The sequence below is a fragment of the Kitasatospora sp. NPDC087315 genome (assembly GCF_044744345.1).
Lineage (GTDB): Bacteria > Actinomycetota > Actinomycetes > Streptomycetales > Streptomycetaceae > Kitasatospora.
In genome coordinates, this window is sequence record NZ_JBIUYD010000029.1 from 1 (window position 1) to 111698 (window position 111698).

Consider the following 111698-nt stretch of genomic DNA (forward strand, 5'->3'; position numbering starts at 1 on the left):
GGGGCTCCAGGCCGTCGCCCATCGCCGGTCCTCACGGCGCGGCTTGTTTCGTCCCTTCCACTCCGGGGTCAGCGGGCCGAAAACCTTTGTCCCGTCCGGCAGTTGAACCTCGCCCGACAGTCGGGCCTGAACGTATTCGCGCAGGCGCCCGTCGGCCACGAGCTTCGGGGTCTTGGGGCGCCGGGCCGCCAGCTCGGCCTTCCACTGGGCGATCGAGGCCCGGTAGTCCAGCCGGGCACCGCGGGTGGCCGCGTTGCGCCGCAGCTCCCTCGAAATCGTCGAGGGCGACCTGCCCAGCTGACGCGCGATCTCCCGTACCCCGGCATCCTGAGCCCGCAGCAGCGCGATCTCCTCGCGCTCGGCGAAGGACAGGAACCGGCCCGAGTCCGGTCCCAGCCCGAGCGTGGGCATGCCGCCACCCTCCCGGAACCACCGCGAGCCGACCACACCCGAGACACCGCACGCGATCCCCGCCTCCTCACTGGACATCCCCTCTGCGATCCGCACCCAGAACTCCCGCTCCACACCGCGCCGGATCGGGGGCCGCCCCGGCGAACGCATCGCCGGACGCCCCGTCAGCGTCGTGATCCAACCTGCTGGCCGTCCCATGCAACACCACCTCAATCAAGGTGTTGCGACGATCAATTGAATCCGCCCAGTACACGTCGTTCCGCCTGGCGACCCACCTGGCTGCCGAGCGGATCGCGGCTTCCATCGGAACAGTCGGAGACGCCCTGGACAACGCCCTGATGGAGTCGACCACCGGCCTGTACAAGACCGAGCTCATCAAGCGCCAGGGCCCCTGGCGGACCCTGACCGATGTCGAGATCGCCACCGCCGAGTACGTCGACTGGTTCAACTCCACCCGGCTCCACAGTGAACTCGGCCACACCCCACCTGCCGAGTACGAAGCCGCCTACTACAGCCAACAGCAGCCAAACCTGCAGGTCACAGCAACAATCTAGAGTCTCTGCAGAACCCGCAGCGGTTCAGTTCGATGTCTTCTCCGGCGGCCGGGAACCGTTCCGGCCGCCGTGCGTCTTGTGTGCTTGCAGCCGTCACCCGACACCGAAGGGCACCACTTGACCAACCCCGGCACCGACCACGACGGCCACCACAGAACCGTCATCCGCGCCGTCCCCCATGCCGGCGAACTCGACGCCCGCGGCATCCCCATCACCTGCCCCAACTGCCGCGCTCGCCGGGACTGGCTCCTCCTCAGCGTCCGCCACCAGGTCTTCGTCCGCTGCCGCTGTACGGCCGAGTGGCACGAGCCCGACCTCACCCGCGCCTACTTCGACCTGCACTTCACCGCCCCCGAACACGAGTGGGACGACTACGACACCGCCATGCGGGCGCTTGCCTTCGACGGCCTCTTGGCCGGAGTGACCTGGAACCTGGAATGAGCAACGCTGTGTGCCGACACACTGGAAGCGGTGTGTCGGCACACAGCATGACCACCACAGCTCAACGAGGACCGTGAAGGCGTAGGTTCGAGACAAGACCGAGTCCGGTCCGGCCAGGCCGAAGGAAGTGATCACATGACCAGTGGCTCGGAAGAAGCCCCTCTCTTCTGGAGTGCGGAGGGACGGAAGGCGGAAGTCGTCCGCTGCCACCTCGGCCACCTGGCCCTGCGGGAGACCTTCGAGAACGTCGGCGGCTGCCCGTACTGCATGCACACTCCAGGCGAACGTCTGGCTGCGGTGCGGGCAATTGAAGCTGCAGAACGTAGGAGCCGAACAATCAGGGAGCAGGACCACCGCAGACTCACCGAGTAGTGGATCTCAGGCAGTCTGTCCTCCGAAGCGCCACCCACGCCCAAGACAGAACTACCGTCGAGACAGCTGCCAGCCGTCACGGCGATGCCGCCCCACCCGCCGCGCGCCCGACGCAGGTTCTGGGGCACGCGACGCTGGCAGCGTCGGGCGGGACGGTTCGTCGTTGAGGAGGATCGAACGCCAGACTCGTTCCTGGAGCTCCCGGATGCACGGCTCACAGGCGTACATGTCCGCCTGGGCACCTGCGACGCTGGCCGGTCCGATCCACAGGACCCGTGCCCACTGCTGCCCGCAGTAGAGCCAGCAGAACCCGTCGACCCACTGGTTGCCGTCGTCAGTGGTGGGCGGGGCGGGTACGCCGCCCCGCGCGAACTCGGCGATGCCGGGGATCAACATGTGCGGCACGGCCAGCTCGGTCACCACGAGTTCACCTCCCCGGTACGCTCTCGCCGCCGGGCGGGGCGGCCGACCGGTCGAGCGCGCTCGACGTGCCGAGTCCGCCGATCGGTGTCCACTCGTGCTCCAGGATCGAGTAGGTGATCGAGTCGCGCCAGGCGCCGTGGACGAAGACGTGATCGCGGATGCGGCCGTCCTCGGTCATGCCGGCGCGCAGCAGGGTGCGAGCGGAGGCCTCGTTGAGCGGGGAACGGGCGGCCCAGATGCGGTGCAGGCCGAGGACGTCGAAGCCGAGCGCGCACAGCAGGTGGACGGTCTCGGTGCCGTGGCCCTTGCCCCACACGGCGGGGTGGAGGGCGAAGCCGATGGTGGCGGCCTGCTGCGGCTCGGTGGCCAGGCGGGCGTAGCCGATGAGCCGGTGCTCGTCGCGCCGGGTGACGGCCAGGCAGTACTCGTCGCGCGGGGTGGCGTGCGCGGAGGCGATGGAGCGGTCCGTGATCGCCTGGACCTGCTCGCGGGTGCGGGGTTCGAAGCTGAGGTGCCGGGTGGCTTCGGGGTCGCCGTAGATAGCCAGGAGGTCGTCGGTGTCCTCGGGTTCGACCTCGCGCAGTGCCAGGTTGGGGCCGGTCAGATGAACTGGGGTCATGGCTGCGGAGCCTATCCGCAGGGTCACCGGACGAGGACCGAGGTCGGGGTGGCGGTGAAGGCCTCGATCTCCTCCCGCAGATCGGCCGCCGCGTCGCCGCTGCGGCGGCCGTCGCCGCGCAGGGCGGCGTGGACGCGTTGGGCGCTGCTCACGATGCCGAAGTTCCGCTGCTCGACGGGGAGGTCGAGCACGGGGCGGACGGCCTCGGCGGCGCCCTCGATCTCGCCGCGGGCGATGCGGGCGAGTGCGAGGTCGGTCTGGGCGCCGGCCTGGTCGCCGAAGGCCCACTCGTCCTCGGAGGCACCGCGGTAGGCGGCAACGGCCGCTTCGGACCGGCTCTCGCCGAGTACCGAGTCCTCGCCGAGCTGCACGGTGGCCTCGGCGACGTAGTACAGCTGGCGGGGCACCGGGAAGGTCATGATGCCGCCGAAGGCGTCGAGGTCGTCGGATTCGACGACTGCACGGGCATCCTCGGCCTGTCGGATGGCCGCACGGGTGGCCTCGCCGTCGCCGAGGAGGGAGTGGGCGCGGGCGGAGAGGCAGGCCAGCCAGACGCTGGTGGTGCCGCGGACGTCGCCGGCCGCGCTCTGCCCGAGGGCCGCGTACTCGGCGGCCTCGCCGGGGCGGCCGGCCCAGTAGGAGATGAGCGACTGGAGCGAGCGGACCCAGGCGCGCATGGCGTGGTGGTCGGCGTTGTCGGCGCAGACGAAGGCGGTGCGGGCCTGCATCATCGCGGCGCTCGGGTTGCCGAGGTCGTGGCTGGCCTTGGCGAGCATGCCGGAGGTGATCCCGGCGAGCAGGTACAGCTCTCGGGCCTGCAGCGGCTTGACGCGGCCGTGCTCCAGCAGTCGGAAGGTGAGGTCCTGGACCTCGACCAGGTCGCCGAGCAGAGTCGGCAGCGCCAGCTTTGGGTAGGCGACGGTCAGCCGTCGTACCTCGTCGTGGATCTGGCCCAGGGTCTCCGTGCCGATGCTGCTGCCCTCCGCCATCGCGGTGAACCGAAGTGCACGACGAGCCGCCATCGTGACCTGCCTTTCCAATTCCGTGGTGCCCGCGTCGAAGCGGGGTTCGCTGCTGGACGGGCCACCAACAGGCAGTACCGCTGCCTGCTCGGGTGGGAGAAGGACAGGGACCGGCCGTGGTGGCGGGACGACGAACGAGGCGGCGGCGTGCACAGGGTCGGCCGGTGCGGGTGCGAGGAGTTGGTCAACGCTGACACCGAACATGGCCTCCAGCACCCGGCACTGGTCCGGGTAGGGGCGGGTCTTCACCGCCCCGCCGTACCAGCGCTCGAACTGCCGCTTGGAGACCGACAGGCCCCGGAGTCGGGGGTCGCGCTCCTGCTCGGCGGCCGAGTTTGCCGTCGCCTCGAACCGGAGGCGGAAGGTCTCGTAGACCTGCCAGTGCCGCTGAAGTGTCAAAACTCGTAGGAGTGTTGGAGTTTCAGCCACTGCGGATCATCTCCGTCTCCGTTCGTCTGCTCTGACGATAGCCATCGTCGCTCGACAGGAAACCTGTTCGAGGCCGTCCCGGCCCAGATGACGGCGGCCATGACGGCAGTCATGACGCACACCGACATGGCTCCGGCCTCACCGCCCCTCAGGACGACGGGATGGTGACGGTGGCCGCGTCGTATCGGTGCCGCACCCGGCGCCGCCATCCTGAACGCCACCTCGCTGTCCGTGCATCACCGACAGCGAAGCGTGAGATCACGGGCGCCGGGGGTGGCGCCCGATCACCCATCCAGCACCACGTGCATTCCGGCTCGCCATGCCGCGAGCCGGCAAACGGAGGGAACCGATGGACAGCACCCTGACCGCTCTGGCCGGGCAGATCGCCCAGCTGGAAGCGGTGGACTCCGCCCATCTGGAGCGGATGCGCCACGAGGCCCTGACCGCCCAGGCGCCGTGGAAGGCGGAGTACGGCGCCTACCAGTCCGGCGGCTGGTGGACCACTTCGCTGATGAACGCCTCCGGCGACGCCGCCGACGTGACGATCGGCGACTGCGCCGCCCGGCCGACCGATCTGCTGGGGCGGATGCCGGCCACCGCCGCGTTCCTGGCCGACCTCGGCCTGGACTTCATGTGGGTGCGGCTGGCCCGGCTGGAGGGCAACGCCTTCCTCTGGGAGCACCGCGACTACGACGAGCTCCACCAGGTCGAGCGGCACCGGCTGCACGTCCCGCTGCACACCAACACCTCGGCGTTCCTGGTCACCGGTGGCACCAAGGTGCACATGGCCGGCGGGCGGATCTGGCGGCTGACGCCGACGTACGCCCACGGGGTGTGCAACCTGCTCGGCCCGGACCGGATCCACCTGATCGCCGACGTGTACGCCGACGACGCCTACCAGCGGCTGGCCCGCCGCCCCGCGCTCAGCCCGGCGGTCGCGGAGCCGCTGCCCGTCGCCGACCAGACCGTCCTGGCCGCGCGACTGGAGAGCGCCCGCAACATGGCCGCCCTCGGCTATACGGAGGCGGCCGAACGGATGCTGCTGCGGCTCTTCTACACCTACGCCCTGCCGGAGGGCACGGCGTACGACCTGATCGCCGAACTGCACACCTCCCTCGGCGACATGGAGGCCGCGACGCGCTGGGAGAGCGCCAAGCGTCGCCTGCTGGCCCTCTCCGCCTGATCCCAGCCCGCACCTGCGCCCGGAAGGAAGAAGCGCATGCCCACCCTGCAACTGGCGGAGATCACCCAGGCCAACCGGCCCGCACAGCTGCCGCTGCTGTCGAAGCTCGCCGACATCCTGGCCACCTCCCTGTCGGTGACCCACCTGATGGTCCGCAGGTCGTTGGCCCACGGCACCGCCGACCGCCTGTCCGACGTCGACTTCGTCGTCGGCGTCCACGACGCCCAACTCCCGGCCTTCGTCGAGGCGCTGGACACCCTGATGCCCGTCGAGGCCGGCGCCCTGCTGCCCGGCTGGCGCGACACGATCGTCGCCGACCTCGGTGGCGTCGGGATGGTCTTCCTTGTCCCGGACGAGGGGAAGCTCCACCAGATCGACCTCTACGTCGCACCGGCCTCCCGGATCCCGCGGCTGCAGGCGATGGTCAGCACCGCCGTCCTGCTCGACCGTCGGCCCGGACCGGTTGCCGCGTCGGACATCGCGGCGGCCGAGAGCTTCGTCGCCGCCTTCGCCGCCCGGCCGCGCTCCTGCGCCGAGCTGCTGATCGAGCACCTGGTGCTGGCCGTGCTCCTGCACAAGCGGATCCGGCGCGGCCAGCGGTTCGTGGCGTACTCCGAGTGGCACCGACTGCACACGGCGACGAAGGACCTGATCAAGACGGCCCTGGCCCCGGCCTCGCGGTACTGGGGCTGGTACCAGCTGCGCGAGGAGATCGCCGTCACCCCGATCGGCCGGGCCTGCCTGGGCGACCTGGATGCGGCGATCGGCGGCCCGGCCGTCCCGGAGGCGGCCGACGTCACCGAGGCGATCGAGCGGGTGCTCGCCCTGACGGAGCGGGCCTGCCCGCAGGCGCTCGACGGTCTGCGGGACGCTGTCGCCGCCTACCGCACCTACCAGGAGCTGGTGTGAACGCACTCCACCTCGCGGGCCCGGCCGCCAGCCGGGCCCGCGAGGGCCTGAGCGCCGTCTTCTTCGGCGGCGTCGTCCCCACCTCGCACGAGGAGGAGACGCTGGCCGAGGAGATCGGCCGGAGCTTGGCCCAGGCCGGGTACCAGCTCCTGCACGGCGGCTACAACGGGCTGATGGAGGCCGCCGCCCGTGGAGCCGGAGGCCAGGGAGCCACGGTCACTGCCGTCACGCTGATCGGCAAGCACGACGAGTGGGGCGCGTTCAACCCGCACACCACCCTGTCCGTGCACCTGCCCGACCCCGGTGCCCGGCTCAACCACTACCTGGAGAACACCGACCTGATCGTCGCCATGGGCGGCGGAGTCGGCACCCTCCACGAGCTGACCGCCGCCCTCTACTACGCGACCGTCATCCGGCCCGTCCCGGTCTGTGTCGCCGGACCGGCAGCACTTCGGCTGCTCGCCTTCCTGCGCGAGGAGCGCTGGCTGTACGAGGCCCCGACCCGGCCGCTCGGCTTCCTCGCCACCGCGGAGTCCGCCGACGCCTTCCGCGCCCACCTCGCCACGCTCGACACCGCCCCGATCGGAGGAGCATGACCACCCGCACCCCGCCGGCCGGCCTCGCCGCCCGGCTCGCCGAAACCGCCTGCGTCGACGCCCCGTTCAAGCTCGCCAACGGCACACAGCTCGACGCCTACTTCGACGAGTACCGGATGGCCTCCGACCCCGCGCTCCTTCGCGACACCGCCACCGCCCTGGCCGGCCTGGTCCCCGATGACGCCCAGGTGCTCGCCGGCATCGAACTCGGCGGCGTCCCCCTCGTCGTGGCGCTGTCCGCCGCCACCGGCCTGCCCGCCGTCTTCGTGCGCCGCAAGCCCAAGAGCTACGGCTCGTGCCACCAGGTCGAGGGGATCGCCATCGACGGCCGCCGCACCGTACTCGTCGACGACGTGGTCCGCTCCGGCGGCCAACTGCTCCACATGGCACGCATCCTGCGGGTGGTGGGCGGACCGGTCACCCACGCCCTGTGCGTCCTGGAACGCCCGCTCGGCGGCCGGGCTCTGCTCGCCGACCATCACGTCACCCTGCACTCCCTGTTCACCGAGGACGACCTGCCGGCGCCCCGGACGGGTGGTGCCGCGTGAAGCGGGCCGTGCTCTTCGACCTCGACGGCGTCCTCGTCGACAGCCAGGCCGCCCAACTCGCCACCCTGGCAGGCTACGCGACCTCCGCTCTTGGCAGGCGCGTTACCGTCGCGGACCTCCCGCCCTCCGCCGCGACCACCCCACGCGAGTACGTCCTCTCCGACCTCGGGCTGGACGGTCCGATCAACGAGGACGGCTGGGCGGCGGCGAGCGCCACCGCCACCCTCACCGCCGAGGTGTTCCCGTACGTCGCCGAGACCCTCGCCGCGCTCCGCGAGGCCGGAGTCGGCACCGGGGTCGTCACCCTGCGAAGCCGCGAACGGGTCAACTGGCTTCTGCCACAGGACATCCTCGACCAGATCGACACGATCGTCTGCTACGAGGACGCCCAGCCCAAGCCCGCCCCCGACGGCGTACTGCTCGCCCTCGACCGGCTCGACGTCACCCCGAGAGCGGGCATCTTCGTCGGCGACACCGAGACCGACATCCACGCCGCCCACGCCGCGGGCGTCACCGCCGTCGGCGCCGGCTGGGGTTTCGCCGGCCCTGAAGCGCTCACCCGGGCCGGAGCCCACCTCGTGATGCCCCGCGCCGACCACGCCGCCTTCGTCCTGCCCCTCCTGGTCGGCATCGGCCGACAGGAGGACAACTCCAAGCGATCTTGACCCCGGACCCGCTACTGTTGGTGGCGCAGTCGCAGCGGACCGTTGCGTCCCGTGTCGGCTGCGCCACCTCAGAGCGACGGATGCCGGAGTCATGGTCTACACCGTGGGGGCGCGAGCTATCTGCGCCGAGCTGGAGAACTGAGAACCACTCAGTCCTCGTTCTCGGCCCGGCTCGGCGTGTGATCACCCCACCTCTCTCCGCGACTCTTCCGTGAGGGCCATACCGCCATGCGCTCGACGCAGATCCGTTCCACCTTCCTGGACTTCTTCACCTCGCGCGGCCACCGCCACGTCCCGTCCAGCCCGCTCATCCCGTCCGACCCGACCCTGCTGCTGGCCAACGCCGGCATGAACCAGTTCAAGCCCTACTTCCTGGGCGAGGTCACCCCGGACTACCCGCGCGCCACCACCATCCAGAAGTGCGCCCGCACCTCCGACATCGACAACGTCGGCCGCACCAACCGGCACGCCACGTTCTTCGAGATGATGGGCAACTTCTCCTTCGGCGACTACTTCAAGGCCGACGCCATCGCCTACGCCTGGGAACTCCTCACCCAGGGCTACAACTTGGAGAAGGACCGTCTCTGGATCACCGTCCACCAGGACGACGACGAGGCCGAACAGCTCTGGCGCAGGATCGGTGTCCCCGCCGACCGCGTCCAGCGCCTCGGTATGGAGGACAACTACTGGTCCATGGGCGTCCCCGGGCCCTGCGGCCCCTGCTCGGAAGTCAACTACGACCGCGGCCCCGCCTTCGGCCGCGAAGGCGGGCCGGCCGTCGACGGCGAACGCTACGTCGAGATCTGGAACCTCGTCTTCATGCAGTCCCTGCGCGGCGAGGACGACGACAACGGCACCTTCCCGATCCTCGGCGACCTCGCCCGGCAGAGCATCGACACCGGCCTCGGCCTCGACCGCCTCGCCGCGATCCTCCAGGACGTCGAGAACGTCTGCAGCACCGACCTGCTCCTGCCCACCCTCACCACCATCCAGGAACTCGCCGGCCGCGACTACCCCGGCAACGGCCCCGGCGGCGAGGAGAAGGTCTCCTTCCAGGTCGTCACCGAGCACGCCCGCTCCATCGCCTACCTCATCGCCGACGGCGTCCTGCCCGCCAAGGACGGCCGCGGCTATGTCCTGCGCCGCCTGATGCGCCGCGCGATCCGCCACGCCCGCCTGCTCGGCATCGACCAGCCCGTCCTCGCCCCGGCCACCGCCAGCGTCATCGCCAACCTCGGCGACGTCTGGCCCGAACTGGTGAGCCAGGCCTCCCTCATCGAGCAGGTCGTCACCGCCGAGGAGGAGTCCTTCACCCGCACCCTCAGCCAGGGCACCCGGCTGCTGAACGCCGCCATCACCCGCAGCCGCGAGGGCCGCTCCACCACGCTCACCGGCGAGACCGCCTTCGAGCTGCACGACACCTACGGCTTCCCCGTTGAGCTGACCATCGAGGCCGCCCGCGACGCCGGGTTGAGCGTCGACGAGGACCGCTTCACCGCCCTGCTCGCCGAGCAGCAGAAGCGCGCCAAGACCGGCGGCAAGGCGAAGACCGCCGAGGCCCTGCGCCGCCAGGACGCCTACCGCGAGCTGTCCTCCCGCCACGGCCGTACCGACTTCGTCGGCTACGACCGCCTCGACACCGAGGCCACCGTCCTCGGCCTCATCTCCGACGGCACCGTCGTGCCCGGCGCCGACCAAGGCGAGACCGTCGAACTGGTCCTGGACCGCAGCCCGTTCTACGCCGAATCCGGCGGCCAGGTCGGCGACACCGGCACCATCCGCACCACCGGCGGCGCGTTCCTGGAGGTCCTGGACACCAAGCTCGGCCTGGAAGGCTTCCACGTCCACACCGTCCGCGTCCGCGAAGGCGAGATCCGCACCGGCGAACAGGCCGAAGCCCTCGTCGACGGCCCGCGCCGCGACGCCGTCGCCCGCTCCCACTCCGCCACCCACGTCCTGCACGCCATGCTCCGTCGCACCCTCGGTGACCACGCCCGCCAGCACGGCTCCCTCGTCGACGCCGGCCGCCTGCGCTTCGACTTCGCCCACTTCTCCGCCCTCGACCGCACCCAGCTCGCCGCCATCGAGGCCCTCGTCAACGACCACCTCCTCGACGACCCTGAAGTCCGCATCTGGCACGCCACCCGCTCCGAAGCCGAGGCCGCCGGAGCCACCGCCCTGTTCGGCGAGAAGTACGGCGACCACGTCCGCATCGTCGACATCGGCGACTTCTCCCGAGAACTCTGCGGCGGCACCCACGTCCCCCACGGCTCGAACGCCGGCCCCGTCCGCATCCTCGGCGAAGCCTCCATCGGCTCCAACCTCCGCCGCATCGAAGCCCTCACCGGCCGTGACGCCCTCACCTACCACGACACCGAACGCCGCCTCCTCGAAGAACTCTCCAGCCTCCTCGGCACCCGCCCCCAGGACGCCCCCGAAACCCTCCGCAAGCGCCTCGACGCCCTCACCACCGCCCAACAGGAACTCGCCCGTATCCGCGACACCGAGCTGCACACCCGCGCCCGGCAGCTCGCGGCCTCCGCCCGCACCATCCCCGGCGGCCGGATCGTCACCAAGAACGTCACCGGCCTCAGTCCCGACGAACTCCGCACCCTGGCCACCAACACCGCCGACCTCCTGGGCGACAACCACGCTGCGGTCATCCTCGGCGCCGAACATGACGGCAAGGCCCTCCTCGCCGCCGCCATCACCCGCAGCCTCCACACCACCGGCATCCAGGCCAGCCAGCTCCTCACCGCCGCCGCCCGTACGGTCGGTGGCGGAGCCGGCGGCAAGGGCCCCGTCGCCAGCGCCGGCGGACGCCGCCCCGAGGCCCTCGACGAGGCGATCACCGTCGCTGGCAAGGACACTGCCCGAGTCCTCGGTCAGTAGCTCAGGCGCTCGTGCGGGCGGTCGGTGTCCTTCCGGCTCGGGAGAGCACCGGCCGCCCGTCACCGCTTGCGCCCTACCCCCACAAGGTCTTTCAGCAGAACCACACTCTCGTAGTTGGTCACGTCCCACCGCCACCTCCCGATTGGCTGGTACCCCCGCCGGCGGTACCAGCCGACCAGCTCAACCGCGTCGGCCGATGTGTCGATGACTACCGCCCTGGCCCCGAGATCAGCGACGCGCTCTTCCGCCAGCGCCAGCAGACGCTGCCCAAGCCCCGTTCCGCGGTACGTAGGATCCACTGCCAGTTGCCAAAACGAGCCAGCCCCCGCTGGTACCGGATATCCGGCAGGCATCGTGTACGGGGCCGCCACCGTCACCGACCCCACAAGCTCCGTGCCTCTGCAGGCAACCCAGCACTCGCCCGCCCCCAGCCGATGGGCCGTGTCCTGCACGGACTGGTAGGACGCGAAGAAGGCCCTGCCGGCAGCCGCATGATCAGCGTAGGCGCGATGGAGCAGGGCGGTCAGCTCGTCCACGGAGTCACCGGCAGCAAAGCGTCTCACCGTGACGTCCCTGGCCACTGGCTCTGTCACACGTTCCATCGCTCACCGCCTGTCGTGGCCGACCAGCCCCCGGTTGCGCCGCCCCTGCACTCCTCCATATTGGAATAAAGTGGGACAAAGGGGGTCACTGACCCGGGAGGTCAGATGGCTACGAGCCTGGTGACCGAGTACAGCCCGAAAGAGTGGAAGAACCTAGTTCACCTCGGGCAAGAGCTGGTCGACAGCGAGAGCACGGTCCAGTTCCGGCTGGGTGACATCGGCCTTGAGCTGGTGCCGCTACCGCCGAAGGGCAGGCACTTGCCCATGAAGGCGTACAAAATGCTGGCCGACTACGCCGACGAGGTCGGGCTCACGCGGCAGACGTTCGAGGGCTACCGGCTCGTCGCAGGCGCCTGGCCGAAGGACAAGCGGCAGGAGGACGTCTGCTGGACGGTCCATTCCATCCTGTCCTACCGACACGACCGGTTCGAGTTGATCCTCGACCCTCCAGTACACCGCAAGACCGGCCGCCCAGAGTGGACCTGCGCTGCGGCCCAGCGGGTAATGGGCTGGAAGACCGACGTTCCTGAGACTGAGGACGAGCGCCTCCAGATGGTCGAGGACCTCCTCAACGACGAGCAGGTAGCGGCCAAGGCTGTTGAGCGCGTCATGAGCCGGAAAGAAGTGGCGCGCCGCGTCGTCGAGCGGCCGGCTGTTCGCGAGTCGTTCAACCGGGCACAGACCGAGCGAATCGTCGAGGCACACGAGCAGACGAAGAAGCGCCCTGAGATCCGGCGCATCAACGAACAAGCAGAGGTGTACTCCGTCCTGCACCTCTGCTCCGACTTCACTCACGGCATCGGCCGGGCGTTGCCAACCCTCCACGTGGCCCAGCTCTCCGAGGACGCCAAGGACTCGATCCGCGAGGGACTTCAGCGCGTGACTGCCGCAGTCTCGTGGACAGAGCATGCCCTGGACACGGGGAGCACCGATATCGACTCCGCGCTGGAACGACTGCTGGCGGAGTAGCGAATGAAACAAGATCAACACTGACATCCACAGGAAGGAGCAGGCCGTCTGCCCTCCGCGCGCTCGGGGAAGCACAGACAGGGAAGCATCAAGACGATCGGCTGGAGGAGCCGGAAGGCTGCGCGGAGGATGCTCGTCCAGTGCCCAAGGGATGAATAGCGATGACCGCGTACCAGCATGCCGAGGTATCGGCGCAGATGGTCAAGGACGCCTTGGACGGGGCAGGAACCCGGGGCTTGACGTTTGACGAGCTGCTCGACGAAACAGGTCTCACGCGCTGCCAAGTCAGGTACGGGATGGCTTACCTGCGAGAGAGCCTTGCAGAGCTGAAGGACTCATCGGCCGTGTTCACGTACGACCCCAGAGACAACGTGTACCGCACCGAGTACATCCCGGAAGTCGCTGACTACTACGAGATCCTGAGGCTCCAGGGCGACGCGACTCGGACCCTCCGGATGTTGGCCGGCACGGTGATTCCCCACTCGAAGCTGGCCCGGACCAAGCAGGTGCGCCTTCTGCGCCGCCACTTGGAGGTCGTCGTCGAAGACACCAAGGACATCCTCGCGCCAGTGTGACCAGTCCGGCCTGTCACTCGAAGGGCTGGACTGCATGAAGTCGTGCGCGCCTTCAGTCGGCTGCACCTCGATCCATCGCGCCACAGCGAGGGGCTAACGCCAGACACGGGAATAAGGCTGGACTAGTAGCACCGATAAGTACCTAGACACCTGGACATGAGGCATGCAAGTATTCAGCCATCCGCCAGACGGCGGAAGCATTGGGAGGGAATGGCATGTCTCAGGAATTCGTCTCGGTACCGGTTCCGAGCCAGCACGTCACGCAGGTGTATGCGCTCCTTGCGGAACTCGCCGGCATCACGACGGCTCCATCGGCAGAGACCGCCGCCACTCCGTTGGAGGACGGCGAATGGCCCTTCGTCGAGTGGAGCGTGCAAGACCTGCGCAAGCTGACGCAGGACGCGCTGGACTCCGTGCAGGTAGTCACCGGCGTACTCGACATCTTGGCCAAGCAGCCCGGCCAGCGGGTGAGCTACACGTCTCTCGTGGAGCTGCTGAACGTGGACCGAAAGCGCCTACGGGGCGTCCTGTCCGCCTTCACCCGCGTCGTGCACAAGCACTACGGTCGACGAAACTGGCCGATGACCTGGGTAGAGGCTCCCAGCGATGGCGCCGACTACAAGTCCGAGTTCTACTACACGGTGAGCGAGACCACCGCCGCGCGGTGGCGGGAGGTTCGCGCTCAGGGCTGATCGCGACTGAAATGCTCCCTCGCCCCACGAGAGCGGCATGAGGCGACCAGTTCTGGTTGCAGTTTTGGTTGCATTCACCCCCGTCCAGCACCGTTCAGAGCCCAGCTGGCGGACCACTCCGCCGCAGGTCAGGACGCTTACGGCCGCCCCCGAACGGTCGGACGAACATTTGGAAAGCGTGTTGGGGGCAACCCCTCACGAGTTCGAATCTCGTATCCTCCGCCTCCGCCCGCCAGGGCAAACGAAGGGCCCGACCGCACTGCGGTCGGGCCCTTCGTCGTCTCGTGGTCTCAATTTTGGTCTCAGTCGCCAGCTGGATCCATCTGACCGGCCCCGGCGCCACGACGGCGTAGCCACGGCGAGTCCAGCAGACCCCTGGTACGCCCTCGCCGTCGCTACCGCTGGCCAACTCCACCAGCTTCACGATCAGGGCCATGGTGGCTGTTCGATGTGACCGGGAAATTGTCAGGTGCGGCAAGGTGGACACACCTAGCATCTGTGCATGACCTCAGATGACGCCGCGCAGCCGTGCCCGATGCCCAACGCTCATCGGCGGCTAATGGATTGCCATGCCCAATGGCACCGGCTGCATGAGGTTTACTTCGACCCGCACGAGTTCAGGTTGACCATGAACTCGTTGGTCCAGAACCTGCGGAATGTGACCTGGCTGCTGCAAAAGCAGAAGGCTCAACTCGTCGGCTTCGACGAGTGGTACCCGCGGTTCTAGCAGAGTTCCGGCAGCAATGAGATCATGCGGTGGATCGTGAAGTCGCGTAACCGCATCACAAAGGAGGCTGATCTGGAGCTTCTCAGTGAGCTTCAGGTCGTATGGCATCAGGACTGGCTTCAGCGCGTCATCGGCACGTCGTCGAAGTATCCGCCCAGGATGTCGATCCGAGAGATCACAGACGACGTCATGCGACGCTATCGGCCGCCCTTCGGGACCATGACTGTCAGGAGGCGCTGGGTGGACAAGGCGCTGCCCGCGTGGGAGCTCCTGGATGCGACGGGCGAGGCGTACACGCGGCTCGAAGAGTTGCTCGCCGAAGGCCACTCGGTGGCTGGCGTGCCTGTGTGCGACCTGGAGGCACATGACCGAGAGTGTGTGACGTCGAGCCTTCAGGTATCAGGCACGCGCCCGCACTGCATGCTGGACGCCAAGGACGGTCTGGAGGCTCACTTCGACTTGGTGGAAGGTGTCGAGATCGAGTCCACCTCCTTGGTCATCGAGCGTGACGAAGAGCTGATCGCAAAGTCCGTTGAGCGTTATGGCAGTCGGGCCAAGATTCCAACCAACGGACCCATCGACGCCGTACCGGAGTTCATGGCGAACGCTCAACGGCTCATGGAGATGGACGGAGAGCACGGAACCTTCGTATTTCTTTACCGAGGGGACGCGCTGATCAAAATGGGTGGGCTCATCTTCTACAACCAGAACTCGAAGATCCTCGCCTTCGAGAAGCTGGCCAGTCAGGTGAAGGCGATGAACGCCGATGGTGTGCTTGTAATCGCGGAGTCGTGGTTTGCGCTTCCCACCAAGAGGGAGGAAGAGCTGGGGACCGTATTCTTCCCAGCTCGGGATCGGCTGGATCGCATGGAAGCGCTGACGGTGTACGCGGCCACTCGCAACGGTAAGACAGCCGGGCAAATCTCGCTGGTCACGCGTGACGCCTCCGGGCGAGCGATCTGCGCAGAGCCAGCTGACATGGACGATGCAGTGGTGAACACACTGGCCCCCATCCTCAGAATCTGGGCCGAGATGGACGCGTCGACAGGCTGACACTGCTGGCGAGAGAGCTGCACCAGGATGGGCGTTGCCGCCTTGCTTCAACTGCACATGCAGTTGAAGCAAGGCGGCAACGGTCATTCATGCCTCGTGGTCTGCCAGCGGTGACTGGTTGCCCTGCTCCGCCTCCCCACCCCACAGCGCCTCGCCGATCTTCCTGCCGACATCGTTCAGCATCGGCTCGGTGACGTGCTGGTAGCGCTGGGCCATCGAGGTCGAGGACCAGCCCATGATCGCCATCACGATCCGTTCCGGCACGCCGAGCAGGAGGAGGACAGTCGAGGCGGTGTGCCGGGCGTCGTGGAGGCGGCCGTCACGGATGCCGGCCTCGCGCAGGAGCCGCTTCCAGTGGTGGTAGTCGGTGCTGGGGTTGAGCGGCTCGCCGGTCTCCGAGGTGAAGACGTAGCCCTTGTCCGTCCAGAGGTCGCGGGCGAGGGCCCACTCGCGGTCCTGCTCCTCCTTGTGCTGCCGGAGGATCACGACGAGTTGCTCGGGCAGCGGCACCGCGCGTCGCCCGGCTCGGGACTTGGTGTCCTTGGTCTCGCGCCGGATCGGCTCCTTCTGCGGGCAGAAACCGGGCTTGCGCCCGCAGCGGTCGCCGCAGCCGTGCCGGTACTTGGGCCGCAGCCGGCCGCGCTTGACCCAGGCGACGCCTCGGGTGAAGTCGACGTCCTTCCACTGGAGCCCGAGCACCTCGCCCTGACGCAGGCCAAGGGCGAGCGCGAAGATCCAGCGGGCGGAGTTGCGGCGCTTGCGCGCCATGTCCATGAGCGCCTGGACCTCCTCGATCTCGAACGGCTCGACCTCCTCCTCTTCAAGCTTCGGGGCCTTGGCGATCGTGGCCACGTTGTGGGTGAGGTGGTCGCGCCGCAGGGCCTCGCCGAGGGCGACACGGATGGTGCGGTGGGCCTGGTGGGCAGTACCGGCGGCGCTGCCAGCGGCCTGCATCTTCTTGTAGAAGCGCTCCAGGTGCTCGGGTTCCAGCTTCTCCAGGCGGTGCGCGCCGAGGCCGGGTATGAGGTGCACGCGGACGGCGACCTCGTATCCGGCGTACGTGTTCTCGCTGACGGTGCCGGGGACGATCTCCTTGATCCAGTGGGTCAGCCACTTGCCGACCGTCCACTTCTGGCCGGCCTTGGGCACGGTGCCGTTGTCGCGCAGCTTCTCCAGCTTGCGGACCTTGGCCGTGACCTCGGGGCGGGTCTTGGCGCTGACGTGACGGCGGTCGGGGGTGCCGTCGTCCTTGACGCCGACCGTGACGCGGCCGTGCCAGCGGCCGTCCTTTCCCTCGTAGATCGAGGAGTCGCCGTTGGGCTTGCGGGTCTTCGCCATACGCTCCCCCTCAGGCCGCGAGCGCGACGGTCGAAGCGGCGGCCTGCGTACGGGCGGTGACGTACTCCTTGAGCGCCTCGGCGGGCACTCGGCGGAGTCGGCCGATCGTCACGGACGGGACTTCGCCGGAGGCGACCAGGGCGTACATCGTCGTCCGGCCGACGCCGAGGCGGCGGGCGGCTTCCTCGACGGTGAGAGCGACGAGCGTGGGGTCGGCTGCACCGTGCTGATCTGCGATCAGGCGCAGGAGGACCTGCTCCGTGATGCCGAGGGCATGGGCCACTCGGGCAAGCTTCAACGGCGTTTCGGACATGGGTGTCCTATCCCAGCGGCGCTTTCGGCTATGCGCCGCCGTTGTCGATGTTCCAGGGATGGGCGATTTCGGTTGTGCGGGTCCGCGTTGTGACCTCCGGCGTTCGTAGCGCCGAGGGGCTGCGGAAGGCATGGGCCGGTCGAAGCTCCATGGGCTGGCAAGGCCCGTGGTCCGACTGGCGGGAGGGGACGTTAGCGGTTGATTCCGGCCGCACCAAACCACCGGACGTCCAGCATGATGCCGGTCGTCATCGGATCAGCGGCAGGAGCGGCGTGCAGACCCAGCACCATGCAGCAGGTGCCCTTGGGCGGCCAGGGCCGCGCTCGGGAGCGACAAGTTACGTCGCGGCTCCTGGATCGGCGAGACCTTGGGTCTCGGACGAGCCAGGAGGAATGCTCGGCGAGCGGTAGTCGCCGCCAGCCTCATCGGCGACGACCCGGGTGATCATCGCGTTGATGAGTTCGGCGAGGTTCGGGTGGGCGGCGCCGTAGGCATCGAGCGCGTCGCGGGCGCGGTCCATCTCCTTGCGGGCGGCGACGGACTTCTGCCAGCTCTCGGCGAACTCTGCCAGCAGCCGCTTCACGTGGGCGTTGGCAGCGATCTCGGGCGGTCCGACCAGGTTGTCCAGAGAGATGTCGAAGACCTTGGCGAAGCCGATGGCCTCGTCCAGGTTCACCCGGCGACGCGGTTCACCGCTCTCGATGCGCCACACCGCCGACTGGTTGAGCGGATAGCCAGCCTCGGTCAGGCGATCGGCGAGCGTGGCGGTACTCCACCCGCGCGCCTCGCGCTCCATCTTGATGCGCCGGGCGACGTTCTCCTCCCCCTCCAGTCGCTGTCTTGAATCCGCACCAGCCACGGCCAACCCTCCATGCATAGTTGTTAAGCCCATTTGCAATGCGCCGAGCACGACGTTAACGTGATGCAAAGCGAAACGCAACCAAGCCGAACTGCATCGAGCCGGCCAGCCACCCGGCTTCGAGACACAAAGGCCCCCGGCGCTACGAACGCCGAGGGCCGAAGCAGAACCTCGAAACCGCCCATCCCTGGAACAGTCGACAACGGAGGAACCGGGTAGCCGCCCAGCGCCTCCGAGTGAGGACACCGCTGTGGACAAGCCTACGGCCCCGCCGTCAAAGCCGTCATCCCACCACGACCGGCGGCCGAGCGACCCGTCGAACGCTCACGCCGACCGCCCTTCCGGGGAGCCGCCGCACAACGTCGATGCCGAGCAGGCGGTCCTCGGAGCCTGCATGGTGAACCACCACGCGGTGGAGAAGGTCCGCAGCATGCTGGACGCACGCGACTTCTACCGCCCCGCTCACGAGACCATCTGGCGCGCGATCCTCGCGCTGCGCGCCGAGGACGCGCCCACCGACCCCATCGCCCTCACCGACCACCTGCAGTGCGCGGGAGATCTCTCTCGCGTCGGAGGGTCGTCCTACCTCCACACGCTGGTTGCCGTCGCGCCGCCCTCGACAGACAACGCCGACTACTACGCGCAGATCGTGCGTCGAGACGCCCAACTGCGGACCCTGCACGCCACCGGCATCCGCACCGTCCACCACGCACTGACTCCGGGCGCCGACCCGGACGAGATCCGTACGGCTGTCGAGACCGAGATCCGTGCCGAGCGCGAACGCGCGCTGGCCTCCGGCAGCAGCCGCCTGTCCCGCTACATCGTCAACGGCTGGGACTTCGTCACCAAGACCGGCGCGGACAAGGAACCGTTGTGGGGCACCCGGGAGCAGACCGCCTGGGCCTCCGGCGAGAGCCTGATGATCGTCGGCGCGCCGGGCGTCGGCAAGACCACCATCGCCCACCAGGTCGTCCTCGCCCGCCTCGGCCTCCAGGCCGCCGTCCTCGACCTCCCCGTCGCAGAGGGAGAACGCGTCCTCTACCTCGCCATGGACCGCCCCCAGCAGATCGCCCGCGCCATGGCCCGCCGCATCATGCCTGTCGACGAGGTCCACCTTCGCGACCGCCTCGCAGTGTGGCAGGGACCGCTCCCCGCCACCCTCGACAAGGAACCCGACCTCCTCGCCGAACTCGCCGCCGCCCACCGCGCCGACACCATCGTCATCGACAGCCTCAAGGACGCGGTCAGCACCCTCGTGGACGACTCCCTGGCCGTCACCTTCAACAACGCCCGCATGCGGGCCCTGCGCGCCGGCGTCGAGATCATGGAGCTTCACCACCAGCGCAAGGCCACCGCCGACGCGCCACGCGGCCAGCGTCCCACCCTGGACCAGGTGTACGGCTCGACCTGGCTGACCGCCGGAGCGGGCAGTGTCCTGTTCATTTCCGGCGAGGCCGGCGACCCGGCGGTCACCCTTCACCACCTCAAGACCGTGACCGGCGAGATCGGCCCGCTTCCGGTTGTCCACGACCACCAGCGCGGAACCACCTACGTCGAACCGACCCTGGATCCGGTCACCCTCCTGAGGGCCGCCACGGACGGCCTGACCGCTCGTGACCTGGCGACCGCCCTGACCGGCGAGGCCAACCCTGACCGCGCCGACATCGAGAAGGCTCGCCGCCACCTGGACCGCCTGGTCAAGAGTGGGTTGGCGGTCAAGGCCGAAGGCACTGCTGGTGGTGTCGGGGGCGGCCAGCAGGCCCGTTACCGCCCCTCTGCCCGGCACATCACGGCCGTCTCCTGACCGCCACCACGACTGGAGTGACCGAGGCAAGCGTGAGTGACCGCGTCCCCGGTCAGTCCGTCGTTCTGACCGACCGCAGTGACCGGGGTCCGGTCACTGCGGTCACGCCAGTCGACAGAACTGACCGAGGTGACCGCACGGGCCAGCGGACAGCGCCGACCGTTGTACCCGGCCGCCGGCGCACGAGCGGACCATCGCCGCCACTGGGCGCTCCCCCGGCGTGGACCGTACACAAGACCGTCCACGCACGCCTCCCGCGCAGAGCCCCGCGAAAGCCATTCACACCGTCCACGCTCAGCGAAGAAACCGCAGGTAGAGCGATCACGGAGGCGCACACGCCGTCCACACGACCCAGCGTTCACGCGCGAGCCCCCCTCTAGAAGGGGGCTCGCGTGTACGCCCCGTCGTGAACCCCGTGCCATCGAGGAGATTGCCGAGCTTCCACCGCACGCCGTAACGTCCACTGGCCCGGCCTGCAAATGGTCACCCGCATTCCGAACTGAGGTCAGTCCACCGGAAGCCGGAGCAAGTTGTGAGGCAAGGAGTCCTTACCCCGCCTGCACCTCGCAGCGGATGGCGCTGCCCTCGCCCAGGGGTGAGAGGGCAGCGCGGATGACCCTCAGGGACCAGCAACGCAGCCCGACCCAAGCCGGTCTGCGACGTGCTGGCTCGATACCGAAAGCCCTACACCATGGCCCCGACCATCGGTACGGTAGCGATCCGTAGTGGCTTCGACACGGTATCGGGGGCCAGCGTGAGGGGCAGCGGTATCACGTTCGGCAAGTTCATCGCGCTCCGTCGCGCCGAGATGGAGTGGACCCAGCTCCGCCTCGCCGCTGAGCTCGACCGCAGCGAGGTCTGGATGTCGCTGGTCGAACGGGACTTGCAGCAGGTGAAAGACCTGACACTGCTCCGGCGCCTCGCGGAGGTACTGAGCTGCGAGCTCAACGAGCTGATGGCCTTACCGCAACCGGCCGCAGACCGGCCGAGGTCCCGCCCCCGCAAGTCCACCTCGGCTACGCTGACGAGCAGTTCCGCTGCCGAGGAGGACGATGTGCGACGCCGCCCGTTCCTGACCCTGGCGGCTGCCGCCCTGTTCACCCCGGTCGTCGGCCAGCAGGCCGCGCACGCCGAGGCAGCCTCACCGCTGGCCGGCCTGGAGGACCTGCTGCTCTACGGGACAGGGCGGGTTCCGGTGCCCCGCAGCGAGCCAACCCATGAGACCGTCGCTGCATCTCTCCTGACGTCTCGTCGCGAGTTCAAGGCAGCCAAGTACGACGCGCTCGCTGAGGCTCTGCCGAGCCGGATCGCTGCCGCCCAAATGGTCGGCAGCACCGAGGACCGGGCTCGTAACGTCGCCCGGCTCTACAATCTCGCAGTTCGACTGTGCATCAAGATCGGTGACAACAACCTGGTGGCCATCACCGCCGACCGCGCGCTCACCGCCGCCCGGTCCGGTGGCGACCCGCTGGTGGTCGCCGAGGCACAGCGGATGGTCTCCAGCGCATGGCGCCGCCAGGGCAGCCTGGCCCGAGCAACCGACATCGTGGTGGTCGCCGCCGAAGACCTCCTGGCCGACACCACGGTGTCCGAGTCCGCCCGCCTGGCCGCCCGCGGCGACCTGTACGCCACTGCGGCCTACACCGCCGCGAAGACCGGCGACCGCGCCTACGCGCACTCGCTGATCCGTGAGGCTGCCGACAGCGCCGCAGCCGCCGGCCGGGCCTCCGGCCTGGTCGACGGCATCCAGGGCGTCGCCCTGCACGAGTTGTCGGTGCATTACGAGCTCGGCGACGCTGGCCGGGCGATTGAGCTGGCCTCCACGATCGACCCCACCGCGCTGCCGACCGCCGAGCGGCAAGCCCGCTTCTTCACCGATGTGGCCCGTGCGTTCGACCAGTGGAACAAGCCCGAACAGTGCTACCGGGCTCTGCTGGCCGCCGAGGAGGCGGCCCCACAGGAAATCCGCCGGGGTGCCGTCCGTGACCTCGTCACCCCTCTGCTCCGGCACGACCGCAAGCTGCCCGGCGTCCGGGACTTCGCCGCCCGAGCGGGCGTTCAGATCGTCTGACCCGTAGCCGGACTACGGGCCGTAGTCCGGCTACGGATCCAGCCCTCCGCCCGGCAGTTCACTGGGGAACGTCCACTCCTCCCCCTGCTGCCGAAGGCCCTCCCATGCCAACGCCCAGCACCTCCCCGCCGCCCGACAACCGGCGGCACGCCACCCCGGCGGATCGTGACCGGCTCGACGCATTCCTCACCGCATCCTGGGCCGCCTTGCACCTGCCTATGCTCGCCTTGCTTGGCCTGGCTGTTCATAACCAGCCGGCCGAGGCCAGCCCTCAGATTGCGGCGACCGCGCCCGACCTGCCTGCCTCCTGAGGCACCCGGAGGCCGTCGTGACGGCTCCACCTTCTTCTTCCGCTCGCTCGCCCGAGAGGAGATCCATCCATGCACCGGCTGACCGACGCGCCCGCGCTGCACACTGAGTTGGAGCGCATCGACTACCGCACCACGCCCGCGTACTACTTCGACACCGAGCACGTCACCGACCCGGTCGTGCTGCACCTGCTGAACTGCTGCCCGACCGTGTTCGGCCTCAAGAAGGCCATCACCGACCTGCTGGCCGGCAACCTGGATGTCTCGCTGCCGGAGGCGACCGGGATCATCGAGCCCGGCGCCAGCGTTCGCGGCCACGTGATCGTGGCACCCGGGGCCGTCATCGCCGAAGGCGCGTTCGTCACCGGTCCGGTGCTGGTCTGCCCCGGCGCGGTGATCGAGGCCGGCGCCCGGGTCCGCGACAACACCGTCGTCGGCCCCGGCTGCCGCATCGGCTTCGGCGCCGAGGTCACCCGCTCGCTGCTGACCGGTGGCGTCTTCATGAAGCACACCAGCTTCGTCGGAGACTCCGTGCTCGGCCTCGGCGTCAACATCGGCGCGTTCGTCTCCACCACCGGCCTGCGGGTCACCTCCGGACCGGTCACCGAACCGGCCACCGAAGAGGTCTACGCCCACCTCGACGGCCGGCGCATCGCCACCGGCCAGACGAAGTTCGGCGCGGTAGTCGGCGACGGCGTGATCGTTCCCGCTGGCACCGTGCTCCAGCCCGCCACCCTGATCGGCGCGCACACCCTGCTCTACCCGAAGACCCAGGTCGGGGGCTTCTTCCCGGCCGGAAGCCAGGGAAGGTGACCATGCCCACCACCGACACCACCCCGACGACCGACCAACGGGCCGTACGGATCACTGGGGGCCGCTGCCTGACCGGCACCGCCACCATCCAGGGCAGCAAGAACATCGCCCTGCACCTGTACGCCGCCGCGATCCTCGCCGACGACCCGCTCACCCTGGCCGGTGCGCCCGGGATCCTGGACACCCTGGTCGTCGCCGACATCCTGCACCGCACCGGCACCCACGCCGCCGTGACCGGCGACGAGTTCGCCACCCGCCCGGCCGACTCCTACTTCCCCGTCATCCCGGACGACCTCGGACGGCGCATCCGCACCACCGCGGTAATGGGCGGCGCCCTGCTGGCCCGCTGCGGCAAGGTCACCTTCCCCACCCCCGGCGGGGACGCCTTCTGCGCCCGCTACATCGACCGGCACCTGGCCGCGATGGAGGCAGCCGGAGCCGAGGTCGAGGTGAACCGGGGCCGGGTGCGGGCCCGCTTCACCGGCAAGCGGCTGCCGTTCACCACCGACGCCGAGACCCGCTCGTGGGGGCCGAGCCTGGGCGCGACAGTCACCGCGATGCTGCTGGCCGCCCGTACCCCGGGCACCTCCGCGATCCTCAACCCCAGTGTGGAGCCCGAGGTCACCCACACCGCCGCCCTGCTCTCGCAGGCCGGCGTCGGCATCGAGTGGCGCGGCAGGAAGGCCCTGAACGTCACCGGCACCGACCGCATCCGGGGCGGGGTGTTCACCGTGCCGCCGGACCGGCTTGAGGCCGCCACCCTCGCGCTGGCCGCCGCCATCACCAGCGGCACCGTCCACCTGGACGGCTTCCCGCCGGCCGCGTTCCCGGACGGGCTGGTGTCTGTGTTCGCCGACGCCGGAATCCAGCTCGACCCGCTGGACGGCGGAACGGCGGTCAGCACCCCGGCCGGGCCGCGGCCGGTACAGATGGCCACCGGCCCGCACCCGGGCTTCCCGACCGATGTGCAGCCCCAGCTGACCGCTTTTCTCACCCAAGCCGAGGGCACCTCCCGCATCGACGAGCGGATCTACACCCAGCGCGACACCCACCTGCCGGCCCTGGCCGCGTTCGGCGCCGCGGTCAACGCGACCGGCTCGGTGATCACCGTCCGGGGCCGGTCCGCCCTCACCGGCGCCGACGTGGCTGGGGAGGACATCCGGGCGGTGACCGCTCTCGTGATCGCCGCCCTGGCCGCCGAGGGCACCTCTACGATCCGAGGGATGTATCACCTGCGGCGCGGATACGGCAGCCTGCTGCCGAAGTTGGCCGCGCTCGGTGCCGACCTGACGATCGACCAGGAGTAGCCGTGACCAACACCGTGCCGTGGAAGCCGAACGCGCTCGCCGACCTGCGCGAGTGCCTGGACCTGATGACCGCTGACGGCACCGTGCCCGGCGGAGTCATCGCCCACGGCACCTTCGACACCGAGGCCGGCTACCTGGCCTCCGGCGTCGTCGCCCCCGAGTGCGGCGACGCCCGGCCGGGGCCGGACACGGTGTACGACGTGGCCTCGCTGACCAAGGTCCTCGCCACCTGGCCGCTGGTCGGCACCTCCCTCATGGACGGCTTCACCCTGGACACCACGATCCGCGAACTGCTGACCGGCATCCCGACCGAGGCGCCCGGAGGCCAGGTGACGGTCCGCCAGATCCTGGCCCACACCTCCGGCCTGCGGGCCGACACCCGCCTCGACCAGTACCGCAACCGCACCGAACTGGTGGCCGAACTGATCTGCGGCGAAGACCTGATCGCCGAGCCCGGCGCCGGCCACCGCTACATCAACCGCGGCTTTATCCTCCTCGGCCTGGCCCTGGCCCACTACCGCTGCCAGCGCCTGGACGAGCTGGCGGCCGAGCTCTGGCAGCACCTCGGCATGACCAGCACGACCTACGGACCGGTGCCCCGCTCCGCTCAGGTCGCCCCGACCGAGCAGCGGTTGACCGGCGGGCCTCGACTGTGGGGGATGCCGCACGACGACAACGCCGCCCTGCTCGGCGGAGTCGCCGGCCATGCCGGGGTGTTCACCACCCCGGCCGACCTCGCCACCTTCGCCACACACCTGCTGGCCGCCCACGCGACCGACGCGACCCTGGGCCGCTGGCTCGCCCACAGCATGCAGCCGCAGGCCACGGTCGAGCCGGGCCTCGACCGTGGCCTGGCCTGGATCCTCGCCGACGACGGCAGGGTCGCCTACCACCACGGCTTCACCGGAACCAGCCTCTACCTCGCCCCGGCTACCGGCCGCTACCTGGCCATCTGCACCAACGCCGTCTACCACCACCAGGACAACCGCACCCGCCTCGCCCCTCTGCGGACCCTCGCCCTCAAGGCGATCACCGACGAACCCTAGGAGGCCCCCGTGCCCCGTCCCACGCTCGCGGCCCTGACCACCCTGCGGCTCGGCGGCCCGGTCAGCGACGTCCTGCAGGTCGCCGACCCCGACGACTGGTTCGAACTGGTCCATACGATCGGCGACCGGCAGGAAGAGGCACCCCTCACCCTCGGCCACGGCAGCAACGTCATCGCCTCCGACACCGGCCACGAGGGCACCGTCGCCGTGATGAACACCCGGGGCATCACCGTGAAGCGGGTGGACGACGACACGATGGCCGCGACCGTCCAGGCCGGCCACCCGCTCGCCGACCTCGTCCAGTGGGCCGCAACCGAACACCTCGCCGGGATCGAGTGCCTGGCCGGCATACCCGGCACGGTCGGCGCCGCCCCCGTCCAGAACGCCGGAGCCTACGGCCAGCAGGTCTCCGACGTCCTCGACCACCTCACCGCCTGGGACTGGGACATGGGCCGACTGCGGACCCTGCCCGCCCAGGCATGCCGCCTCCGCCACCGCGACAGCCGCTTCAAGAACGACCCCGGCCGCTGGACCATCCTCACCGCCACGTTCCACCTCACCCGCTCACCGGCCGCCCCCATCGCCTACCAGCCGCTCGCCGACGAACTCGGCGCCTCCCTCGGCGCCCGCCCTCCCGTCGCCGAGGTGACGGCAGCCGTCCTCGCCAACCGCCACCGCCGCGGACTCCTCCTCGACCCCCACGGCCCCGCCGCCCGCCAGGCCGGATCGGTCTTCCTCAACCCGCCCGTCACCACCACCCAGGCCGCCCGCTGGTCGGCTGCCGGCTGTCCGGTCCACACCGACAGCGACGGGCAGCTGCGGGCCAGCGCCGGCTGGCTGCTGGAGCACACCGGCTACCGCCCCGCCTACGAGATCGCAGACGGCATTCGCTGCTCGAAACGCCGCACCCTCACCCTCACCGCCCACAACGGAGCGACCGCAACGGGCTTCGTCCAGGCCCTTACCCAACTCTCGGCGCAGGTCGAGATCGCAACCGGGATCAAGCTCCGGCCCGAGCCGACGTTGGTCGGCACTTGGTCGTGACGGCCAGAAGTGGAGAACAGCGCATGCCGGAGAGCTGGGGGACGTAGCCTTGCGGAGCGCGATCCTGGTGCAGGTACCAGACGCTGCGGCCCCAAGGTCAACGATCACCGCACATGGGGTCTTGACCCCAAGCTAGGCGTGTCAGGAGGACGGACACATGCAGCCCAGAAGCGCCGCGGCCGCGGGCAGAGACTTCCCCTACACCAGTCCGACGACTTGCTACATCGAAGTGTCCGATGACGGCACCGTCTCCCACGGCACCGACTCCGGCACATACGAGCGGGCGCTGAGCGGTAAGTCTCGACTCTTCGCGGTGTGGCCGGGCCAGTGGAGCAGCCACCTGTTCGTCGTCGACGATCTGGATGAGTACGCTCGTGCTCACGGCATCGTCCACGACCAAGACCGCACGGGCCTGGTCGCCCACGAGCACCTGGTCCGCTGGAAGGTCTCGCCCTACGAGGCGAAGCCCAACGCCAGCTACATCGGCATCGAACTTGAGCTGGACTGCGACTGCACCATCGAAGATTTGAAGGCCTTCGCCGGGCAGATGCGAGACCAACGGGGATGGGACGTCGCCACGTCGGGCGGCTGGGGCCGGAGCACTCGACAAGGGCACACCACATATTCGCTGCGCGTCCGCCGAAAGAGTCTGACCTAGCCGTAGGACAGCCGTCGTAGGCCAGCGTCTGGTCTCAGTATTCAAGGCGTGATGCGAATCTGGGGCGGTTGTCGATACAGGCGAGGGCCGCACTCGGCGCGGGCGCGGCGTCCGTAATCGCCTTCGCGTTGGCTGCGGTGTGGGTGAGCGATGCGGCAGATGATCGTTCTGAAGGTGCCGCAGGTCCTGGCCCCGGACTACATGGAGCAGGTCACCGAGGCCCTCGCCGCCGTGCTGGTCCGCACGCTGGTCGCGGCATAGCCGCGAACACCTCCTGCACGTCCTCGCGGTCCGCCTCGGCGTGAGCTACGACTGGGGTGGTCATCGGGGCTACCACTGGCTCCGCTCCGGCGGCAACAGGCAGGCAGTCCGTTCGTCGTTCAGGCCCCGGTGGATCTGGCCGAGCAGGACACCGAGGTCTCCCGCCTGGTCCAACGAGAGATCGGTCCCGGGCCGGTGGTCGCCCTCTAACCACGGAATCAGGCAGTGACCGCGGCCCGCGACCTCTGCCACGGTCTCGCCAGCGGGTCGCCCGACCGGGACTCCGGCATCCGCCAGCTCGGACAGGACCGCCACGTTCCGGCGGGCCAGCGGCAGCGGCACATCCGTGATCTGCTTCAGCGCGAACGCACCCTCGGCCGTCTCCAGCCGCCAGTTCCCGTCCATCAAGCCGTTGGGCAGAAAGCGGCACGCCTGGATCTCACCGAGCCCGAAGGACTCTCCGAAGAACCACCAGGTCCTCGTCGATCTCGCTGTAGCGCGAGCTGTGCGAGCCGTCGTCGATCGCTTCTGTCACCTGATACAGGCTAGCCGAGCAGGGCAGGCATCGGTGCGACAGCAGGCAACTGTTATGTCTCATGGATTTCGAGTCGAACGTTGTGATGCCGTGTGCTTTCCGGCGGTAGGAGTCCTCCTCGGGCGATATTCAGACAACAAGGATGACTCGGATACTGCTCAAACCAGCAGATCGGTGCTTGAACTGGCCGACGCTTCCCCGAGCGCCTGGGCGTAGTCAGGAGGCTACTAAAGGTTCGGACGGCCCGTGACCTGATGGATCCACCATGGCGATCATGGCTAGATCCATCTGCTGACAACTTGTGACGTTTGCCCTGCGACTGGCTTCCACGAATCCTGAAAGGCTTTCTACAGGCGACAGTTGGAGGGGTAAGCCTTGAAGCAGCCAGTGCTGCGCGCGGATGATCCGCAGGTTGTCAGGCACACGCGTGACCTGGTCGAGTTCCTACGGGAGTTCGTGCGCAGTTCCTACAAGCCGGTGCGCGACTGTTCGAAATACAAGCAGGTGCTCTGGCTTGCCGAATGCCCCGACGAGCTCGTTCCCGCGAAACTGGCAGCCAGCGGGGTGCTGTTCAAGGTCAAGCACTATCCGGTACGGCCCGCGCCGACGGTTCCCGACGTGCTGCAAGGCTGGATCGAGCCACAGGACGTGGCCTCCACGACAACCGGGGACCCGCTTCTGGCTGAGGTCGGACCCGGCCGCGGCTATGCGGAGGACGAGGACGGCAACACCTACGAGATCGACGAGATCGCCAGGGAAGACGCCCTGGACGTGCTGAACGCCTACAGCCGCTGGCTTCCCGAGTGGAGGCGCTGGGCGCAGCGCGAGCAGACGGAAGAGCCGTACCGGCAGCTCCACCGCCGCCTCTACCGCATGGCGACCCAGATCCAGCGGGAGGGAGAGGTCTTCGAGGCAGTCCTGAGTACCGGACTGTTGACCTTGGACCGTGGGAGCAAGAGAGAGCGGGTGCACAGGCATGTTCTGACGGTCCCCTTGGTGCTGGCTGTGGACCCGGCGACGGTTCACATCACCGTCTCACTGTCGGACGGTGACAGCCCGAGACTGGAGGACGGGGACTTTCTGGACGAGACCCACGGCTACACCGCGCAGTTGCTGAACGCGCTGCGGTCCCGGGTCGAGGAAGACACCTTCCACCCTCTATCCACGGACGCCCTGGAGGTGCTGCGTTCTTGGTGCGAGCGGGCTTTCGGCATGGAGCACGCGGCCCGCTTCGACGATTCCTGGAACCGCCCGAACGAGACTTCCCCGGCCGAACCCAGCGTCTCGTTCACGCCGGCGATCGTTCTGCGCGAGCGTGGCCAGGGGGCGCTGGTCACGTTCTACGACGGCATCGCCCGCCGCTTGGCTCAACCGGGCGCCGTGAGCCCGCTCGGGCTCACACAGTTGCTGTTCCAGATCGAGCCTGAGGACCGAACGAGCTGGGCGGCTGGAGGGGCGGGAGGTTTCGAGCCCGCGCTCGGACCAGATCCGCTGTTCCCGCTCCCGGTCAACCGAGCACAGCGCGAAGTGCTGAGCCGGTTACAGAAGGACACTGGTGTCGTGGTCCAAGGACCGCCCGGAACCGGCAAGACCCACACCATCGCCAACCTGATCTCGGCGCTTCTGGCCGACGGCAAGCGGGTCCTGGTGACCAGCGAGAAGGCACAGGCACTGAAGGTCCTGCGCGACAAGATCCCGCAGAAGCTGCGCCAACTCTGCGTCCTGCAAGGCGACTTCAGGTACGAAGGCGGTGACGAACTCGGGCAGTCCGTCCGGTCCCTGTCCCATCTCAGTGCCTCAGTGACAACCGATCAGCTCGCCGAACGCATCGAGGGGCACCAACAGGACCGGTCGGACCTGGAGAAACTGCAGGCCGAACTGCGCGAGGACCTGCGTGATCTGCGGGAGGCCGAGTGGGTTGAGCACCCCGAGTCCGCAGTGGCGCCGGGGTACTCCGGACGGCTCGCAGAGATCGTCGAACTGGTCTCCGGGCGGGCGGCGTCCTACGAGTGGCTTCCCGAGCTGCCAGCAGCCGCGTCTGCTCGTCCGCCGATCACGGCCGAAGAAGCCCAGCGACTCCTCGGGCTTGTGGAGCGTCACGGGTTCGAGGTGCTCACTTCGCGTGCCTTCCTGTGTCCTGCCCCCGAATCCATGCCTGCTCCGGCTCGGTTCGAGGAACTCGTGCGAAGTCTGCAGGCCGCTCTGGAGGTGTCAGGCAGCGCGCCCTCGGAAGCGGCGCTGACGATGGCGGACCGAGGAGAGGAACTGATCGACACCGTCATCAGGCTCCTCGACACCGCTGAGCGAGCGCTCCAGCAGGAGGGTCTGCCGGCCGATCCGGCGACGTGGTCGCAGGACCACTGGCAGACCACCGCACTGGTCGACGGCATGACTGACAAGCGTCAGCAGCTGTGGGAAGGGGTGCGCCGCCACTCCGCCCGCGCCACGGAGGTACGGGACCGACTGCTCGGCATGCCTCTGATGGAGGTCGTGCTGCCGCAGGTGTCGCAGACCGAAGAGCCGCACCAGCGGGCGGCTGCCCGCGAGTTCGCGCAATATCTGAAGACGAACGGCCAGCCACGCAGATGGGCGCTGAAGAAGCCCTTCCACAAGCAGGCTCGTCCTCTGCTGGAGAACTGCCGGGTCAACGGCCGTGTCCCGCAAACAGCCGAAGAAGTAGAGGCCGTGGTCGTGCACCTCGAACTGCGGGAGTGCGCTCGGCAACTCCAAGAGCGGTGGAAGGCGTTCCCCGCTCCAAAGGTCGAGGGCGACTCCGAGGCAGTGCTGTCCGAGTTGTTGGACCGCTACACGCTGTTGCAGGCGGTGGACTCGTTCACCGGGGCGGCGCGGGCCGTGCACGACGCTCTGGTGCAGGCTGGGGTGAAGGGGCTCATGGTGCGGTCCCCAGAGCAGTGGAATGAGGTACGCCAGACGGCCGGGCGCGCGCGGCTGGTGCTGTCGGCCAGGCTGGCGGAGCGTGAACTGGCTTCCCTGATCGAGTCGCTTCCCAACCCGAGCGGCGCCGATGTACCCGAGTTGGCCGAGGTCCACCGCGCGGCGTCGAACCGTGACGCAACCGCGTATGCCGGCGCGATCGACGCCGTGGGTGCTGCCTACCTGCGGGAAGCCGACCGCAGGCAGGCGTACGAGTTGCTCACACAGTTGCAGGAGGAACTGCCCGAACTCGGGCGCGCGTTCGCCGCGTCGCCCACGGACCGGCAGTGGCAAGGCCGGTTCGCCGCGCTTGACCGGGCGTGGTCCTGGCAGTTGGCGAAGCGCTTCATGGACCGCATGCTGTCTCCGGGGCGAGAGCCGCAGCTCGAGCGCGAGCTCGCAGAGGTCGAGGCGCAGCTCAAGAGTGTCAAGGAACAGCTCGCTGCGGACCGGGCGCTGCTGCACTGCCTCAGTCGGATGACCACCAGGCAGAAGCAGGCGCTGAGCGCCTACGCCACTGCGATGTCGCATGCCGGACGGGGTGCCACGGCGCAGGGGAAGCGGCATCTGGCCGCGGCCCGGTCCGCGATGCGTGACGCGCGGGGAGCGGTGCCCGCGTGGGTCATGCCACTGCGTCAGGTGGTCGAGATGCTGGATCCGAAACCCGACGCGTTCGACGTCGTCATCGTAGATGAGGCCAGCCAGGTCGGCTTGTCTGGCCTGCTGTTGCTGTGGTTGGCGCCCCGGGTGATCGTCGTTGGCGATGACAAGCAGTGCGCACCATTCTACACCGGCAACAAGCACGACAAGATCAACCAGAAGGTCGATGAACGGCTGGCCAGCTTCACCGACTGGCAGCGGGACGGCTTCAACCCGAAATCGAACCTCTACGAGTTGCTGTCCGCTCGCTTCCCCGAAGTCATCCGGTTGACCGAGCACTTCCGTTGCATGCCGGAGATCATCAAATGGTCCTCGCGGCAGTTCTACCCGGACAACGAGTTGGTCCCCCTGCGCCAGTACGGTGCCGACCGGCTGAGGCCCCTGGAAGTTGTCCATGTGCGCGAGGGCTACTGCGAGGGGACGCGTGAGCGCCTCGTCAACCGGCCTGAGGCGGAACGCCTGGTCGGCAAGCTGCAGGAGCTGATCAGCGCCCCTGCCTACGCGGGGCGGAGTATCGGCGTCATCGTCCTGCGGTCCGGTGCGCAGACGCGGTTGCTGGAGGACCTGATCGACGCGGAGATCGGTCCTGAGGCAAGTGAGCGGCACAACATCCGAGTCGGGACCGCCGAACAGTTCCAGGGGGACGAGCGGGACGTGATCCTGCTCTCCATGGTGGTGGACGGTGACCACGTCCAGGCGCTAACCGGCTTGAACGACGGCAGGCGCTTCAACGTCGCGGCGAGCCGGGGTCGTGATCAGATGTGGCTCTTCACCTCCGTGACCCCAGATCAGCTGAGTAGCAAGGATCTGCGGCACTCCCTGCTCACCTACATGCAGAACCCGCCGGCCCTGCACCCCGCACCGCCGACCTTGGCGACGGTCACTCCCGATGAGAGGCGCGCCCCGTTCGACTCCCTGTTTGAGCAGAGGGTCTTCTTGGAGATCAGGCGGCGCGGGTACCACGTCCTTCCGCAGTGGGAGGTCGCCGGTAAGTTCATCGACCTGGTCGTGGTCGGGGAGAACGCGCGGCTGGCCGTGGAGTGTGACGGCAGCCCTCACCACGCCAGCAGCAAGAAGCGCCAAGAGGACTACGAGCGTGAGCGAGACCTGCGGCGTGCGGGTTGGACGTTCTGGCGAGTGCGCAGCAGCGAGTTCGCGCTGGCGCCCGACCAGGCTCTCGCCCCCCTGTGGCGCAAGCTCACAGCGCTCGATATCCGGCCGGGCGCGGCCGAATTCGAACAGTTTGCCTCTGACGGGGCGAACACCTGGAACCCAGTCACCTTGTCCGACGAGGCGCAGGACGCAAACGTTGATGACGAAACGACCGATGCCGAAGATCTGTCCGCTGATGACGCCCAAGGAGACCTGACATGAGCCAGTCGTTCGACGAGAGCGTCCTCATCGAGATCGCCTATTTGATTTGTGGCGACGATTCACCACTGCTGTACCGCAAGGGCTACGAGATCGCTGAGTTCCTGCGGCGCGCGAAGTGGGAGGACGTCCCCGATCCCGATGGCACGTCGCGACACCAGTGGACGCTCGACCTGCTTCGCGAACGTCAGGAGGAAGGCGAGGGCGATGCCCTGAAGGCAGTGCTGCGACTCGCCGACCAGCGTGAGTACGTTGGCCAGCCGCGCGAGTACAAGGCCACTGTCGCCCGGCTCGACGAGGTTCTGGCCCTGGAAGGATGTCGAATCGGCTACGCGGAGGGACAGCCGATCCTCGTACCGGTCGAGGCCGGCGCCAGCGAGTCGGTGCGGATGCCCAGGGTCGAACTGCAGGTCTCCGTCTCGCAAGTAATCAGCGACCCGGCGTTGGCAGCAGCAGTCCAGACCAGGCTCGACGAGGCGCACACGTGTTACGAGCACGGTGCGTACACGGCAGCCGTGATCATGCTGGGCAGTCTCCTGGAAGGGGTTCTCGTGCACGTCGCCCAGGTGCGCGCAGTTACTCGGACGTTGAGAAAGCGACCGGAGGACATGGGCCTGAAGGAACTCGTCGATCTCGCACACGACAACGGCTGGATCGAGCACGACGCGAAGCTCGCTTCGGAACTCGTGCGGCATTACCGCAACCTGGTGCATCCAACGGCGGAACGACGAAACGGACATGGGCCCAACCGCGACACGGTCGACATGTGCTGGCCGGTTGTCAACGCAGCTCTCAACGACCTGGTTGCCACCGCGTCGGCTGCACCCGCCCGGCCGGCCCCTTCGGCTCCGGCCACCTCCGAGACGAACCGCCCAACCCCGGCAACCGTCGCCCGACCTCGACGTCCTTCCGGGCCGGCCAACGGACGGGCGAGCCGTTCGCGTAGTGGGGCAGGGCCCGCACAACCGACGACGAATCCTGGATAGCCCGCAGGCCCGAATCGGACGCGTCGGCAATCTCGACATGCCACTTTGGTAGGTGGCCGCCGCAAGCGCGGTCGAGGGCTATGGCCTGGTTGCAGTTCTGGTTGCATTCACCCCCGTCCAGCGCCGTTCAGAGCAAAGTCACCAAGCCACTCCGCCGCAGGTCAGGACATCTGCGGCCGCACCCGGACAGCCGAACGAACATTTGGAAAGCGTGTTGGGGGCAACCCCTCACGAGTTCGAATCTCGTATCCTCCGCCGGCAGAAGGCCCGGACCGCATCACGCGGCCCGGGCCTTCGTCGTTTTCCGCCTCCGGGCGCCGTGTCAGCTGGAGTGGGCGGGCGCTTCCCTCACTTGGTCTTGAACTCGACCGGGCCGGTGCTCATGCGGAAGTTGCCGTTGGAGTACAGCATCGGGCGGGCTTCCTGGTGGTTGCCGCTGTACTTCTCGACGTGGCGGATCTCGATGCCGCCGGGAGCGGTGAAGTCGATGAGGGCGATAGCGACCCAGTAGGACAGGTTGCGGTTGTTGAACAGCGGGACGGTGACAGTGGACCCGCGGCCGTCCGTGACGACAGCCCTGGCTCCGTAGGACTTGAAGGAGCCGGTGCCGTTCTCGACCGCGCTGTAGGCGCAGATCAGGACGTAGCCCTGGAGGTCGGGTCGGCGGATGGTGACGGTTTCGCGCCCGGGTGTGCGGGCGTCACCGTCGAGGGCGATGTACGGGGGTGCGGAGGGGGAGCCGAGTTGCCGGTAGTACACGACCTCCTCGGACCTGTTCGGCCTGGGGCCCTTGGGGGTGACGAGGCTGCGGGGCACGTGGAGGGCGTAGAGGTCGAGGTCGGCACCGGCCCGGCGGCGGTTCGCGCTGCCGCCGTTCCATTCCAGGCTGGCGGTGACGACGGGGGACGGATCGTCCTTGCGCATGTTGATCGTGGCCTGGCCGCCCTTGACGAGGGTGACCTTGCCGAGCGGCACGGGCGGGGGCGAAGCAGGGGCGGGGGCGGGGTCGTCAACGACGATGCCGAAGTCCGCCGCCAAGCCCGCCAGCCCGCTGGCCCAGCCCTGTCCGACCGCCCGGACCTTCCACTCGCCCTGGCGCCGGTACAGCTCGACGAGGACCGCCACGGTCTCCCCGCCGTCCATCGGCGGCGGAGCGAACTTGAGCCGCGTGGACCCGCACTCGACGTCGGCGCGCGGGGTGCCCCCGGCGTCGAACCGGGCAGCGGGGTGGCCGACGTCGATGCTCGTCACAACGGCGATGCGCTCCACCGAGGCGGGGACGTGTCGGAGGTCCGCCGTGACGGTGCGCCCGGTCACCGTCACGCCGTCCTGCGACCGGTGGTTGTAGAACACCAGGTCGTGGTCGCCGCGGACCTTGCCGTCGGACCCGAGCAGCACGGCGGAGACGTCGAACGGCACACCCGAAGCCGCGACGGTGACCAGGCAATGGGCGCCGGGCAGGGGGGCGTTCGCGCCTTTGGGCAGCGTGATGGCCATCTGAGCCTCCTGTGGTGATCCGTCCATGGTGGCGGCAGTGGCTCGATCATGCAGGAGAACGACCAACCAGGGATCGGCTCCTTGGTACTCACCGGTCTCCCGCACCGATGGGCGCCGGAGGTCCCCTGGTCCCATTTCTGGTCTCATTCACCCCCGTCCAGCAGGGTTCAGCCGCCGCCCAGCGGTTGGCCCAGCTGCAGTTCAGGACAGGTGTGAACCCCGGCGGACGGCGTTCGGGAGAATTGGAAAGCGTGTTGGGGGCAACCCCTCACGAGTTCGAATCTCGTATCCTCCGCCGGCAGAAGGCCCGGACCGCGCAGCGGTCCGGGCCTTCGTCGTCAGCGGGTCGCCGCTGCCGCGAGTAGTGCGTCGGCGGCTCGCAAGCGGCGGTCACTCTCCCGAGTCGGCGATCCGGTAGCCGACCGTGGGCGTGGTGGCGATCACAGGTGGTTCGCCGAGCTTGCGTCGGAGTCTGCCGATGGTCACCGCGACGGTGTTGGTGAACGGGTCGGCGTGCTCGTCCCACACCTGCTCCAGCAGGACCTCCGCACTGAGGAATGCGGGGCTGGCCTGCAGCAGGGCGGCGAGGACCTCGAACTCCTTGACCGAGAGGTCGAGCCGTCGCCCGTCCCGCGTGGCGGCGCGGCGGACGGGGTCGAGTTCGATGCCGGCCGCGCGGAGCACTCGGGCGCGGGCGTAGGGCCGCCGGCGGGCCAGGGCCCGTAGCCGGAGAACGAGTTCGGGGAAGTGGAAGGGTTTGACCAGGTAGTCGTCGGCCCCCAGGCTCAGGCCGCCGACGCGGTCACCGGGCGAGTCGGCGGCGGTAAGCATCAGCACCATCGGCCTCTCGTCCCGGTCGGTGACCATCTGGCAGAGCGCGTCGCCGTGGATGCCTGGCAGGTCGCGGTCCAGCACGATCGCCTCATACGCGGCGGTGTCCAGTTTGGCGGCGGCCTCCAGACCGTCATAGGCGACGTCCACCGCCATGCCCTGGTCGCGCAGGCCCTCGGCCACGAGGTCAGCGAGCACCCGCGCGTCCTCGACCACCAACACCCTCATGCCGTGGCCTCCTGGTTGCCGCCGGCCTGCGGCAGGGTGACGGTGGCCCGCAGACCGCCCCCGGAGCGGGCATGCAGCTCCAGCGTGCCACCGTGCGCCTCGGCGACCGCCGCGACGATGGCGAGCCCGAGACCCGATCCGTCGCTGCCGCGGGTTCGCTCCGCGCCGATCCGGCGGAACGGGCGGACGAGCTGTGCCGCCTCGTCCTGCGTCAGCGCCAGTCCGCCGTTGTCCACGACCAGGTGGACGAGCGCGTCGCTATCGGCGTGGACGGCGACGCGTAGCCAGCCGTCGGGCTCGTTGTGCTGCGCCGCGTTGTCGACCAGGTTCTGCACCAGTCGGCGCAGCAGGGTCCGGCTGCCGTACACGCGAACGGCGGAGCCGCTCTCGCGGGTTGCCGTCAGACCGCGGCGAGCGATGGCGTCGGCCCGCTCGTCGAGGGCTTCGGCGGCGAGCTCGTCCAATCGGACGGTCTCGGAACCCGGCAGCACGCCGTGCTGGGCGCGGGCCAGGGTCAGCAGGCCGTCCAGCAGCCGGTCGACCTGGTCGAGCTCAGCGCGAACCCGGCCCGCCAGCATCCGCGTCTGCTCGGGGAGGGGGCCCGGCTTGGCGAGCGTCACGTCCACTGCCGCCCGCATGGTGGCCAGCGGGGTACGCAGTTCGTGGGAGGCGTCGGCGACGAATCGCCGCTGGGCCGTGAACGCGCCCTCCAGGCGCGCCAGCAGCCCGTCGATGGTGTCGCCGAGGTTCCTCAGTTCGTCGCGCGGGCCCTGGACGGCGAGCCGCTCGTGCAGGCTGTCGGCGGAGATCCGGCGGGTGGCGGCGGTCATCGCGCGCAGCGGGTGCAGCACCCGCCCGGCGGCATACCAGCCGAGCACGACCGAGACCAGGCCCATCACTGTCAGGCCGACAGCCAAGCCGAGGAGCAGTTGGTGCATCTGCTGGGTGTGGGCCTCGGTGAGTTGGTGCTCAAGGCTGGCGATCCGCTCCTGGGCGCCAGGCGGGACGGGCCCGGTCCCGTTGTCCGGGGCAGGCGCGACGTCCACCGAGCCGCCCGCGATCAGCCCGACCACCGCCAGCGTCGTGGCACCCGAGGCCACGAAGAGGGTGGAGTACAGGGTGGTGAACTGCCAACGGACGCTGCTGCGGCGCAGCACCGACGGCGTGAGCAAACCCTGGTCCACCGTCATCGGTCCTCTCTCTCCCCGCCACCCGGCTGCCTGATCAGGCTAGGCGAGGTGCCCTAACAGCGGCATGACAGCGCCCGTTCCGCCCGTGTCACGCAGGCGCACGCAACGTGGTGCCCGGAGTCGAAGACCGAGGGAGAGGACAGGCGGCCGCGATGAGGGACGACGTCGGGATCGAGATGGCGGGCCTGCGGAAACGCTTCGGGGCGACGCAGGCACTGGACGGGATGACGTTCGCGGTCCGGCCCGGTCGGGTGACCGGGTTCGTGGGTCCGAACGGCGCGGGCAAGTCCACCACAATGCGGGTGGTGCTGGGTCTGGACGCACCCGACGCGGGCCGCGCACTGGTCGGCGGCCGGCCGTACCGGAGCCTGCGCAGTCCGTTGACGCGGCTGGGCTCGTTGCTGGACGCCGGAGCGCTGCAGCCCAGCCGGACCGCCCGTAACCACCTGCTGTGGCTGGCGCATTCACAGGGCCTGCCGGCGCGCCGGGTGGATCAGGTGCTGGGGCAGGTGGGGCTGGCCGACGCGGCACGGCGCCGGGCGGGCGGCTTCTCGTTGGGCATGCGTCAGCGGCTCGGCATCGCGGCGGCGCTGCTCGGCGACCCGCCCGCGCTGATGTTGGACGAACCGTTCAACGGCCTGGACCCGGAGGGTATCCGGTGGATCCGCGGCCTGCTCACCTCGCTGGCGGTCGAGGGCCGCGCGGTACTGGTCTCCAGCCACCTGATGGGCGAGCTGGAGGACGTCGCGGACCACTTGGTGGTGGTCGGGCGCGGCCGGGTCGTGGCCGACACCGGTGTGCGCGAGCTGCTGGCTGGGGTCGCGGCCGGCCGGGTGATGCTGCGCACCTCCGAACCGCTCGCTGCCGCCGAGGTGTTGTCGCACACCGGCGCCACCGTGCAGGTGACCGGACCCGGGACCCTCGGCATCACCGGGCTGCCAGGCGAGGCGATCGTTGCACGCCTCACCGCGGCGGCGGTGCCGTTCGCCGAAGTGGCCACCCACCGCGCGACGCTGGAGGAGGCCTATCTCACGCTCACCGGGGACGCCGTCCAGTACCGGAGTGCCGACTCGGCGGCGGGGGTGGAGCGATGAGGGCGCTGCACGCCGAGTGGACCAAGTTCCGCACCGTGCGCGGCTGGGTGCTGGGCTCCGTCGGCGCGATGCTGGCGTCCGTGCTGTTCCTGCTGGTCGGCACGGCCTCGTCGAACCAGCACCCACAGGGCGTGACAGCGCTCCCGGTCGGCCCCGGCGGCGAGGCGGTCAACGACAGCTTCTACTTCGTGCACCGGGCGCTGACCGGCGACGGCAGCATCACAGTCCTGGTGACAGCGCTGACTGGCGTACTGGCTGATCCGGCGGGTGGGCCGGGCGGAAGCACGTCCGGCGTCACCCCGTGGTCCAAGGCCGGGATCCTGGTCAAGGAGAGTCTCGACCAGGGTTCACCCTACGCGGCGATGATGGTCACCGGCGCGCATGGGGTGCGGATGCAGAACGACTTCACGCACGACCGCGCGGGCCTGGCCGGAAGCCCCTCGACCGCCGAGCCGCGCTGGCTGCGGCTCGTCCGGACGGGCAGGACAGTCATCGGCCTCGACTCATCCGACGGCGTGCGTTGGGCCGAGGTCGGCACCGCGCGGCTCCCCGAGCCGGCGACAACGGTGCAGGTGGGGCTGTTCGTCGCCGCCCCGGCGGCGGTACAGGCGAGTGGTGGCGGCAGCAGCAGTCCGGCCACGGCCACGGGAGACTTCCGTCGCGTAACGCTCAGCGGCGCCTGGGGGCAGGCGGCCGGAGGCTGGCAGGGCGGGCAGGTGGGCGGCGACGCCGGGACCTCGGGCAGCTACGCGCCCGGCACCGTCGGCGGCTGGACGGCGACGACCGGCGAGGGCTTCACCGTCACCGGCGCGGGCGACATCGCCCCCGTGGTCGGCGGGCCGGCGCTCGGACCGGCATTCACCGTGGAGACCTTCCTCGTCGGCACGTTCGTGGGCTTGATCGTACTGACAGTGGTGGCCGTGCAGTTCGTCACCACCGAGTACCGCCGCGGGCTGCTCGGACAGACCCTCGCGGCGACACCGCACCGCAGCAGGACACTCGCCGCAAAGGCCACGGTGGTCGCGACGGTCGCCTTCGCCGTCGGTGCGGCAGCCGCCACCATGAGCATCCCGCTCGGTGAACTGCGGGCGCACGCCACCCACTTCGCCGTGCTCACCGTACCCACAGCGGTCCAGGCGCGCGCGGTACTCGGCACGGGGCTGCTGCTGGCCGCGACGGCGGTCCTGTCGCTGGCCCTCGGTGTGGTGCTGCGGCGCAGCGCCACAGCGATCACCGCGGTGGTGGCCGCGACGGTGTTCCCGTACCTACTCGCCTCTGGTGGCATGCTTCCGAGCGGCCCGGCCGAGTGGGTGCTCCGGCTCACCCCGGCGGCGGGCTTCGCCGTCCAGCAGACCCTGCCGCGCCACGACCAGGTGCTCAGCGTCTACGCTCCCTCGTCGGGTTACTTCCCGCTCTCCCCCTGGGGAGGCCTCGCCGTGCTCGGTGCCTGGAGCGTGCTCGCTCTCGCGGCGGCAGCCGTGCTGCTGCGCCGGAGGGACGCATGAGTGGCGTCGACACCATCGGGTTCCGCCGGGCCTGCCGCGCCGAGTGGACGAAGCTCCGCACCGAGGCCGGACACGGCTGGCTGCTGCTCGGCCTGGTTCTCGTCACGGTCGGCGTCGGCGCGGCTGTGTCCGCGGGCGTCCCGTGCCCGGCGTCGGGCTGCGGTCAGGACCAGGTGCGACTCAGCCTGGCCGGGGTGTCGGTGAGCCAGGTGCTCGCCGCTGTCACGGCCGTCCTGCTCGTGGGCGGCGAGTACGGCACCGGCCTGATCCGCACCACGCTTGTGGCACTGCCCAGGCGCGGCACGGTGCTGGCAGCGAAAGCCACCGTGCTCAGCGGAACGGTCCTCGCAGTCGGAAGCGTCGCCGTGCTCGCCTCCATCCTCGCGGGACACCTGCTCCTGCCGGGCGCCGGATACACGCCCGCCCACGGCTACACCCAGCTCTCCCTCGCCGACGGGCCGACCCTGCGCGCGGCAGCCGGCTCGGTGCTCTACCTGGTCCTAGTGGGCCTGCTCACCCTCGGCGTCGCCGTCGCGGTTCGGGACACGGCGGTCGCGGCGGGCGTCGTGTTGGCGCTGCTCTACCTCTTCCCGCTGCTCAGCCATGTCGTCACCGAGCCGCACCTGCAGCGGCTGCTGGCACGGCTCGGCCCGATGCCGGCGGGCCTCGCGATCCAGGCGACGACGAACCTGAGCCATCTCCCCATCGGCCCCTGGGCGGGCCTCGGCGTTCTGGCCCTCTGGGCGGCGACCGCGCTGTTCCTCGGGGGCACGATCCTGCGGCTGCGGGACGCGTGAATCCACACGCGCGGCGCCGGCCCGGACGCTTCTCGTGCCCGGGCCGACCTCGTCACGGTGGTGAAGTTGCCGCCCGTGGTCTCAGCTCTGGTCTCATTCACCGCAGTCCAGCGAGGTTCAGAGCCTGGGCAGCGCCCCGCTTCACCCCAGGTCAGAACGGGTACGGACCCCGGCGGACAGGGTTCGGGAGAATTGGAAAGCGTGTTGGGGGCAACCCCTCACGAGTTCGAATCTCGTATCCTCCGCCTTGATCGAAGGCCCGGGCTGTTCACCAGTCCGGGCCTTCGTCGTTCCCGGCTGGCTGTTGTCTGCCGGCTTCGCGCACGCAGTTGACTCTTCCACGACACCGGCGCCCACGGCGACGACCTGCCTCAGGGCCCCCGCCGGCAGGCGGGCACTCCGTGCTTCCATGGATGTGTGGTCTTGTATGTCGGCACCTCGGGCTGGCAGTACGACGACTGGCGTGGCGTCCTGTACGCGCCGGGGATGCCGCGGCGGTTCTGGCTGGAGGAGTACGCCCAGCGGTTCGCCACGGTGGAGAACAACAACGCCTTCTACCGCCTGCCCGCGGCGGAGACCTTCGCCACCTGGCGGGAGCGAACCCCGGAGGGGTTCGTGATGGCGGTCAAGGCAAGCCGCTTTCTCACGCACATCAAGCGCCTGCACGACCCGCAGGAGCCGGTGCAGCGGCTGCTGTCGGCCGCCGAAGGGCTGGGCTCGCGGCTCGGACCGGTCCTCCTCCAGCTCCCGCCTACCCTGCGGGCGGACGTCGGCCTCCTCGACAGTTGCCTGGGCTGCTTCCCGGCCGGGGTGAGGGTGGCCGTCGAACCCCGGCACGATTCATGGTGGGTGCCGGAGATCCGGGCGGTGCTCGAACGGCGCGGCGCCGCCCTCTGCTGGGCGGACCGGCAGGCACGCCCGGTCACACCGCTGTGGCGGACCGCCTACTGGGGCTACCTGCGCTTCCACGCCGGCCTGGCGCAGCCGCCGCCCCGGTACGGTCGGCAGTCGCTGGCCACCTGGGTGGCCAGGGTCGCCGAGGCCTGGTCGGATGAGGCCGACGTGTACGCGTACTTCAACAACGACCTCGGCGGTGCGGCTCCCCTGGACGCCGTCGCCTTCGCCCGAGCGGCCGCCAGGGCCGGCCGGACGGTGAGCCGCACGCCACAGCACCTGGCGGTGAGGCAGGCATGATCCGCAGTCGACTGATCGTCTCCGGTGAAGTCCAGGGCGTGTATTTCCGTGACACCTGCCGGAGGGTGGCACGGGAGCACGGCGTGGCCGGCTGGGTACGCAACCTCCCCGACGGAACGGTCGAGGCCGTGTTCGAGGGCGAGGCCACGGCCGTCGAACGGCTGGTCACGTGGGCACGGCATGGCCCGTACGCGGCCGTGGTGGACCGAGTCCGCGTCCACGAGGAGGAACCCGAGGGGCTCGTGGGCTTCGAGATCCGCCCGACGCCCTGGGGCGGATAGGCAGAGCTCGTGCCCCTGGATGGTGCGACTGCGGTTGCCGTCCTGAGGACGAGCGTGTCGGAAAGTCGATCCGCGACAGAGCCGTTCTTCTTACAGACCCGTCCGGGAGGCGAGTGCGGCGGTGATGATCCTGAGGGCGGGGCGGTACTTCACGGTGGCGGCCAGACGGCTGAGCTCGGCGTAGGCATCCTCGTCGCCGAGCTGGGTCAGGGCGTGCACGGCGGCGCCGGCCGTCTTGGGTGATCGCGGGCCGATGCCGGGGAGCCGTATCAGGGCCGCTTCCACCAGTTGGCCCAAGGCCGCCGCGGACTGCGGATGGGCCTGCGTGAGAGCCAGTAGCGCCGCAAGGCCCTGTAGCGCGCGAGTGTTGAAGGGGTCGAGTTCGAACTCGGCGGTACCGGCGCCGTGGTGGGATTTCACAGGCGCGGTACGGGGCTCACCCACCGGGGCAAGCCAGGAGGTGATCGCCCTGCGGGCGCGGTCAGGTCCCACGTCCGCCAACAGTCCGCGTCCAAGGCGCTGCCACGTGCCGGTGGGGCGGGAGCCCTTGGCGGTCAGCGCGTGGGCGACCAGCGCATGCCACGCGGGTTCGGCCCCGGTCAGATCGGCGATCACGCGCTCGGCCCACGGCTCGCCGGGGTTGAGCACGGGCTCCACGATCCTCGCGGCGAGGGTACGGAGTTCACCGGGTGTCTCGGACGTCAGCGCGGTTCTGCGGACGGTGGCGACCACCGGATCGGGCAGTGCCCGCCCCGCCGCCTGCTCCACCTCGACCAGGCAGGTCAGCCGCCAGCCCTCCCACAGCGTCATCTTCGCCGCCGCCTGGGCCATCAGCGGCTCTTGCCAGGCGGCCAGTTGCTCGACAGGCAGCCCGTGCGCCACCAGGGTGACCAGCGAGGCGAGGTCCCGGCAGCGACCCGGGTGGTGAACGGCCGTCTCCTCCAGCCCATCGGTCATCCGTCGCAGTAGCAGGACCCGGGTGGAGGCGGGCATCTCCCGCAGCAGGCTGATCAGTTGGCCACCGTCGAACGTCCAGTCACCGTCGATGTCAGCACACAGCTGGTAGAGGTTCCTGTCCAGGCCGGTCACATCGCCGGCGTTCGCAAGCTGTCGGATCCTGGCCAGACGAGCAACCTGCTCGTTCTCCTGCAACACCGGCTACCTCTCCGCAGAACCCAGCTCGCCTTGACGACACACGACACTGGGCGAGGCCACCGACAGCGCGGCTGGCACCACCTCTGACCGGCGCAGATGACCTCGGCTACCGTCCTGCCCGCAGGACGAGGAGGCCGCCGGATCCGGCGCGAGGCGCGACACCCCGGGTCGTGCCGCACGGGGCTTGCGGTGGTTGCGGTTCGGGTTGTATTCACCCCGTTCGACGAGGTCCGGCCCATGGTCACCGTCGGACAGCCGGGACGCTCCTCGGGGCTCCACGTCCGGCTGGAGGAGCAGGCGAGTGTCCGGGATCACAGGGTGGCTCGTTGGGTGGGCGAAATGCCTTGGCCGCCGGAATGGTTGGCACCTGTACGCATTCCTGAACGCGTGCGTATCGTCCGGCACCCATGAGGAGCACCTCCGTGACCGTCACTGCGTCCTCCGCCTCCCGCGCGGCCGAGATCCTGTCCCGGCCGGTCGCGCTGAACGGGCTGACCGTCCCGAACCGCATCGTGATGGCTCCGATGACGCGCATGTTCTCCCCGGGCGGCGTCCCCGGTGAGGACGTGCGGTCGTACTACGCCCGTCGGGCGGCCGCCGGTGTGGGCCTGATCGTCACCGAGGGGACCTACGTCGGCCACGAGTCGGCCGGGCAGAGTGACCGGGTGCCGCGGTTCCACGGTGCGGAGCAGCTGGCGGGGTGGGCGAAGGTCGCCGAGGCCGTTCACGCGGCGGGTGGGGCGATCGTGCCGCAGTTGTGGCACATCGGCATGGTGCGCAAGCAGGGCGATCCGCCCTACGCCGACGCCCCCGCCGTCGGCCCCTCCGGCATCCGTGTCGACGGCACCGAGGGCACCGGCAGGGCGATGACCCGGCGCGACCTGGACGAGGTGACAGGCGCCTTCGCCGAGGCCGCCGCGGCCGCGGAGCGTATCGGCTTCGACGGTGTCGAACTGCACGGCGCCCACGGCTACCTCCTCGACCAGTTCCTGTGGGCGGGGACGAACCGCCGTACCGACGCCTACGGCGGCGGCCCCGTGGCCCGTACGAAGTTCGCGGCCGAGATCGTGGCCGCGGTCCGCGAGAGCGTCTCCCCCGAGTTCCCGGTGCTCTTCCGCTACTCGCAGTGGAAGCAGGAGGCCTACGACGCGAGGCTCGCCGAGACCCCGGAGGAGCTGGAGGCGATCCTGGCCCCGCTCGCGGCGGCCGGCGTCGACGCTTTCCACGCCTCCACCCGCCGCTACTGGCTGCCGGAGTTCGAGGGCTCGGATCTGAACCTGGCGGGCTGGACCAGGAAGCTCACCGGCAGGCCCACCATCACCGTCGGCTCGGTCGGCCTCGACGGGGACTTCGTCCGTGCCTTCATGGGCGAGGGCGCGCCGGTCCGGGGCATCGACAACCTCCTCGACCGCCTGGAGCGCGACGAGTTCGACCTGGTCGCCGTCGGCCGCGCTCTGCTCCAGGACCCGGAGTGGGCGGCGAAGGTCCTGGGGGGCCGGTTCGAGGAGCTGGAGCCGTACGACGCCGAGGCGCTGAAGACGCTGAGCTAGGGAGCCGGCGCGGGCCGCCACCCACATCGCTACGGGCGCGTCCCTCACGAGTTCGAACCCCGTGCCCTCCACACCCCGTCCGCCAGGGCGACTCCGAGGTCCCGACCACACAGTGGTCGGGACCTCCGGCGTTCTCGACAGCCGCCCGGGTAGCCCTGTGCCTGACCGGCCGCGGCAGCCCGGTTCTGGTTGTACCGCCCCCGCGGACGGTTCCGGCCATGGCCCGAACCGTCCAAGTCCGGCGTCTACCAAATGATTTGTGGCTTTGGGCAGGATCGGTCCCATGTACCTCGTTCATACCGCCCTCCAGCCCGGGGCAGCCGGCGGCCCGCTCCCCCCGGATGCCCGCGAGCTTCTCCTGGCCGCCGCGCGGGTCGAGGACCGGATCGAGCACGTCGTCCTCCACCCGCACGCGGTGCCGCACCCGGTCCTGGGGGTCTATCTGCTCGCCGACTCCATGGAGGAGGCCGAGGCGCGGGTCGCCGGTTTCTGCGACCGGGCCCTGGCCGCCGTCCGGCCGTTCACGGGGTGGTGCGCGGCCCCGCCCACCGTGCCGCTCGTCGTTCCCTTCTACGAGCGGCTGCTGGCGGAGTACGGTCGGCCCGGCCGAAACGGGCCAGGACGGCTGCCGCCCGCGTGAGGCGTTCGCACCGCGCTCGGGCTGCGGGCGACGGCCCGAGGAGGGCGGCCTGCGGGCCGGAACGGGTCGGCCCCGCGTAGCGGCCTTCCGCGCCACGCGGGGCCGACGGACCAGGTCAGCGCCCGGCCGGGACGGGCTCGGCGAGGCCGACCGGGGTGTCCCTCGGGGTACCGGCCGGCTTGGACCGCTCGCGCATCAGGACCAGGGTGAGCCCGGCGGCGGCCAGGACGGCGAAGGCACCCGCGGTGAAGGTGGTGGACGTCGCGGTGGTGAAGGCGTCCCGGGCCGCGGTGGCCAGGCCGTCGTCGCCGGTGGACGAGGCCAGGGCGAGCGCGTCGGTGATCGCGTGGCGGCCGGCGGCCGGGGCGTCGGTGGGCATCGCGCCGGTGTAGGTGCTGGACAGGACCGTGCCGAGGATGGCCACGCCGAGCGCCGCGCCGGCCTGCTGGACGGTGTCGTTGAGCGCCGAGCCGACCCCGGCGTGCTCGGCCGGGATGGCCCCCATCATCGCGGTGGCGGCTGCGGGCATCGCCAGGCCGCAGCCGGCCCCCAGCAGCAGCATGGCCACGGCGAGCCTGGTGAACCCCTCGTCGGCGGAGAGGGTCGCCAGCACACCGAACCCGCCGGCGATGACCAGCAGGCCGAAGGCGGTCATCACCCGCGGGCCGATCCGCTTGCCGAGCGAGGCGCCCAGTGCGTTGAAGACCAGGGTGGCCACGGCCAGCGGGATGAAGGAGAGACCGGTGTCGGTCGGCGAGTAGCCGAGAACGAACTGGAGGTACTGGGTCAGCACCAGCATCAGCCCGCCGTTGGCGAAGGTCAGCAGGACGAGCGAGAAGCTGGCGCCGCTGAAGACCCGGTTGCGGAACAGGCCGAGCGGGACCATCGGCGACGAGGTGCGCACCTCCCGGACCGCGAAGCCGGCCAGGGCCAGCACGGTGACGGCGAGCGCGGCGAGGGTGCCGGGGTGGGAGATGCCGTCCTTCGGGAGCACGATGATCGTCCAGACCAGTGCGGTCATGCCGACCATGGAGAGCACCATTCCGGGGAAGTCGGGCTTGCGCCACGGTCCCTTGGACTCCGGCATCAGGACGACGGCGGCGAGGATGGCGAGCGCGGCGATCGGGACGTTCAGCAGGAAGACCGCGCCCCACCAGAAGTGGGCGATCAGGGCACCGCCCAGGACCGGTCCGCCGACCAGGCCGATCATGGCCACCGCGCTCCAGGCGGCGATCGCCCTGGGGCGTTCCTCGTCGTCGAAGACGGTGATGAGGATGGACAGGGTGCTGGGCATCACCAGGGCGCCGCCGATGCCCATCAGCACGCGGCCGGCGATGAGTTGGCCCGGGTCGGCGGCGAAGGCCGCCAGCAGTGAGGCGGCTCCGAAGAGCGTCAGCCCGACGATCATCACCCGCCGTCGGCCGAACCGGTCGGAGAGACTGCCGGAGGTCAGCAGCAGGCCGGCGAAGACCAGGATGTACGAGTCGATGATCCACTGGATGTCCTGGGCGCCGGCCTTCAGGTCCTCCGCGATCGGCGGGATCGACACCGTGAGCACCATGTTGTCGATCACCAGCACCAGGCTGCTGAGGCAGAGCACGATCAGGATGAGCCAGCGTCGCGGATGACGGTCCATCGTGAACCCTTTCGAGCGTCCGTGCGCCGCCGGGCACACGCGATGACGGATAGCGGAAGGAGCGCGGGAGAGCGGGAGGCGCGGGAAAGAGGGCGCGGGCACACCGCCCTCCGTCCCCACGGGTACAGTGTGCGCCGCTCCGCACACTGTACGGATGCCGCACACCGTTCGTAAAGTCCGAACGGTGTGCGCTTCTCGCGCTATCCTTGGCCGGGAGGCGGCCCGGCGCGCGTCGCGCCAGGCCTGAGCCCCGCTGAATCGAGAGGAGGCCGCCGTGGCGGCCAGGAAAGAGCAGATTCCGTCGGTGTGGACCCGCCCGCAGCGGGCCCGACGGCGGGACCAGCCCGCGCTCAGCCGGGAGCAGATCGTCGCCGAGGCCATCGCGATCCTGGACGCCGACGGGATCGAGGCCCTGAGCATGCGACGGCTCGGCACCCGCCTCAACGCCGGCGCCACCTCGATGTACACCCATGTGGCCAACAAGGAGGAGCTGATCGAGCTGGTCGTGGACGAGGTCCTCGGCGAGCTGCGACTGCCGGACACCACCGCCCTTCGGGGCAGCGGCAGTTCGGGTGCCGCCGGATCCGGCAGCGCCAGCTCCGGAAGCGCCGACCCGGATGCCTGGCGGGCGGCCATCACCGAGTGCGCGGACGGTGTGCGCGCGACCGTCCTGCGCCACCCGTGGCTCGTCTCCGTTCTCGGGGACGTGGGCCTGGCCTACCTCGGACCGAACATGATGCGCTTCTCCGAAGCCATGCTCACCGTGCTGGAGGAGGCCGGTTTCGAACTGCTGGAGGCCAACGACGCGATGGGCGTCGTCATGGCGTTCGTCGTCGGCATGGCGACCAGCGAGGCCTCCTGGCTGACCACGATCGCCCGGCACGGCACGGACGAACAGGCCTGGGTGGAGCAGCTGCTGCCCGCTGCCAAGGAGGCCGCCCGGGGGCACCCGCGCCTGCACCGGCTGTACCTCATGCAGCAGAGTCTGGATGCCTCCGCCACCCGCGAGAACGGCTTCGCCAACGGCATCCGGCTGGTGCTGGACGGGATCGAACTCGCCCACCGGGCCCGGACCGAGAACCGCTGAGCGCCGCGCGGCGAGTCGGTCGTCGCGTCGGGACCGGTGCCGACGGCCGGTTCACCATCGGCCCCGCGAGGCCAACCCCGGTGAGGCTAACCCCGGTAAAGGCCCTGAACCGCCGAATAGCCGGGTGTCGAGGCGGCCACCGGACCGGTGGCTCCCGCCCGGATCGCCGTGGCGGTTTCCACGGCGGCGGTCAGTGCGACGCGGTAGAGCAGTGAGCCGAGGCTGACCCGGGCGACGCCCAGGGCCGCGAGTCGGGCGAGGGGCGGGCCGGCGGGGGTGTAGAGGATGTTGAGCGGGACGGAGAGCCGGCCGAGCAGGACCTCGATGGCGGCGGGATCGGCCAGTCCCGGGACGAACACGCCGTCGGCTCCGGCCTGTTGGTAGCTTTCGAGGCGGCGGACGGTCTCCGGGGCGGGGCGGTCGAAGCCGGTCCAGTAGGTGTCGGTGCGGGCGTTGACGAAGAGGTCGGGAGCGGCGGCCTTGACAGCTGCGATCTTCGCGGCGTGCAACGGGGCCGGAGCGAGCGTACCGTCCGGGCGGCCGTCCTCCAGGTTGATGCCGACGGCTCCGAGGGCCGACAACTCGGCTGCCAGAGCGGCGACCTCGTCCGGATCGTCGCTGAAGCCGGACTCGGCGTCGACGGAGAGCAGGAACCGGCCCCGGCCGAGGTGGCGGGCGAGCCGGAGGGTCTCCCGGCGGGTGGCCGCGGCGCCGTCGGGCAGGCCGGCCGCTGCCGCCACACCGAGGCTGGTGGTGCCGATCGCGGTGAACCCCTGCTCGGCGAGGGCGACGGCGGAGGCGTGGTCCCAGGCGTTCGGGAGCAGCAGCGGTCGGCCGGGGTGATGGTGCAGGGCGGCGAAGGGGTTCATGAGGCCTCACTCCCAACGGTGTTGGCGTTCACGGTGGCGGTAGTGGCGGTAGTGGCGGTAGTGGTGGTAGTGGTGGTAGTGGTGGCGAGGGCGGCGGGGCCGGCAGTGGTGGCGGCACGCGGGGCGAGGGCTCCGATGACGTCCGCGTAGTAAGCGGACTCGGCGACGTGGAAAGCGAGTTGGCGGAAGGTCCAGCCGGTGCCCGGGGAATGGTCGAGCTGGTCCGGGGTGAGGGTGGCCAGACGGTTGGACCAGATCCGGGCGAGCCGGGTGAGACGGCTGCGGGCCTCGTCGAGGTCGGCCGGGGTGAAGGGGGCGAGATCCGACGGGGTGGTGGCGGCGGAGGCGTGCCAGTGGTCCGGCTGGGTGGGTTCGCCCGCGAGGCGGGCTTCCAACTCGGCCAGATGGTCGATGAGATGATCCGCGACCCGACGGATCGCCTTGTGCGGGGTGCAGGTCCGGCCGTCGACGGCGACCGGCTGGCCGTCCCAGTCCGTCCAGGTGGCGGCGAGGGCCAGGACATGGTCCACCATGGCCGGGACGACCTCGGCGGGCACGTGGCCGCTGGTCGTCGGCGTGTCGTCCGCGAACGGGCCCGCCGGGTCGGAGGCGCCGTGCAGGATGCCCGCCGCGAGGGCGAGGGCGTGCGCGCGACCCGGGCAGACGCGGGGCGGGGCGCCGAAGGACAGTGGGGGCAGGTCGGCGTTCCCGGTGGTGCGCCGGGCGGTGCTCTGGGCGGTGCTCTGGGCGGCCGCGATGTCGAGGACGACCCGGGTACCGGCGGGGAGTTCGACCCCGGCGACCGTGGTGTCGCGGGTGGCGACCCGGCGCATCTCCCGTACGGGCGGGTCGTGGCGCAGGGTCTCCGTGAGCAACGCGGCCGGGAGAACGCCCCGGGCGGCGGTGCGGCGGGCGTGCTCGACCAGGAGAGCGGTGGCATCACAGGCCTGAACGAGGAGGCCGATCCGGTTGGCCGCCCGTTCGGAGGCGAGGGGGCCGGACGCGAGGGGGTTGGGCGCGAGGTCGTCAGGCGCGCAGGCGGCGGACTCCGTGGCGCCGGCCGGATCCATCCGCGGCAGCAGCCAGGCCACCGCCGCATCGGCCTCGGCGTCGTCGGGCAGTTCGACGAAGTACGCCCGCGCCACCACGGCGACCGCCCTGGCGACGGCCTCCGGCTCCGCCAGCCCGAGGGACTGTGCGAGGACCCGGACCGCTCGCAGCCGGGCGTCCTGCTCGAATCCGGCCGCAGCCGCCAGGCGCAGTGCGGCGGGGTCGAGGCCGGCCAGGTCCGCCTCCACCAGGGCGCGGCGGGCGGCGTGCACCTCGCCCGTGCTGAACCGGGCCACGGTGGCGCGCAGCCAGGCCACGCCGCCGGGAGGCCCGGGGACGGCGCGCGGCGGCACCAGGTCGGGGCTGGCGAGGGCGGACGTGACGTCCTCGTACCCCTCGAACACGGCGTCGGTGGCGTCGGTGGCGACGGGAGTGACGGCGGGGGTGACGGAGGCTGGACTGGCCGAGGTGGTCATGGGCGTCACGCTAGGGGCGGCACGGTTCGGTGAGCGCCGAACCGTGCCGGGGGCACCATGGAGGCATGTCACTCGCCCAGCTCGCCGGACTGCTCGCCGATCCGACCCGCGCCGAGTTCTGCACGGCGCTGCTCGACGGCCGGGCCTGGACCGCCGGTGAACTCGCCCGGCACGCCGGCGTCGCCCCCTCCACGGCGAGCGAGCACCTGTCCCGGCTGATCGCCGGAGGGCTGCTGGCGGAGGAGCGGCAGGGCCGGCACCGGTATGTCCGGCTGGCCGGCCCGGCGGCGGCAACCCTGATCGAGGACCTGTCGACGTACGCCGACACCACCGCGCCCACTCAGCCGCCACCGCGCAATCTGCGTGACTCCACCCGGATGAGCGCCGAGGCCCGTGCCCGGACCTGCTACGACCACCTGGCCGGGCGCCTCGGCGTGGCCGTCACCGACGCACTGCTGGAACGGGGGCTGGTCGCGGACCGGGACGGGCTCACCATCACCCGGCGCGGCCGGGCGTGGCTGGCCGATGTCGACATCGAGCTGCCGGGCCGGACGGGCCGCAAGGGGGGCCGTCCGGTCGTCCGCAGCTGCCTGGACTGGACGGAACGCCGCAGTCACCTGGGCGGCGCGCTGGGCGCCGCGCTGTGCCGTACCGCGCTGGACCGGGCCTGGGTGGAGCGGATCGGCTCGGGCCGGGCACTGCGGGTGACGGCGGACGGCCACCGGGCCCTGCGCGAACTGCTCGGGGTGGAGATGGAATCGGGGCGGGGCGACGGCTGACCGCCGGCGGCCCACGGCCGACCGGAGAACAACCGACAGAGAACAACCAACAGAAAACAGATAACAGATGTTGAAAGCTGTTATCTGTTTCCTGTTACCCGCCAGCTGCCCGGCCGCAGCTCACTCGCCGTGGTGCGCCGGGCGCCCCACGCCCATCAGGCGTCCGCCATCACGGGCAGGTCGCCGGACGTCTTCCCCAGGTCGATGACGCCGAACGCGGCGCCCTGCGGGTCGCCGATCGCCGCGAACCGACCGAACGGGCTGTCCATCGGGCCGAAGTGGAGCGTGCCACCGCGCTCGGTCGCCCTGGCCACCGTGGCGTCGCAGTCGTCCACCGCGAAGTAGACGCTCACGTACGACGGCACGTCCGGCGGAAGATCGTCCGGGCCCATCTTCATCCGGCCGAGAACGGGCGCCCCATGGACATGGAAGATCTTGTAGTCCACCTGGTCGGTGTCCATCCGCTTCACGCTGAACGGGAAGACGGCGGGAAAGAAGGAGTCCGCCTTGCCCGGGTCACGGGTGAGCACCTCGGCCCAGGTGTACGAACCCGGCGCGCCCTGCTTCTCGAAGCCCTCGTGGCGGCCGGCCTGCCAGACCCCGAAGGCGACGCCGCCCGGGTCCTTGCCGATCACCATCGTGCCGAAGTCGCCGACCTGGAGCGGCCCCATCAGCACCTCACCGCCATTGGCGCGGATCCGGTCCGCGGTGGCGGCGGCGTCCGGCGAGGCGAAGTACAGGCACCAGGCCGACTGGGTCTCCTGGCCCGGCATCGGCGGCACCACGGCGGCGACCGCCTTGCCGTCCGAATACGCCTGCGTGTAGTTGCCGAACTCCGACGAGCTCTCGCTGAACGTCCATCCCAGCACGTCACCGTAGAACGCCTTGGCGCCCTCCAGGTCGGTGAACATCGCGTCGGCCCAACAGGGTGTGCCCTCAAGTCGCGCGGCCATCTCTCTGCCCTCTCCTGCGGTGGTGGCACCTGTCCGGAGGCACATCGCGGCGACTCGCCCCTGGCGATTTGCCCCGATTCGCCACAGTAGCCAGTCCGCCGCCCCACCGCGCGCTCAGCGTTACCCCAGCTCAGCGGCGCCACAGCAGTTGCCACGCCCCACCACAGCCACGCCCTACCGCAGCCGGGCCACCGAAGCACGACGACGGCCCGCCGGTTCGCACCCGGCGGGCCGTCGCTGGACCGATCTGCCGCTACCCGATCGGCGATGACACCGGCGTCGGCAGCGGAGTCGACACCCCTGCGGCCAGCGACGGCACCAGCGGCCGCGCACCCGCCGTCCCGAACCCGCTCGGGCCGGTCGGCACGAGCCCCGGACGCGGCACCGTCTCCACATCACCCGCACCCGAACCCGCCCGGGCCGGAGCCGCCGACGCAAGCCTTGCCGCGGACGTCCCCAGCCCCGTCGGCCCGAGCGGAACCGAGCCGCCCCACGCCGCGCCCGCCGGCGACGCACCCTCCGGCAGCTCACCCGCGAAGTGCCGCCGCAGGTCCGCCTCGCCGTACCGGCGGCAGTCCCGGTGCCAGATCATGATCCCGGCGAGCCAGTTCTCCAGTTCGGTCACGTACCCGTCCAGCATCGCGCGCGCCTCCGGCCCCAGGTCGAAGTCGTCGTACAGCACGGGGAACTCGTTCGCCCCGACGTGCTGGAACTGGGCCAGCCGCGAGTGCATCAGGTCGTCGACGATGCGGACGGCCGCCGGGTAGTCGCAGTTGAAGAAGTTCTGCACCACCAGCACCGCGTTGTGCACCTCGCCCTCGTACTCGACCTCCTTCTGGTACGAGTACAGGTCGTTCATCATGCAGGCGTAGTCGGCGGCCGCGTTCTCCAGCGAGCGCATCGGCCCGCTCTCGTAGATCTCCGGCGGGACGGCCTGCCCGTGGGCCAGCCGGCAGAGGCTCATGGTGAGGTCCGAACCGAAGGTCTTCCGGCGCATCTCGATGTAGTCGACCGGGTCGGGGATCCGGTGCTGTGCCTGGTTGTTGAGCTCCCAGAGCCAGCTGAGCGTCATGTCCTCGACCGCCTTGCGGAACTTCCGCCTGGCCTCGACGGTCATCGGCCCGGCGGTGCGGGCCCAGAGGTCGGCCAGGCCGCGCTCCAGGGCGTTGGTCGGCTCCGGCGGCACGCTGCCGTCCACCGGCATGAAGGCCGAGAGACGGTCGTTGGCGGCCTTGGCGCCGGCCAGGTCGCGCGTCCGCCCGAACACCACCGGGAAGTAGTCGTCGGCGTATGTTCCCCAGGTCAACCAGCCCGAGGTTAGGTCGAGTTGCTCGGCGGTCGCGTCCGGGTGGATGCCGGCCGAGCAGAGCGGGAAGTCATAGTCGGCGACCTTCTCGGCCGTCCAGATGTCCGATCCGGCCACGCCCGGCTGCGGCTCCAGCATGCCCACCCGGCCGGACCATTCCACCGTGTTGCGCCGCGAGGCATCCAGGTGGGGGCTCAACGAGACGGTGAACGGGAGCTTGAAATCGGGCAGTTGGGACGGTCCAACCTTCTGGAACGGCACATGGCTGTGCGAACGCGCCCGCCGCACAGCCGGATCGACGCCCCCGGCCGACCCGGCACCGGACCCGCCGCCCAGCCCACCAGGCACACCGGACGCGCCGCCGGCCCGACCGCCCGCCGCCCCCGACCGCAGGATGTCCAGCGCCGACGTGCCGACCCCACCGATCGCGAACGGGTCCCACCAGTTCGACGAACCCGCCGCCGCCCCACCGCCGTTCATGTACCGGCTGGACCGCATGTGCCACTCGTGGCCGCCCGACTGCCAGTCCTGGAGGCCCTTGACGTACGCCAGGACCTTGGCGCAGCCCTCCGGGTCGAGCCCGGTCTCGGCGAACAGCGAGGGGAGTTCGGTGAACACGGTGTTCTCGAACTGCTGCAGCCGCGAGGTGAGCAGGTCGTTGACGGCGTCCGCGGCCTCCTGCGTCGAGCAGCCCAGGAAGGTCTCCAGCACGAGGACGCCGTTGCTCAGCTCGCCCTCCTCCTCGACCTCCCGCTGGTAGGAGAAGAGGTCGTTGCGCAGGTGGACACCGTCCGAGAAGGCGTCCATCAGCACTCGCAGCGGCCGCGAGCCGGAGACCGTCTTCGGCACCTCCGCGTTCGCCGCGTACTCGATCAGCCCCGCTGACCAGGGCGCGCCGCCGACCTTGCGACGCATCTCGATGTACTCGACGGGGTTGGCGATCCGGCCCGCGTTGATGTTGGCGAGCTCCCAGAGCGACTCGTTGAGCAGGTTCCGGGTGCTCTCCGCGAACCGGACCCGCCAGTCCTCACCCATCGCGGGCACGGTCCGCCGCCACAGGTCGGCCAGGCCGGCCTCGACCGGGTTGGTGGGCTCGGGCACGGGGGTGGCCGGGTCGGCCGGCATGAACAGCGGCAGGCGGTCCAGGTATGCCTTGCCGCCCTCGCGGTCGTTGGTGCGCTTGAAGATCTCCAGGAAGTGGTCGTCGAAGAAGAACACCCACACGTACCAGTCGGTGACCAGCGACAGTGCCTCGGCCGAGGCGTCCGGGTGGGTGTAGGCGCAGAGCAGGCCGTAGTCGTGGGCGTCGAGGTCCGCCCGTGTCCAGATACCCGACCCTTCCAGCATCCCCATCTCCCGTGCCCACTCGCTGGAATGGGTGCGCGCCTCCTCCAGATGGGAGTTCAGGCGCGCCGGGTGCGGCACGTAGAAGGAGGGCAGTTCGAACGGCTGAGTCACCGGGCGAGCCTTTCTGGACGTGTCGAGGAGGCCGACCGGCGCGACGAAGCCGGTACGTCCAGCCACGCTTCCGCCCATAAGTCCGCCACCCGGTCGGCTCAGCATTACCCCTGAGCAACGATCTTCACCGGACAACGGGAACAGTCATATGAGATCAACCCTTTTGATCGAACTCCTGCTCCAATTACTGGCCTTCTCTGGTTCACCTGTACGGATATCCGGCCCGGCACCGCGCAGGCGCCACCGGCCGGGGCACCACGGGAGGGGCGGGCGCCACCGCCCGCCCCTCCCGTGGTGCCTCCCCCGGCTCAGCCCTCCCCGCCGCGCTCCGCCCGGCCGGCCGGATCCGCCCGACCCGCCCCCGGCGAGGTGCCGTCGGCCGAGTCCCTCGTGAACACCTCCCAGGCCGCGGGCCGCTGTTCCTCCTCCCCGCCCACGTCCTCGGCAGCCGGCCGCACCGGCCCGGGCACAAACCACGACCCCGTCCAGGAGCCCGCCCCGGAGCCCGAACCCGTCCCCGGCTCCGGCCCCGGCTGCTCCGGCTCCGCCGCACCCCCCGCCGGCCCGTCCCCCGGATCCCCCAGGCTCGCCCGGATCAGCGCGGCCTCCTCCGGCCGCCCGATCGCCTCGGTGAACAGCGCCACCCGGTGGGCGTAGACGGTCCGTTCGCCGTCCTCCTCCTTGAGCTTCACATCGTCCATCAGGTCGTTCAGCGGCCCCACCACCGACGGCCCCCGCCGCCCCCCGCCGTCCACGTCCGGATGGTGCAGCGCCGCCCCGGCTCCCGGCGCCGCCCCGTCGAGGAACGGCACCGGCTGCCGGACCGACCGGGCCACCAGGTGCTCGTACAACTCGTCCACCGCCTGGTTGTTGGCGACCGCCGACAACTGCGCCAACGGGCCGATCAGGTCCACCGCCCGCGTCACCTCCTCGTCGTTCCGGGCCAGCCACCACACCACCGCGCTGCCGGGCGACTTGAGCACGTCGTCACCGAGGTAGGCCCGCTTGTTCCGCTCGTACCGCCGCTCGTGCTCCCAGACCTCCTCGGCCTTGCGCACCTCGGAGAGCTTGCCGAGCCGGTCCCGGTCCGCCTCCGGCAGGCCGAGCCCGACCCGCCCGGCCATCGCCACCACCAGCCCGGAGGCGTCCGGGCTCTGCGTGCCGAGCACCCCGTCCAGCCGGTGCCGGACGAGGTCCAGCCGCGCCGGGTGCTCGTACTCGGTGACGGCACGGGCGCGGGCCAGGACGGTCTCGACGGCGAGGCTGCCCGGGTTGGCGTGGACCAGTCCGCTCCCGTTGTGCAGCGGCCGCCACCAGACCGTCGCCGAGAAGACGAAGTCGTAGTCCGGCACCCCGCTGGGCAACGCGACCCCCTCCACCCGGGCTTCCTGGTACGGAAGTTCGGCCGGAGCTTCCGGCGGAACCACCGCCGAGGGATACGGCGGAGGCGAGGGGACCACCCCCTCCCCCTCCGGACCGCGCACGGTCAACTGCGTGACCAGCAGGGCGATCACGGCCGCCGCCACGACCCACACCCACACGGGCCAGCCCAGCCCCCGCCCGACACCGACGGGCACCAACCCGGCCGCGGCGGCCAGGGCGGCGGTGCGGGCCTTGTTCCTGGAGTGCGTGGAGTTCACGGTGTCCTCTCCTCGGTGCGGCGCGCCCCGGACGCGCCGATCGGCTCAATGCCCTGCGCGAGATCGATCTTCTGCCAGAACCGGGCCGCCACTTCGGCCCGGCTCGGCTGCCCCTCCATCCGGTCCGGGGCGTTCGCCCAGTCGTACGCGACCAGGTAGAGCCGACTGAGCCGGTCGGCCCACCCGTCGGCCGCGTCGACCAGCACACCCATCAGCCGCTCCCGTTCCTGCGGCGCCACCGACCGCATCGCCGACAGCCACCGCTCGACCGTCGGCCCCCACCGCTGCGCGGGGGCCACCGCCAGCACGCCCCGCCAGCCCCGCACCATCGCGGCCGCGGGCACCCACGACAGCGACGGATCGGCCAGTTCCAGGAAGAGCCCCGCATCCGGTGAGTCCGGCCGCCCCGCCTCCAGCCCGTCCCACAACCGGGCCAGCAGCTTCGCGTACAGCCGCGGATCCCGCCGGACCAGCTCGAACAGGGCCTCCCGGGCGTCGGGGGGTCCGCTCTCGGCAGTCCCGCGTGCGAGATGGTGCAACCGGACGAGTGCCTGGTCAGGGTGGGTCGGCGCCATCACGTCCAGGCAGATCCGCGCGAGGACCCGGACCAGGTTCGGATGCAGACCCGAGGTGACCGACCAGTCGTAGATCCTCGCCCGGAAGGCCGAGCCGAACCGCTCATGTGCCAGCCCCCGGGCGAGCACCTCCATCGCTTCGGGCATCAGCCTGGTCTCCGCCGCCCACTGGTCAGCCAGTGTGTAGAGAGGTCCCAACGTGGCGACCCGCAGCGACTGTTCGGTGAACCGGGCGACCAGATTCCGCCGGTCGTCCGGGCCCAGCAGCCCCTGTCCCCGGACCGCATCCCCCACCCAGTTCCGGAAGGATTCCCGCAGATCGGGGTAGTACGTCCAGAAGTGGGAGCGGACCGCCGCGTCGTAGGCCAGCGAGTCGAACCGGACCCGTCCGTCGCGGTCGACCTCGACTCGCAGGGCGTTCAGCCGTTCGGTCAGATCGGTACGGTCGAGCCGGGGCCGCTCGTCGGGTGGATGCCTCAACGTGACCAGCAGGTCGTCGGCTTGCCGGAACACCACGTCGGCGGGCGCCCCGTTCAGCATCGCCGCGGTCAGCAGCAACGCCCGCTGGCGGCCCTCGCCGAGTGCGGCCACCTGCTCGGCCACCTCCTTGCTGCGGTCGCTGAGCGCTTCGGCCGCCTGCTTGGCCCAGGACTCGAAGTCGCCACCCGCCCCTCCCCCCGAGCGGGCCTGCGCCACCAGGTCGGCCAGCCGCTGCAGTTCCCGCATCGCGGAGCGCTCCAGCAACTCCGCGAGCACCGAGGCCCGCAGATCCGCCGGCGGGATGCCGATGCCCGCGTGCACCAGGTGACGGGCCAGCACCACATCCCCGCGCGGGCGCTCGATCGTCGCCATCAGCTGCCGGAAGTCCGGTCGGAGCAACTGCTCATGCCCGTAGGGCAGTACGACCACCAGTCGGGCTCCGCGCCGCTCCACCGTGTCCCAGTACGCGGACAGCAGCGGCTGGGCGTCCAGATACTCCTGCTCGGAGGCCCCGGAGAGATCGAACAGTAGCCGGTCTCCGGACGCCAACTCCGTCATGTCGTCCCGCTTGTCGGTCAGGGAGACCTCGCGGAACCGGTCGTCATCCCCACCCAGCCGGTGCAGCAGCATGACGGCGGCGGTCCTCCGCCCGCTACCGGGAGGCCCGGACAGCAGGACGGTCGTACCGGCCTTCTCCAGCCGCTCGGCCGCGACTCCGTAGCCTGGTGGAGGGACGAATCTCTGACTCAGCCAGCGTCGTTGCTCCCGGGCCATGCGCCGTGGATCGCTGCCGGTGCGGACCAGCCGATCCGCACCGGCGATCAGGTAGTGGAAGTGGTTATGCTGATCGCCGGGCCCGGTGTGCGTCGGCCCCTGGGCTTCGCCGATCCAGGTCCCGTCACCACCATCGGTCACCGCTGGCCGTCCTCGCCGTGGCGGCGTCCGCCGAACTGATGCCTGATGTCGCCGCCCTGCTCGACGTAGCTTCCGCCGTCCCCGTTGAACTGCACGCCCCCGTGCTGCACCTTGTTGTGCTGGTCCCCCGTTCCCGTGTGCAGCGGACCGCTCGCGTTGTTGACGAAGGTCCCCAGGTCACGGCCGGCGTTGCCGACGCCCCCGTCGTAGTCCCTCGCCTGCACCACGCTGCCGTCCACCCGGCCGGTCCGGACGCGGCTTTCCGGCTCCACCATCGTCTGGGCGATCTGCCGCTCCGCCTCGGCGAGTTGGGGAAGCGCCTCGGCCAGGTCGTCGCCGATCCTGGCGAGGTCGGCCTCCGCGTTGCGGGTGTCCAGCCGGCGGTACTGGCAGTCGGCCAACTCGCCCAGCTCGGCCGGGAGGTCGCGCCGGTTGAGGCGCGTCGCCCGGCCGATCAGGACCGGCACGACCAGCGCACCGCTCTCGAACGCCTCCACGATCTCCCGCCTGGTCCAGTCCTCCGGGTCGTCCAGCGCCCGTCGCCCGTCCGCCGTACGGGCGTCCGCCCAGTGCGCGCCGATGACGGCGATCAGCACGCTGCTGCGGCGGACGGCGGTCAGCAGTTCCTGCGGGAAGCGGCGGCCGACCTTGATGGACTTGCTGGCGCGGAACACCCGCTCGCTGCCGAAGCGGCGCGACAGCTCGCGCTCGATGAGGGTGGCGCCGGTGTCCTCGTCGGTGGTGCGGTAGTTCACGAAGATGTCGGGCATGAGGGATCACCTCTCCAGTGAGTGACGGCAGGGTCGGGCCCGGGGTGTGTCGAGGCTTCGACCGGCCTGTGGGTGAAACACCTGCGGATGGAGCGCTACCGGCAGGACGGCTGCGGACGGCGCGACTCGGGCAAGGCGCCTACGGGTGGAGCGCCTACGGGTGCAATGCCTTCGCGAGCGCGGGCTGGAGGTCGAGCACGGCCCGGTTGGCCCGGAACCGTGCCAGCTCACGGGCCAGCCGCTCCACGTCGGTCCTGATGGTGGCCGACCGGAGCGCGGGAACGAGCGGCAGCAGCTCCGCCGCCAGCGTGCAGGCGTGCTCGGCCTCCCCGGTGGCCGCGTGCGCGAGGGCGCGCCGGAGGCCGTACCGGGAGCGGCTGCGAACGGCGTGCGGGGGGATCCGCGTGTACTCGTGGTCGAGCACCTCGGCGGCCTGCGCGGGGCGGCCGAGGTCGTAGAGACACCAGCCGGTGACCATGGCTGCCGGGTCGACGAGGTTGGTCGTGCCGAGGACGGGCGCGACGGGTCCGTCCTCCGCCGCCGCCCTGGCCAGCAGTTCGCGCGCCCGGTCGAGGCTGCGCAGGCTGGCCGTGTGGTCGCCGGCCAGGGCGTGGCCCTGGGCCTCCCGTTGGGCGGCGAGGCCCCTGATTCTGGGCGGCAGGTGTCCGCCCTGGGCCTGGGCGACGAGTTGGACGGTCTGGTCGGCGTCGCCCGCGTAGAAGGTGACCAGCGCCCGGCGGACCAGCGCGTACGAGGCGAGGTCCCGGTCGCCACCGGCTTCGGCGAGTTCGACCGCGCGGGCGGTCCACCAGAGCGCGGACGGGTTGTCACCGCTCTCCTGGGCCATCCAGCCCGCGTACTCGGCGTACCGGGCGGCCAGTCCCAGCAGCCTCGGCCGGCTCGACGCGTCGGCCTGGACGGCGAGTTCGCGCAGGGTGTGCGTCTGCACGGTGAGGAGCGGCAGCAGCATGCCGGGGTCGGTGGTCTGGCCGAGCCTGCGCATCTGGTCGAACTGCGCGCGGAAGATTCCCACCGGGGAGCTGTCCCCCGACGGCTCCGCCCCCGCACCGGCCCCGACTCCGGCACCAGTACCACCGAGCACCGCAGCCGCCGCAGGCCCCGCCGCCCCGGCCGCAGTGGCAACCCCCGCTCCCAGCAGCGACGTTGCCCCCGCCGTCAGCAGTTGGCGCCGTCCGAGCCCCCCGGGCCAGCGGACGCCGTCGCGGCCGACCCGAAGCAGCCAGGCTTCGTCGTCGGTCGCGGCGCCGTCCACCCCCGTCCCGCGCTCGGGGGATTCGGACGGCACCAGTCTTTCCAGCTCGCCGCCGGCGGCGAGCTGGGCGTCACAACGGCGGGCCAGGTCGAACGGCGGCGTCTTGTGACCGCGTTCGATCTTGCTGAGATGGCCCTTGCTGTAACTGAGCAACTCCGCGAGCCGGGTGAGCGTCAGTCCGGCGGCGAGCCGCCGTCTGCGCAGTTCCGGACCGAACTCATTGGATGCGTGCATGCCAACCCCCTCTCTGGAACCGTCCGCCCGTGGTTCTGCGTCCTGGGCCGGAAGCGGTCTCCCCTCGCTTCCGCATGAATCTTGGCATGCGACTGAGGGGGGTGGACCGGGAATGGCGGCGTTTCCCGTTTCCTCTTTTCCAGGTGCCGATTTAGGGGCGTCTCGGCCTGAGGACAAAGGGAGTTAGCGACAAGTCCATTGAGAGGAGAGCCCAAAGCACCCGGCGGAGGGATCACCCGGCGCGCGCGCCGCCACCTGCGCCGAGGCTTGCGCCCGCGCACGCGCCTGCCACCAATTCACGCCCGGGGAGCCGCCCGGGAGCCGCCCGCCGAACCGGAGTTCAGGCACCTGCGGACGGCCACCTCGCGAACGCGGATGAACGAGCACCGACCCGGGTGAACGAGATCGGACCCGGGCGGCCCGGGCGCACCCGGCGGAGCGAAACAGAAGGGCCGAAACAGAAAAGCCGGAGCGGAAAGGCGGACCGGTCCGGCGCGACGGGACACCTACCGCGCGTCGTCCTCCCCGCCGCGACGGCGGCTCCAGGCCGCCATCCAGTCCTGGCCCCAGGGAATGCCCACCATCAGCGCGGCCGCGTTCACCATCCACCAGACCAGGCGGCGCAGGCCCGGCTGGCCGGGGCCGACCAGGAGGGCCGCGACGGTGGAGATCCCGACGGAGGCTCCGACGACCAGCAGCACCGCCGCCACCTCCGCCCGGGCCGACGGCTCCGCGCCCGAACCCTCGGTCCGATCAGAGAGAAGGCGCGTTCGAGAGTGGCCTGGCGACGACGGAAGAGGTCCACGACTGTCACGGCGCTCGTCGGCCGTCATCCTGCCCAGCATGCTCATGGAGGAGACTCCTCGGGTTTCTCGGATCTTTCCGGGAAGGTCAGGACTTGGCGGCGGCCGGCTGCCGGCCGGCGGGCCGGAGTGGACCGAAGCGCCGCACGACGACGACGCCGGGCGACCGGCGGGCAGCCCCACCACTCACCATCCACGTCACCATCCACGCCCACGGCGCGGCGCCCCCGTGACACCCGAACCACCCGGACCACTCACACCGCCCGGACCACCCCACACCCCGACCCAAGACCAAGACCAAGACTGATTGTTCGTCATATCTACGCCACCCCCGTTCGTTGACGATCCACCCCGGATCCTCGACAGCCGGCCTTGTCTGCGGACATGCCATGTCACCCCGAAGGCGGCGCCCGTCACGCGGAAGCGGCAAAGTTTCGCCAATCCCTTGCGAATTGAGTGTCGTCCTGTGACCGTGTAATAACCAAGGGTTTCCGCAAGACCTTTCAGACACTCTTATGGCAGGGAGGTGGGCGCAGGTGGTACGCCGGAAGGCCGACACCGGCGATCGGCCGAGGACCTGGGGAGATGAACTCGCCTACTGGCGAAGCGCATCCGGTCTCCGCCAGGACGAACTGGCGAAGCTGATGAACATTCACCAGACACGCGTGTCCCAGTTCGAACTGGGCAAGTCGCCACCGACGCTCGAAGATGCCACAAGGTTCGACAACGCTTTGCACGCGGGCGGCCAACTGATCAGAAGCTATGAACTGGTCGCCCCCTACTTGCACGATTATCACCCGGACTGGTTCCAGGAGTTCGCGAAGTCCGAGGCCCAGGCGAGCGTGATTCGCGAGTTGCATACCGGCCGCGTCTCCGGACTGCTGCAAACCGAGAGCTACATGAGGGCCCTCTTCGCCGCCCACAACGAAAACCTGGGCACCGCGGAGATCGATGCGCTGGTGCAGGGGCGATTGGACCGACAGGAACGCCTTCTCCTGCCCCGCGACGCCCCGATACTCGTTTCGATCCAGGAACAGGCGACTCTGGAACGCGTGATCGGCGGCCCGGACGTCATGCTCGCACAACTGAATCATCTCCTGGCCAGAATGCGACGCCGCAATGTGGTCGTCCAGGTCCTTCCGTTCGACGCGGCCGCAAGCGCGCGAATGTCCGGGATGGTGCTGCTGGAGATGCCGTCCGGCCGCAGCCGCGTCTATTCCGAGAGCCTGACCCGGGGCCACTTCATCGACGAGCCCGAACAGGTTCGGAATTGGGCCGCCGACTACGATCGGATCAGGGCAGCGGCGCTGTCGGAAGCCGAGTCGGTCCGACTGATCCACCGCGTCATGAGAGGACTTCGCATCCATGTCCCAGGTGCCCGACCTGACGAACGCGACCTGGCGCAAGAGCAGCCACTCGGACGGAAACGGCGGCAACTGCGTCGAAGTGGCCCACGACTTCCCCCTCCTCGTCCCCGTGCGTGACAGCAAGGACCCCCACGGCCCCGCCCTCGCCTTCCCCTCCGATTCCTGGCGGGCCTTTCTCACCGGCCTCCACTCCGGCGACTTCGGCACGGTCTGAGCACGGTCCGAGCACGGTCCGAGTACCGCCCGCCGAACCGCCCGACGAACCGCCCCCGAACCGCCCGACGGACCACTCCGGGCGGGTCTAGCACAGAGGATGGATCGTTCTGCAACGAACCAACCAGTTATTTCAAGGTGTTGCCAGGTAAGCCGAACCCCGCCCACGGGCGTGTTGACCCCCTCCTCTCCTCCGCTGTCCACCAGACTGGACGGCGACCACCCGCGTCTCCACACTCCGAGAAGGGCCTGCCCATGAACGTCACCGTGCGGCTCGCGCAGCAGCCTGAGGCCGACGAACTGCTCGGGCGCAGCCCACTCGCCGCGCTCGTGGGGATGCTGCTCGACCAGCAGGTCCCGATGGAATGGGCGTTCACCGGCCCGCTGACGATCGCTCAGCGACTCGGCCACGAAGACCTCGACGCGCACGAGATCGCCGTCTACAACCCCGAGGCCTTCGTCGCCCTCCTCTCCGACAAGCCCGCCGTGCACCGTTATCCGGCCGCGATGGCCAAGCGGGTGCAACAGCTCTGCCAGTTCCTGGTGGCGCAGTACGACGGCGACGCGGCCGGCGTCTGGCGGGGCGCGGCGACCGGCAAGGAACTGCTGAGCCGCCTCAACGCCCTTCCCGGGTTCGGGAAGCAGAAGTCGCAGATCTTCCTCGCGCTGCTCGGCAAGCAGTACGGCGTGACGCCGGACGGCTGGCGCGAGGCGGCGGGCGCGTACGGCGAGGAGGGTTCGTACCGCTCGGTGGCCGACATCACCGGCCCGGAGACCCTGGAGAAGGTGCGCGCCCACAAGCAGGAGGTGAAGCGCGTCGCCAAGGAGGCCAAGGCCAAAGCCACCGCCTGAGACCTCACCCCGCGCCTAATCGCGGACCCGGGCCCGTGCCCCGGATCCCAGGCCCGCCGCCCCTGAGCCCCTCATGACACCCGCCGGTACACGTACCGCCCCCGGATCGCCCGGTTGAAGTACCGCCCGTGGCTCTCCGCCGCCATCAACTCCCGGTGCACCCGGGCCGGCACGTCCGCGTACGTGTACACGTGCCCGCCGGTGAACTCCAGCTCCAGCGCCCGCGCGGACCGGTCGTAGCCGACCGAGAGCAGGAGCGACGAGTCCACCGGCGTACGGTTCATGGCCTTCCCAGTGTGTGCACGGGGGCCCCGGCCGCGCATCGCGACCGGGGCCCCCGAGCACCCGCCTCAGATCAGAACCGGCGTCTGCTCCACGTCCGCCGTCGGCTCGCCGGAGGCCGCCCCGGAGGCCGGCTCGGACCCCGCCGCCGCACCCGCCGCGGCGCCCGCCCCGGAGGCCGCCGCGCCACCCGTCCGCTTCGGCAGCGCGAACATCAGCAGGAACACCACCGTCAGCACCCCCACGACCCACCACAGCGCATGGACGAACGCCCCGCTGAACGCCGTCCCCACCGCGTCCGGAGCCGGCGCCTCGTCTATCGCGCCGAAGAACGCCACCGAGACCAGCCCGAGACCCAGCGCCAGCCCCAGCTGGTTGACGGTGTTGATCAGCCCGGACGCCGACCCGGCGTGCTCACGCGGCACCTCCGCCAGCACCGCGTCCGTGATCGGCGCGACGATCAGCCCCATCCCGAGGCCCATCACCACCAGCGGCAGCACCATCTGCCAGGCGGTGATGGCCGTCCCGTACCGCTCGGCCTCCCAGATGTACGTGACCACGCCGGCCGCCATCACCAGCGCGCCGCTCTGGAGCACCTTCCGCCCGAACCGCGGCACCAGCTTCTGCACGGACAGCCCGGCCGCCGTCGAGACCGCGATCGAGAACGGGATACCCGTGGTCCCGGCCTTCAACGGGCTCCAGCCGAGGCCGATCTGCATGTACAGGGTCCAGACCAGGAAGAAGATCCCGGTGACCACGCCGAAGGTCAGCTGCACCCCGATGCCGGCCGCGAAGCTCTTCACCCGGAACAGCGACAACTCGACCAGCGGCGAGCCGTCCCGCCGCGTCTTGACCCGCTCGTAGGCGACGAACAGCGCGAACACCGGCAGGCTCCCGGCCATCGAGAGGTGGCCCCAGAGCGGCCAGCCGGCCTCCCGGCCGTGCGTCAGCGGGTAGAGCAGCATCAGCAGGCCCACGCTGGCCAGTACGGTGCCGAGCAGGTCCAGCCGCAGCGCCTGCTCCGCCCGCGACTCCCCGATGAAGCGGCGGCCCAGCAGCAGCCCGGCCACCCCGACCGGCAGGTTGATCAGGAAGATCGGCCGCCAGCCGAGGCCGAACAGATCCCACTCCGTCAGCAGCGCGCCGATCAGCGGGCCGGAGACGGCGCCCAGGCCGACGATCGCGCCGAACAGGCCGAACACCTTGCCGCGCTCCTCCGCCGGGAAGGTCGCATGGATGATCGACAGCACCTGCGGCACCATCAGCGCGGCCGTCCCGCCCTGCAGGACCCGCGTCGCGACCAGCATCTCGGCGCCGGTCGCCAGACCGCAGAGCGCCGAGGCGATCGTGAAGCCGCCGATTCCGATCAGGAACAGCCGCTTGCGACCGTAGATGTCACCCAGCCGGCCGCCGGTGATCAGGCCGATCGCGAAGGCCAGGGCATACCCGCCGGTCACCCACTGGATGGCGCTGAAGGAGGCGCCGGTGTCCTCCTGGATGCTCGGTATCGCGACGTTCACGATGGTGACGTCCACCAGGTCCATGAAGGAGGCGGTCATCACGATCGCCAGGGCGATCCACCTCCGCCGGTCGACCGCCGCCGGGTCCTTCGTCCTCATTCGCTGCTCCTCGTTCTCGCTCTTCGGCACGTCGGTGACGATAGGGGGGATATAGGCCAGATCCTGACCTACTTGTCCGGCATCCTGGACGGTATGACCGACACCCCGGCGCGGCTGCTGAGCCTGCTCTCCCTCCTCCAGACCCCGCGCGAGTGGCCCGGCAGCGAGCTGGCCGAGCGCCTCCAGGTCAGCCCGCGGACGATCCGCCGGGACATCGACCGGCTGCGCGAGCTGGGCTACCCGGTGCAGGCCACGATGGGCGCCGTCGGCGGCTACCGGCTGGTCGCGGGGACGGCGATGCCGCCGCTGCTGCTGGACGACGAGGAGGCGGTGGCCATCGCGGTCGGGCTGCGGGCGGCGGCCGGGCACGCCGTGGCCGGGATCGAGGAGGCGTCGGTCCGTGCCCTGGGCAAGCTGCTCCAGGTCCTGCCGGGCCGGCTGCGGCAGCGGGTCGGCGCGCTGAACACGGCCACCGTGCCGCTGCTCAGCGGGGACGGGCCGACCGTCGAGCCGGAGGACCTCACCGTGCTCGCCAACGCCGTGACCAACCGGGAGCGGCTGCGCTTCGGCTACCGGGCCGGCGACGGTGCCGAGACCAGGCGCCAGGTGGAGCCCAACCGCCTGGTCTCGGCCGGCCGGCGCTGGTACCTGGTGGGGTACGACCTGGACCGGGACGACTGGCGGCTCTTCCGGGTGGACCGGATCAGCGAACCGTTCGCGACCGGCGCCCGGATCACCCCGCGCGAACTGCCCGCCGAGGACGCGGCGGCCTATGTGGCGAGCAAGCTCCGCCGGCTCGCTCCGACGCACACCCTGGTGGCGACCCTGCACCTGCCCGCCGCCGAGGCAGGGCGCTGGTTGAACCGCCACGGCGACTGCGAGATCGAACCGATCGACGAGCACAGCTGTCGGCTCCGCTCCAGGGCGGACTCACTGGAGTGGCTGGCGATGCGGCTGCTGATGCTCGGCTGCGAGTTCGAGGTCCACGAGCCTCCGGAGATGTCCGCCCTTCTGCGCGAGCTGGCCGCCCGCGCCGCCCGCGCCGGACGGGCGGGCGACCAGGCGGGCGACCAAGCAGACGACCGGGCCGACAGCCTCAGACGCCGAACTCGGCCGTGATCACCGCGCGGGCCAGCGTGTGGAAGGTGATGTTGAAGCCGACCTGGGCCGGCGGGATGTCGGCGGCGACATCCAGCGCGTCCACGTCCAGGGCGTGCACGGCGAACGCGTACCGGTGCGCCGGCCCGGGCGGCGGGGCGGCGCCGTCGTACTTGTTGGCCGGGAAGTCGTTGCGGGCGTGGAAGGAGGCCTCGCCGGGCAGGTCGGCGTCCGAGGCACCGGCGCCGCGCGCCAGGCCGGCGGTGTCGGCGGGCAGGTTGAGCGCCAGCCAGTGCCACCAGCCGGAGCCGGTCGGGGCGTCCGGGTCGAAGCAGGTGACGGCGATGCTCCGGGTGCCCTCCGGCAGGCCCGACCAGGCCAGCTGCGGCGAGAGGTCGCCGCCGGAGTAGCGGAACTCCTCGGCCAGCTCGCCGCCTTCGGTGATGTCCTCACTGGTCAGTTCGAAGGACGGCACCTGCGGCAGGAACTCGTACGGCAGCGGCGGACGAACGCTCATGGATGATCACCTCTCGACAGGCTGGCTGTTGCTGAAGACCGGGCCGGGGGACCGGCCGAGGGCCGGGCCGAAGATCGGGCCGGATGACGCGCCTCACTTTAGGGGGTGCGGGCCGGATCGGGCTCGGCCTAGAGTCGGCACCATGGCCTCGGACGACCGCACCGGTTCCCCACTCCCCCTCGACCCCGCGCGCATGATCGCCGATGCGCGCCGGGCACTCTTCACGATGGTCGGCGTGATGGCCGTCGTCTGGGCGTTGCAGCTGGTGAACTGGCTGGACGACTACGGCCTGAGCAGGGACTACGGCGTCATGCCGCAGCAGATCGACCGGCTGCCGAACGTGGTCACGGCGCCCTTCCTGCACTGGAACTGGGCCCATCTGGAGGCCAATTCGGGGCCGCTGTTCGTCTTCGGCTTCCTGGCGGCCTACCGGGGGGTCAAGAAGTTCCTCGGGCTGACCCTGCTGGTCGCGCTGACCAGTGAGCTGACGGCCTGGATCTTCGACAAGCCGAACTCCATCGGCGTCGGCGCGAGCGGCGTGGTCTTCGGGTACTTCGGCTACGTGGTGCTGCGCGGGCTCTTCGACCGCAACCTGATCGACACGCTGATCGGCCTGGTGCTGGGCGCCTCCTACGCCTACATGGTCACCGGCGCGCTGCCGGGCGTCGCTCCGGGGATCAGCTGGGCGGCCCACCTCGGCGGTCTGGTCGGCGGCTTCGCGGGCGCCTGGATCTTCCGGGACCGTGGCCCGAAGCCCGCCGACGGCAAGGCGGCCGCTCTCCCGACGCGGTCCGGCGCCGCCGGCAGCGGTGCTCCCACCAGCGGCGCCCCCGGTTCCAACGCCGCCCTGCTCAAGGAACTGGACGACCTCGGCCTCTGAACGCCGACCGCTCTCCTCGGGCCGCCCCCCTCGGGCTGCCACCCTCACGCCGCTGACCTCGGGCGACGCCGCCCGCGCCCGTCTCCGCCAGGTATAGACCAATCCACACCCGGCGGCTAGCGTGAGAGGGCACCCGTCCCCCTGCTCCGGAGCCGCACCGTGGAGTCGTCCGTCCTCGCCTTCGCCACCGACCTGCTCGACGAGGGCGCCGACACCTTCTTCGGCAACCTCACCGCCCGGGCCGGGGTGGGCGGCGTCACCCTCGCCTCCGTCTACCACGAGGCCAGGGACGTCTTCCCGCACAACCCGCACCGGGTGATCCGCTACCTGGAGCCGGGCGCCGCCTACTTCCGCCCCGACCCGGCGCGGTGGACCGGCCGACGGCTGCGGCCCGTCCCCTCCACCGCGATCGGCGACCGCGACCCCTTCGCCGAGGCCGCCGCCGAGGCGCGGCGCCGCGGGCTGAAGCTGCACGCCTGGACGGTGTTCTGCCACAACGACCGGCTCGGCTTCGAACACCCGGACTGCGCGCCCGCCAACGCCTTCGGCGACCGCCACCTCACCGAGCTCTGCCCGGCCAATCCGGAGGTCCGCGAGTACGCGGTGACGCTGGTCGCCGAACTGGCCCGCTACGGCGTGGACGCGATCCGGGCCGAGTCGCTGCACTTCCACGGGCTGCGCCACGGCTACCACCACGAGCGCTACTTCGAGGAGCTGGGCCCGGTCGCCGAGGCGCTGCTCGGCATCTGCTTCTGTGACCACTGCCGGACCGCCGCCACCCGCGCCGGCGTGCCCGCCGACGAGGTGGCCGAGGCCGTCCGGGGCGAGTTGCGCCGCCGGCTGGCCGACGACGCCGCGGCCGCCGAGCCGGGTGCGCTGGACGAGCTGGCGGGCGGCGGCCTGGCCGCCTACGTCGACGCCTCCGCCGCGACCGTGACCTCGCTCGCCGCCGAGGTGGCCGAGGCCGCGGAGCGGTACGGCATGCGGCTGAGCTTCATGGACGGCGGCGGCCCCGGCAAGGGCTGGCTGTCGGGCATCGACCTGCCCACGCTCGCCAAGGCCGCCCACCAGATCGAGACGCTCGGCTACGCGAAGACCCCGGAGGCCGTCCGCGAGAAGATCGCCGCCTTCGCTCTGCACGGCGTCCGCCCGCAGGACATGGCGGTCATCCTCCGGCCGATGGCCTCGGACTGCGACGGCCCCGCCAACCTCGCCGCCAAGATCGCCGCCCTCCGTGAACTGGGGGTGCCGGAGGTCGAGTTCTACAACTACGGCCTGATGCGGCTCTCCTCGATGGACCGGATCGGCGCCGCTCTGGCCGGATAACGCCCCTGGTCAGCGCAATCCGCCCTGGCCATGTCAAGGTTGAGAATCTAGGCTCCCCCTCGTTGTGATCTTCCAACGAGGGGGAGCCCCCATGCCACCGTCGAACGGCCGGATCAGCCGCCGCACACTCATGACCGGAGCCGCGGGCACCGCCGGAGCAGCCCTGGCCGCCTCGGTCTCCACCGGCGAGGCTGCCGCCGCCTCGACCACCCCCGAAGCCACTGCCGCCGCAACCGCCGTCCCCGCGCCCAACCCGTACCCGCTCAAGCCACCGCACCAGATCGAGGCCGAGACGCTGATCGACCACCTGCGGCTGCGCCCCTGGAGCCACAACGCCAACCAGTACAAGACCGCGGGCGAGTTCGACGACGTCCACACCAGCGTGACCTGGGGCACGGCCGGCCATCCGGAGGAGTTCTCCAACCTCTCCCAGTGCTCGTCCTTCCTCACCCTGGTGCTCCAGCGCGCCTACGGCGGCACCGTACCGGTCGGCTCCCCCGACCGCCCGCTCCCCTGGCCGGCCGCCAACTACGGCTGGGCGACCCGGGAGTACTTCCAGCGCTACTTCCGGACGGACCGGCCCTTCCCGACCGCCGAGCTGTTCCAGCAGGGCTTCGCGAACGCGGCCGACATCCCGCACCTCACCGCCGTCACCAAGCCGGTCAACCTGCGCCCGGGCGACCTGGTCGCCCTCGACTACGACCCGGCCTCGACCACCACCCCGTACACCGGACACATCGTCATGATCCGGGAACGCAGGGGCACCTGGCCCGACCCGGTGGACGCACAGGTGGGCGCCGGCGTGGTCCCGTACATCTTCGAGATCATCGACTGCACCAGCGACCCGCACGGCAACCCGAAGCCGAGCGGCGCCACGGAGCTCTACCGCGCCTTCCCGGACACCCGGATCGAGGAGAGCGCCGACCCGAGCGGCCAGCCGGTCTGGACGGAGCACAACGGCGCCGGCTACGGCCACATGATCTTCTACGCGGACGCCGCCACCAAGCTGTTCGCCGGCTACCGCTGGAGCGTCAACTCGTCGACGCCCCGCAGGATCGCCGACCGACCGATCTCGGCGGCCCGCGTCTACCTGGGCTGACCCGCACGGCCACCCACGCCCCGGCCGGGTCGAAGCCGCCGCGCACCCGTGCCGGACGGCCGGTCACCGCCGGCGTTTGGACGTCCCGAACAGGCTCCGCGAGATCTCCCGCCCGAGCTGCGTCCCGGCCGTGCGGGCAAAGGACTTGAGCGCCGGGCTGCTCAGCAGCGAGCCGAGCAGCCCGCCGCCCTCCGGCTCCGCCCCCTTGCGGGACGCCGGCCGCCCGGTCCGCCCGGCCCCCGGCTCCGGGGCCGGCACCGGCGCGGGTTCCGGCCGGGCCGCCCGGGCGGCCAGCTTCTCGTACGCCGACTCCCGGTCGATCGCGTCCTTGTAACGGCCCGTCAGTTCGGATCGGTCCACCAGCGCCTGCAGCGCGGCCGGTTCGACCGGTCCCATCAGCGACCGCGGCGCCCGCAGCCGGGTGGCCGCCACCGGTGTCGGCGCGCCCTTCTCGGAGAGCACGGTGACCACGGCCTCACCGGTACCGAGCGAGGTCAGCACCTCGCTCAGCTCGTACGCCGACCGGGGGAAGGTGGAGACGGTCGCCCTGAGCGCCTTGGCGTCGTCCGGTGTGAAGGCGCGCAGCGCGTGCTGCACCCGGTTGCCCAGCTGGGCGAGCACATCGGCCGGAACGTCCTTCGGCGTCTGGGTGACGAAGAAGATCCCCACCCCCTTCGAGCGGATCAGCCGCACGGTCTGGGTGATCGCCTCCAGGAAGGCCTTGGACGCGCCCTTGAAGAGCAGGTGCGCCTCGTCGAAGAAGAACACCAGTTTGGGCTTGTCCAGGTCCCCGACCTCAGGCAGTTCCTGGTAGAGGTCGGCGAGCAGCCACATCAGGAAGGTGGAGAAGAGCCGGGGCCGGTCCTGCACCGCGGGCAGCTCCAGCACCGAGACCACACCCCGCCCGTCCGGCGCGGTCCGCAGCAGTTCGGCGGTGTCGAACTCGGGCTCCCCGAAGAAGGCCCCGGCGCCCTCGTTCTCCAGCATGGTGAGCGAACGCAGGATCACCCCCGCCGTCGCCGCCGAGAGGCCGCCGATGCCCTTCAGCTCCTCCTTGCCCTCGGGCGAGGTCAGGAAGGTGATGACGGCGGTGAGGTCCTTGAGGTCGTCCAGCTCCAGCCCGCCGCGGTCGGCGTAGTGGAAGACCAGACCGAGCGAGGACTCCTGGGTCTCGTTCAGGTCCAGCACCTTGGCGAGCAGCAGCGGCCCGAAGCTGGTGACGGTGGCCCGGATCGGGATGCCCGCGCCCCGGCCGCCGAGCGAGAAGAACTCCGTCGGGCAGCCCCGCGCCGACCAGTTCTGGCCGACCTCGGCCGCGCGGGCGGCGGTGCGCGCGCTCGGCGTGCCGGGTGCGGCGACCCCGGAGACATCGCCCTTGACATCGGCGAGGAAGACCGGGACGCCCTGCTCGCTGAGCTGTTCCGCGATCAGCTGGAGGGTCTTGGTCTTTCCGGTGCCGGTGGCGCCCGCGACCAGCCCGTGCCGGTTGAGCACGCCGAGCGGGATCCGCACCTGGGCGTCCGGGTAGGCGGTGCCGTCCAGCAGCACCGCGCCGAGGTCGAGGGCCGGTCCGGGGAAGGCGTACCCGGCGGCGATCTCCCGGACGGCGGGCGGCACCACCGCCGGCGGGGCCGCGGCGGGCGGATTGGGGGCGGAGGACGGCGGCTCGGCGGTGGACATCGGGGCACACTCCCGGGCAGAACAGGGACGACGTTCGCGACATTTCCCATGAAACAGCCGCAATCGCCCGCTCGCAGCTCACACGGGAGCGCGTGGCGGCGCCACGGCTGCTGCGCCGGCCGCCGCCCTAACGGTAGGCTTTCCGTGTGATCTTCAAGCGCATCGGCAATGGGCGGCCGTACCCGGATCACGGCCGGACCAGCACCCGCCAGTGGGCGGACGTCGCCCCGCGTCCGGTGCGGCTGGACCAGCTGGTGACCACCAAGGGACAACTGGACCTGGAAACACTCCTGGCGGAGGACTCCACCTTCTACGGAGACCTCTTCGCCCACGTCGTGAAGTGGCACGGCGACCTCTACCTGGAGGACGGGCTGCACCGCGCCGTACGGGCCGCGCTGCAACAGCGGCAGGTACTGCACGCCCGCGTCCTCGAAATGGAGTGACGGGTCCCGCCCGCACAACCCCCGTACCGCCCTCCGGCCACCTCCGGAGGGCGGTCTACTCATACGCCGGTACCTCCTTTCGGGTACCGACGTACTCCAGATGATGATCGTTTAGTACCTTCGCAGGCGTACGGCACTAATCTGCTGACTACGGCCGCGACCCGCGGCGAACTCCCACCTTCCGGGCGGGATTCGCCCCCACGCGTCGGCCGGACCCGTCACTCGAACCCCGCCCCGGCACGAGGGGGAGACAAACCGTGAGCATGTTGACTCCCCAAGGCCTGAAGGGGAAGCAGTACCGCATCACCGGCAACGCCTATCCGCGGCTGGGCCGGCCGCCGAAGAAGAGCCGCAAGGTACTGGCCCTGATCGGTGCTCTGCTCGCGCTGGCCCTGATCGGCCTCGGCGGTGTCCAGCTCTGGGACATCTTCAGCGGCAAGGGCAGGAACGCCTCCGCCCAGGCCTGCGAAACCCCCTCCGGCAAGGCGCTGGCCGCACCGGCCCAGGACGCCTCCCCGGACGCGCCCGGCGCCTCCGCCGCACCGGCCGACCCGCACGCCATCCCGCAGCCCGCCACCGTCACGGTGAACGTCTACAACGCCACCGCCAAGGCCGGGCTGGCCGCCCGGACCGCCGAGGAGCTGAAGAAGCGCGGCTTCGCCATCGGCAAGGTCGGCAACGCGCCCGCCGAACTGGACAAGAAGGTGCCCGGCACCGCCCAGGTGATCGCCGGCCCGGCCGGGGTGGGCGCGTCCACCCTGCTCGGCTCACAGATCGCCGGCGCCACCACCACGGCCGACGCCCGGACCGACGCCACCGTGGACTTCGTGATCGGCGACAGCTACAACGCCCTGCTGGACGAGACCCAGGCCGCCGCCGCCCTGGCCCTCGCCACCAAGCCCACCCCGGCCCCCAGCACCACGGGCAGCTGCTGAGCCCCGGCCCGCACCCCGCGCTCGAACGGACGAGAGCCCCCCGGCCGGCCGGGGGGCTCTCGTGTGTCCGAGGACGAGGTGGAAGAGGTGCTCAGCCCGCGGTGCCGTACAGGCGGTCGCCCGCGTCGCCGAGGCCGGGAACGATGTAGCCGTTCTCGTTGAGCCGCTCGTCGACGGCGGCGGTGACGACGGTGACCGGCATCCCGGCCAGTTCCTTCTCCATCACCGCGACGCCCTCGGGGGCGGCCAGCAGCACGACGGCGGTGACATCGGTGGCGCCCCGCTCGATCAGCATCCGGATCGCCGCGACCAGCGTGCCGCCGGTGGCCAGCATCGGGTCGAGCACGTACACCTGGCGGCCGGAGAGGTCGTCCGGCATCCGGGTGGCGTAGGTGGAGGCCTCCAGGGTCTCCTCGTTGCGCACCATGCCGAGGAAACCCACCTCGGCGGTCGGCAGCAGCCGGGTCATCCCGTCCAGCATGCCCAGGCCGGCCCGGAGGATCGGCACCACCAGCGGGCGGGGGTAGCTCAGCCGGGTGCCGGTGGTGACCGCCACGGGCGTGGTGATCTCCACCTCGTCGGTGCGGACGTCCCGGGTGGCCTCGTACGCGAGGAGGGTCACCAGCTCGTCGGTGAGGCGACGGAAGGTCGGTGAGTCGGTGCGCTCGTCGCGCAGGGTGGAGAGCTTGTGGGCGACCAGGGGGTGGTCGACGAGGTGGATCCGCATGTCTCGACGATAGCCCGGGACCGGACACCCGTACGACACGCCGCGACCCGCCCGGATGACCCGGCGGCCGACCCGGTGCCCCGCCGGGCTCACTCAGTCATGACACGCCGTGACGCACCGAGAAGGTGAGGACGGAAAGGCCTCCTGTGGTATCAATCGGGCCGATTTGGGAATGTGACCTCTTATGACGAGCAACCCGAGGACCGGGGACGGCTCGGCGGACGAGCCCACGGGCCCGTCGGGCGGCCTCTCGGCCCCGCCCCCGGACCATCCGGAGACCGAGGCGGAACGCCGCAAGCGGCGGGCCGTGTTCCTGCGCGAACTCGCCGAGGCACGCGAGCTGCGCGAGCGGGTCCAGCCCCGGCGGACCAAGGAACGCCGCATGCGCGAAGCCATGCGGATGCGAACCTTCCGAATCTGACGGGCCCGACGGCCGTCCACCGGCTCCCGGCCGGCGCTTCCGACACGACCTGCAAAGACGCGCTGCAGAACACCCCCCGCAAAGGCGGGCTTTCTGTCACGATTCCGATGGGACGGTCCGAACAGCGGACCGCCTCTGGCGCGGGGGCGGCCAGATTCCGCGTTGCCCAAACGCGCCGACAGCCGAGACCGAGATCTGGGAGTGTCCCTGGTGGCGTACTTCGCTGCAGTGCTTGCTCGCACCGAGGACGGGTGGGATGTGAGCGAGACGGAGCTCGACGACGTCGAAACCCTGGCCGATCTGGCGGATCTCGCCCGCGCGGCCTCGCAGGGCGACGACAGCGTCCTGGTCTTCATCGAACAGGAGGATGCCTGGTTCGCCATCGTCCGGGTGGACGGTGAGGAGGATCCTCGAATCTTCGTGTCGGACGGCGCCGCGGCCGCCCGCAGTTCCTACGGCTCCGTCCTCACCGACGAGCTGGTCGACCAGGCCGGCGAGAGCGAGTTCGGCGACCTCGACAACCTGGTCGCCGAGCTGGAGGACGAGACGGAGGCGCAGGAGGAGGACGAGGAGGAGGCCGCCCTGCGGGGCGGCGTCCCGGTCGGCCCGCTCGGCGACGCCCACCTGCTCACCGAGTTCGGGCTCTCCTCCGACGAACTGCTGGCCCTCAGCGGCGAGGGCGCGGTGCCGGGCGACGCCCTGGAGGAGATCGCCGAGGCCCTCGGCTGCGGCGAGGTCCTGGAGGCGGTCCGGTAGCGGCCGGTGCCCACCGCCGGATGCCGGACACTGGATGCCATGCAGTCCGCCTCCGCCCCGCAGACAGACCCGCAGCCAGACCTCCAGCAGATAGCCGCGCGGATAGCCCCGCTGCCCGCCCCCGTCCGCCCCGACCCGGTCCGTGACCGCTGGGCGGCGCCGATGCGCCTCGCCATCGCCGAGGCCGCGCTGGCGCCGGCCACCGGGGACGTCCCGGTCGGGGCGCTCGTCCTGGGCCCGGACGGCGAGGTGATCGGACGCGGCCACAACGAGCGCGAGGCGGTCGGCGACCCGACCGCGCACGCCGAGGTGGTCGCGATCCGGCAGGCTGCCGAGAACCTGCGGACGGCCGCCCGCGCCACGCCCGGCGGACGGCGCGAGGGCGAGTGGCGGCTGACCGGCTGCACACTGGTCGTCACCCTGGAGCCCTGCACCATGTGCGCGGGCGCCATCGTGCTGTCCCGGATCGACCGGGTGGTCTACGGCGCCCTCGACGAGAAGGCCGGTGCGGCCGGCTCGCTCTTCGACGTGATGCGCGACCGCCGGCTCAACCACCGCCCCGAGGTGATCCGGGGCGTCCTCGCCGAGGAGTGCGGCGCGCAGCTGCGCGGGTTCTTCGACACCCACCGCTGACGCCCACCACTGACACCCGCCGTTGAACGGGCGCCCCGATACGGATTTCGTGACGGCGCCACCCGTCCGGTAGAGTTCCCCTCGGTAGCGTGTCCGAGCGGCCAAAGGAGCACGCCTCGAAAGCGTGTGTGGGGGCAACTCCACCGTGGGTTCGAATCCCACCGCTACCGCCAGCATCACGAAGGGCCCCGACCGGAGACGGTCGGGGCCCTTCGTCGTTCCACCGTTCGTTCCGCGCCACGCCGGTGCGCCGCGCCGACCGCCGGACATGGAAAAGCTCCGTACCCGGGGCCGATGACCACCAACGCCCGGCGAGTACGGAGCCTGGAGGGGGAGCGGTTCGGGGGGATGACCGCTCCCCCGGGCGGAGTCCCACAACCGGGGCCGCGTCGGGGGGGAGTCGCGGCGCCCGGTCCCACAGCGGGGAACTCCGGATCCACGTGCCGGGGGATTCCTGCCAGATCCTCGGCACATCACCCATCCTGCTTCACCACCCGCCTCCGGGCACCCGGAGAAAGGCCCCACTCACGGGGACCTTCGTCCCGCCGGGTGAACGCGTCGCACACTTGATGGGCCGTCCGGTGGATAAGCTGCCACTGCAGAGGGACGTTCGGGGACCGAATGGCGGCGACCCACGGCAGGGAGGAAGGTCATCAGATGGCGCAGGCGAAGAAAATCGGCATGGTTCTCCTGCTCATCTTCGTGCTCTACACGATCATCACCTCGCCGACCCGGGCCGCCGAGCTCGTGCAGCTGGGGTTCGAGGGGATCTCGAACGCGGCCAAGGCGGTCGGCACCTTCATGACCGGGCTGGTGAAGTAGCCGGGGTCGCTCGTTCGGCCCCGGGGGCACCGGCTACGGTGGGCGGGACCCTCAAACCCCGTCCGCTAGGAGCGGCATCGTGATCCGGCACCTGGTCCTGTTCAAGCTCAACGAAGGCGTCGGCAAGGACGACGAGCGCGCGGTCGCCGGCGCCAAGGCGTTCGAGGCGCTCGGCTCGGTCATCCCCGAGCTGCGCGAGTGGGAGTGCGGCTGGAACACCACCGACCGTGACATCGCCTACGACTACGCGATCAACAGCCTGGTCGAGGACCGCGAGACGCTGCAGTCCTACATCGCCCATCCGGCGCACCAGGCCGCGGCCGGCCAGTGGCGCGAGTTCGCCACCTGGGTGATCGCCGACATCGAGGTCTGATCCCGGAGCACCCCCCGGACGGCCTGCGGCGCCCTGCCCGAGACCCGGGCGGGGCGCCTCGCCCTGTCCGCGAACGCCCCTCCGGGCACCCTCCGCCGGGCCCGGCGCGGCGCCGGCCCGGCACCAACACACCTCAGCGCGGTGCTTGCCCGCCTGCGCCCGCCTTGTGATGCTATGACCGGTTTTGCCGGACATGGCGAGGTGGTGAAACGAGACGCGACACCCGCTCCGCAGGTCCCATCATTGTCGACTTCGGGAGGGGTGACGTGTCCGTGCGGACACCAGGGAGTGCGCCGGGCACCGGCACCGGACCATCCGCCGCGCAGCCACCTGCGCAACCACCTGCGCAACCCCCCGCGCAGGCCGCCGTACGCCCGGTGGCACAGCCCGGGGACGAGGTGCTGGCCGCCGTCATCGGCCCGGCCGGCGAACTGCGGCCGGACGGCCTGCGCGGCCCCGGCGGCCGCCCCGTCGTGGACGTCCGGACCCTGACCCGGGTGCTGTTCGAGCGGCTCGCCGAGCTGCCCCCGGACACCCCCGAACGGGAGCGGGTCAGGGCCGCGCTGATCGAGGTCAACATCCCGCTGGTCCGCTACGCGGCCACCCGCTTCCGCAGCCGCAGCGAGCCGATGGAGGACGTGGTCCAGGTCGGCACGATCGGCCTGATCAACGCGATCGACCGGTTCGACCCGACCCGGGGGGTGCAGTTCCCGACCTACGCGCTGCCGACCATCCTCGGGGAGATCAAGCGGTACTTCCGGGACAACGTCCGCACCATGCACGTACCACGCCGGCTCCAGGAGCTCTGGGTGCAGGTCAGCGGGGCGATGGAGGAGCTGACGGTGGTCCACGGGCGGGCGCCCAAGGTGCCCGAGATCGCCGCCAGCCTGCGCATCCCGGAGGAGGACGTCCGGGCCTGCCTCGCCGCCGGACGGGCGTACAACGCGGCCTCACTGGAGGCGGCGCAGGAGCACGAGGGCGGGCTCGCCCTGCTCGACCGGCTCGGCTACGAGGACTCGGCGCTGGCCGAGGTCGAGCACCGGGACATGGTCCGCCACCTGCTGGTCCAGCTGCCGGAGCGGGAGCGGCGGATCGTCATGCTGCGATTCTTCGCCAACCTGACGCAGTCGCAGATCAGTACCGAGCTGGGGATGTCCCAGATGCATGTCTCACGGCTGCTCTCACGCATCCTGACCCGGCTTCGGACCGGCAACTCCTGGGAGGAGTAGGCCCCGCAAACCCGCCGGAACCCGGCGAACCGACCGGCCGGATCAAGATTGCTGCGCGTTACCGAGGCGTGACATCTTGCGACGTTCGGGTTTGCCGTGGACCGTGTTCCGGTATGGAGGGGGAGGGCGTCGCCGGGAACCACCGCGCGACGGCACCCGTTCAACTGTCAGTCACGAGGGGGTGGGTGCATGTCCGGCGAACTGGGCACTGCGGAGATCCACGCTGGTCAGGCCAATGGCACGGCGGTCGCCGTCGACCGGATCCCGCTCCAGCGGGGCCCGGCCGCACCGCCCGGGACCGGCCCGGAGCCCGAGGCCGTTCCGGGAGCCGCGCCCGCTCCGGAGGCACCACCCGGCGCCGGGCTGGACACCCGGACGCTCTCCCGCTCGCTCTTCCTGCGGCTGGCCGCCCTGGAAGCCGGCAGCGAGGAGCACACGTACGTCCGCGACACCCTGATCGAGCTCAACCTGCCGCTGGTCCGGTACGCCTCGGCGCGTTTCCGCAGCCGCAACGAGCCGATGGAGGACATCGTCCAGGTCGGCACGATCGGCCTGATCAAGGCGATCGACCGGTTCGACCCGGAGCGCGGGGTGGAGTTCCCCACCTTCGCGATGCCCACCGTGGTCGGCGAGATCAAGCGCTTCTTCCGGGACACCAGCTGGTCGGTCCGGGTGCCGCGGCGGCTCCAGGAGCTGCGGCTGGCGCTCACCAAGGCCGGCGACGAGCTGGCCCAGCGGCTGGACCGCTCCCCCACCGTCGCCGAGCTGGCTGGCTGCCTCGGCGTCAGCGAGGAGGACGTGGTCGAGGGCCTGGCGGTGGGCAACGCGTACACCGCCAGCTCGCTGGACTCCAGCCCGGGCGAGGAGGACGGCGACGGCCCGCTGGCCGAGCGGCTCGGCTACGAGGACCTCGCCCTGGAGGGCGTGGAGTACCGGGAGTCGCTGAAGCCGCTGCTGGCCAAGCTGCCGCCGCGCGAGCGCCGGATCATCATGCTGCGGTTCTTCGGCAACCTCACCCAGTCTCAGATCGGCGAGGAGATCGGCATCTCCCAGATGCACGTCTCCAGGCTGCTGACCAAGACCCTCACCCAGCTGCGCGAGGGCCTGATCAGCGAGGGCTGAACCGACGGCCGGGCCGGGGCGGGCGGGCTCCCGGCCGGCCTACGGCTCCAGCAGGTTGGCGCGCAGGCCCGCCAGCACCTCGTCGTCCAGCCCCAGGCCGTCCTGCCAGAACTTGTCGAAGGTGACCCAGCCCGAGGCGACCTCCTCGAAGGCCGCCTCCAGGTAACAGCGCTCCGCCCGGAAGACCGGGAGCAGCAGCTCCGGCTCCCGCATCAGACCGCGGGTGCCGAAGCCGTCCACGACGGCCTCCACGATCGCGGCGGAGCGCTCGTTGGTCAGCAGGTAGTCGGCGAAGACCGTCTCGCGGTCCACCCCGAGAGCGGTGAGCAGGACGGCCGCCGTCCAGCCGGTGCGGTCCTTGCCGGCCGAGCAGTGGAACAGCAGCGGTGGCCCGTCCGGCGCGGCCAGCAGGCGCAGCACGGTGGCGAAGCGCTCGCGGGCCACCGGGTCGGTGACGAACCAGCGGTAGAGGCCGGTCATCATGGCGGTGGCCCGGCCGTCGCCGAGCAGCGCGCGCTGTCTCTCCGGGCTGCGGTCGGCCAGGGCGTCGCGCAGCGCGACGTAGATGTCGAAGTGGGCGGCGAAGACCGGCAGATGGTGCAGGGTCACACCGTCCGGGGTGGTGCGCTCGACGGTGATCGGGGTGGCGGACAGCTCGGCGGCCGCGATCTCGGCGACCGGCAGGCCGGGGATGCGGTCCGGTCCGGCCTCGCGGACCTCGTCGAGGCTGCGCAGATCGACGACCTGGCGCAGGCCGAGCACCCCGAGCAGGCGGAGGTCCTCGTCGGTGAGCCGGTTGAGGCCGTCGCTGCGCAGGGCGACGCCGTGCCGCAACCGCCGGCCGTCGGCCGTCCGGTAGCCGCCGAGGTCACGGGCGTTGACGGCCCCGCGCAGGCCGAGGGTCCGGGCGGCCTCGGCCGCCCGCGCCGACGGCTGCGTCGTTTTCCCGGCGTGCTGGATTGCGGGGGTCTCGGTCTGCTGCTCGGTCACGCGACGGCCTCCATTGGATATTCGGGCTCCGGCATGGCACAAGCCGCCGGATATTGCATGAACCTGCCCACTGGAAGCGGCAGATGTGCAAGAGTGTCATGCGCGACGCCGCCAGTGTAGGGTGCCGCCGAACCGCCTCCGCCATACGATGCGTGACCAGCGGTAACACTCCGGCTCCGGTCTTTAATTTTCAATTCGTTATTTGCGCAACCAGTGCGGTTCCGGCCACAATCGGCGCCTCCATGGCATCGCCATGAACGTTGGTAACAGATTCGCTGCACTCCCGCCTTTTCGGTCCCAATCGGGGCGGAGTCTCCACCAGGATGGGCGCGGGCAGTCTGCTGCCCCGCGAACAGCGACAGGGCAGGCGAGTGCCGAGCAGCGGAGCGCTCTGCCCAGGGGAGGAACACACATGGGTCGAGCGACCCGAAGAGTTGCCGTCTGCGCGGCGGCCGTGCTGCTGGCCGGTGGCCTGCAGACGTCCCTCGCACACGGTGTCACCACGGCCCCCAGGATCGACCTCACGGTCCTGGTGATCGACGACGGCGGGCCCGCGACGGCGGCCATCGCCGCCGAGCTGAAGAGCCAGGGCACGCCCTACAAGCTCATCAACCTCAACGACGCCAACCGCCCGGTGATCGACGCCGCGTTCCTCAGCGACACCGTCAACGGGCAGCCGCGCGGGAAGTTCCAGGGCGTCGTGATGCCCAACGACAACCCGTTCGCGGCCGGGTCGGCCGAGATGGCGGCCCTCGCCACCTACGAGGCCGCCTTCGGCGTCCGCCAGGTCGACGCCTACACCTACGCCCGCCCGGACGTCGGTCTCAACTGGGCCCAGAACCCCGGCTACATGGGCAGCCTCGACGGCTTCCAGGCGGCGGTCACCACCGCCGGCACCGCCGGCCCGTTCGGCTACCTCAAGGGCGCCGTCCCGTTCGAGGACAACGACCCGGCGGTCAGCGAGAGCTACGGCTACCTGGCCACCCCGCTCGGCTCGCTGCCGGCCGGCGCGTCCTTCACGCCGCTGGTCGACGTGCCGATCCCGGGCTCCACCGCCCGCGGCTCGCTGGTCGGCGAGTACAGCCACGACGGCCGCAAGGAACTGGTCGTCACCTTCGTCTACAACCAGTACCAGCAGCAGTACCGGCTGCTGGCACGCGGCATAGTCGACTGGATAACCCAGGGCGTCCACCTCGGCTACGACCGCAACTACTTCGCGGCCCACGTGGACGACGTCTTCCTGGCCGACGACCGCTGGGACACCGTGCTCAAGTGCACCCCCGGTGACGTCACCTGCCCGCCCGGCACCCCCGAGACGGCCAACCCGATCCGGATGACGACCGCCGACGCGCAGCACGCCAAGCAGTGGCAGACCGACAACGACTTCACCATGGACATGGTGTTCAACGGCGGCGGCAGCGAGGACTGGAAGGCCGACCACAACACCACCACCGACCCGGTGGTGAACCAGATGATCGCCGACCAGACCAGCTACCGGTGGATCAACCACACCTACACGCACCCGTACCTGGGCTGCCTGCAGGACGTCTCGGTGGTGCCGTGGAAGTGCACCAAGAACGCCTCCGGCAGCACCGTCTGGGTCGACCAGGCCACCATCTCGTCCCAGGTCAAGAACAACATCGACTGGGCCGCGGCGCACAGCCTGGGCATCGATAAGACAGAGCTGGTCACCGGTGAGCACTCCGGCCTGCTGACCGCTCCCCAGGAGACCAGCGACAACCCGTACCTGGCGCCCGCGCTGGCCGCCAACGGCGTCAAGTGGACGGCCAGCGACGCCTCCCGCGAGTCCGCCCAGCGGGCCGTCGGCTCGTCCGTGCTGACCGTGCCGCGTTACCCGATGAACGTCTTCTACAACGCCGGCACGGCGAAGGAGCAGACGGACGAGTACAACTGGATCTACACCAGCACGGCGAACGGCGGCAGCGGCGTCTGCGAGAACAACGCCAACTCCACCTGCCTGCCCACGCCGCTGGACGTCAACACCGGCTACCAGTCGTACATCGTGCCGCTGGAGGCCCGGATCGACCTCGGCCACGTGCTGAGCAACGACCCGCGGCCGCACTTCGTCCACCAGTCGAACCTGTCCGAGGACCGGATCGTCTACCCGGTGCTGGAGAAGGTGCTCTCCACCTACCGTTCGCTGCACGCCGACAACGCGCCGATCGTGAACCTGCCGCAGCGCGAGATCGGCGCGGAGTTCCAGCGCCGCGCGGCCTGGAACACGGCCCTCGCCTCCGGCCAGGTCACCGCCTACCGGGTCGGCGAGACCGTCACGGTGGTCGCCCCGACCGGCGTCCAGGTCCAGGCCACCATGCCGGCCGGCACCACCCAGACGATGACCATCGGGTCGGCCGCGTTCGGCACCGCGTACGCCGGTACGCTGTCCGGCTGGGTGAAGCCCGGTCAGCTGCAGAGCAGTGTCACGCTCAAGCTGACCGCGGCCGGAACCCCGGCGGCCCCGGCCGTCGCCGCGCCGTCCGCCGCCGCCAAGGCGGTGCCGGCTCCGGCGCCGGCCGACAAGAAGGTGGTGCCCCAGGGCACCGTCGACGCCGTCCCGGCCGGCCCGGGCGACACCGCCCGGACCGACGCCCCGACGCTGGTCCCCGGCAGCGGGGCTCCGGTGGCGGGCAAGGGCGTCGTCACGAGCAGCAGCACCAACGGCAACGCCAAGGGCGGCGCCAAGGGCGGTCAGGCCTCCGGGGGGAAGGCCGAACCCGCCAGGAAGACCGCCGGCCAGCCCGGCACCCGCTAACAGGTGATACCGGTGGTGGGGGCGGGCCGTCCCCCGGCCCCACCACCGGCACCCGGACCGGCCACCCAGGCCGGACGCTTGACGCAAGGACAGGAGGGGGGACAAGCATGCGCGTCACCCTGCTCACCGAGGGAACGTATCCACACCAGCACGGCGGTGTGAGCGTCTGGTGCGACCAGCTCGTCCAGGGCATGCCGGACGTCGACTTCGACGTCATCGCCGTCACCGGCACCGGCCACGAACCGCTGGCCTGGGAGCTGCCCGCCAACGTACGGTCCGTCACGACCGCGCCGCTGTGGGGCCCGCCCTCCGAGGCGAGGGCGCCACGCGGCAAGGAGATGCGCCGTTTCCTCAACGCGTACGAGCGCTTCCTGCACTCCATCCTGGACCCGGTCTACACCACCCACTTCGGCACCGAGCTGTACGGCTTCGCCGACCTCGCCCGGCGCGGGCTGCTCAGCCCGGCGCTGCGCAGCGAGCGCGCCCTGCGCACCCTCCAGCACGTCTGGACCCGCGACTACCTCTCCACCGCCGTCTCCCGGCCCACCCTGCACGACGCGCTGAACGCCACCGACCTGCTGGAGCACGCGCTGCGCCCGCTCTCGGTCGAGCCGCCGCAGGACGGCGTCGCGCACGCCGCCAGCGGTGGCCTGGCCACGCTGCCGGGGCTGATCGCCTCACAGCAGTACGGCGTACCGTTTCTGCTCACCGAGCACGGCATCTACCTGCGCGAGCGCTACCTCGGCTACCGCACCGGCCCCTACCGCTGGCCGGTCAAGGCGCTGCTGCTCGGCTTCTACCGGATGCTCGCCGAGGAGAGCTACCGGCGGGCCGCGCTGGTCACCCCCGGCAACCGGTACAACCGGCGCTGGGAGGAGCGCGGCGGCACGCCGTCCGCCCACATCCGCACCGTGTACAACGGCGTGGACCCCGCCGCCTTCCCGCCGGCCGGGCCGGAGCCGGAGACGCCCACGCTCAGCTGGGCCGGCCGGGTCGACCCGATCAAGGACCTGGAGACCCTGATCCGGGCCTTCGCGATCGTCCGGCACGAGATACCCGAGGCGCGACTGCGCCTGTTCGGCGGCACGCCCAAGGGTGGCGAGGCGTACCGCGACACCTGCATAGCCCTGGCCGCCGAGCTCGGCATCGCCGACTCGGTGGCCTTCGAAGGCCGCGTCGCCGACATCACCGACGCGTACGCGGCGGGGAACGTGGTGATGCTCTCCAGCATCAGCGAGGGCTTCCCGTTCACCCTGATCGAGGCCATGTCCTGCGGCCGTTCCACCGTCTCGACCGACGTGGGCGGCGTGCGCGAGGCCGTCGGCGACACCGGTCTGGTCGTCCCGCCGCGCGAACCCGAACCGATGGCCGCCGCCGCCCTCGAACTGCTCCGCGACCCGGAACGCCGGGCCCGGCTGGGCGAGCAGGCCCGGCTGCGGGTGATCGAGCAGTTCACCCTCCGGCAGAACATCGACGGCTTCCGCGGCATCTACACCGAACTCCTCGGCACCGCCCGCTGGCTGCCGAACGGCGTGGTCGCGGTCGACGACGCCATCCCGGTCGACGACGGCGCACCCGCCGCGGACTGGGCGCAACCGCTGGCGGTTGCGCGGCGCAGCGAGGTGGGCGCATGAGCGGTCCTCTTCGCCTGGTTCCGGACGAGGCCGGCCCCGAGTGGGCCGAGCAGACCGTCCAGTTGCGCACCCTGCCGCGCAAGCGCCGCCGGCCGGTGCTGCCTGAGCAGCGTCCCGAGCCCGAGGAGCAGCTGGAGCTCTCCCCGGACCCGCTGGACGAGCTCGCCGAGCGGCTCGCCGACGTCTGCGCCGATGCCGTCCACCCGTACGAGATCGCGGCCTTCCTGGAGTCCGACGGCCTCTCCGACGAGCAGGCCGGGCTGCTGTACGGCCGCCCCGACGCCTTCACCGTCGCCGAGGAGCTGTTCGAGAAGGTCCAGCGCCGCTACCCCGGTCCGAGTTCGGAGTTCGCCAACCCCTGGCGGGCCGACCCCTGGCGCTGTGTGGTGCGCGGCCTGGTGTTCGCCCTGCCGGGCCTCGGCTACCTGCTCGGCGCCAACCTGTTCGCGGCCACCCGGATGCGGTTCGGCCTGCCGTCGGGGATGCTCGCGCTCTCCGTCGCCACCCTGGTCAGCTGGTCCTGGAACCAGGCACTGGCGCACCGCTCGTACGCCTGGCTCGGCCGTGGCCGGCGCCGGGCGGCCGGGATCTGCCTGGCCGTCGGCGCGCCGCTGGGCGCGCTGATCGCGGCCACCGCCGGGTACGTGGTCGGCGGGCCGCTCGGCTCGCTCTGCTTCGCCGCCGGGCAGTCCGGCTATCTGGCCGCCGCCACCGTGCTGCTGGTGCTGGGCCGGGAGAAGTTCCTGCTGCTGGCGCTGGCGCCGTCCGCGCTGGGCGCCGGGGTGGTGCTCGCCGTGGACGTGCCGCAAGTGGTCCGGACCGTCGTCCTGCTGGCCTCGCTGGGGCTGGCGGCGGGGCTGGCCACCCGCGAGATCGTCCGCTGCCTGCGCAGCGAGCAGGACGCCACCGTGCTGAAGCTGCCGCTGCGGCACGAGCTGCCGCACCTGCTGTTCGGCCTGGCGGTCGGCACCCTCACGCTGATCGCCGGCCTGGGTGCCACCATTCACCAGGCCGTCCGCACCGGCGCGGCCGAGGGGGCGTCCGCCAGCCCGACCGGGCCGGCCATGATCGCGCTGACGCTCAGCCTCGGGCTCGCCGAGTGGCTGCTCTTCCGCTACCGGGCGATGGCCGTGGCCACGCTGCGCACCAGCCACACCGCCGGGGAGTTCACCCGCCGCACCGGCGGCGTGCTGCTCGGCTGCCTGTTCATCTACCTCACCACCGTGGCCGCGCTGGACGCAGCCGCCACCGTGCTCTGGCCCGGCGCCCCGGCGCTCGGTGTACCGGCGCTCGGTGCGCTGCTGCTGCTCGGCGGCTCACTCTGGCTGGCGCTGCTGCTGAACGCCTTCGGGCTCAGCTGGAGCACCGCCCTGATCTGTCTGGCCGCCGCGGGCGCCGAGTGCGCCGGGCTGCTGACCGGTGTGGATCCGACGCTCCTGCAGCTGTTCGGCTGCGGGGCGGCGGCCGTCGTCCTCACCGCCATCGCCGGGCCTGTGCTCGGCCGCACCACCAAGCACCGCTGAGACAGCACCGCCGAACGACAGCGCCGCTGGCCCCAGCACCGCTGAACACACACGACAGCCGAACCGAACAGCACCGAACACGGCCGAGCCGCCACGAACCCGCTCGGCCGTCCCCGAACCCAGAAAGCGAACTCCCAGCATGAGCAGCGTCGCCGTCACCGGAGCCGAGGGTTTCATCGGCTCCCACCTCGTCGAGACCCTCGTCGCCGACGGTCATCAGGTCCGCGCCATGGTGCAGTACAACTCCTTCTCGTCCTTCGGCTGGCTGGAGACCCTGTCCGAGGAGGTGCTGGACTCGGTCGAGATCGTCCTCGGCGACGTCCGGGACCCGGGCTCGGTCAACGGCCTGGTCAAGGGCACCGAAGCGGTCTACCACCTGGCCGCGCTGATCGCGATCCCGTACTCCTACCGGGCCCCGCACTCGTACATCGAGACCAACGTCACCGGCACCCTCAACGTGCTGGAGGCGGTGCGCCACCTGGAGATCCCCCGCCTGGTGCACACCTCCACCAGCGAGACCTACGGCACCGCGCAGACCGTGCCGATCACCGAGGACCACCCGATCAACACCCAGTCCCCGTACGCCGCCTCCAAGGCCGGCGGGGACCGGCTGGCCGACAGCTACCACGCCAGCTTCGAGACCCCGGTCGTCACGCTGCGCCCGTTCAACACCTTCGGCCCGCGCCAGTCGATGCGCGCCGTCATCCCGACCGTGATCGCCCAGCTGGCCGCCGGCGAGCGCGAGATCACCCTCGGCGACCTGCGCCCGACCCGCGACTTCACCTTTGTGAAGGACACCGCGAACGCCTTCCGCACGGTCGGCACCGCCCCCGCCGAGACCGTCGTCGGCAAGACCTTCAACGCCGGCACCGGCGGCGAGATCTCGGTCGGCGACCTGGTCGCCCTGGTCGGCAAGCTGATGGACGTCGACCTCACGGTGAAGGAGGACGAGCAGCGCATCCGCCCCGCCAACTCCGAGGTGATGCGCCTGGTCGCCGACGCCACCCGGCTGCGCGCCGCCACCGGCTGGGCTCCGCGGTTCTCCCTGGAGGAGGGCCTGGAGCAGACGATCGAGTTCTTCCGGGACCCGGCCAACCTGGCCCGCTACAAGACCGGTCTCTACAACGTCTGACCCCGCCGCGCTCCTCCCTCCCTGCCAGCACCGATTTCCAAGGCTCCTGTCGCACCATCATCCGTGGGGGAAACACCATGCACGCAGTGATCCTGGCCGGCGGTAAGGGCGTACGCCTTCGCCCCTACACCACCGCGCTCCCCAAGCCACTCGTCCCGATCGGCGACCAGCACGCGATCCTGGAGATCGTGATGCGCCAGCTCGCCGCCGCGGGCTTCAAGACCGTCACCCTCGCCATCGGCCACCTCGGCCACATCATCCGCGCCTACGTCGGCAACGGCTCGCAGTGGGGCCTGCGGGTCGGCTACGCCGTCGAGGACAGCCCGCTCGGCACCATGGGCCCGCTGCTCACCATGCAGGACCGGCTGCCCGAGCACTTCCTGGTGATGAACGGCGACATCCTCACCGACCTGGACTTCGCCGGGGTGCTCAGGCACCACGAGGCGTCCGGGGCTCCGCTCACCATCGCCACCTACGCCCGCCAGGTGAAGATCGACTTCGGTGTGCTGACCTCCGAGGCCGGCCGCATCACCGGGTTCCAGGAGAAGCCGAGCATCGACTACCGGGTCTCGATGGGCGTGTACGGCGTGTCCCGCTCGGCCCTGGCCTCGTACACCCCCGGCCTGCCACTGGGCTTCGACGAGCTGGTGCTGGACCTGCTGGCCACGCAGACCCCGCCGTCCGCCTACGAGTTCAGCGGCTACTGGCTGGACATCGGCCGCCCGGACGACTACGACCGGGCCAACGCGGAGTTCGCGGTCAACCGCTCGCTGCTGCTGCCCGGCGAGCCGGTCGAGGGCCTGTACGCCGTCCCCGGAAGCGGCTCGGAGCTGTCGATCCCGGCCGCCCGCACCGCGCCGGACGCCGTCGAACAGCCCGCGACCGCCGCCGCGGGCCCCGAGAACGACGGACGGGCCGCGTGAGAATCCTGCTGCTCGGCGCGGACGGCTTCCTCGGCCGCCACGCCGCCGCCGTCCTGCGGTCGCTGCCCGGTGCCACCGTGCTGACCGCCGGGCGGCGGCCCGACCACGACCTCCGGCTGGACCTCGCCACCGCCCGGACCGGCCCGCTCGGCGAGGAACTGGCCGCGCTGGCGCCCGACGCGGTGGTCAACTTCGCCGGCGCGGTGGCCGGCAGCGCCGTCACCCTCGCCGAGGTCAACGCGCGCGGCCCGGCCGTGCTCGCCGAGGCCCTGCGGCAGGGCGCCCCGGCGGCGCGCCTGGTGCACATCGGCTCGGCCGGCGAGTACGGCGTCTGCGCACCCGGGAGCTCGCTCGCCGAGGACGCCGACGCCCGCCCGGTCGGCGTGTACGGCGCCACCAAGCTGGCCGGCTCCCTCGCGGTGGCCGGTTCACCGCTGGACGCCGTGGTGCTGCGGGTGTTCAACCCGGTCGGCCCGGGAGCACCGGCGGGCTCGCTGCCCGGCCGGCTCGCCGCGGAACTGCGCCGGGCCGCCCCGGACGGGGCCGACGGGGTGGTGAAGGTCGGGGATCTCTCGGCCCACCGCGACTTCGTCGACGCCCGGGACATCGCCCGCGCGGTCGGTCTGGCGGTCACCGCCGAGGGTCCGCTGCCCCGGGTGCTCAACCTCGCCTCCGGGCGGGCGAAGCCGGTCCGGGCGATCGCGGACGGCCTGGTCGCGGCGGCCGGCTTCACCGGCCGGATCGACGAGAGCGGCGCCGGCTCCGAGCGCTCGGCCGCCGTCTCGTGGCAGCAGGCCGATGTCTCGGCCGCCGCCCGGGCCCTCGGCTGGCAGCCGGAGACCGGCCTCGCCGACACCCTGCGCGACCTCTGGCTCGGCACCGCCGAGCCCGTCCCCGCCCCGGCCGTCGCATGACGGGCGGCAGCCACCTCGACGGCCGCCTGCTGGTGCCGCTGTACGTCCACCCCGCAGTGGACCCGGCGGCCTGGCAGGCGGTCGCCGCCGCCGACCCGGGCCGGATCGCCGCCGTCGTGCTCAACCTCGCCGACGGCCCGGGCGAGACCCCCGACAACGTCTTCGCCGAGGCCGCCGAGGAACTGCGCGCGGCCGGCCTGCCGCTGCTCGGCTACGCCGACACCGACTACGGCCGGAGGCCGCACGCGGCCGTGGTCGCCGACGTGCTGACCTACCGCCAGCGGCACGGGATCACCGGCGTCTACCTCGACCAGGTCGCCACCCACCCGGGCGCGCTGGCCCACTACCGGCGGCTGGCCACCGCGGCCCGGGCCGCCGGGTGCGGCACCGTGGTGTTCGGCCACGGCGACCACCCCGACCCCGGCTACGCCGAGGTCGGACTCGCCGACCTGCTGGTCACCTTCGAGGGCGACTGGGAGACGTACCGCTCGATGGCCCTGCCGGTGTGGACCGGCCGGCACGCGGCCGCCCGCTTCTGCCATCTCGTGTACGACGTGCCCGCCGAGCAGGCCCGGGACGCCGCCGCGCTGATCGCCGCCCGCCGGGCCGGCGTCGGCTGCGCCGTCCCGGGCGCCGGGGAGAACCCCTGGCGCACCCTGCCGTACGGCCTGACCGCCGCCGAACTGGCATGACCTGAACCGGAGTTCGAGTACCCGTGACCCGCCGCACCCGGCCCCTGCCGGCCGCCATCGCCCTCGCCACCGCCCTGCTGGCGACCTCGTGCAGCTCAGGCTCGAACGCCGGGGACGACCCCTCGGCCGATGCCACCGGCGCCCAGCCGCCCGCGGCCACCGCCACCCCCGACCCCGGGGCGTCGAGCGGCCCGGGCACCCCCGGCACCCCGGACGCGCCGTCCACCCCGGGCACCCCGCCCAGCGCCGTCCCGGGCACCCCGACCACCGCCCCGGGCACCCCGGCCACCGGCACGCCGGGCACCCCCGGCGGCACCGCGCCGGGCACCACCACCCCGGGCGCCACCCCGCCCCAGCCCGCCGGCGCCCGCTGGCAGCCCGCGCCCGGCCTCGCCTGGCAGTGGCAACTCGGCGACGGCGTCGACCAGTCGGTGGACGTACCGGTCTACGACATCGACGGCTTCGAGAACGACGCCTCGGTGGTCGCCGCGCTGCACGCCAAGGGCCGCAAGGTGATCTGCTACATCAACGCCGGCTCCTGGGAGGACTTCCGCCCCGACTCCGCCGCCTTCGCCAAGGCCCTCCAGGGCTCCGGCAACGGCTGGAAGGGCGAGAAGTGGTTCGACATCCGGAAGATCGACCAGCTGAAGCCGCTGATGGCCGCCCGCTTCGACATGTGCAGGGCCAAGGGCTTCGACGCCATCGAGCCCGACACCATCGAGGCGTACAACCAGAAGAGTGGCTTCCCGCTGACCGCCGAGGACCAGCTCCGGTACAACCGCATGCTGGCCTCGCTCGCCCACGAGCGCGGGATGGCGATCGGCCTGAAGAACGACCTGGAGCAGATCCCGGCGCTGGTCGGCGAGTTCGACTTCGCGGTGAACGAGGAATGCGCCGAGTTCAACGAGTGCGACCGGCTCTCGCCCTTCATCCAGGCGGGCAAGGCGGTCTTCCATGTCGAGTACAAGCTCGGCACGGAGAAGTTCTGCGCCCGGACCAAGGGTCTGGGCTTCAGCTCGATGCAGAAGAAGCTCGAACTGGACGCCTGGCGACGGCCCTGCTGAGAGCCACGGACATGGCGGGCGCCGCCAGGCGGTCCACCGAGGGGGTTACTTGACCGCCAGCCAGATGACGGCACCCAGAACGGCCACCGCGACGACCGCGATCAGCGCGATCACACCGGTGCGGTTGCCACCGCCGCTGCTGCTGCCGTAGGTGGAGACGGAGCCCGGTGCCTGAGGTGCCGGGGTCTCGTCGACGAACGCCCGGAACATCTGGGTGCTGCCGGCGGGGTCGTAGTCGTTGTCAGCCATGGCACGGACTCTAACGAATCCGCGCGCCCGGCCGACACCCCGGACCCTCCTCCGGCCCTCACCACCCGCGAGTGCAACAACGGTGCGACAAGCGGGTGAAGCCTGTCCGGATCATGGAATGCGGGCCACCGTGATCGGGTTGACTCCGACCATGACCGAAAACCACAGTGACGCCGGGCGCAGTGTGCAGCTCGGCACCTCCGACCTCGCCGTCCACCCGCTCTCCCTCGGCGGCAACGTCTTCGGCTGGACGGCCGACGAGGAGCAGTCCTTCGCCGTGCTCGACGCCTACGCCGCCGCCGGCGGCAACTTCGTCGACACCGCCGACGTCTACTCCTCCTGGGTGCCCGGCAACACCGGCGGCGAGTCCGAGACCATCATCGGCAACTGGCTGCGCAGCCGGGGCAACCGCGACGACATCGTGATCGCCACCAAGGTCGGCCTCCACCCCGAGGCGCTCGGCCTGGGCGCGGCCAACATCAAGTCCTCCGTCGAGGGTTCGCTGCGCCGTCTCGGTATCGAGCGCATCGACCTCTACTACACCCACCAGGACGACGACACCCCGGTCGAGGAGTTCGTCACCGCGCTGGACGAGCTGGTGAAGGAGGGCAAGGTCCGCGAGATCGGCGCCTCCAACATCGGCGCCGAACGGCTCGCCGAGGCGCTGGCCTTCTCCGAGCGCGAGGGCCTGGCCAAGTACGTCGCGGTCCAGCCGCACTACAACCTGGTTTCCCGCGCCACCTTCGAGGGCCCGCTCGCCGACGTGGTCGCGGAGCACGGCCTGGCCACCGTGCCGTACTACGCGCTCGCCTCCGGCTTCCTGACCGGCAAGTACCGCCTCGGCGGTGCCGGGGTGGCGAGCGCCCGCTCCGAGGGCGCCGCCCGCTACCTGGACGACCCGCGCGGCCCCAAGGTGCTGGAGGCGCTGGACACCGTCGCGGGCGAGCACGGCGTCGAGCCCGCCACGGTCGCCCTGGCCTGGCTGACCGCCCGCCCGACGGTCGCCGCCCCGATCGCCAGCGCCCGTACGGTCGAGCAGCTCCCGCCGCTGCTGGCCGCCGCCTCGCTGCGGCTCACCCCCGAGCAGACGGCTCTGCTGGACAGGGCCTCCGCCTGAGCGCACCGCAGGTCCCCGCACGCCCCGCAGGCTGCGAACACGCCCCCCCGTACGGGTCCTGTTCGCAGCCTGCGGGCGTTTTCGCGCACGCGGACCAGCCGTTCACGGCCGGAACGCGCCATGATGAACCATGGTCCACGAACGACCGGGTACCGAGCAGGACTTCACCGACCACACGGCCACCTGGCGCCGGTCGGCCGGCCAACCCGTCCGGGGCGGCCTGTTCGACGGCGCGGACGGCACGACGTACCCGCGGCCGGGCCCCGGCACCACGGCCGGCCCGGAAGTGACCGTCACCCCGGCCGAGCTGAGAGCCCGGGCCGGCACCGTCGACGAGATCCACGCGTGCTTCTCCGCCGTCGACGACCGCGCCCAGGAGTGGACCACCACCGCGTACGGCACGCTCGGCGGCTGGCGGACCGGACCGGAGCTGCGGGCCCGCGCGATCCGCTGGGACAACCAGGTGGCGACGCTGGGAAACACGCTCCACGACATCGCCCGGCGGCTGCGCACCACCGCCGACGCCTACACGGCGACGGAGGACGCGACCGGGCGGAACCTCTCCGGCGAACGGTGACGGGGCCGACCATGCTGAGCTACGAAGCCGTGACCACGGCCCGACTCGACACGCTGAACGGAGCCGCCGAGGAGTGGCGGGCGCTGCGCGGCCGCTACCTCGGACTGAAGGACCGGCTGACCGGCGAGGTCGTGACCGCGCTGGCCGGCGGCTGGGAGGGCGAGGCCGCGACCGAGGCCAGGGCGCTGATCCGGCGGGCCGCCGAACAGATCGAGGCCGCCGCCCAGGAGTCCGCGGACCTCGCCGGCCTGCTGGCCGACGCCGCCGGGCAGTTCGGCGAGGCCCAGCGCCGGCTCAGGCGGCTCGCCGACGAGGACGCCCCCGCCGGCCATCTGAAGGTGGCGCCCGACGGGACGGTCACCGACGTCCACCCGCTCCTGCACGACGAGTCCGCCCGGCACCAGCCGGACTTCCGGACGGCCTTCCTGCCCGGGCGGAGGCAGGCGGTCGACGACCTGGTCCACCGCATCGAGGCGGCACTGCGGCAGGCCACCGAGGCCGACGAGGCCGCGGCCTGGGCCCTGCGCTCCGACCCGAACGGCGCGGCCGACGACTCCTTCAACACCAGCGGCTGCCGCAGCCTGGACGAGGCCCGGGCGGCCCGCGCGGACCTCGGCGAGGCCCTCGCCCTGGCCGGAAAGGGCGGCGCCCTCTCCACCGCGGAGCTGACCAGGCTGAACGCCCTGCTCGACCGGCGCGGGAGCGACCCCGCCTTCGCCGAGGAGTTCGCCGTCACGCTCGGCCCGCAGGGCACCCTGGACTTCTGGCGCGACGTCAACGACCCGGCGAAGGCCGGCGCGTACGGCGGCGGGCGCGGCGAGGCCGTCCGGCGCCTCCAGACCTCGCTGGGCACCACCCTCGGCACCGCGACCCAGAGCCGCGGCCGGGCCATGCGGGACTGGGAACACGAGATCATCAGGCTCGGACCACGGGTCCGGAACCGCCCGGGCGGCGGCCCCACACCCTACGGCTACCAGCTGATGAGCAGCCTGCTGCGCTCCGGGGCGTACGACTCCGACTTCCTCAACGCCTACGGCGAGAGCCTGCTCGCCTTCGAGCGCGGCTCCGGGATCGGCCCGCAGGCCATCTGGGCCCCGGACTCCACCCAGCCGACGTGGGACCACCTCGGCGAGGGCCGCGGCGGCGACGCGGTGGCCGGCTTCCTCACGGCCCTGGGCCGCAACCCGCAGGCCTCGACCCGCTTCCTCGACCCGGGCGACCCCCGTCGCGGTGACCACCTGGCCTACCTGCTGAACGGCCGCCACTGGCCGGAGGAGCTGGTCGCCGGCGCCCGCGCCACCGGCCACCACTCGCTCGGCCTGGCCGTCGAGGCGGCCGCCACCGGCGACCGCCCGGGCCGGGAGGACGCCGTCAGGCACCACACCGAGGCCCAGGCCCGGGTGATGCGCGACACCGTCGGTCTGCTGGACGCCGGCATCGGCCACGAGAGGCTCCCGGACGGCCTGCGGCGCCCGCTCGCCGACGCGCTGGCCGACTACGCCGCCGACACCCACGACATCCTCTCCGGCACCAACCGCGCCGCCAAGGACCACGCGGGCGGGAACACCGGCGGCGTCTGGACCGACCAGGAGACCGGCGGAACCAGGATGGCCACCGACAAGGGCTCGCTGATCCGGCTCCTGCGCGGCGTCGCCGACGACCCGGACGCCCACCAGACCGTCCGCCGGGCCGAGCTGACGCACGTGGCCCAGCAGCTCTCCCAGCTCCCGCCGACCACGGCCGAGAAGGAGTGGAAGGGCCTGATGGCCAACTCCTCCGTCGCCCTCGGGGTCATCGACGCCGTCCAGGCCGACGCCATCCTCGACCAGCGCGACGACGACACCAAGGTCGAGGCCTGGAAGGCCAAGACCATGTACGCCGGGGTCGGCACCCCGCTCTCGCTCGTCCCCGTCCCCGGGATGGGCGAGGCCGCCCAGCGCCTCCTCGGCGCCGGGCTCACCCAGTGGCAGAGCAGCGCCACCGACGAGATCAACGCGGCCGCGGCCGGCCGGATCGAGCGGAACACCCTCACCGGCGGCGACGGCGGAAGCGGCCACGAGGGGATCAGCGCGATGGTCGAGACGTGGCAGACGGAACGACGGCGGCAAAGCCCCGACGCCCTCGACGTGGACTGGGACGAGCAGCAGATGCGGACGGTCTACGACACCGGCCGCTCGGACGCCGCCACCGCCCTCGGCCGCGGCGGCGAGAACAGCTAGGAGCATTCGCCGGGTCAGGCCCCGGCGGGGGCCCGGGCCGTGTCCCCGGAGGGCCCGGGCCGCGACGTCCTACGGACGCCCGAAGTGGGTCGGGTAGTAGCCCTGGCTCAGGCTGGAGATCCGCACCGTCGTCCCCGGCCTGGGCGCCTCGACGAACTTGCCGCCGCCCAGGTAGATCCCCACGTGGTGGATGCCGGAGGCCCGGCCGCTGTCCGACCAGAACACCAGATCGCCGCGGCGCAGCTGCCCGGCGCTGATCGGCGTGGTGGCCGCGTACTGGTCGTCGGCCACCCGCGGCAGGCTGATCCCGCTGCGCCGGTACGCCTGCTGGACCAGCCCCGAGCAGTCGTAACCGGACGGGCCGTTGCCACCCCAGACGTACGGCTTGCCGAGCTGGGCGAGCGCGTAGTCGATCGCGGTCTCCACGCTGCCGGAGGCGGGCGCGCTGTCGGCGGCGGGCCGGGTGGCGGGCTGGGCGGGAGCGGGGGCCGAACCGCCGCCGGACTGGCCGGTGCGGCTCAGGTAGACGTCGTGGTGGCTGGTCCAGCGCCACTCCCCGCTGCCGTTCTTGAACCAGTACTTGGAACCGTCCCAGCCCTGGGTGATACCCGAGGAGGAGGCCGAGCCGTTGGAGGCGGCGGCCCCGCCGGAGCCGCCCGAGCCGGCGGACTTGCCGGTGCGGCCGGCGTAGACCTCGTAGTGGCTGGTCCAGCGCCACTCGCCGTCGGCGTTCTTGAACCAGTACTTCGACCCGTCCCAGCCCTGCTTGCCGGCCGCGGCCTGCGCGGACCCGGCGCCGGCCGTCAGACCGACCACGCCGGCGCCGGCCAGCACGGTGGTGGCAAGGCAGGTATTTCGCACGGCGCGGTGTATTCGGCCGCCACCGCCCGCCGCGGGGCGGGCGGTGCGCGGCCGGGCCGCGCAGTTCGGGCAGGCGCAGCCCTCGATCGCGGGGATGCCGCCGAGGCTCTCCTCGAAGCCGATCAGTGCGGTGTCGGCGTCGAAGCCGGCTTCCGTGACGGTGGCTATCCTCATGCCGGTCGTCCTTCCTTCCGCCCGGCCCGGGTGGCCGGGGACGGTACCGAGGCGGCCACTCCGGCCGGGGCGACGAAGGCGACCAGCAGCTGTTCCATCAGCGCGCTGCGGGCGGCCTCGTCCAGTTCGTGCGTGGTGGCGCGCTCCAGCCGGCGGACGGCGAGCGCCGCCGCCTCCACGGCGTCGTCCACCAGCACGGTGCGCAGGCCCGCGTCCAGGTCGGCCAGCCGGCGCCGGCGCATCGACTCGGCCACCTCGGGCGCGTAGTCCAGTGCCAGCGGCTGCACCGAGTAGACCTCCATGCCCGCCGGGGCGACCTCGGCGGCCAGCCCCCGGGTCAGCTCGTCGGCGAACCACTGGCCGTCGCGCAGCGCGGGCCCGGGCGCCGCGTTGCTGTCGCACGGCAGTGTGGACGCGGTACGGGTCAGCACCGCCTGCACCTGCTCGCGCAGGTAGCTCTCGTGGTCCTCGATCGCCAGCAGCACGCGGGCGGTGTCCTTGACCCGCCAGACGATCAGCAGCCGGACGACGATCGGTGTGCCGGTGCGGTCGACCACCTTGACCTGTTCGCTGCGCCAGTGCCGCAGCCGGACGTCCACCCGGCGGCGGCGCAGCAGCGGGTTGACCCAGACCAGGCCGGTCCGGCGGACGGTGCCCCGGTAGCGGCCCCAGCGGGTGAGCACCCGGGTCTCGCCGCCCGCGTTGGCCAGCAGCCCGGCGAGGGAGAGCACGATCAGCAGCCCGGCGGCGGTGACGGCCGCGATGGACTGGACGGTCACCTCGGCGTGGCCGTTCTCCCTCGCGGCGGTGCCGCGCAGGTCGGGCAGCGCGTCCCAGTAGGGAATGACGCCGTCGCGCAGCAGCACCAGCAGGACGGCGGCCACGCCGACCAGCAGGGTCAGCAGGGCGATCCAGCCCGGCAGGGCGGCGGCGCTGTGCTCCCGCAGTGCCTGGTCGGCACGCGGGGGGCGGCGGGAGGCGGTGGCGGGGACCGCGCCGGCCGGGGTGGCCTCCAGGCTGTCCAGGTTCGCCGGGCCGGCCGTCTCCAGCGGGTCGCGCAGGTCGATCGGGGTACCCGTCGACGGGCCGGGGACGACCGCCAGCGGTGTGGTGGCCGGGCCGCTGTCGGCCGGGCCGGCGGTCCTGGCCGGCTTGACCAGCGGGCTTGCGCCGCTGGAGGAACGTTCCGGCAGCGCCGGGGGGAGCGCCTTGGGCAGATTGTCGGGTCGCTGCGAAGAATCGCGGGTGACGTCCATGCACGGATCCTCGGGGTCGGTGTGTCGCGCAACGGGCGGCCCGGATCTGACGGGCAGTGCCAGAGTCAGGCTAAGTTCATACGTCATCAAATGCGACATTTGAGGTAGTGCGTGTCGACATTTCCTGACGAATCGTCCGAGGCTGACCTGACGCGCAGGCACATGGTCGGATGGTCGGATTTGTTCAACCTCGTTGCGCGCCGGGCCTCCGCGCGACGAACCGTCGCGTGATCAGGCCGGCCGCGGTGAGCAGTAAGAGGACACCGGCGAGCCCGCCGCGCCAGCCGCCCGATCCCGTCCGGCCGGACGCGTGCGACGCCTCGACGGGCGGCTCGTCCACGGGCTCCTCCACCACGGGCGCCACTGGCGACACGGGCGGCGATACGGCGGGCGGTGCAGCCGGCTGCCGGGAGGCCTCGGTGGGCGCGTTCCCGGCGCCGGACTCCAGGGTGACGGCGGCGGCCGGGGCGGCGCCCGCGGCCGGACCCGCGCTCGGGCTCGGGTCCGGTGCCGCGCTCCGGCCCACCGCCGCACTCGGCGAGACGGACACCGCGAGCGCGGGCGCCGCCGGGGCGGGGACGGACGCCGGGGGCAGCGCCGGACGGGGGTCCGGCACGGCCGCCGGTGGCACGGCGATCGGCAGCAGCCCCGGCAGGCCGGGCCCGCGGACAGGACCGGACGGAACCGGCCGGCCGGACGGGGCGGCCTGTTCCGGCGGTACGGCCGCGGCCGACGACGCCACGGGCGCCGGTACCGGACTCGCCGGCCCCGTGGGCCTGGCGACCGGTACGGACGGGGCCGGTCGGCCGGGAACCGGCGGCCGGGACGGGGAGAGGGACGGCGAGGGCCACGCCGTCCAGGACGGCACCGCTGTCGGTACCGACGTGGGTGCCCACGTGGGCGACGACGTGGGCACCGACGGCGACGGCGACGTCGGCTGGGACGGCGTCGGCACCGCCGCACCCGTACTCGCAGTCGCAGTCGCAGTCGCAGTCGCAGTCGCGACCAGGATCGGGACCGCGTCGGCCGCCGTTCCGTTCCCCGCCAGGTCGGTCGCCGTGACGACCAGCCGCTGCTCGCCGTCCGCCAGATCGCGGTCGGCCGTGCAGGTCCAGCTGCCGTCGACGGCGGCGGTCGCCCCGCAGGCCACGACCGGCTCGCCGGAGCCCGGGGCCGAGCCGCCCGCCCGGACGGTGACGACGACCCTGGCCCCCGCCTCCGCCCGCCCGGCGAGCTTCGGCCGGGCTACCCGTACGGTCTCGCCGGCGGCCGGCGCGGTGAGCACCGGGCGGTCCGGCGCAACAGTGTCGACGACCAGCTCGGCGACGCGCCCCGCCGTCCGGTTCCCGGCCTGGTCCGCGGCGGACGGGGTGAGCCGGTGCCGCCCGTCCGGCAGGTTCTCCACCGGGAGGCAGGACCAGCCACCGTCGGCCCGCACCGCCGTCGTGCACAGCTCGGTGTCCGCGTCGCCGGGCGCCCCGGCGGGCCGGTCGGCGACCGAGACGACGCTGCCCGGCTCCCCGGTGCCGGTCAGCTGGAGGCCCGGGTCGTTGGTGTACTCGGGGAGGGTGAGGACGGGCGCGCCGGGCGGCGCCGTCTTCACAGTGATCCGGACCGGCTCGCCGCGCAGCACCACGCCGCCGCGGGTGGTCTCGACCGGGGTGAGGCTGTGTGCGCCCGCGCTCAGCGCGCTGCCGGGCCTGCAGGACCAGTCGCCGCCCGGCCCCACCCGGGTGCCGCAGAGCACGGTGTCCCCGTCGCGGACCTCCACCGCCGCCCCGGCGACGGCACCCTCGCCGCGCATCCGCGGGCGCGCGTCGGAGACCACCGCGCCGTCGACCGGGTCGGCGATCTCAAGGCGGGCGGCGCCGACCGTCAGTCTGACCCGCTGGTCGGAGACCTGGCCGGAGTCGGCGTAGCCGTCGGCGCCCACCAGCTGGGTGGCGTCCCGGCCGAGCCGCAGCCGGGCCCAGGTCTCCCCCGAGGAGGCGTTGCCGGGGACGGTCCACTCCAGGACGGCGGTGCGCGCCCCGGCCGGGAGGTCGGTCTGCACCCGCTCGGTGGGGTCGAACCTCCCGTTGTGGTCGAAGTCGATCCAGCCGGCCAGGGTGGCGGGCGCGTCGCCGACCGCCACCGGGACGGTGAGCCGGTAGTAGCGGCCGATCGCGGCCTCGGCGGGAAAACCGACGGCCGGATCGGCGCCCGGGTACTCGCCGCGCCCGGGCCGGCGCCGGGACGACGCCGGGTCGGACCAGACGCCGCGCAGGCCCGCGCCGTGGTCGAGCTGGACGAGCGGTTCCCCGGCCGCCCCCGGGGCGGTCGCGGCGGCCCGCCGGGCGGGCCGGCCCGGCGTGGTGGTGGCGTCCGTCCCCAGGAAGAGGTCGGAGACCAGGTGGGAGGCGTTGCCGTAGCCCTGCGGCGCGGTGCCGACGCCTTCGTCCAGGGTGACGGTGTACGCCTGGGCCAGTGCCGCGGGGGCGGTGGTGCTGCCGGCCCGGGCGGTGGAGCGCTGCTCGACCCGGAAGACGGCGGTGCGGAAGGTGCCGGCCAGTTCCAGGCTGCCCTCGGCGGCGGATCCGGCCACGGCGTCGGTGCCGCCGTCGGCCCCGGCGGGCGCGAGGGTGTTGCCCCGCACCGTCCAGCCGGGCCAGCCGGTGCGGTCGACCAGGGTGGGCGAGCCCGGCGAGCCGTCGGTGAGGGTCAGCCGGGTGGCGGTGCTGGTGGTCCCGCCTTTCCCGGTGGCGATTCCGGCGAGTCCGCTGAGGTGCAGCCGGGGATTGCGGACCGGGCGCGAGAATGCGAGCCGGAGCGTTCCGACGGTGCGCCAGGAACCGTCCGTCCGCGGACGGTCCTCGGCGATTCGGAACGTCTGCGCGGGATCTCCGGGCCGCAGTCCGTCGGCATAGAGCGCGCCGGTTTTTCCCGCTCCGGAACGGTCGGCCAATTCGCCCGGCCCGGCGGTGACGGCCACTCCCGGGGCGGCGGAGAAGTCGAACTGTACGGAGAGCCCGGAGGGAAGGACCGCGCGCTGTTCTCCCGACCAGGCGTCCGGGGACTGCTGGGCGGCGGAGGGCGCCGGGTTCCCGGCGACGAGCAGTCCGGCGGCCAGTGCGGAGGAGGCCCCGGCCGACGCCAGTCGTAGGCGCCGCGCCCGGCGGGTGCGCCGGTCCGGGGCCGGGGCGGGCGGGGCTGCGATGCGGGGAAGCTGTCGGCCCATCCGGCTCTCCCTTCGGTGTCGGCTGCCAGGGTGGCCGGGCAGTCTGGGCACAAGATCTGACAAAACGGAATCATGATCCTGGGCCGGTAATACTGCGACACCTGCACTCTTGGCCGTGTCCTACCCGTTTGGCGGTCATCCGACCGGCAGGACAGGATGTACCCGAAAGGAATGCATTTCATCCATTAAGCGGGGTATCGGGCCGGAGCCCCAGAAGCCCAACCGGGCGCCGCCGTCCGGCAGCCGGCCCCGGTCCCCGGGCCGGGCGCACAGGATCCGGGCACCCGCGGGCCGGGCGCACACGACGAAGAAGCCCCCGGCCGGTGGCCGGGGGCTTCTCGATGGTGCGCTCAGCAGGATTCGAACCTGCAACCTCTTGATCCGTAGTCAAGTGCTCTATCCGTTGAGCTATGAGCGCAAGAACCGGGCGAACCCGATCTTGCGGGGATTGGTGCGCTCAGCAGGATTCGAACCTGCAACCTCTTGATCCGTAGTCAAGTGCTCTATCCGTTGAGCTATGAGCGCTCGCCCTGGTGAACGTGCCATCGGGGCGTTGCGGGGACAACATTACATGACCTGCGACGCGGGGCGAAATCGATTGATCCGGACGCCCCGCGGAGCCATGCGAAGAGCCCCGCCGACATGATCGTCGACGGGGCTCCCATGAGGCGGAGGCTGAGGGATTTGAACCCTCGATGGGCTTTAAGACCCAAACCGCATTAGCAGTGCGGCGCCATAGACCGGACTAGGCGAAGCCTCCCCACATGGACCGCGCCCGCATGGCGGACTCGTTCCGTGTGCCTGTGATGATGCCACAACCCGAGGGTCCGGCACCAACCGCCGCCAACGTTACTAGGCGGGTCGTCCCCGCCGCAAAGAAGAATGAGATACTGCCGTCTCCGGAGGAGCTGCCCTGAGCCGAGGAGACCTGTCGACGTGAGCAGCAGGCCGATCCGAGGCGCTGCTCGCCTCGCCGCCATACTCGACGCCCTGCCAGACGCGTTGCTGCTGGTGAACAGCAACGGCACCGTTGTCGACGCCAACAACGCGGCGGTCCACGCACTCCAGACCCCCGGCACCTCGCTGGTCGGCATGGGCGTGCTGGACCTCCTGCCCGAGTTCGACCCCAGCCGGATCCCCGGCTCGATGCGGCCGGCGCCCCGCGAGGACGACGCCCTCGACCGGCCGGTCCGGATGACCGCCCGCCGCACCGACGGCACGACCTTCCCGGTCGAGGTCTCCGGCAACGACTTCGCCGACGACGGCGCCGGGGACAGCCGCGGCTACGCGCTCACCCCGCTCGTCCCGTACGACCCGTACCGCGAGCGCTCCTCCGCGAGCGACCTGCTCCTGCTGCTGGTCCGCGACCTCTCCAGCCGCCTCGGCGTCGAGGCGGAGCTGCGCCGCCAGCACAAGCAGACCGAGATGATCCTGCGGGCCGCCGCCGAGGGCGTGCTCGGCGTGGACCTCGAAGGCCGCTGCGTCCTGGTCAACCCGGCCGCCGCGCACATCCTGGAGTACCGGGCGAGCGAGCTGGGCGGGCGCGAGCTGCACCCGCTGATCCAGCACTCCCGGGCCGACGGCACGCCGCTGACGCTGGAGGAGTCCGCACTGCTGGACACCCTGACCTCCGGGCGCAAGCACCGGGTGCGCGGCACCGTGCTGTGGCGCAAGGACGGCCGGCCGGTCACCGTCGACCTCACCACCGCCCCCGTCCGGGACGGCGACCAGCTGGTCGGCGCGGTGATGACCTTCACCGACCGCAGCCGTGAGCTGGCCCTGGTCGCCCGCAACGAGCACCTCACCGCCGTCCTGGAGGGCGAGCTGGGCGGCGCCCTGACCGCGCTGCACCGGCGGATCGACGCGCTGGCCACCGACCCGGCCGGCCAGCTCTGGCCCGAGGCCAACTGGACACTGCGCCGGCTCGCCGACGAGTGCCGCCGGTTCGGCAAGCTGATCGACGGCGTGCTCGCCCACCAGCGTTCCGAGGCCGGCGGCGACGGCGGGTCCGGCGCACCCGGCTCCGCCGAGGACGGCCGGGCCGGCGACGACAAGGGCGGGAAGAAGACCGCCGAGCGGGTGCCGGTCGCCCTGGACAAGGTCGTCCGGCGGGCCGTCGAGCAGGCGGGCGAGCTGGTCGGCGCGGGCCGGGTCCGGTTCTCCGTGCACGCGGCCGCCGTCGAGGTGATCGCCGACGAACAGCGGCTCGCCCAGGCACTGGCCCACCTGGTCGCCGACGTCAGCGGGGTCGGACTCTCGCTGGACGCCACCCCCGAGACCTCCTCCCCCGGCCTGGCCGCCCCCGGCGCGCCCGCGCTGCCCCCCGGCGGCGGAGACGCGCCCATGGTGGTGCTCGCGGCCGCCCAGCGCGGCGAGGTCGCCCGGGTGGAGATCCGCGGCCCCGGACGCGGCGGCAGCCCCGTCCACCTGCCGATAGCCCGGGCCGTGGTCGAGCGCCACGGCGGTGTGCTCCAGCCGCACGAGCTGCCCGGCAAGGCCGGCACCACCTATGTGGTCGAGCTGCCGCTGGACCCGGCCGCGGCCAAGGCCGCCGCCGAGCGCGCGGGCGCCGAGGGGCGCTCGGACCGCCCCAAGGAGAGCGACAGCGCCGTGCTGCCCGACCTGCCGGGCATCCCGCAGCTGCCCACCGCGCAGGGGGCCGAGGACGACGCCGAGGCGGCGCCCGGCGAGAAGGCGCCCCGCCCGGACCAGGGCCAGGGGAAGGGGAAGGACCGGGAGCAGAGCCCCGACGAGAAGTCCGCCGAGAAGTCCGCCGAGGAGCCCGCGGCCGAACGGCGCGGACGCCGTGGCCGGGCCGCGGCCGAGGAGGCCGCGCCCCCGGCCGTACCGGCCGACCCCGACCAGTGGCCGAACGCCCCGGCGCGGGTCGAGCGGGCCGTTCCCGAGCAGTGGAACGGCACCGGCAACGACCCCGCATACGGCCGGCAGGGCCTGGGCGGCCCGGACACCGCGCAGCGCGACCCATGGGGCAAGGACGACGGCCGGGCCGGTACGGCGTACGCGGTGCCGGTCGGCGGCGAGCACCCGGGCGGCCGGGGCGGCCAGGCCGCGCCGACGGGCCCGCGCGGCCCGTTCGCGCTCGGGCCGGGCACCGGGTCCGCTCCGGAGCCCGCCACGAGCACGCCGGCGGGTGGGACCGAGACCCCCGCCGAGGCCTTCGGCGACCGCGGCGCGGCCGCCGGCCGGGAGGCCGGCCCGAGCACGGGCCGGCCGTCCGGTCAGGCCCCGGCCGAGCCGGAGTCCAAGCCCTCCGGGCGGCGCCGGGCGCTGCCCGCCAACGAGGAGTCCGCCGACGGATTCGCCCTGCCGGGCGTCCCCGACACCGGCTTCCCGGTCTACCCCGGTCTGGAGCACGCCCTCCCGGCCGGGCCCGCGCCCACGCCCGCACCGAGCGAACCGACCGGCGCCGCGCCGACCGGCCGTCGGCGCCGGCTGGCCGTCCCGCCCGGCCCGGGCCCGGACGCCCGGGTCACCTCCGGCACCTCCGGCACGTCCGCCGAGCTGGAGCCCGCCCGGCCCGCGCTGCCCGCCCCCGGCGGGAACGGCTCCGGTGGCGACGGCCCCGGCGCGCCGGACCGGACCGACGGCCCGCGGCCGGTCGGCACCGGCCTCGCCGAGCTCGCGCCGCCGCGCCCGCTCGGCGCTCCGGGCGAGGCCGGCACGCCCGGCGGCCCGGGTGAGGCGTTCCCGCCGGCCGCGCTGCCCCCGGCCGCCCTGCCGTCGTCCGCCGTCACACCGTCCGCCGGGCCGGTCCCGACCGGCGGCGCGCCGCAGCCGCCCGCCGCGCCGGAGGCCCGGACGGCACCGCGTCCGATGGCCGAGCTGCCGGCCGCCGGCCAGGACTCGGTCGAGCACCCGTCGATGGCGACCCCCGCCGGGGACGGCGGCCCGCGCCGGTTGCTGGTCTGGCCCGAGCCCGACCCGGCCACCAAGCAGGCTCTCCAGGAACGCGGCTACCGCCCGGTGATCGTCCGCTCCCGCGAGGAGGTGGACGCCCAGGTCTCCGGCTTCCCCGCCGCGCTCTTCGTCGACCCGCTGACCGGCCCGATCACCCGGACCGCGCTGCAGTCGCTGCGCACCGCCGCGCTGAACAGCCGGGTCCCGGTGCTGGTCACCGCCGGCCTCGGCCAGGCCACCCGGGATGCCGCGTACGGCGCCGACCCGGCCGTCCTGCTGCGCGCACTCGCCCCCCGCGACGGGGAGAACCACGCCCCGCGGGTCCTGCTGGTCGAGGGCGATCCGGACATCGCCGCCGCCATGATCAGCAGCCTGGAGCGGCGCGGCATGCACGTCGAGCACGCGGTGGACGAGAACGACGCCGTCGCCCGGGCGAGCAGCGTCCAGCCGAACCTGGTGGTGATGGACCTGTTCCAGATCCGCCGCCGCCGAATCGGTCTGCTGGACTGGCTGCGCACCAACGACCGGCTGCACCGCACCCCGCTGGTGGTCTACACCTCGGTCGACCTCGACCCGCGTGAGCTGCCCCGGCTGCGCACCGGCGAGACGGTGCTGTTCCTCGCCGAGCGCTCGACCAGCGCGGACGTGCAGTCGCGGATCGTCGACCTGCTCGGACGGATCGGTGCCATGGGCGAGACGGGCGTCGCGGCCGCCGGCTGACCCGGACGACGCGAGAGGGCCGGCCACCCGCCGTGGGTGGCCGGCCCTCGTCGCGCCCCGGTCTACTCCTTGCCGAGGAGCGTGACGTCCAGTTCGTCGGCCGCGTAGCTGGCGCGGATCACCTTCTTGTCGAACTTGCCGACCGAGGTCTTCGGCACCGCGTCGACGATCACCCAGCGCTCCGGCAGCTGCCAGGAGGCGATCCGCCCGGCCAGGAAGGCGCGCAGTTCCTTCAGCCCGACCGTGGCGCCCGGGCGCAGCACGACGGTGGCCAGCGGGCGCTCGCCCCACTTCTCGTCCGGGACGGCGACCACCGCGGCCTCGGCGACCTGCGGGTGGGCCATCAGCTGGTTCTCCAGGTCCTGCGAGGAGATCCACTCGCCACCGGACTTGATCACGTCCTTGGCGCGGTCGGTGAGGGTGAGGTAGCCGTCGGCGGTGATGGTGCCGACGTCACCGGTGCGCAGCCAGCCGTCCTCGGAGAACTTGTCGTCCGGACGCTGCGGGTCGTGGCCCGCGCCGCCGTAGTACGCCCCGGCGATCCACGGTCCGCGCACCTCCAGCTCGCCGGCCGAGACGCCGTCGTGCGGCATCCGCTCGCCGCCCGGGCCGATCAGCCGGGCCTCGACGGAGGCCGGGAAGATGCCCTGGGTGACGCGGTACGGCCACTCCTCCTCCGGGGTGAGGCCCCCCGGAGGCTGGGCGAAGGAGCCGAGCGGCGAGGTCTCGGTCATGCCCCAGGCGTGCAGGACCCGGATGCCGTGGCGCTCCTCGAAGCCCCGCATCAGCGACGGCGGGCAGGCGCTGCCGCCGATGACCACCATGCGCAGGCTGGAGGTGTCGTGGTCGCCCGCGTCGAGCTCGTCCAGCAGACCGCTCCAGATGGTGGGCACGGCCGCGCTGACGGTGGGCCGCACCCGGGCGATCATCTCCGCCATCGGCTTCGGCTGGAGGAAACGGTCCGGCATGAGCAGGCCGGCGCCGGACATGAACGCGGCGTGCGGGATGCCCCAGGCGTTGACGTGGAACATCGGGACGACCGGCAGCGCGATGTCGCGCGGGGTGAAGGCGAAGTTGTCCCCGGTGTTGACCTGGAGACAGTGCAGGTAGACCGACCGGTGGCTGTAGAGCACGCCCTTCGGGTCCCCGGTGGTGCCGGAGGTGTAGCAGAGCACGGCGGCCTGGCGCTCGTCGATGTCGCTCTGCCAGGGGTACTCGGCGGGCCGGTCGGCGATCAGCTCCTCGTAGTCGTGCACGGTGCCCGCGAAGCCGTCCAGGACGGACCGGTCGCCGGGGCCGCTGACCACGATGTGCCGGAGCGTCGGGTCGAGGTCCGGGAGGACGGCGGCGAGCAGCGGGAGCACGCTGCCGTTGACGATGATCACGCGGTCGGCGGCGTGGTTGACGATGAACGACAACTGGTGTGCCGGCAGCCGCAGGTTGAGCGTGTGCAGCACCGCGCCCATCGCCGGCACCGCGAGGTAGGCCTCCAGGTGCTCGGCGTTGTTCCACATCAGCGTCGCGACCCGGTCGTCCCCGGTCACCCCGAGCTCGTCCCGCAGCGCGTGCGCGAGCCGGGCGGCCCGCGCCCCGACCTCGGCGTACGTCCGGACCACCGGCCCCGTGCCGTCCCAGGTGGTGACGGTCGACCGCCCGTGGATGGTGGCCCCGTGCTCGAGGATCCTGGCGACGGTGAGCGGTACGTCCTGCATCGTGCTGAACACGGGTCCTCCTTGACCGGGCGGCACTGCGGCTGCGACTGCGCGGCTACCGGGGGCTACTGGGCGGTAAGGCGCGCGGACGAGCCCGATTGTGCCTCTCGGCAGGGCGGATGTCAGTAGCCCGGGCCCGTTGCACGGATCACGGATTCGTCCCTGTTCCCGGCCCCGGGGATCAGCCCCGGGAGCGGGCGAGGGCCGCGAGGTCGTCGAAGGTGCGGAGGAGGACGGCGCGGCGTTCCTCCTTGTGGCCGGGTGACGGGTCCAGGTCGTCTATGGAGCGCTCCCAGACGGACAGGAAGGCCTCCTTCCAGGCCTCGACGACGTCGGCCGGGGGAAGTTCGGCACCGACGTAGTGCTGGGAGGCGATCAGGTGGAGCAGTTCGAGGTTGCAGGGGACGGCCACGCCCCAGTACTCGTCGGGCTCCAGCTCGACCTGGTCACCGGCCATGGCCTGCTCGATCTCGCCGATGAGGCGCGCGGTGACCCCGGAGAGGTGGTCGGCCGCCGTGTCGTTGTCGAAGTTGCCGCTGTCCCAGGTACCCATGTGGTCCTCCTCGGTTTCCGCTTCCCTGGACAGAGGTTGTAGCACTCACGGCTGACAATGGCGGTCGGCGCCGGTCCCGGACGGGCCCGCGCGCGATACTGCATGGCATGAGCGACAGCCACGACGACCGCCAGGTGAAGCGGGAGCCGGCCAGGTTCCGGGTGCCGTGTCCCAACTGTTCGAACGGGGTGCAGACCCGGGCCCGGATGGGGATCCGGGGAGACCGGACGGGGACCGGCCACATCCCGGAGACCTGCCGGGACTGTGCCGGACGGGGCTGGTCGCCGCTCGGGAGCGGCGAGTGGCGGCGGCGCCCGGCCGCAGGCTGAGCCCGGGTGGGCGCCGCCGGGCGGCTCGGCGGGGGGGCCGGGGAACCGCCCCGTCAGCCCGCGAGGGGGGTGTCGACGTGGTTGCGGTCGACGGTGAGCGTCGCGCCGCCGTAGGTCTCCTCGATGTTGCCGTGGTACTGGTGCACGCGCTGGTGGTCGGTCCAGAGTTCGGCGCCGAGGGGACCGCCCCCGACGGTGTCGGCGCGGTCGTCCCAGCGGGCGTACCAGAGCGAGTCGGGCAGCGGGGAGCTGCCGGCCCGCGCGGCGGCGGCGAGGTCGGCGATGCCTGAGTCGAGGCTGGAGTAGAAGCCGGAGCGGTAGCCGGCCGCGTGCAGGGTCTGGGTCCAGCCGAGGGTGAAGTCGACGACGGCCTGACCGCAGCCCGGGTCCCGCGCCGGGTACGCCTCGATGTCGAGGAAGACCGGGCTGCCCTCGCCCAGCCCGACGGTGCTCAGGCCGCGGACCGCCTCGGCCGCCTCGTCCCGGCCCTGCTGCACGGCCCGGTTCGGGTCGATCCGCCGGGGCTTGCGGCTGAGTCCGCTGCACGGCGCCTGCAGCCCCACGTGGACGGGGATGAACCGCCAGCCCATCGCCCGTACCTGGCGGACCCAGTCGGCGGTGAGCCTCGGCTGGTCGCAGCCGCGCTGGCCGCCGCTGGTGTAGATGCCGACCGCGCCGTACGGGGAGGTGCCGCGCCAGGCCCGGAGGGTGTCGAGCGGGGGTGCGGTGCAGGCGTCGAAGGCGGCGCCGGTGTAGAGGTCGCGGGCCCGGAGGGCGGGCGGGCCGGCCCAATCGGGCAGCACGGTGGCCCGGATCCGGGGGGCGGCGGCGGCCAGGGCGGTCGTGTCGGCGTTCACGCCCGCTCCGTCGGTGGCGAGCAGCAGGGCGAGGGACACGACGACAAGGGCCGCGGAACGGAGATAGCGCACCCCGCCTTGATACTGACGGACCGTCGAACGGTTGCCACTGCCGCGCCGCCCGTGCCGCCGAAGCTCACCCTTTCGGGCGCACCCGTCCGCATCCGTCCGGATTCAGGTAACGAGCTTGCCCCTTCATCACTCCTTACGGCAAACTCGCCAGCATGCCCACGCCCAACCCCAGCGAAACCGTCGCCCCGACGTCGGCCGCCGCCGTCGCCGAGGCCCTTGCCATGCCGCCCGCCCCCAAGGGCGAGCCCGCCGGCGAGCGCGGTAGCTGGCGACGAGGCGGGGCGCCCGGCGCCGAACCGCCCCCAGGCACCCGACCCGGCCGGACCGACCGGCGGTTCTCGAAGCTGATGCGGCGCCCGGAGCGAATCCCGGCGCCGCTCTTCTGTCTGGCCGCGATGTTCCTGGTGCAGCTCGGCATCGCGCTGTCCAAGCCGCTGTTCGGCCCGCTCGGGGTCAGCGGTACGACCTTCCTGCGGCTGAGCTTCGCTGCGGTCATCCTGCTGATCGCCACCCGGCCCCGGCTGCGCGGGCGCCGTCCGCGCGACCTCGCGGCGGCCGGCCTGCTCGGGATGGCGTCCGCCGGGATGACGCTGCTCTTCGCCGGGGCGATCGACCGGCTGCCGATGGGCACCGCCGCGACCATCGAGTTCCTCGGCCCGCTCGCGGTCGCGCTGGTCTTCGCCCGCCGCGCCAGCCACCTGCTCTGGGCGCTGCTGGCAGCCGGCGGGGTGGTGCTGCTGACGCTGCTCGGCGAGGGCGACGGCGGCTCGTCGCTCGACCCGGTCGGCCTGCTGTACGCCTTCGGCGCGGCCGCCTGCTACGCCGCGTACATCCTGTTCACGGACAAGGTCGGCGCCGCGTTCCAGGGTTTCCAGGGCCTGGCGGTGTCGATGACGGTCGGCGCGCTGACGCTGGCACCGTTCGGACTCGGCCAGGCCTGGGACGGGCTGACCGCCCCCGGCGCCTCACCGCTGATGCTGCTGCTCGCGGTGGCCGGGGTGTCGCTGCTGCTGCCGGTGATCCCGTACGCGCTGGAGATGACGGCGCTGCGGCGGATGCCGCAACGGGTGTTCAGCGTGCTGGTGAGCCTGGAGCCGGCGGTCAGCGCCCTGGTCGGCCTCGTGGTGCTGGGCCAGTTGCTCGGCGCACCGCAGCTGGCCGGGATCGGGTGCGTGGTGGCCGCGAGTGTGGGCGCCACGCTGACTGGGCGGCGGTAGCGAACCAGTACCGGCCGGTGGTGAGCCCGGTCGGCCGGCGGGTTCGCGACTCGCCGCCGACCGGGTGTGTCCGGCCCCGGGGATCGGCGGAGAAGCCCTGGGGCCTGTCGTCGGACTCCCGTCGTCCGCCCGGAGGGCGGGCGTGACGGCGTTGGGGTGCGTGCATCGCAAGGCGGAGGAGGAAGCCACTGCGGTGGGGGCACCTCCCGGCCGGAGGCTGGGGGAGCGTCGACGCGCAGACGGGAGTCTGACGACAGGCCCTAGGGCCTGTGTGATGTCGTGATCAATATTGCGGTTCCGTGCCCACCCGAAGGCGGAATCCGGTAGGACGCTGTGTGTGACGCGTAGGCAACTC

The 111698-nt window shown here is 71.6% G+C and carries 96 protein-coding genes, 4 tRNA genes and 1 pseudogene; 62 read left to right on the forward strand and 39 right to left on the reverse strand.

What is annotated here, in order from left to right:
* A partial coding sequence (locus tag ACIO5D_RS32295) for a transposase (protein WP_400799650.1) occupies nucleotides 1-411 on the reverse strand: 411 nt, incomplete at its 3' end.
* A gap of 221 nt (nucleotides 412-632) precedes the next feature.
* On the opposite strand from ACIO5D_RS32295, the gene ACIO5D_RS32300 reads away from it, so the two are divergent.
* Together ACIO5D_RS32300 and ACIO5D_RS32305 are read left to right on the forward strand one after the other, a co-directional pair.
* Entirely contained in the window at nucleotides 633-965 is a 333-nt protein-coding gene (locus ACIO5D_RS32300; protein ID WP_400799506.1) for an integrase core domain-containing protein, read from the forward strand.
* A gap of 117 nt (nucleotides 966-1082) precedes the next feature.
* Nucleotides 1083-1406 carry a hypothetical protein gene (locus tag ACIO5D_RS32305; RefSeq protein WP_400799508.1) on the forward strand — a complete coding sequence of 108 codons (324 nt, stop codon included), beginning with the start codon at nucleotides 1083-1085 and terminating at the stop codon, nucleotides 1404-1406.
* Between the two features lie 423 nt (nucleotides 1407-1829).
* Here the strand turns inward: ACIO5D_RS32305 and ACIO5D_RS32310 are convergent, their stop codons facing one another.
* The 3 genes from ACIO5D_RS32310 to ACIO5D_RS32320 are packed head-to-tail and all read right to left on the reverse strand — an operon-like array spanning nucleotide 1830 to nucleotide 4241.
* The gene (locus ACIO5D_RS32310) at nucleotides 1830-2198 is read right to left on the reverse strand and encodes a hypothetical protein (RefSeq protein WP_400799511.1); all 369 of its coding nucleotides are present in this window, start codon (nucleotides 2196-2198) and stop codon (nucleotides 1830-1832) included.
* A gap of 7 nt (nucleotides 2199-2205) precedes the next feature.
* Nucleotides 2206-2820 (reverse strand): GNAT family N-acetyltransferase, encoded by a 615-nt coding sequence (locus ACIO5D_RS32315; RefSeq protein WP_400799514.1) that lies wholly within the window; start codon nucleotides 2818-2820, stop codon nucleotides 2206-2208.
* A 23-nt stretch (nucleotides 2821-2843) separates the two neighbouring features.
* A complete protein-coding gene (locus ACIO5D_RS32320) occupies nucleotides 2844-4241 on the reverse strand; it encodes a hypothetical protein (protein WP_400799517.1) in 1398 nt (465 codons plus the stop codon).
* A gap of 379 nt (nucleotides 4242-4620) precedes the next feature.
* Here ACIO5D_RS32320 and ACIO5D_RS32325 point away from each other — a divergent pair, with 379 nt between their 5' ends.
* From ACIO5D_RS32325 to alaS, 6 genes are all read left to right on the forward strand, one after another.
* Nucleotides 4621-5454, forward strand: a complete 834-nt coding sequence (locus ACIO5D_RS32325) for an aspartyl/asparaginyl beta-hydroxylase domain-containing protein (protein WP_400799520.1) — start codon at nucleotides 4621-4623, stop codon at nucleotides 5452-5454.
* Nucleotides 5455-5490: 36 nt separating this feature from the next.
* The gene (locus ACIO5D_RS32330; RefSeq protein ID WP_400799523.1) at nucleotides 5491-6363 is read left to right on the forward strand and encodes a hypothetical protein; all 873 of its coding nucleotides are present in this window, start codon (nucleotides 5491-5493) and stop codon (nucleotides 6361-6363) included.
* Nucleotides 6360-6959, forward strand: coding sequence for an LOG family protein (locus ACIO5D_RS32335; RefSeq protein WP_400799525.1), 600 nt, complete (start codon nucleotides 6360-6362; stop codon nucleotides 6957-6959). The genes ACIO5D_RS32330 and ACIO5D_RS32335 overlap by 4 nt, the downstream gene beginning before the upstream one ends.
* Complete coding sequence (locus ACIO5D_RS32340; RefSeq protein WP_400799528.1) at nucleotides 6956-7507, forward strand: orotate phosphoribosyltransferase; 552 nt, start codon at nucleotides 6956-6958, stop codon at nucleotides 7505-7507. Before ACIO5D_RS32335 ends, ACIO5D_RS32340 begins: the two co-directional genes overlap by 4 nt.
* Nucleotides 7504-8172, forward strand: a complete 669-nt coding sequence (locus ACIO5D_RS32345) for an HAD family hydrolase (RefSeq protein WP_400799531.1) — start codon at nucleotides 7504-7506, stop codon at nucleotides 8170-8172. The genes ACIO5D_RS32340 and ACIO5D_RS32345 overlap by 4 nt, the downstream gene beginning before the upstream one ends.
* A 228-nt stretch (nucleotides 8173-8400) precedes the next feature.
* A complete protein-coding gene (gene alaS, locus ACIO5D_RS32350) occupies nucleotides 8401-11064 on the forward strand; it encodes an alanine--tRNA ligase (RefSeq protein WP_400799534.1) in 2664 nt (887 codons plus the stop codon).
* A 59-nt stretch (nucleotides 11065-11123) separates the two neighbouring features.
* Here alaS and ACIO5D_RS32355 read toward each other — a convergent pair whose 3' ends face one another.
* Nucleotides 11124-11666 carry a GNAT family N-acetyltransferase gene (locus ACIO5D_RS32355; protein ID WP_400799537.1) on the reverse strand — a complete coding sequence of 181 codons (543 nt, stop codon included), beginning with the start codon at nucleotides 11664-11666 and terminating at the stop codon, nucleotides 11124-11126.
* Nucleotides 11667-11771: 105 nt separating this feature from the next.
* Between ACIO5D_RS32355 and ACIO5D_RS32360 the strand changes: the two genes are divergently transcribed.
* From ACIO5D_RS32360 to ACIO5D_RS32380, 5 genes are all read left to right on the forward strand, one after another.
* Entirely contained in the window at nucleotides 11772-12635 is an 864-nt protein-coding gene (locus ACIO5D_RS32360) for a DUF6192 family protein (protein WP_400799540.1), read from the forward strand.
* 161 nt (nucleotides 12636-12796) lie between these two features.
* Entirely contained in the window at nucleotides 12797-13210 is a 414-nt protein-coding gene (locus tag ACIO5D_RS32365) for a hypothetical protein (protein WP_400799543.1), read from the forward strand.
* Nucleotides 13211-13425: 215 nt separating this feature from the next.
* Nucleotides 13426-13902 carry a hypothetical protein gene (locus tag ACIO5D_RS32370; protein ID WP_400799546.1) on the forward strand — a complete coding sequence of 159 codons (477 nt, stop codon included), beginning with the start codon at nucleotides 13426-13428 and terminating at the stop codon, nucleotides 13900-13902.
* 502 nt (nucleotides 13903-14404) lie between these two features.
* A complete protein-coding gene (locus ACIO5D_RS32375; RefSeq protein WP_400799549.1) occupies nucleotides 14405-14629 on the forward strand; it encodes a hypothetical protein in 225 nt (74 codons plus the stop codon).
* A 24-nt stretch (nucleotides 14630-14653) separates the two neighbouring features.
* The gene (locus ACIO5D_RS32380; RefSeq protein ID WP_400799552.1) at nucleotides 14654-15682 is read left to right on the forward strand and encodes a hypothetical protein; all 1029 of its coding nucleotides are present in this window, start codon (nucleotides 14654-14656) and stop codon (nucleotides 15680-15682) included.
* Nucleotides 15683-15769: 87 nt separating this feature from the next.
* Here ACIO5D_RS32380 and ACIO5D_RS32385 read toward each other — a convergent pair whose 3' ends face one another.
* From ACIO5D_RS32385 to ACIO5D_RS32395, 3 genes are all read right to left on the reverse strand, one after another.
* A complete protein-coding gene (locus ACIO5D_RS32385; protein ID WP_400799554.1) occupies nucleotides 15770-17020 on the reverse strand; it encodes a tyrosine-type recombinase/integrase in 1251 nt (416 codons plus the stop codon).
* Between the two features lie 10 nt (nucleotides 17021-17030).
* Nucleotides 17031-17303 (reverse strand): helix-turn-helix domain-containing protein, encoded by a 273-nt coding sequence (locus ACIO5D_RS32390; RefSeq protein ID WP_400763273.1) that lies wholly within the window; start codon nucleotides 17301-17303, stop codon nucleotides 17031-17033.
* Nucleotides 17304-17670: 367 nt separating this feature from the next.
* Nucleotides 17671-18192, reverse strand: coding sequence for a helix-turn-helix transcriptional regulator (locus tag ACIO5D_RS32395; protein ID WP_400763270.1), 522 nt, complete (start codon nucleotides 18190-18192; stop codon nucleotides 17671-17673).
* A gap of 250 nt (nucleotides 18193-18442) precedes the next feature.
* Between ACIO5D_RS32395 and ACIO5D_RS32400 the strand changes: the two genes are divergently transcribed.
* From ACIO5D_RS32400 to ACIO5D_RS32430, 7 genes are all read left to right on the forward strand, one after another.
* The gene (locus ACIO5D_RS32400; RefSeq protein ID WP_400799557.1) at nucleotides 18443-19996 is read left to right on the forward strand and encodes a DnaB-like helicase N-terminal domain-containing protein; all 1554 of its coding nucleotides are present in this window, start codon (nucleotides 18443-18445) and stop codon (nucleotides 19994-19996) included.
* Between the two features lie 691 nt (nucleotides 19997-20687).
* The gene (locus tag ACIO5D_RS32405; RefSeq protein WP_400799560.1) at nucleotides 20688-22067 is read left to right on the forward strand and encodes a helix-turn-helix domain-containing protein; all 1380 of its coding nucleotides are present in this window, start codon (nucleotides 20688-20690) and stop codon (nucleotides 22065-22067) included.
* A 380-nt stretch (nucleotides 22068-22447) separates the two neighbouring features.
* Nucleotides 22448-23188, forward strand: coding sequence for a hypothetical protein (locus ACIO5D_RS32410; RefSeq protein WP_400799563.1), 741 nt, complete (start codon nucleotides 22448-22450; stop codon nucleotides 23186-23188).
* Nucleotides 23189-23190: 2 nt separating this feature from the next.
* Nucleotides 23191-24495: a UDP-N-acetylglucosamine 1-carboxyvinyltransferase gene (locus ACIO5D_RS32415; protein WP_400799565.1), complete on the forward strand. Its 1305-nt coding sequence runs from the start codon at nucleotides 23191-23193 to the stop codon at nucleotides 24493-24495.
* A gap of 2 nt (nucleotides 24496-24497) precedes the next feature.
* Nucleotides 24498-25541 (forward strand): serine hydrolase domain-containing protein, encoded by a 1044-nt coding sequence (locus tag ACIO5D_RS32420; protein ID WP_400799568.1) that lies wholly within the window; start codon nucleotides 24498-24500, stop codon nucleotides 25539-25541.
* Between the two features lie 9 nt (nucleotides 25542-25550).
* Nucleotides 25551-26585: a UDP-N-acetylmuramate dehydrogenase gene (locus ACIO5D_RS32425; protein ID WP_400799571.1), complete on the forward strand. Its 1035-nt coding sequence runs from the start codon at nucleotides 25551-25553 to the stop codon at nucleotides 26583-26585.
* 157 nt (nucleotides 26586-26742) lie between these two features.
* On the forward strand, nucleotides 26743-27243 hold the full coding sequence (locus ACIO5D_RS32430) for a hypothetical protein (protein WP_400799573.1): 501 nt from the start codon (nucleotides 26743-26745) through the stop codon (nucleotides 27241-27243).
* A gap of 330 nt (nucleotides 27244-27573) precedes the next feature.
* On the opposite strand, the gene ACIO5D_RS32435 is transcribed toward ACIO5D_RS32430, so the two are convergent.
* Nucleotides 27574-27942 (reverse strand): phosphotransferase, encoded by a 369-nt coding sequence (locus tag ACIO5D_RS32435; RefSeq protein ID WP_400799652.1) that lies wholly within the window; start codon nucleotides 27940-27942, stop codon nucleotides 27574-27576.
* Between the two features lie 472 nt (nucleotides 27943-28414).
* Between ACIO5D_RS32435 and ACIO5D_RS32440 the strand changes: the two genes are divergently transcribed.
* On the forward strand, nucleotides 28415-33007 hold the full coding sequence (locus ACIO5D_RS32440) for an AAA domain-containing protein (protein ID WP_400799576.1): 4593 nt from the start codon (nucleotides 28415-28417) through the stop codon (nucleotides 33005-33007).
* Nucleotides 33004-33990, forward strand: a complete 987-nt coding sequence (locus tag ACIO5D_RS32445) for a hypothetical protein (RefSeq protein WP_400799577.1) — start codon at nucleotides 33004-33006, stop codon at nucleotides 33988-33990. Before ACIO5D_RS32440 ends, ACIO5D_RS32445 begins: the two co-directional genes overlap by 4 nt.
* A gap of 348 nt (nucleotides 33991-34338) precedes the next feature.
* On the opposite strand, the gene ACIO5D_RS32450 is transcribed toward ACIO5D_RS32445, so the two are convergent.
* From ACIO5D_RS32450 to ACIO5D_RS32460, 3 genes are all read right to left on the reverse strand, one after another.
* On the reverse strand, nucleotides 34339-35487 hold the full coding sequence (locus tag ACIO5D_RS32450) for a TerD family protein (RefSeq protein WP_400799580.1): 1149 nt from the start codon (nucleotides 35485-35487) through the stop codon (nucleotides 34339-34341).
* Between the two features lie 390 nt (nucleotides 35488-35877).
* Nucleotides 35878-36546, reverse strand: coding sequence for a response regulator transcription factor (locus tag ACIO5D_RS32455; protein WP_363603991.1), 669 nt, complete (start codon nucleotides 36544-36546; stop codon nucleotides 35878-35880).
* Entirely contained in the window at nucleotides 36543-37736 is a 1194-nt protein-coding gene (locus ACIO5D_RS32460; RefSeq protein WP_400653397.1) for a sensor histidine kinase, read from the reverse strand. The genes ACIO5D_RS32455 and ACIO5D_RS32460 overlap by 4 nt, the downstream gene beginning before the upstream one ends.
* Nucleotides 37737-37888: 152 nt before the next feature.
* On the opposite strand from ACIO5D_RS32460, the gene ACIO5D_RS32465 reads away from it, so the two are divergent.
* The 5 genes from ACIO5D_RS32465 (at nucleotide 37889) to ACIO5D_RS32485 (ending at nucleotide 42607) form a co-directional block, all read left to right on the forward strand.
* Entirely contained in the window at nucleotides 37889-38830 is a 942-nt protein-coding gene (locus tag ACIO5D_RS32465) for an ATP-binding cassette domain-containing protein (RefSeq protein WP_400799583.1), read from the forward strand.
* Nucleotides 38827-40335 (forward strand): hypothetical protein, encoded by a 1509-nt coding sequence (locus ACIO5D_RS32470; RefSeq protein WP_400799585.1) that lies wholly within the window; start codon nucleotides 38827-38829, stop codon nucleotides 40333-40335. The genes ACIO5D_RS32465 and ACIO5D_RS32470 overlap by 4 nt, the downstream gene beginning before the upstream one ends.
* The gene (locus tag ACIO5D_RS32475) at nucleotides 40332-41132 is read left to right on the forward strand and encodes an ABC transporter permease (RefSeq protein WP_400799588.1); all 801 of its coding nucleotides are present in this window, start codon (nucleotides 40332-40334) and stop codon (nucleotides 41130-41132) included. The genes ACIO5D_RS32470 and ACIO5D_RS32475 overlap by 4 nt, the downstream gene beginning before the upstream one ends.
* 417 nt (nucleotides 41133-41549) lie before the next feature.
* Nucleotides 41550-42326: a DUF72 domain-containing protein gene (locus ACIO5D_RS32480; RefSeq protein ID WP_400760930.1), complete on the forward strand. Its 777-nt coding sequence runs from the start codon at nucleotides 41550-41552 to the stop codon at nucleotides 42324-42326.
* Nucleotides 42323-42607, forward strand: coding sequence for an acylphosphatase (locus ACIO5D_RS32485; protein ID WP_363603983.1), 285 nt, complete (start codon nucleotides 42323-42325; stop codon nucleotides 42605-42607). The genes ACIO5D_RS32480 and ACIO5D_RS32485 overlap by 4 nt, the downstream gene beginning before the upstream one ends.
* Before the next feature lie 90 nt (nucleotides 42608-42697).
* On the opposite strand, the gene ACIO5D_RS32490 is transcribed toward ACIO5D_RS32485, so the two are convergent.
* Entirely contained in the window at nucleotides 42698-43762 is a 1065-nt protein-coding gene (locus ACIO5D_RS32490) for a hypothetical protein (protein WP_363603981.1), read from the reverse strand.
* A 422-nt stretch (nucleotides 43763-44184) separates the two neighbouring features.
* Here ACIO5D_RS32490 and ACIO5D_RS32495 point away from each other — a divergent pair, with 422 nt between their 5' ends.
* On the forward strand, nucleotides 44185-45312 hold the full coding sequence (locus ACIO5D_RS32495; protein WP_363603979.1) for an NADH:flavin oxidoreductase: 1128 nt from the start codon (nucleotides 44185-44187) through the stop codon (nucleotides 45310-45312).
* Nucleotides 45313-45595: 283 nt separating this feature from the next.
* Nucleotides 45596-45952, forward strand: a complete 357-nt coding sequence (locus ACIO5D_RS32500; RefSeq protein WP_363603978.1) for a hypothetical protein — start codon at nucleotides 45596-45598, stop codon at nucleotides 45950-45952.
* A gap of 115 nt (nucleotides 45953-46067) precedes the next feature.
* Here the strand turns inward: ACIO5D_RS32500 and ACIO5D_RS32505 are convergent, their stop codons facing one another.
* The gene (locus ACIO5D_RS32505) at nucleotides 46068-47588 is read right to left on the reverse strand and encodes an MFS transporter (protein ID WP_400799591.1); all 1521 of its coding nucleotides are present in this window, start codon (nucleotides 47586-47588) and stop codon (nucleotides 46068-46070) included.
* Nucleotides 47589-47862: 274 nt separating this feature from the next.
* Here ACIO5D_RS32505 and ACIO5D_RS32510 point away from each other — a divergent pair, with 274 nt between their 5' ends.
* Nucleotides 47863-48675 carry a TetR/AcrR family transcriptional regulator gene (locus ACIO5D_RS32510; RefSeq protein ID WP_400653385.1) on the forward strand — a complete coding sequence of 271 codons (813 nt, stop codon included), beginning with the start codon at nucleotides 47863-47865 and terminating at the stop codon, nucleotides 48673-48675.
* 86 nt (nucleotides 48676-48761) lie between these two features.
* Here ACIO5D_RS32510 and ACIO5D_RS32515 read toward each other — a convergent pair whose 3' ends face one another.
* Both ACIO5D_RS32515 and ACIO5D_RS32520 read right to left on the reverse strand, forming a co-directional pair.
* Nucleotides 48762-49544 carry an isocitrate lyase/phosphoenolpyruvate mutase family protein gene (locus tag ACIO5D_RS32515; protein WP_400799593.1) on the reverse strand — a complete coding sequence of 261 codons (783 nt, stop codon included), beginning with the start codon at nucleotides 49542-49544 and terminating at the stop codon, nucleotides 48762-48764.
* Nucleotides 49541-51070 carry a hypothetical protein gene (locus tag ACIO5D_RS32520; protein ID WP_400799596.1) on the reverse strand — a complete coding sequence of 510 codons (1530 nt, stop codon included), beginning with the start codon at nucleotides 51068-51070 and terminating at the stop codon, nucleotides 49541-49543. Before ACIO5D_RS32520 ends, ACIO5D_RS32515 begins: the two co-directional genes overlap by 4 nt.
* Before the next feature lie 65 nt (nucleotides 51071-51135).
* Between ACIO5D_RS32520 and ACIO5D_RS32525 the strand changes: the two genes are divergently transcribed.
* Nucleotides 51136-51849, forward strand: a complete 714-nt coding sequence (locus tag ACIO5D_RS32525) for an ArsR/SmtB family transcription factor (protein ID WP_400799598.1) — start codon at nucleotides 51136-51138, stop codon at nucleotides 51847-51849.
* 155 nt (nucleotides 51850-52004) lie between these two features.
* On the opposite strand, the gene ACIO5D_RS32530 is transcribed toward ACIO5D_RS32525, so the two are convergent.
* The 7 genes from ACIO5D_RS32530 to ACIO5D_RS32560 all read right to left on the reverse strand — a co-directional run bounded on the left by ACIO5D_RS32530 (nucleotide 52005) and on the right by ACIO5D_RS32560 (nucleotide 62154).
* Nucleotides 52005-52802, reverse strand: coding sequence for a VOC family protein (locus ACIO5D_RS32530; RefSeq protein ID WP_363603969.1), 798 nt, complete (start codon nucleotides 52800-52802; stop codon nucleotides 52005-52007).
* 253 nt (nucleotides 52803-53055) lie between these two features.
* Entirely contained in the window at nucleotides 53056-55566 is a 2511-nt protein-coding gene (locus ACIO5D_RS32535) for a germacradienol/geosmin synthase (protein ID WP_400799602.1), read from the reverse strand.
* A 308-nt stretch (nucleotides 55567-55874) separates the two neighbouring features.
* Nucleotides 55875-57206: a hypothetical protein gene (locus ACIO5D_RS32540; RefSeq protein WP_400799605.1), complete on the reverse strand. Its 1332-nt coding sequence runs from the start codon at nucleotides 57204-57206 to the stop codon at nucleotides 55875-55877.
* Nucleotides 57203-59176, reverse strand: coding sequence for a hypothetical protein (locus ACIO5D_RS32545; protein WP_400799607.1), 1974 nt, complete (start codon nucleotides 59174-59176; stop codon nucleotides 57203-57205). Before ACIO5D_RS32545 ends, ACIO5D_RS32540 begins: the two co-directional genes overlap by 4 nt.
* The gene (locus ACIO5D_RS32550; protein ID WP_400653372.1) at nucleotides 59173-59946 is read right to left on the reverse strand and encodes a TIR domain-containing protein; all 774 of its coding nucleotides are present in this window, start codon (nucleotides 59944-59946) and stop codon (nucleotides 59173-59175) included. The genes ACIO5D_RS32545 and ACIO5D_RS32550 overlap by 4 nt, the downstream gene beginning before the upstream one ends.
* 154 nt (nucleotides 59947-60100) lie before the next feature.
* Entirely contained in the window at nucleotides 60101-61453 is a 1353-nt protein-coding gene (locus ACIO5D_RS32555; RefSeq protein WP_400653371.1) for a helix-turn-helix domain-containing protein, read from the reverse strand.
* A 506-nt stretch (nucleotides 61454-61959) separates the two neighbouring features.
* Nucleotides 61960-62154, reverse strand: coding sequence for a hypothetical protein (locus tag ACIO5D_RS32560; protein WP_363603956.1), 195 nt, complete (start codon nucleotides 62152-62154; stop codon nucleotides 61960-61962).
* Nucleotides 62155-62792: 638 nt separating this feature from the next.
* On the opposite strand from ACIO5D_RS32560, the gene ACIO5D_RS32565 reads away from it, so the two are divergent.
* The 3 genes from ACIO5D_RS32565 to ACIO5D_RS32575 all read left to right on the forward strand — a co-directional run bounded on the left by ACIO5D_RS32565 (nucleotide 62793) and on the right by ACIO5D_RS32575 (nucleotide 64688).
* A complete protein-coding gene (locus ACIO5D_RS32565; RefSeq protein WP_363603955.1) occupies nucleotides 62793-63740 on the forward strand; it encodes a helix-turn-helix transcriptional regulator in 948 nt (315 codons plus the stop codon).
* Nucleotides 63703-63837, forward strand: coding sequence for a DUF397 domain-containing protein (locus ACIO5D_RS32570; RefSeq protein WP_363603953.1), 135 nt, complete (start codon nucleotides 63703-63705; stop codon nucleotides 63835-63837). The genes ACIO5D_RS32565 and ACIO5D_RS32570 overlap by 38 nt, the downstream gene beginning before the upstream one ends.
* A gap of 254 nt (nucleotides 63838-64091) precedes the next feature.
* Nucleotides 64092-64688 (forward strand): HhH-GPD-type base excision DNA repair protein, encoded by a 597-nt coding sequence (locus tag ACIO5D_RS32575; RefSeq protein ID WP_363603952.1) that lies wholly within the window; start codon nucleotides 64092-64094, stop codon nucleotides 64686-64688.
* A gap of 71 nt (nucleotides 64689-64759) precedes the next feature.
* On the opposite strand, the gene ACIO5D_RS32580 is transcribed toward ACIO5D_RS32575, so the two are convergent.
* A complete protein-coding gene (locus ACIO5D_RS32580) occupies nucleotides 64760-64972 on the reverse strand; it encodes a KTSC domain-containing protein (RefSeq protein WP_363603951.1) in 213 nt (70 codons plus the stop codon).
* A gap of 66 nt (nucleotides 64973-65038) precedes the next feature.
* Nucleotides 65039-66589, reverse strand: coding sequence for an MFS transporter (locus ACIO5D_RS32585; RefSeq protein ID WP_400799654.1), 1551 nt, complete (start codon nucleotides 66587-66589; stop codon nucleotides 65039-65041).
* 93 nt (nucleotides 66590-66682) lie between these two features.
* Between ACIO5D_RS32585 and ACIO5D_RS32590 the strand changes: the two genes are divergently transcribed.
* Complete coding sequence (locus ACIO5D_RS32590) at nucleotides 66683-67708, forward strand: helix-turn-helix transcriptional regulator (protein ID WP_400653368.1); 1026 nt, start codon at nucleotides 66683-66685, stop codon at nucleotides 67706-67708.
* Here the strand turns inward: ACIO5D_RS32590 and ACIO5D_RS32595 are convergent.
* Nucleotides 67686-68204: a YbhB/YbcL family Raf kinase inhibitor-like protein gene (locus ACIO5D_RS32595; protein WP_400799609.1), complete on the reverse strand. Its 519-nt coding sequence runs from the start codon at nucleotides 68202-68204 to the stop codon at nucleotides 67686-67688. The two genes, ACIO5D_RS32590 and ACIO5D_RS32595, sit on opposite strands and share 23 nt — an antisense overlap.
* A 142-nt stretch (nucleotides 68205-68346) precedes the next feature.
* Between ACIO5D_RS32595 and ACIO5D_RS32600 the strand changes: the two genes are divergently transcribed.
* The 3 genes from ACIO5D_RS32600 to ACIO5D_RS32610 all read left to right on the forward strand — a co-directional run bounded on the left by ACIO5D_RS32600 (nucleotide 68347) and on the right by ACIO5D_RS32610 (nucleotide 71509).
* Nucleotides 68347-69084: a rhomboid family intramembrane serine protease gene (locus tag ACIO5D_RS32600; RefSeq protein WP_363603947.1), complete on the forward strand. Its 738-nt coding sequence runs from the start codon at nucleotides 68347-68349 to the stop codon at nucleotides 69082-69084.
* A gap of 159 nt (nucleotides 69085-69243) precedes the next feature.
* Nucleotides 69244-70410, forward strand: a complete 1167-nt coding sequence (locus tag ACIO5D_RS32605) for a hypothetical protein (RefSeq protein ID WP_400799612.1) — start codon at nucleotides 69244-69246, stop codon at nucleotides 70408-70410.
* A gap of 91 nt (nucleotides 70411-70501) precedes the next feature.
* A complete protein-coding gene (locus ACIO5D_RS32610; RefSeq protein WP_400799615.1) occupies nucleotides 70502-71509 on the forward strand; it encodes a hypothetical protein in 1008 nt (335 codons plus the stop codon).
* A gap of 63 nt (nucleotides 71510-71572) precedes the next feature.
* On the opposite strand, the gene ACIO5D_RS32615 is transcribed toward ACIO5D_RS32610, so the two are convergent.
* Nucleotides 71573-73189, reverse strand: coding sequence for a helicase HerA-like domain-containing protein (locus ACIO5D_RS32615; RefSeq protein WP_400799618.1), 1617 nt, complete (start codon nucleotides 73187-73189; stop codon nucleotides 71573-71575).
* Between the two features lie 146 nt (nucleotides 73190-73335).
* Between ACIO5D_RS32615 and ACIO5D_RS32620 the strand changes: the two genes are divergently transcribed.
* The gene (locus ACIO5D_RS32620; RefSeq protein ID WP_030061387.1) at nucleotides 73336-73632 is read left to right on the forward strand and encodes a type II toxin-antitoxin system VapB family antitoxin; all 297 of its coding nucleotides are present in this window, start codon (nucleotides 73336-73338) and stop codon (nucleotides 73630-73632) included.
* Between the two features lie 263 nt (nucleotides 73633-73895).
* Entirely contained in the window at nucleotides 73896-74567 is a 672-nt protein-coding gene (locus ACIO5D_RS32625; protein WP_363603939.1) for a LytR C-terminal domain-containing protein, read from the forward strand.
* Between the two features lie 91 nt (nucleotides 74568-74658).
* Here the strand turns inward: ACIO5D_RS32625 and upp are convergent, their stop codons facing one another.
* Nucleotides 74659-75294, reverse strand: a complete 636-nt coding sequence (upp, locus tag ACIO5D_RS32630; RefSeq protein WP_363603938.1) for a uracil phosphoribosyltransferase — start codon at nucleotides 75292-75294, stop codon at nucleotides 74659-74661.
* A gap of 184 nt (nucleotides 75295-75478) precedes the next feature.
* Between upp and ACIO5D_RS32635 the strand changes: the two genes are divergently transcribed.
* From ACIO5D_RS32635 to ACIO5D_RS32670, 8 genes are all read left to right on the forward strand, one after another.
* A complete protein-coding gene (locus tag ACIO5D_RS32635) occupies nucleotides 75479-75715 on the forward strand; it encodes a hypothetical protein (RefSeq protein WP_363603936.1) in 237 nt (78 codons plus the stop codon).
* A gap of 210 nt (nucleotides 75716-75925) precedes the next feature.
* A complete protein-coding gene (locus tag ACIO5D_RS32640; RefSeq protein ID WP_400653357.1) occupies nucleotides 75926-76471 on the forward strand; it encodes a hypothetical protein in 546 nt (181 codons plus the stop codon).
* Between the two features lie 39 nt (nucleotides 76472-76510).
* The gene (locus ACIO5D_RS32645; RefSeq protein ID WP_400799621.1) at nucleotides 76511-77104 is read left to right on the forward strand and encodes a nucleoside deaminase; all 594 of its coding nucleotides are present in this window, start codon (nucleotides 76511-76513) and stop codon (nucleotides 77102-77104) included.
* A gap of 83 nt (nucleotides 77105-77187) precedes the next feature.
* Nucleotides 77188-77277, forward strand: a tRNA-Ser gene (locus ACIO5D_RS32650).
* Nucleotides 77278-77761: 484 nt separating this feature from the next.
* On the forward strand, nucleotides 77762-77926 hold the full coding sequence (locus ACIO5D_RS32655) for a hypothetical protein (protein WP_363603933.1): 165 nt from the start codon (nucleotides 77762-77764) through the stop codon (nucleotides 77924-77926).
* 79 nt (nucleotides 77927-78005) lie between these two features.
* Nucleotides 78006-78299 carry a Dabb family protein gene (locus ACIO5D_RS32660; RefSeq protein WP_363603932.1) on the forward strand — a complete coding sequence of 98 codons (294 nt, stop codon included), beginning with the start codon at nucleotides 78006-78008 and terminating at the stop codon, nucleotides 78297-78299.
* Nucleotides 78300-78565: 266 nt separating this feature from the next.
* The gene (locus ACIO5D_RS32665) at nucleotides 78566-79528 is read left to right on the forward strand and encodes an RNA polymerase sigma factor SigF (RefSeq protein WP_400799624.1); all 963 of its coding nucleotides are present in this window, start codon (nucleotides 78566-78568) and stop codon (nucleotides 79526-79528) included.
* Between the two features lie 189 nt (nucleotides 79529-79717).
* A complete protein-coding gene (locus tag ACIO5D_RS32670) occupies nucleotides 79718-80650 on the forward strand; it encodes an RNA polymerase sigma factor SigF (protein ID WP_400653351.1) in 933 nt (310 codons plus the stop codon).
* Between the two features lie 39 nt (nucleotides 80651-80689).
* Here ACIO5D_RS32670 and ACIO5D_RS32675 read toward each other — a convergent pair whose 3' ends face one another.
* Nucleotides 80690-81640: a tyrosine-protein phosphatase gene (locus ACIO5D_RS32675; RefSeq protein ID WP_363603929.1), complete on the reverse strand. Its 951-nt coding sequence runs from the start codon at nucleotides 81638-81640 to the stop codon at nucleotides 80690-80692.
* Nucleotides 81641-82052: 412 nt separating this feature from the next.
* On the opposite strand from ACIO5D_RS32675, the gene ACIO5D_RS32680 reads away from it, so the two are divergent.
* The 8 genes and pseudogenes from ACIO5D_RS32680 to ACIO5D_RS32715 all read left to right on the forward strand — a co-directional run bounded on the left by ACIO5D_RS32680 (nucleotide 82053) and on the right by ACIO5D_RS32715 (nucleotide 92295).
* On the forward strand, nucleotides 82053-84413 hold the full coding sequence (locus ACIO5D_RS32680; RefSeq protein ID WP_400653348.1) for a hypothetical protein: 2361 nt from the start codon (nucleotides 82053-82055) through the stop codon (nucleotides 84411-84413).
* A gap of 107 nt (nucleotides 84414-84520) precedes the next feature.
* Entirely contained in the window at nucleotides 84521-86047 is a 1527-nt protein-coding gene (pelF, locus tag ACIO5D_RS32685; RefSeq protein ID WP_363603925.1) for a GT4 family glycosyltransferase PelF, read from the forward strand.
* Nucleotides 86044-87570: a hypothetical protein gene (locus tag ACIO5D_RS32690; RefSeq protein ID WP_363603923.1), complete on the forward strand. Its 1527-nt coding sequence runs from the start codon at nucleotides 86044-86046 to the stop codon at nucleotides 87568-87570. The genes pelF and ACIO5D_RS32690 overlap by 4 nt, the downstream gene beginning before the upstream one ends.
* A gap of 139 nt (nucleotides 87571-87709) precedes the next feature.
* Nucleotides 87710-88702 (forward strand): SDR family NAD(P)-dependent oxidoreductase, encoded by a 993-nt coding sequence (locus ACIO5D_RS32695; protein WP_363603922.1) that lies wholly within the window; start codon nucleotides 87710-87712, stop codon nucleotides 88700-88702.
* A gap of 77 nt (nucleotides 88703-88779) precedes the next feature.
* A pseudogene (locus ACIO5D_RS32700) lies at nucleotides 88780-89487 on the forward strand (NDP-sugar synthase); the annotation flags it as partial.
* Nucleotides 89488-89621: 134 nt separating this feature from the next.
* Nucleotides 89622-90539 carry an NAD(P)-dependent oxidoreductase gene (locus ACIO5D_RS32705; RefSeq protein WP_363603920.1) on the forward strand — a complete coding sequence of 306 codons (918 nt, stop codon included), beginning with the start codon at nucleotides 89622-89624 and terminating at the stop codon, nucleotides 90537-90539.
* Entirely contained in the window at nucleotides 90536-91231 is a 696-nt protein-coding gene (locus ACIO5D_RS32710; RefSeq protein ID WP_363603918.1) for a spherulation-specific family 4 protein, read from the forward strand. The genes ACIO5D_RS32705 and ACIO5D_RS32710 overlap by 4 nt, the downstream gene beginning before the upstream one ends.
* Nucleotides 91232-91254: 23 nt before the next feature.
* Nucleotides 91255-92295, forward strand: a complete 1041-nt coding sequence (locus tag ACIO5D_RS32715; RefSeq protein ID WP_400799627.1) for an endo alpha-1,4 polygalactosaminidase — start codon at nucleotides 91255-91257, stop codon at nucleotides 92293-92295.
* Between the two features lie 45 nt (nucleotides 92296-92340).
* Here ACIO5D_RS32715 and ACIO5D_RS32720 read toward each other — a convergent pair whose 3' ends face one another.
* Nucleotides 92341-92544: a hypothetical protein gene (locus ACIO5D_RS32720; protein WP_400653340.1), complete on the reverse strand. Its 204-nt coding sequence runs from the start codon at nucleotides 92542-92544 to the stop codon at nucleotides 92341-92343.
* 151 nt (nucleotides 92545-92695) lie between these two features.
* Between ACIO5D_RS32720 and ACIO5D_RS32725 the strand changes: the two genes are divergently transcribed.
* From ACIO5D_RS32725 to ACIO5D_RS32735, 3 genes are all read left to right on the forward strand, one after another.
* Nucleotides 92696-93661: an aldo/keto reductase gene (locus ACIO5D_RS32725; RefSeq protein ID WP_400799630.1), complete on the forward strand. Its 966-nt coding sequence runs from the start codon at nucleotides 92696-92698 to the stop codon at nucleotides 93659-93661.
* Between the two features lie 130 nt (nucleotides 93662-93791).
* Nucleotides 93792-94238: a type VII secretion target gene (locus ACIO5D_RS32730; protein ID WP_363603912.1), complete on the forward strand. Its 447-nt coding sequence runs from the start codon at nucleotides 93792-93794 to the stop codon at nucleotides 94236-94238.
* Nucleotides 94239-94249: 11 nt separating this feature from the next.
* Complete coding sequence (locus ACIO5D_RS32735; protein ID WP_400760834.1) at nucleotides 94250-96457, forward strand: hypothetical protein; 2208 nt, start codon at nucleotides 94250-94252, stop codon at nucleotides 96455-96457.
* Between the two features lie 69 nt (nucleotides 96458-96526).
* Here the strand turns inward: ACIO5D_RS32735 and ACIO5D_RS32740 are convergent, their stop codons facing one another.
* The 6 genes from ACIO5D_RS32740 to ACIO5D_RS32765 all read right to left on the reverse strand — a co-directional run bounded on the left by ACIO5D_RS32740 (nucleotide 96527) and on the right by ACIO5D_RS32765 (nucleotide 102725).
* Nucleotides 96527-97492, reverse strand: a complete 966-nt coding sequence (locus ACIO5D_RS32740; protein WP_400799633.1) for a C40 family peptidase — start codon at nucleotides 97490-97492, stop codon at nucleotides 96527-96529.
* Nucleotides 97489-98748, reverse strand: a complete 1260-nt coding sequence (locus tag ACIO5D_RS32745; RefSeq protein ID WP_363603908.1) for an SPFH domain-containing protein — start codon at nucleotides 98746-98748, stop codon at nucleotides 97489-97491. Before ACIO5D_RS32745 ends, ACIO5D_RS32740 begins: the two co-directional genes overlap by 4 nt.
* Nucleotides 98749-98932: 184 nt before the next feature.
* Entirely contained in the window at nucleotides 98933-101965 is a 3033-nt protein-coding gene (locus ACIO5D_RS32750; protein ID WP_400799637.1) for an Ig-like domain-containing protein, read from the reverse strand.
* A gap of 342 nt (nucleotides 101966-102307) precedes the next feature.
* Nucleotides 102308-102383, reverse strand: a tRNA-Arg gene (locus ACIO5D_RS32755).
* A 31-nt stretch (nucleotides 102384-102414) separates the two neighbouring features.
* Nucleotides 102415-102490, reverse strand: a tRNA-Arg gene (locus ACIO5D_RS32760).
* A gap of 144 nt (nucleotides 102491-102634) precedes the next feature.
* Nucleotides 102635-102725 (reverse strand) — tRNA-Ser (locus ACIO5D_RS32765).
* Between the two features lie 176 nt (nucleotides 102726-102901).
* Between ACIO5D_RS32765 and ACIO5D_RS32770 the strand changes: the two genes are divergently transcribed.
* Nucleotides 102902-106603: a PAS domain-containing protein gene (locus ACIO5D_RS32770; protein WP_400799640.1), complete on the forward strand. Its 3702-nt coding sequence runs from the start codon at nucleotides 102902-102904 to the stop codon at nucleotides 106601-106603.
* Between the two features lie 62 nt (nucleotides 106604-106665).
* Here ACIO5D_RS32770 and ACIO5D_RS32775 read toward each other — a convergent pair whose 3' ends face one another.
* Complete coding sequence (locus tag ACIO5D_RS32775; protein ID WP_363603903.1) at nucleotides 106666-108327, reverse strand: long-chain fatty acid--CoA ligase; 1662 nt, start codon at nucleotides 108325-108327, stop codon at nucleotides 106666-106668.
* A gap of 169 nt (nucleotides 108328-108496) precedes the next feature.
* Nucleotides 108497-108868, reverse strand: a complete 372-nt coding sequence (locus tag ACIO5D_RS32780) for a DUF4259 domain-containing protein (RefSeq protein WP_400799643.1) — start codon at nucleotides 108866-108868, stop codon at nucleotides 108497-108499.
* Between the two features lie 107 nt (nucleotides 108869-108975).
* Between ACIO5D_RS32780 and ACIO5D_RS32785 the strand changes: the two genes are divergently transcribed.
* Complete coding sequence (locus ACIO5D_RS32785; protein WP_363603900.1) at nucleotides 108976-109197, forward strand: hypothetical protein; 222 nt, start codon at nucleotides 108976-108978, stop codon at nucleotides 109195-109197.
* 53 nt (nucleotides 109198-109250) lie between these two features.
* Here the strand turns inward: ACIO5D_RS32785 and ACIO5D_RS32790 are convergent, their stop codons facing one another.
* Complete coding sequence (locus tag ACIO5D_RS32790) at nucleotides 109251-110126, reverse strand: DUF1906 domain-containing protein (protein WP_400799646.1); 876 nt, start codon at nucleotides 110124-110126, stop codon at nucleotides 109251-109253.
* A 152-nt stretch (nucleotides 110127-110278) separates the two neighbouring features.
* Here ACIO5D_RS32790 and ACIO5D_RS32795 point away from each other — a divergent pair, with 152 nt between their 5' ends.
* Nucleotides 110279-111343: an EamA family transporter gene (locus ACIO5D_RS32795; protein WP_400799648.1), complete on the forward strand. Its 1065-nt coding sequence runs from the start codon at nucleotides 110279-110281 to the stop codon at nucleotides 111341-111343.
* The last annotated feature ends 355 nt before the right edge of the window (nucleotides 111344-111698 follow it).

Excerpts from the sequence above, each read along its gene's own strand:
- ACIO5D_RS32795 (WP_400799648.1), top strand. The coding sequence starts at position 110,279 with ATGCCCACGCCCAACCCCAGCGAAACCGTCGCCCCGACGTCGGCCGCC.
- ACIO5D_RS32585 (WP_400799654.1), bottom strand. The coding sequence starts at position 66,589 with ATGAGGACGAAGGACCCGGCGGCGGTCGACCGGCGGAGGTGGATCGCC.
- ACIO5D_RS32505 (WP_400799591.1), bottom strand. The coding sequence starts at position 47,588 with ATGGACCGTCATCCGCGACGCTGGCTCATCCTGATCGTGCTCTGCCTC.
- ACIO5D_RS32735 (WP_400760834.1), top strand. The coding sequence starts at position 94,250 with ATGCTGAGCTACGAAGCCGTGACCACGGCCCGACTCGACACGCTGAAC.
- ACIO5D_RS32415 (WP_400799565.1), top strand. The coding sequence starts at position 23,191 with ATGCCCACCACCGACACCACCCCGACGACCGACCAACGGGCCGTACGG.
- ACIO5D_RS32600 (WP_363603947.1), top strand. The coding sequence starts at position 68,347 with ATGGCCTCGGACGACCGCACCGGTTCCCCACTCCCCCTCGACCCCGCG.
- ACIO5D_RS32580 (WP_363603951.1), bottom strand. The coding sequence starts at position 64,972 with ATGAACCGTACGCCGGTGGACTCGTCGCTCCTGCTCTCGGTCGGCTAC.
- ACIO5D_RS32355 (WP_400799537.1), bottom strand. The coding sequence starts at position 11,666 with ATGGAACGTGTGACAGAGCCAGTGGCCAGGGACGTCACGGTGAGACGC.
- ACIO5D_RS32555 (WP_400653371.1), bottom strand. The coding sequence starts at position 61,453 with ATGCACGCATCCAATGAGTTCGGTCCGGAACTGCGCAGACGGCGGCTC.
- ACIO5D_RS32590 (WP_400653368.1), top strand. The coding sequence starts at position 66,683 with ATGACCGACACCCCGGCGCGGCTGCTGAGCCTGCTCTCCCTCCTCCAG.
- ACIO5D_RS32550 (WP_400653372.1), bottom strand. The coding sequence starts at position 59,946 with ATGCCCGACATCTTCGTGAACTACCGCACCACCGACGAGGACACCGGC.
- ACIO5D_RS32780 (WP_400799643.1), bottom strand. The coding sequence starts at position 108,868 with ATGGGTACCTGGGACAGCGGCAACTTCGACAACGACACGGCGGCCGAC.
- ACIO5D_RS32645 (WP_400799621.1), top strand. The coding sequence starts at position 76,511 with ATGCAGTCCGCCTCCGCCCCGCAGACAGACCCGCAGCCAGACCTCCAG.
- ACIO5D_RS32670 (WP_400653351.1), top strand. The coding sequence starts at position 79,718 with ATGTCCGGCGAACTGGGCACTGCGGAGATCCACGCTGGTCAGGCCAAT.
- ACIO5D_RS32370 (WP_400799546.1), top strand. The coding sequence starts at position 13,426 with ATGTCTCAGGAATTCGTCTCGGTACCGGTTCCGAGCCAGCACGTCACG.
- ACIO5D_RS32500 (WP_363603978.1), top strand. The coding sequence starts at position 45,596 with ATGTACCTCGTTCATACCGCCCTCCAGCCCGGGGCAGCCGGCGGCCCG.
- ACIO5D_RS32520 (WP_400799596.1), bottom strand. The coding sequence starts at position 51,070 with ATGACCACCTCGGCCAGTCCAGCCTCCGTCACCCCCGCCGTCACTCCC.
- ACIO5D_RS32575 (WP_363603952.1), top strand. The coding sequence starts at position 64,092 with ATGAACGTCACCGTGCGGCTCGCGCAGCAGCCTGAGGCCGACGAACTG.
- ACIO5D_RS32385 (WP_400799554.1), bottom strand. The coding sequence starts at position 17,020 with ATGGCGAAGACCCGCAAGCCCAACGGCGACTCCTCGATCTACGAGGGA.
- ACIO5D_RS32530 (WP_363603969.1), bottom strand. The coding sequence starts at position 52,802 with ATGGCCGCGCGACTTGAGGGCACACCCTGTTGGGCCGACGCGATGTTC.
- ACIO5D_RS32690 (WP_363603923.1), top strand. The coding sequence starts at position 86,044 with ATGAGCGGTCCTCTTCGCCTGGTTCCGGACGAGGCCGGCCCCGAGTGG.
- upp (WP_363603938.1), bottom strand. The coding sequence starts at position 75,294 with ATGCGGATCCACCTCGTCGACCACCCCCTGGTCGCCCACAAGCTCTCC.
- ACIO5D_RS32695 (WP_363603922.1), top strand. The coding sequence starts at position 87,710 with ATGAGCAGCGTCGCCGTCACCGGAGCCGAGGGTTTCATCGGCTCCCAC.
- ACIO5D_RS32475 (WP_400799588.1), top strand. The coding sequence starts at position 40,332 with ATGAGTGGCGTCGACACCATCGGGTTCCGCCGGGCCTGCCGCGCCGAG.
- ACIO5D_RS32375 (WP_400799549.1), top strand. The coding sequence starts at position 14,405 with ATGACCTCAGATGACGCCGCGCAGCCGTGCCCGATGCCCAACGCTCAT.
- ACIO5D_RS32470 (WP_400799585.1), top strand. The coding sequence starts at position 38,827 with ATGAGGGCGCTGCACGCCGAGTGGACCAAGTTCCGCACCGTGCGCGGC.
- ACIO5D_RS32450 (WP_400799580.1), bottom strand. The coding sequence starts at position 35,487 with ATGGCCATCACGCTGCCCAAAGGCGCGAACGCCCCCCTGCCCGGCGCC.
- ACIO5D_RS32635 (WP_363603936.1), top strand. The coding sequence starts at position 75,479 with ATGACGAGCAACCCGAGGACCGGGGACGGCTCGGCGGACGAGCCCACG.
- ACIO5D_RS32625 (WP_363603939.1), top strand. The coding sequence starts at position 73,896 with ATGTTGACTCCCCAAGGCCTGAAGGGGAAGCAGTACCGCATCACCGGC.
- ACIO5D_RS32365 (WP_400799543.1), top strand. The coding sequence starts at position 12,797 with ATGACCGCGTACCAGCATGCCGAGGTATCGGCGCAGATGGTCAAGGAC.
- ACIO5D_RS32340 (WP_400799528.1), top strand. The coding sequence starts at position 6,956 with ATGACCACCCGCACCCCGCCGGCCGGCCTCGCCGCCCGGCTCGCCGAA.
- ACIO5D_RS32655 (WP_363603933.1), top strand. The coding sequence starts at position 77,762 with ATGGCGCAGGCGAAGAAAATCGGCATGGTTCTCCTGCTCATCTTCGTG.
- ACIO5D_RS32680 (WP_400653348.1), top strand. The coding sequence starts at position 82,053 with ATGGGTCGAGCGACCCGAAGAGTTGCCGTCTGCGCGGCGGCCGTGCTG.
- ACIO5D_RS32595 (WP_400799609.1), bottom strand. The coding sequence starts at position 68,204 with ATGAGCGTTCGTCCGCCGCTGCCGTACGAGTTCCTGCCGCAGGTGCCG.
- ACIO5D_RS32455 (WP_363603991.1), bottom strand. The coding sequence starts at position 36,546 with ATGAGGGTGTTGGTGGTCGAGGACGCGCGGGTGCTCGCTGACCTCGTG.
- ACIO5D_RS32410 (WP_400799563.1), top strand. The coding sequence starts at position 22,448 with ATGCACCGGCTGACCGACGCGCCCGCGCTGCACACTGAGTTGGAGCGC.
- ACIO5D_RS32445 (WP_400799577.1), top strand. The coding sequence starts at position 33,004 with ATGAGCCAGTCGTTCGACGAGAGCGTCCTCATCGAGATCGCCTATTTG.
- alaS (WP_400799534.1), top strand. The coding sequence starts at position 8,401 with ATGCGCTCGACGCAGATCCGTTCCACCTTCCTGGACTTCTTCACCTCG.
- ACIO5D_RS32515 (WP_400799593.1), bottom strand. The coding sequence starts at position 49,544 with ATGAACCCCTTCGCCGCCCTGCACCATCACCCCGGCCGACCGCTGCTG.
- ACIO5D_RS32615 (WP_400799618.1), bottom strand. The coding sequence starts at position 73,189 with ATGTCCACCGCCGAGCCGCCGTCCTCCGCCCCCAATCCGCCCGCCGCG.
- ACIO5D_RS32380 (WP_400799552.1), top strand. The coding sequence starts at position 14,654 with ATGCGGTGGATCGTGAAGTCGCGTAACCGCATCACAAAGGAGGCTGAT.
- ACIO5D_RS32745 (WP_363603908.1), bottom strand. The coding sequence starts at position 98,748 with ATGGACGTCACCCGCGATTCTTCGCAGCGACCCGACAATCTGCCCAAG.
- ACIO5D_RS32725 (WP_400799630.1), top strand. The coding sequence starts at position 92,696 with ATGACCGAAAACCACAGTGACGCCGGGCGCAGTGTGCAGCTCGGCACC.
- ACIO5D_RS32730 (WP_363603912.1), top strand. The coding sequence starts at position 93,792 with ATGGTCCACGAACGACCGGGTACCGAGCAGGACTTCACCGACCACACG.
- ACIO5D_RS32315 (WP_400799514.1), bottom strand. The coding sequence starts at position 2,820 with ATGACCCCAGTTCATCTGACCGGCCCCAACCTGGCACTGCGCGAGGTC.
- ACIO5D_RS32485 (WP_363603983.1), top strand. The coding sequence starts at position 42,323 with ATGATCCGCAGTCGACTGATCGTCTCCGGTGAAGTCCAGGGCGTGTAT.
- ACIO5D_RS32740 (WP_400799633.1), bottom strand. The coding sequence starts at position 97,492 with ATGAGGATAGCCACCGTCACGGAAGCCGGCTTCGACGCCGACACCGCA.
- ACIO5D_RS32750 (WP_400799637.1), bottom strand. The coding sequence starts at position 101,965 with ATGGGCCGACAGCTTCCCCGCATCGCAGCCCCGCCCGCCCCGGCCCCG.
- ACIO5D_RS32610 (WP_400799615.1), top strand. The coding sequence starts at position 70,502 with ATGCCACCGTCGAACGGCCGGATCAGCCGCCGCACACTCATGACCGGA.
- ACIO5D_RS32460 (WP_400653397.1), bottom strand. The coding sequence starts at position 37,736 with ATGACGGTGGACCAGGGTTTGCTCACGCCGTCGGTGCTGCGCCGCAGC.
- ACIO5D_RS32430 (WP_400799573.1), top strand. The coding sequence starts at position 26,743 with ATGCAGCCCAGAAGCGCCGCGGCCGCGGGCAGAGACTTCCCCTACACC.
- ACIO5D_RS32465 (WP_400799583.1), top strand. The coding sequence starts at position 37,889 with ATGAGGGACGACGTCGGGATCGAGATGGCGGGCCTGCGGAAACGCTTC.
- ACIO5D_RS32325 (WP_400799520.1), top strand. The coding sequence starts at position 4,621 with ATGGACAGCACCCTGACCGCTCTGGCCGGGCAGATCGCCCAGCTGGAA.
- ACIO5D_RS32785 (WP_363603900.1), top strand. The coding sequence starts at position 108,976 with ATGAGCGACAGCCACGACGACCGCCAGGTGAAGCGGGAGCCGGCCAGG.
- ACIO5D_RS32405 (WP_400799560.1), top strand. The coding sequence starts at position 20,688 with ATGGCCCCGACCATCGGTACGGTAGCGATCCGTAGTGGCTTCGACACG.
- ACIO5D_RS32525 (WP_400799598.1), top strand. The coding sequence starts at position 51,136 with ATGTCACTCGCCCAGCTCGCCGGACTGCTCGCCGATCCGACCCGCGCC.
- ACIO5D_RS32720 (WP_400653340.1), bottom strand. The coding sequence starts at position 92,544 with ATGGCTGACAACGACTACGACCCCGCCGGCAGCACCCAGATGTTCCGG.
- ACIO5D_RS32330 (WP_400799523.1), top strand. The coding sequence starts at position 5,491 with ATGCCCACCCTGCAACTGGCGGAGATCACCCAGGCCAACCGGCCCGCA.
- pelF (WP_363603925.1), top strand. The coding sequence starts at position 84,521 with ATGCGCGTCACCCTGCTCACCGAGGGAACGTATCCACACCAGCACGGC.
- ACIO5D_RS32360 (WP_400799540.1), top strand. The coding sequence starts at position 11,772 with ATGGCTACGAGCCTGGTGACCGAGTACAGCCCGAAAGAGTGGAAGAAC.
- ACIO5D_RS32710 (WP_363603918.1), top strand. The coding sequence starts at position 90,536 with ATGACGGGCGGCAGCCACCTCGACGGCCGCCTGCTGGTGCCGCTGTAC.